Origin of the sequence: Nostoc sp. (assembly GCF_036918015.1) — a bacterium.
Lineage (GTDB): Bacteria > Cyanobacteriota > Cyanobacteriia > Cyanobacteriales > Nostocaceae > Nostoc.
The window spans coordinates 173,015-288,357 of sequence record NZ_JBALEO010000083.1 but is presented as its reverse complement, the minus strand read 5'-3'; the positions used below and the strand labels follow the sequence as shown (position 1 = coordinate 288,357).

At 42.4% G+C, this 115,343-nt stretch carries 96 protein-coding genes and 5 pseudogenes (2 of these 101 running past the window's edge); 65 read left to right on the top strand and 36 right to left on the bottom strand.

Annotated elements, in window-relative coordinates; all coding sequences use genetic code 11:
* Positions 1-797, top strand: partial view of a glycosyltransferase family 39 protein gene (locus V7K61_RS25265; RefSeq protein WP_335057582.1) — the end only. 889 nt of this gene lie to the left of the window's left edge; the window shows 797 of its 1,686 coding nt (coding positions 890-1,686); its start codon lies beyond the left edge, outside the window; it ends in the stop codon at positions 795-797.
* Positions 798-1,167: 370 nt separating this feature from the next.
* Here the strand turns inward: V7K61_RS25265 and V7K61_RS25260 are convergent, their stop codons facing one another.
* Positions 1,168-1,410, bottom strand: a complete 243-nt coding sequence (locus V7K61_RS25260) for a hypothetical protein (protein ID WP_335057579.1) — start codon at positions 1,408-1,410, stop codon at positions 1,168-1,170.
* A 545-nt stretch (positions 1,411-1,955) separates the two neighbouring features.
* On the opposite strand from V7K61_RS25260, the gene V7K61_RS25255 reads away from it, so the two are divergent.
* Positions 1,956-3,575, top strand: coding sequence for a glycosyltransferase family 39 protein (locus V7K61_RS25255; protein WP_335057577.1), 1,620 nt, complete (start codon positions 1,956-1,958; stop codon positions 3,573-3,575).
* Between the two features lie 261 nt (positions 3,576-3,836).
* On the top strand, positions 3,837-4,556 hold the full coding sequence (locus V7K61_RS25250) for a DUF4079 domain-containing protein (RefSeq protein WP_335057575.1): 720 nt from the start codon (positions 3,837-3,839) through the stop codon (positions 4,554-4,556).
* A 137-nt stretch (positions 4,557-4,693) separates the two neighbouring features.
* Here the strand turns inward: V7K61_RS25250 and V7K61_RS25245 are convergent, their stop codons facing one another.
* Positions 4,694-5,872, bottom strand: coding sequence for a hybrid sensor histidine kinase/response regulator (locus V7K61_RS25245; protein WP_335057573.1), 1,179 nt, complete (start codon positions 5,870-5,872; stop codon positions 4,694-4,696).
* Between the two features lie 511 nt (positions 5,873-6,383).
* Positions 6,384-6,584: a hypothetical protein gene (locus V7K61_RS25240; RefSeq protein WP_335057571.1), complete on the bottom strand. Its 201-nt coding sequence runs from the start codon at positions 6,582-6,584 to the stop codon at positions 6,384-6,386.
* Between the two features lie 332 nt (positions 6,585-6,916).
* On the opposite strand from V7K61_RS25240, the gene V7K61_RS25235 reads away from it, so the two are divergent.
* Positions 6,917-7,408, top strand: a complete 492-nt coding sequence (locus tag V7K61_RS25235; protein ID WP_335057569.1) for a GNAT family N-acetyltransferase — start codon at positions 6,917-6,919, stop codon at positions 7,406-7,408.
* A gap of 81 nt (positions 7,409-7,489) precedes the next feature.
* On the opposite strand, the gene V7K61_RS25230 is transcribed toward V7K61_RS25235, so the two are convergent.
* Positions 7,490-8,107, bottom strand: coding sequence for a class I SAM-dependent methyltransferase (locus tag V7K61_RS25230; RefSeq protein WP_335057567.1), 618 nt, complete (start codon positions 8,105-8,107; stop codon positions 7,490-7,492).
* Between the two features lie 711 nt (positions 8,108-8,818).
* Here V7K61_RS25230 and V7K61_RS25225 point away from each other — a divergent pair.
* The 7 genes from V7K61_RS25225 to V7K61_RS25195 all read left to right on the top strand — a co-directional run bounded on the left by V7K61_RS25225 (position 8,819) and on the right by V7K61_RS25195 (position 14,691).
* The gene (locus tag V7K61_RS25225; protein ID WP_335057565.1) at positions 8,819-9,106 is read left to right on the top strand and encodes a Mo-dependent nitrogenase C-terminal domain-containing protein; all 288 of its coding nucleotides are present in this window, start codon (positions 8,819-8,821) and stop codon (positions 9,104-9,106) included.
* A gap of 169 nt (positions 9,107-9,275) precedes the next feature.
* Positions 9,276-9,950: a response regulator transcription factor gene (locus tag V7K61_RS25220; protein WP_335057562.1), complete on the top strand. Its 675-nt coding sequence runs from the start codon at positions 9,276-9,278 to the stop codon at positions 9,948-9,950.
* 254 nt (positions 9,951-10,204) lie between these two features.
* Complete coding sequence (gene arsM, locus V7K61_RS25215; RefSeq protein WP_335057560.1) at positions 10,205-11,173, top strand: arsenosugar biosynthesis arsenite methyltransferase ArsM; 969 nt, start codon at positions 10,205-10,207, stop codon at positions 11,171-11,173.
* 319 nt (positions 11,174-11,492) lie between these two features.
* Positions 11,493-12,455, top strand: coding sequence for an inorganic phosphate transporter (locus V7K61_RS25210; RefSeq protein ID WP_335057558.1), 963 nt, complete (start codon positions 11,493-11,495; stop codon positions 12,453-12,455).
* 43 nt (positions 12,456-12,498) lie between these two features.
* A complete protein-coding gene (gene arsS / locus V7K61_RS25205) occupies positions 12,499-13,506 on the top strand; it encodes an arsenosugar biosynthesis radical SAM (seleno)protein ArsS (protein WP_335057556.1) in 1,008 nt (335 codons plus the stop codon).
* The gene (locus tag V7K61_RS25200; protein WP_335057554.1) at positions 13,506-14,276 is read left to right on the top strand and encodes an SDR family NAD(P)-dependent oxidoreductase; all 771 of its coding nucleotides are present in this window, start codon (positions 13,506-13,508) and stop codon (positions 14,274-14,276) included. The genes arsS and V7K61_RS25200 overlap by 1 nt, the downstream gene beginning before the upstream one ends.
* Positions 14,277-14,376: 100 nt before the next feature.
* On the top strand, positions 14,377-14,691 hold the full coding sequence (locus V7K61_RS25195) for a ribbon-helix-helix domain-containing protein (protein ID WP_335057552.1): 315 nt from the start codon (positions 14,377-14,379) through the stop codon (positions 14,689-14,691).
* Between the two features lie 225 nt (positions 14,692-14,916).
* Here V7K61_RS25195 and V7K61_RS25190 read toward each other — a convergent pair whose 3' ends face one another.
* The 4 genes from V7K61_RS25190 to V7K61_RS25175 form a co-directional block, all read right to left on the bottom strand.
* Complete coding sequence (locus V7K61_RS25190; RefSeq protein ID WP_335057550.1) at positions 14,917-15,837, bottom strand: alpha/beta hydrolase; 921 nt, start codon at positions 15,835-15,837, stop codon at positions 14,917-14,919.
* Positions 15,838-15,869: 32 nt separating this feature from the next.
* On the bottom strand, positions 15,870-16,835 hold the full coding sequence (locus V7K61_RS25185; protein WP_335057548.1) for a class I SAM-dependent methyltransferase: 966 nt from the start codon (positions 16,833-16,835) through the stop codon (positions 15,870-15,872).
* A gap of 382 nt (positions 16,836-17,217) precedes the next feature.
* Positions 17,218-17,514 (bottom strand): hypothetical protein, encoded by a 297-nt coding sequence (locus tag V7K61_RS25180; RefSeq protein WP_335057546.1) that lies wholly within the window; start codon positions 17,512-17,514, stop codon positions 17,218-17,220.
* 132 nt (positions 17,515-17,646) lie between these two features.
* On the bottom strand, positions 17,647-19,287 hold the full coding sequence (locus V7K61_RS25175) for a hypothetical protein (RefSeq protein ID WP_335057544.1): 1,641 nt from the start codon (positions 19,285-19,287) through the stop codon (positions 17,647-17,649).
* An 87-nt stretch (positions 19,288-19,374) separates the two neighbouring features.
* Here V7K61_RS25175 and V7K61_RS25170 point away from each other — a divergent pair, with 87 nt between their 5' ends.
* Complete coding sequence (locus V7K61_RS25170) at positions 19,375-22,761, top strand: alpha-mannosidase (RefSeq protein ID WP_335057542.1); 3,387 nt, start codon at positions 19,375-19,377, stop codon at positions 22,759-22,761.
* Between the two features lie 320 nt (positions 22,762-23,081).
* On the opposite strand, the gene V7K61_RS25165 is transcribed toward V7K61_RS25170, so the two are convergent.
* The gene (locus tag V7K61_RS25165) at positions 23,082-23,456 is read right to left on the bottom strand and encodes a hypothetical protein (protein ID WP_335057540.1); all 375 of its coding nucleotides are present in this window, start codon (positions 23,454-23,456) and stop codon (positions 23,082-23,084) included.
* A 571-nt stretch (positions 23,457-24,027) separates the two neighbouring features.
* Complete coding sequence (locus V7K61_RS25160; RefSeq protein ID WP_335057538.1) at positions 24,028-24,579, bottom strand: DUF2231 domain-containing protein; 552 nt, start codon at positions 24,577-24,579, stop codon at positions 24,028-24,030.
* Positions 24,580-25,023: 444 nt separating this feature from the next.
* Here V7K61_RS25160 and V7K61_RS25155 point away from each other — a divergent pair, with 444 nt between their 5' ends.
* The 3 genes from V7K61_RS25155 to V7K61_RS25145 all read left to right on the top strand — a co-directional run bounded on the left by V7K61_RS25155 (position 25,024) and on the right by V7K61_RS25145 (position 27,190).
* The gene (locus V7K61_RS25155; protein ID WP_335057536.1) at positions 25,024-25,590 is read left to right on the top strand and encodes an HD domain-containing protein; all 567 of its coding nucleotides are present in this window, start codon (positions 25,024-25,026) and stop codon (positions 25,588-25,590) included.
* Positions 25,591-25,774: 184 nt separating this feature from the next.
* Positions 25,775-26,311, top strand: coding sequence for a hypothetical protein (locus V7K61_RS25150; protein ID WP_335057534.1), 537 nt, complete (start codon positions 25,775-25,777; stop codon positions 26,309-26,311).
* Between the two features lie 42 nt (positions 26,312-26,353).
* Positions 26,354-27,190, top strand: coding sequence for a CheR family methyltransferase (locus V7K61_RS25145; protein ID WP_335057627.1), 837 nt, complete (start codon positions 26,354-26,356; stop codon positions 27,188-27,190).
* Positions 27,191-27,606: 416 nt separating this feature from the next.
* Here V7K61_RS25145 and truB read toward each other — a convergent pair whose 3' ends face one another.
* Positions 27,607-28,491 carry a tRNA pseudouridine(55) synthase TruB gene (gene truB, locus V7K61_RS25140; RefSeq protein WP_335057532.1) on the bottom strand — a complete coding sequence of 295 codons (885 nt, stop codon included), beginning with the start codon at positions 28,489-28,491 and terminating at the stop codon, positions 27,607-27,609.
* Positions 28,492-28,941: 450 nt separating this feature from the next.
* Here truB and V7K61_RS25135 point away from each other — a divergent pair, with 450 nt between their 5' ends.
* A complete protein-coding gene (locus V7K61_RS25135) occupies positions 28,942-29,433 on the top strand; it encodes a hypothetical protein (protein ID WP_335057530.1) in 492 nt (163 codons plus the stop codon).
* 29 nt (positions 29,434-29,462) lie between these two features.
* On the opposite strand, the gene V7K61_RS25130 is transcribed toward V7K61_RS25135, so the two are convergent.
* From V7K61_RS25130 to V7K61_RS25120, 3 genes are all read right to left on the bottom strand, one after another.
* A complete protein-coding gene (locus V7K61_RS25130; RefSeq protein ID WP_335057528.1) occupies positions 29,463-31,211 on the bottom strand; it encodes a hybrid sensor histidine kinase/response regulator in 1,749 nt (582 codons plus the stop codon).
* 278 nt (positions 31,212-31,489) lie between these two features.
* On the bottom strand, positions 31,490-31,963 hold the full coding sequence (locus V7K61_RS25125) for a response regulator (protein WP_099102797.1): 474 nt from the start codon (positions 31,961-31,963) through the stop codon (positions 31,490-31,492).
* 52 nt (positions 31,964-32,015) lie between these two features.
* Positions 32,016-34,397, bottom strand: a complete 2,382-nt coding sequence (locus tag V7K61_RS25120; RefSeq protein ID WP_335057526.1) for an ATP-binding protein — start codon at positions 34,395-34,397, stop codon at positions 32,016-32,018.
* A gap of 206 nt (positions 34,398-34,603) precedes the next feature.
* Here V7K61_RS25120 and V7K61_RS25115 point away from each other — a divergent pair, with 206 nt between their 5' ends.
* The 4 genes from V7K61_RS25115 to V7K61_RS25100 all read left to right on the top strand — a co-directional run bounded on the left by V7K61_RS25115 (position 34,604) and on the right by V7K61_RS25100 (position 36,024).
* Positions 34,604-34,870, top strand: coding sequence for a type II toxin-antitoxin system ParD family antitoxin (locus V7K61_RS25115; RefSeq protein ID WP_334902686.1), 267 nt, complete (start codon positions 34,604-34,606; stop codon positions 34,868-34,870).
* Positions 34,867-35,175, top strand: a complete 309-nt coding sequence (locus tag V7K61_RS25110; RefSeq protein WP_289794744.1) for a type II toxin-antitoxin system RelE/ParE family toxin — start codon at positions 34,867-34,869, stop codon at positions 35,173-35,175. Before V7K61_RS25115 ends, V7K61_RS25110 begins: the two co-directional genes overlap by 4 nt.
* Positions 35,176-35,344: 169 nt before the next feature.
* On the top strand, positions 35,345-35,587 hold the full coding sequence (locus tag V7K61_RS25105; RefSeq protein WP_104900084.1) for an AbrB/MazE/SpoVT family DNA-binding domain-containing protein: 243 nt from the start codon (positions 35,345-35,347) through the stop codon (positions 35,585-35,587).
* Positions 35,581-36,024: a type II toxin-antitoxin system PemK/MazF family toxin gene (locus V7K61_RS25100; protein WP_335057523.1), complete on the top strand. Its 444-nt coding sequence runs from the start codon at positions 35,581-35,583 to the stop codon at positions 36,022-36,024. Before V7K61_RS25105 ends, V7K61_RS25100 begins: the two co-directional genes overlap by 7 nt.
* Positions 36,025-36,135: 111 nt before the next feature.
* On the opposite strand, the gene V7K61_RS25095 is transcribed toward V7K61_RS25100, so the two are convergent.
* Both V7K61_RS25095 and V7K61_RS25090 read right to left on the bottom strand, forming a co-directional pair.
* Entirely contained in the window at positions 36,136-37,851 is a 1,716-nt protein-coding gene (locus tag V7K61_RS25095) for an alpha/beta hydrolase (protein ID WP_335057521.1), read from the bottom strand.
* A 507-nt stretch (positions 37,852-38,358) separates the two neighbouring features.
* On the bottom strand, positions 38,359-39,282 hold the full coding sequence (locus V7K61_RS25090; protein ID WP_335057519.1) for a DMT family transporter: 924 nt from the start codon (positions 39,280-39,282) through the stop codon (positions 38,359-38,361).
* A 282-nt stretch (positions 39,283-39,564) separates the two neighbouring features.
* Here V7K61_RS25090 and V7K61_RS25085 point away from each other — a divergent pair, with 282 nt between their 5' ends.
* Positions 39,565-41,730 (top strand): cytochrome-c peroxidase, encoded by a 2,166-nt coding sequence (locus V7K61_RS25085; RefSeq protein WP_335057517.1) that lies wholly within the window; start codon positions 39,565-39,567, stop codon positions 41,728-41,730.
* Positions 41,731-42,099: 369 nt separating this feature from the next.
* Here the strand turns inward: V7K61_RS25085 and V7K61_RS25080 are convergent, their stop codons facing one another.
* The 3 genes from V7K61_RS25080 to V7K61_RS25070 all read right to left on the bottom strand — a co-directional run bounded on the left by V7K61_RS25080 (position 42,100) and on the right by V7K61_RS25070 (position 45,870).
* Positions 42,100-43,401 carry a serine hydrolase gene (locus V7K61_RS25080; RefSeq protein WP_335057515.1) on the bottom strand — a complete coding sequence of 434 codons (1,302 nt, stop codon included), beginning with the start codon at positions 43,399-43,401 and terminating at the stop codon, positions 42,100-42,102.
* A gap of 566 nt (positions 43,402-43,967) precedes the next feature.
* Entirely contained in the window at positions 43,968-44,510 is a 543-nt protein-coding gene (locus tag V7K61_RS25075) for a hypothetical protein (protein ID WP_335057513.1), read from the bottom strand.
* Between the two features lie 181 nt (positions 44,511-44,691).
* Positions 44,692-45,870, bottom strand: a complete 1,179-nt coding sequence (locus V7K61_RS25070) for a GNAT family N-acetyltransferase (protein ID WP_335057511.1) — start codon at positions 45,868-45,870, stop codon at positions 44,692-44,694.
* A 572-nt stretch (positions 45,871-46,442) separates the two neighbouring features.
* Between V7K61_RS25070 and V7K61_RS25065 the strand changes: the two genes are divergently transcribed.
* The gene (locus V7K61_RS25065; protein WP_335057625.1) at positions 46,443-46,763 is read left to right on the top strand and encodes a DMT family transporter; all 321 of its coding nucleotides are present in this window, start codon (positions 46,443-46,445) and stop codon (positions 46,761-46,763) included.
* A gap of 112 nt (positions 46,764-46,875) precedes the next feature.
* Here the strand turns inward: V7K61_RS25065 and V7K61_RS25060 are convergent, their stop codons facing one another.
* Together V7K61_RS25060 and V7K61_RS25055 are read right to left on the bottom strand one after the other, a co-directional pair.
* Positions 46,876-48,540: an FAD-dependent oxidoreductase gene (locus V7K61_RS25060; RefSeq protein ID WP_335057509.1), complete on the bottom strand. Its 1,665-nt coding sequence runs from the start codon at positions 48,538-48,540 to the stop codon at positions 46,876-46,878.
* A 63-nt stretch (positions 48,541-48,603) separates the two neighbouring features.
* Positions 48,604-48,813 carry a hypothetical protein gene (locus V7K61_RS25055; protein ID WP_335057507.1) on the bottom strand — a complete coding sequence of 70 codons (210 nt, stop codon included), beginning with the start codon at positions 48,811-48,813 and terminating at the stop codon, positions 48,604-48,606.
* A gap of 733 nt (positions 48,814-49,546) precedes the next feature.
* On the opposite strand from V7K61_RS25055, the gene V7K61_RS25050 reads away from it, so the two are divergent.
* Positions 49,547-50,149 (top strand): hypothetical protein, encoded by a 603-nt coding sequence (locus V7K61_RS25050; RefSeq protein WP_335057505.1) that lies wholly within the window; start codon positions 49,547-49,549, stop codon positions 50,147-50,149.
* Between the two features lie 217 nt (positions 50,150-50,366).
* Here V7K61_RS25050 and V7K61_RS25045 read toward each other — a convergent pair whose 3' ends face one another.
* Both V7K61_RS25045 and V7K61_RS25040 read right to left on the bottom strand, forming a co-directional pair.
* Complete coding sequence (locus V7K61_RS25045) at positions 50,367-51,698, bottom strand: serpin family protein (protein ID WP_335057503.1); 1,332 nt, start codon at positions 51,696-51,698, stop codon at positions 50,367-50,369.
* Positions 51,699-52,096: 398 nt separating this feature from the next.
* The gene (locus tag V7K61_RS25040; protein ID WP_335057501.1) at positions 52,097-53,692 is read right to left on the bottom strand and encodes a S8 family serine peptidase; all 1,596 of its coding nucleotides are present in this window, start codon (positions 53,690-53,692) and stop codon (positions 52,097-52,099) included.
* A gap of 308 nt (positions 53,693-54,000) precedes the next feature.
* Here V7K61_RS25040 and rpe point away from each other — a divergent pair, with 308 nt between their 5' ends.
* Positions 54,001-54,708 (top strand): ribulose-phosphate 3-epimerase, encoded by a 708-nt coding sequence (gene rpe, locus V7K61_RS25035; RefSeq protein ID WP_094349276.1) that lies wholly within the window; start codon positions 54,001-54,003, stop codon positions 54,706-54,708.
* Between the two features lie 1,103 nt (positions 54,709-55,811).
* Here rpe and V7K61_RS25030 read toward each other — a convergent pair.
* The 3 genes and pseudogenes from V7K61_RS25030 to V7K61_RS25020 form a co-directional block, all read right to left on the bottom strand.
* Positions 55,812-56,281, bottom strand: a pseudogene (locus V7K61_RS25030) (HetP family heterocyst commitment protein).
* A gap of 966 nt (positions 56,282-57,247) precedes the next feature.
* A pseudogene (locus V7K61_RS25025) lies at positions 57,248-57,553 on the bottom strand (cysteine peptidase family C39 domain-containing protein); the annotation flags it as partial.
* A gap of 528 nt (positions 57,554-58,081) precedes the next feature.
* Positions 58,082-60,508 (bottom strand): GH116 family glycosyl hydrolase, encoded by a 2,427-nt coding sequence (locus V7K61_RS25020; protein ID WP_335057499.1) that lies wholly within the window; start codon positions 60,506-60,508, stop codon positions 58,082-58,084.
* 702 nt (positions 60,509-61,210) lie between these two features.
* On the opposite strand from V7K61_RS25020, the gene V7K61_RS25015 reads away from it, so the two are divergent.
* The 22 genes and pseudogenes from V7K61_RS25015 (at position 61,211) to V7K61_RS24910 (ending at position 86,988) form a co-directional block, all read left to right on the top strand.
* Positions 61,211-64,402, top strand: coding sequence for a WD40 repeat domain-containing protein (locus V7K61_RS25015; protein ID WP_335057498.1), 3,192 nt, complete (start codon positions 61,211-61,213; stop codon positions 64,400-64,402).
* Between the two features lie 151 nt (positions 64,403-64,553).
* The gene (locus V7K61_RS25010; RefSeq protein WP_335057496.1) at positions 64,554-64,901 is read left to right on the top strand and encodes a hypothetical protein; all 348 of its coding nucleotides are present in this window, start codon (positions 64,554-64,556) and stop codon (positions 64,899-64,901) included.
* 267 nt (positions 64,902-65,168) lie between these two features.
* Positions 65,169-71,270, top strand: coding sequence for a protein kinase domain-containing protein (locus V7K61_RS25005; protein ID WP_335057494.1), 6,102 nt, complete (start codon positions 65,169-65,171; stop codon positions 71,268-71,270).
* Between the two features lie 238 nt (positions 71,271-71,508).
* Positions 71,509-72,138, top strand: a complete 630-nt coding sequence (locus V7K61_RS25000) for a response regulator transcription factor (RefSeq protein WP_335057492.1) — start codon at positions 71,509-71,511, stop codon at positions 72,136-72,138.
* Between the two features lie 168 nt (positions 72,139-72,306).
* Complete coding sequence (locus V7K61_RS24995; protein ID WP_335057490.1) at positions 72,307-72,957, top strand: RNA ligase family protein; 651 nt, start codon at positions 72,307-72,309, stop codon at positions 72,955-72,957.
* 672 nt (positions 72,958-73,629) lie between these two features.
* The gene (locus V7K61_RS24990; RefSeq protein WP_335057488.1) at positions 73,630-74,187 is read left to right on the top strand and encodes a DsbA family protein; all 558 of its coding nucleotides are present in this window, start codon (positions 73,630-73,632) and stop codon (positions 74,185-74,187) included.
* A 73-nt stretch (positions 74,188-74,260) separates the two neighbouring features.
* Positions 74,261-74,698 (top strand): cupin domain-containing protein, encoded by a 438-nt coding sequence (locus V7K61_RS24985; protein WP_335057486.1) that lies wholly within the window; start codon positions 74,261-74,263, stop codon positions 74,696-74,698.
* A gap of 375 nt (positions 74,699-75,073) precedes the next feature.
* Entirely contained in the window at positions 75,074-76,078 is a 1,005-nt protein-coding gene (gene tehA, locus V7K61_RS24980; protein ID WP_335057484.1) for a dicarboxylate transporter/tellurite-resistance protein TehA, read from the top strand.
* A 102-nt stretch (positions 76,079-76,180) separates the two neighbouring features.
* On the top strand, positions 76,181-76,930 hold the full coding sequence (locus V7K61_RS24975; RefSeq protein ID WP_335057482.1) for a glucose 1-dehydrogenase: 750 nt from the start codon (positions 76,181-76,183) through the stop codon (positions 76,928-76,930).
* A 79-nt stretch (positions 76,931-77,009) separates the two neighbouring features.
* Positions 77,010-77,575 (top strand): annotated as a pseudogene (gene dps, locus V7K61_RS24970) (DNA starvation/stationary phase protection protein Dps).
* An 11-nt stretch (positions 77,576-77,586) separates the two neighbouring features.
* A complete protein-coding gene (locus tag V7K61_RS24965) occupies positions 77,587-78,429 on the top strand; it encodes an alpha/beta fold hydrolase (protein WP_335057480.1) in 843 nt (280 codons plus the stop codon).
* A 233-nt stretch (positions 78,430-78,662) separates the two neighbouring features.
* Positions 78,663-79,553 (top strand): alpha/beta fold hydrolase, encoded by an 891-nt coding sequence (locus tag V7K61_RS24960; protein WP_335057478.1) that lies wholly within the window; start codon positions 78,663-78,665, stop codon positions 79,551-79,553.
* 243 nt (positions 79,554-79,796) lie between these two features.
* Positions 79,797-80,795, top strand: a complete 999-nt coding sequence (locus V7K61_RS24955; protein ID WP_335057476.1) for an alpha/beta hydrolase — start codon at positions 79,797-79,799, stop codon at positions 80,793-80,795.
* Between the two features lie 355 nt (positions 80,796-81,150).
* On the top strand, positions 81,151-81,561 hold the full coding sequence (locus tag V7K61_RS24950; protein ID WP_335057474.1) for a DUF6130 family protein: 411 nt from the start codon (positions 81,151-81,153) through the stop codon (positions 81,559-81,561).
* Positions 81,558-81,671 (top strand): SDR family NAD(P)-dependent oxidoreductase, encoded by a 114-nt coding sequence (locus V7K61_RS24945; RefSeq protein ID WP_335057472.1) that lies wholly within the window; start codon positions 81,558-81,560, stop codon positions 81,669-81,671. Before V7K61_RS24950 ends, V7K61_RS24945 begins: the two co-directional genes overlap by 4 nt.
* A gap of 4 nt (positions 81,672-81,675) precedes the next feature.
* On the top strand, positions 81,676-82,155 hold the full coding sequence (locus tag V7K61_RS24940; RefSeq protein ID WP_335057470.1) for a nuclear transport factor 2 family protein: 480 nt from the start codon (positions 81,676-81,678) through the stop codon (positions 82,153-82,155).
* Positions 82,156-82,211: 56 nt separating this feature from the next.
* The gene (locus V7K61_RS24935; RefSeq protein ID WP_292774444.1) at positions 82,212-82,601 is read left to right on the top strand and encodes a DUF302 domain-containing protein; all 390 of its coding nucleotides are present in this window, start codon (positions 82,212-82,214) and stop codon (positions 82,599-82,601) included.
* 58 nt (positions 82,602-82,659) lie between these two features.
* Positions 82,660-83,319 (top strand): MOSC domain-containing protein, encoded by a 660-nt coding sequence (locus tag V7K61_RS24930; RefSeq protein ID WP_335057468.1) that lies wholly within the window; start codon positions 82,660-82,662, stop codon positions 83,317-83,319.
* Positions 83,320-83,340: 21 nt separating this feature from the next.
* On the top strand, positions 83,341-84,057 hold the full coding sequence (locus V7K61_RS24925) for a dienelactone hydrolase family protein (protein ID WP_335057466.1): 717 nt from the start codon (positions 83,341-83,343) through the stop codon (positions 84,055-84,057).
* A 147-nt stretch (positions 84,058-84,204) separates the two neighbouring features.
* Positions 84,205-84,852, top strand: a complete 648-nt coding sequence (locus tag V7K61_RS24920) for a cysteine hydrolase (protein WP_335057464.1) — start codon at positions 84,205-84,207, stop codon at positions 84,850-84,852.
* 28 nt (positions 84,853-84,880) lie between these two features.
* The gene (locus V7K61_RS24915) at positions 84,881-85,246 is read left to right on the top strand and encodes a hypothetical protein (protein WP_335057462.1); all 366 of its coding nucleotides are present in this window, start codon (positions 84,881-84,883) and stop codon (positions 85,244-85,246) included.
* A gap of 152 nt (positions 85,247-85,398) precedes the next feature.
* Positions 85,399-86,988 (top strand): GMC family oxidoreductase, encoded by a 1,590-nt coding sequence (locus tag V7K61_RS24910; protein WP_335057623.1) that lies wholly within the window; start codon positions 85,399-85,401, stop codon positions 86,986-86,988.
* Here V7K61_RS24910 and V7K61_RS24905 read toward each other — a convergent pair.
* Positions 86,985-87,212, bottom strand: coding sequence for a hypothetical protein (locus V7K61_RS24905; protein ID WP_335057460.1), 228 nt, complete (start codon positions 87,210-87,212; stop codon positions 86,985-86,987). The genes V7K61_RS24910 and V7K61_RS24905 overlap by 4 nt on opposite strands.
* Before the next feature lie 162 nt (positions 87,213-87,374).
* On the opposite strand from V7K61_RS24905, the gene V7K61_RS24900 reads away from it, so the two are divergent.
* From V7K61_RS24900 to V7K61_RS24880, 5 genes are all read left to right on the top strand, one after another.
* Positions 87,375-88,763 (top strand): mercuric reductase, encoded by a 1,389-nt coding sequence (locus V7K61_RS24900; protein ID WP_335057458.1) that lies wholly within the window; start codon positions 87,375-87,377, stop codon positions 88,761-88,763.
* 206 nt (positions 88,764-88,969) lie between these two features.
* Positions 88,970-89,752 (top strand): glucose 1-dehydrogenase, encoded by a 783-nt coding sequence (locus V7K61_RS24895; protein WP_335057456.1) that lies wholly within the window; start codon positions 88,970-88,972, stop codon positions 89,750-89,752.
* Positions 89,753-90,022: 270 nt separating this feature from the next.
* Positions 90,023-92,695: an MGH1-like glycoside hydrolase domain-containing protein gene (locus V7K61_RS24890; RefSeq protein ID WP_335057454.1), complete on the top strand. Its 2,673-nt coding sequence runs from the start codon at positions 90,023-90,025 to the stop codon at positions 92,693-92,695.
* Positions 92,682-93,512, top strand: coding sequence for an MIP/aquaporin family protein (locus V7K61_RS24885; RefSeq protein WP_335057452.1), 831 nt, complete (start codon positions 92,682-92,684; stop codon positions 93,510-93,512). Before V7K61_RS24890 ends, V7K61_RS24885 begins: the two co-directional genes overlap by 14 nt.
* A complete protein-coding gene (locus V7K61_RS24880) occupies positions 93,509-95,077 on the top strand; it encodes a GMC family oxidoreductase (RefSeq protein ID WP_335057449.1) in 1,569 nt (522 codons plus the stop codon). The genes V7K61_RS24885 and V7K61_RS24880 overlap by 4 nt, the downstream gene beginning before the upstream one ends.
* A gap of 279 nt (positions 95,078-95,356) precedes the next feature.
* Here the strand turns inward: V7K61_RS24880 and V7K61_RS24875 are convergent.
* A pseudogene (locus V7K61_RS24875) lies at positions 95,357-95,566 on the bottom strand (ATP-binding domain-containing protein); the annotation flags it as partial.
* Between the two features lie 175 nt (positions 95,567-95,741).
* Between V7K61_RS24875 and V7K61_RS24870 the strand changes: the two are divergent.
* The 3 genes from V7K61_RS24870 to V7K61_RS24860 all read left to right on the top strand — a co-directional run bounded on the left by V7K61_RS24870 (position 95,742) and on the right by V7K61_RS24860 (position 97,905).
* Positions 95,742-96,146, top strand: a complete 405-nt coding sequence (locus V7K61_RS24870) for a DUF4112 domain-containing protein (RefSeq protein WP_194044034.1) — start codon at positions 95,742-95,744, stop codon at positions 96,144-96,146.
* 118 nt (positions 96,147-96,264) lie between these two features.
* Positions 96,265-96,642, top strand: coding sequence for a hypothetical protein (locus V7K61_RS24865; protein WP_335057446.1), 378 nt, complete (start codon positions 96,265-96,267; stop codon positions 96,640-96,642).
* 57 nt (positions 96,643-96,699) lie between these two features.
* Positions 96,700-97,905 carry a glutathione S-transferase family protein gene (locus V7K61_RS24860; RefSeq protein ID WP_335057444.1) on the top strand — a complete coding sequence of 402 codons (1,206 nt, stop codon included), beginning with the start codon at positions 96,700-96,702 and terminating at the stop codon, positions 97,903-97,905.
* Between the two features lie 4 nt (positions 97,906-97,909).
* Here the strand turns inward: V7K61_RS24860 and mtnB are convergent, their stop codons facing one another.
* The 4 genes from mtnB to cutA form a co-directional block, all read right to left on the bottom strand.
* The gene (gene mtnB / locus V7K61_RS24855) at positions 97,910-98,545 is read right to left on the bottom strand and encodes a methylthioribulose 1-phosphate dehydratase (RefSeq protein ID WP_335057442.1); all 636 of its coding nucleotides are present in this window, start codon (positions 98,543-98,545) and stop codon (positions 97,910-97,912) included.
* Complete coding sequence (locus tag V7K61_RS24850; protein ID WP_335057441.1) at positions 98,536-99,165, bottom strand: HAD-IB family phosphatase; 630 nt, start codon at positions 99,163-99,165, stop codon at positions 98,536-98,538. Before V7K61_RS24850 ends, mtnB begins: the two co-directional genes overlap by 10 nt.
* Before the next feature lie 37 nt (positions 99,166-99,202).
* Positions 99,203-99,757 (bottom strand): 1,2-dihydroxy-3-keto-5-methylthiopentene dioxygenase, encoded by a 555-nt coding sequence (locus tag V7K61_RS24845; protein ID WP_335057439.1) that lies wholly within the window; start codon positions 99,755-99,757, stop codon positions 99,203-99,205.
* Positions 99,758-99,897: 140 nt separating this feature from the next.
* Positions 99,898-100,212, bottom strand: a complete 315-nt coding sequence (gene cutA, locus V7K61_RS24840; protein WP_335057437.1) for a divalent-cation tolerance protein CutA — start codon at positions 100,210-100,212, stop codon at positions 99,898-99,900.
* Positions 100,213-100,601: 389 nt separating this feature from the next.
* On the opposite strand from cutA, the pseudogene V7K61_RS24835 reads away from it, so the two are divergent.
* Positions 100,602-100,688, top strand: a pseudogene (locus tag V7K61_RS24835) (DUF938 domain-containing protein); the annotation flags it as partial.
* A gap of 26 nt (positions 100,689-100,714) precedes the next feature.
* Here the strand turns inward: V7K61_RS24835 and V7K61_RS24830 are convergent.
* Both V7K61_RS24830 and V7K61_RS24825 read right to left on the bottom strand, forming a co-directional pair.
* Positions 100,715-102,931, bottom strand: a complete 2,217-nt coding sequence (locus V7K61_RS24830; protein ID WP_335057435.1) for an AAA family ATPase — start codon at positions 102,929-102,931, stop codon at positions 100,715-100,717.
* A gap of 367 nt (positions 102,932-103,298) precedes the next feature.
* Positions 103,299-103,439 carry a hypothetical protein gene (locus V7K61_RS24825; RefSeq protein ID WP_335057433.1) on the bottom strand — a complete coding sequence of 47 codons (141 nt, stop codon included), beginning with the start codon at positions 103,437-103,439 and terminating at the stop codon, positions 103,299-103,301.
* 77 nt (positions 103,440-103,516) lie between these two features.
* Here V7K61_RS24825 and zwf point away from each other — a divergent pair, with 77 nt between their 5' ends.
* Positions 103,517-104,896, top strand: coding sequence for a glucose-6-phosphate dehydrogenase (gene zwf, locus V7K61_RS24820; RefSeq protein WP_335057431.1), 1,380 nt, complete (start codon positions 103,517-103,519; stop codon positions 104,894-104,896).
* Positions 104,897-104,998: 102 nt separating this feature from the next.
* Here the strand turns inward: zwf and V7K61_RS24815 are convergent, their stop codons facing one another.
* The gene (locus V7K61_RS24815; protein WP_335057429.1) at positions 104,999-105,571 is read right to left on the bottom strand and encodes a GNAT family N-acetyltransferase; all 573 of its coding nucleotides are present in this window, start codon (positions 105,569-105,571) and stop codon (positions 104,999-105,001) included.
* Positions 105,572-105,672: 101 nt separating this feature from the next.
* On the opposite strand from V7K61_RS24815, the gene V7K61_RS24810 reads away from it, so the two are divergent.
* The 4 genes from V7K61_RS24810 to V7K61_RS24795 all read left to right on the top strand — a co-directional run bounded on the left by V7K61_RS24810 (position 105,673) and on the right by V7K61_RS24795 (position 109,887).
* Positions 105,673-106,269, top strand: a complete 597-nt coding sequence (locus V7K61_RS24810; RefSeq protein ID WP_335057427.1) for an aromatic-ring-hydroxylating dioxygenase subunit beta — start codon at positions 105,673-105,675, stop codon at positions 106,267-106,269.
* A 221-nt stretch (positions 106,270-106,490) separates the two neighbouring features.
* Positions 106,491-107,828 carry an aromatic ring-hydroxylating oxygenase subunit alpha gene (locus tag V7K61_RS24805; protein ID WP_335057425.1) on the top strand — a complete coding sequence of 446 codons (1,338 nt, stop codon included), beginning with the start codon at positions 106,491-106,493 and terminating at the stop codon, positions 107,826-107,828.
* Between the two features lie 9 nt (positions 107,829-107,837).
* Positions 107,838-109,328, top strand: a complete 1,491-nt coding sequence (locus V7K61_RS24800; RefSeq protein ID WP_335057423.1) for a glutamine synthetase family protein — start codon at positions 107,838-107,840, stop codon at positions 109,326-109,328.
* A 280-nt stretch (positions 109,329-109,608) separates the two neighbouring features.
* Complete coding sequence (locus V7K61_RS24795; protein ID WP_335057421.1) at positions 109,609-109,887, top strand: microviridin/marinostatin family tricyclic proteinase inhibitor; 279 nt, start codon at positions 109,609-109,611, stop codon at positions 109,885-109,887.
* 272 nt (positions 109,888-110,159) lie between these two features.
* On the opposite strand, the gene V7K61_RS24790 is transcribed toward V7K61_RS24795, so the two are convergent.
* Entirely contained in the window at positions 110,160-111,395 is a 1,236-nt protein-coding gene (locus tag V7K61_RS24790) for a DUF4336 domain-containing protein (protein ID WP_442936361.1), read from the bottom strand.
* Between the two features lie 300 nt (positions 111,396-111,695).
* Here V7K61_RS24790 and V7K61_RS24785 point away from each other — a divergent pair, with 300 nt between their 5' ends.
* The 5 genes from V7K61_RS24785 to V7K61_RS24760 all read left to right on the top strand — a co-directional run.
* Positions 111,696-112,106 carry a hypothetical protein gene (locus V7K61_RS24785; RefSeq protein ID WP_335057419.1) on the top strand — a complete coding sequence of 137 codons (411 nt, stop codon included), beginning with the start codon at positions 111,696-111,698 and terminating at the stop codon, positions 112,104-112,106.
* 331 nt (positions 112,107-112,437) lie between these two features.
* Entirely contained in the window at positions 112,438-113,682 is a 1,245-nt protein-coding gene (locus tag V7K61_RS24780; RefSeq protein WP_335057417.1) for a cytochrome P450, read from the top strand.
* A 57-nt stretch (positions 113,683-113,739) separates the two neighbouring features.
* The gene (locus V7K61_RS24775) at positions 113,740-113,955 is read left to right on the top strand and encodes a hypothetical protein (RefSeq protein ID WP_289799833.1); all 216 of its coding nucleotides are present in this window, start codon (positions 113,740-113,742) and stop codon (positions 113,953-113,955) included.
* A gap of 94 nt (positions 113,956-114,049) precedes the next feature.
* A complete protein-coding gene (locus V7K61_RS24770; RefSeq protein ID WP_335057619.1) occupies positions 114,050-114,259 on the top strand; it encodes a hypothetical protein in 210 nt (69 codons plus the stop codon).
* A 217-nt stretch (positions 114,260-114,476) separates the two neighbouring features.
* A protein-coding gene (locus V7K61_RS24760) for a UPF0182 family protein (protein WP_335057415.1) crosses the window boundary here: on the top strand, positions 114,477-115,343 show its beginning. Its footprint extends 2,127 nt past the window's final position; the window shows 867 of its 2,994 coding nt (coding positions 1-867); the start codon lies at positions 114,477-114,479; its stop codon lies off the right edge, out of view.

Genomic DNA, 115,343 nt, shown 5'->3' with positions numbered 1-115,343 from the left:
CTATCTTTCCATTTTTATTGATGCAGTTAAGCCGGATTTTTTTTGATATAGACCTTAGATCAGAAAATTCTCTAGGCTATTTAATTGCACTAGCTTTTTTAACTTTGGTAGGATATTCAATTTATTTTCTTTGTCAATCAACTAACTATAAAACTTGGTCTTTTATCATCACGTTAATTGTAGTACCAGCATTACCCCTAATACTGCCAGATTTAATTGTTGGGAGTATACGATCGTCTACCGAACCATATTTAATCCCATCTTATTTAGGAATCCAATTAGCTGTTGCCTATCTACTAACTACGCAACTATATAATGGGAGCGGATCGCGTCGGAGCTTTTGGCCCATAATCATGACATTAGTGATTATTTGTGGTTTGATTTCTTCTAAGGTGAGTTCACAGGCAGAAACTTGGTGGAATAAGGGTATGAATTATGGCAATCCCCAAGTTGCCCAAATCATTAATCAGAGTAATCGTCCACTTTTGATTAGTGATGCTTTTAGCAATAATTATGGTAATGTCTTTTCTTTAAGCTATCTTTTGGAACCAAAAGTGCGATTTCTGTTGGTGAACAATCAAAAAATTCCTAAAATTCCTGATGGGTTTACTGATGTATTTTTACTTAATCCTTCAGAGGCTTGGGGCAAAAGCATAGAAAAAAAGTATAAATTAAAGACAGATATTGTTTATAGTGATAATTATTATTCAATCTGGAAATTGGCTAAAAATCGTAATTTACGCCGACGTAATATTTCGCCTAATAATCAATTATCTACCGAGCTATCAACTAGGTAAACAGTTCTTCCATAGCTGACAACTCTTGATAAGTTATTTATTGCACAGATCGGTCTGCTTGAAGTACATAAAGACGGTGAGCGTTGCGGATGGTACTAAGGCGATGAACAATAACGATTCTAGTTACTTGCAATCTAGTTATTCTGATGAATAACCGCTTTATAAAGCTTCTTAGCAGAACAACTTGTTTTTAGGATTATTCAGCAAATACTATTTAGTATATAAAAATTATTTGTTTAGTGTTATTGATACAAATTAATCATGTTTTAAGAAATAATTAATTTAATGTAAGTGCTTGCTTTGAGCTATTAATAGGGGACTTTTGTTTAATAACATCCCCTATTTTTTGCTTTGAAGTCAGCTGTTTAATCTAAGTTCCAGCTAAATTCTTTATCTCTTCTTCTAATTTAGCTTCGGCTCCCTTAACTAAAGTTTCTAATCCTCTCAACAACGCTTTACCCACTTCTGTTTGTGGATTCAATTTTTCCAATTGTGATTCCAAATCCACTAATCCTGCTCCCCCTACTACAGCCACTAGTTCACCATCAGAGAGTTCGGAGATTTCAGCCCACTCTTGTTCGGAATTTTTTCTTATTGGTCGTGTGATTTTCATGTTACTAACTTGTGTAATTTTATAGTGGGTATGTACTAGACACTAAGCTACAGCTCATCAACAGGATAATCAAGGGTTCCTACAAAACATCCTACTAAACCCACCTTTCCTACTTCACTAAACAGGTGATTTTGTAGCTAAATATACAATTTTTTCTTGCAAATTACTACCTCCGCTACTTGGCTAACTCACTCTCTACAATTACAACCCACCACTGTGGAAACTTCGCTAGCAATTTCTTGATAAATATCACAAGTGCCGGCTCATCATTCCAGCACTCGTGCAAGAACTTAAACCCCCGATTGTGTGCAGAATTTACCGCCACTTTGAGGTTCTGTATAGGTAGAGATGGGACATTTGACTGCGCAACAATCGCCTCGTATGATGACCATTTATCAGGATTTGGCATAGGCGCGGCGGAACCTTCACCCTGATGATTTATTTTGAGCGATCGCCTCTATACTACGTCTATTTGGTTAGACATTTTTGATAAGTTGTTTCGTTAAAGTAGATAATTGTTGTACAAGTTATTATGAAATTTAGTTATGCGGCATCTCCAACTTGCTCCCAATAGGTTGCGGTTTCTCATTGTAGTTTTGTTAATGGTGGGTATATTTTTTCGTTTTTTTAACCTCGATCGCAAAGTTTACTGGCACGATGAGACTTTCACTTCATTGCGGATTTCTGGTTATACGTCAAATGAAGCCAAGCAGCAAATATTTAATGGTCGCATAATTAATAAGGAAAGTTTTGCCAAATTCCAAAGTCCCAATATGGAGAAAGGCTTACGTGACACCATTATATCTTTGGAAGTAGACGATCCACAGCATCCACCACTGTATTATATACTCGCTCGGCTTTGGGTGGGAATCTTTGGCAATTCGGTAACAGTAATTAGAAGTTTATCTGCCTTTATCAGCTTGTTGATTTTTCCGAGTATTTATTGGCTGTGTCGAGAATTATTTAAAGCATCGGCATGGGTATCGGAGGTTGCGATCGCACTCATGGCAATTTCCCCTATTCACTTAGTATACGCCCAAGAAGCACGAGAATACATTCTCTGGATAGTGATTGTATTACTATGCAGCGCTTCATTACTACGAGCATTACGGTTGGAATCAAAAGATCGAGTACTACGCATATTAAATTGGGGAATGTATGCAGTCACTTTGGCGCTTAGTCTATATACATTTTTGTTCAGTGGATTTGTCGTAGTTGCTCATGGTATTTATGTAATTGCCATTGCAAAATTTAGATTTACTAAAACAGTAAAAGCTTATCTATTAGCATCTTTAGCAGGGTTTTTAGCTTTTACATATTGGATAATGGTTTTAATAGTTAACTTGTTGCAATTAAAAAGTTCAACATCCTGGACAAAAACACATTTACCCTTAGATGCTTTAATTAAATCTTGGCTTTTACAGTTAAATCGGATTTTTCTTGATTTAGACTTGGGCTTTGAAAATCCGTTTACCTATGTAATTACGCCATTTTTTTTAGTTCTTGTTGGATATTCTATTTATTTTATTTGTCGAAAAACTAACTATAAAATCTGGTTGTTTATCGTCACACTGATTATGATTCCTGCATTACCTTTAATGCTACCAGACTTACTTTTTGGGGGTATCCGCTCACTTGCCGAGCGTTATTTATTGATTTCTTATTTAGGAATTCAACTAGCTGTTACTTACTTACTAGCTACGCAGCTAAACAATAAGAGTTTTGCACGCCGGAGAATCTGGCAAATAATCATGGGATTAGTGATTATTTGTGGGCTAGTTTCTTATGGAGTGAGTTCTCAGGCTGATACTTGGTGGAGTAAGGTTATTAGCTCTGGCAATCCACAAGTTGCAAAAATTATTAATCAGACTAATCATCCACTTTTGATTAGTAATGATTCTGGTATTAATTATGGTAATGTCTTTTCTCTCAGCTATCTTTTACAGCCAAAAGTGCAGTACCAATTAGTAAAAAACCGTTCTATACCCAATATTCCTGATGAGTTCACTGATATTTTTTTACTAAATCCTTCAGATATCTGGCGTAAGCAAATAGAAAAAACTTATAATTATAAAACAGTTGTTGTATACGGTGACAAGAATTACTTGCTCTGGAAAATAGAAAATTCACGTAGCGACATATTTTTTGAAAAAATTAGGACTTAACCAAAACTAGACGCTGTAGTTATGGGCAATTCATATAAATGAATTCTCGTCAGTTAGAGAAAAAAATTAATTTATTTTCGACTATTATTTGCTATATTAATTATCTTTTATAAGATATTTAAATAATTTCTTGATTAAAACCAGCTAAAAACAACAAAAATAAATATTAAACAAATTCTCATCTGAAATTAATTTAAGTAATGGTAGGATGCTTTAAATTATCCTTTGTGATGAATTCAATGATTCATTGAAAGGTGTTCTATGCAAATAACAGATTTTCTTAGTCTTTTACATCCAGCGATCGCAATTATATTCGTGTTTCCACTCATCGGTACAGTAGTTAATTTTGCTTGGCAAACACGCCAACGTAGATTGCAAATTTTAGCGGGGAGTAAGAGTAAAATTCCTCCAGTGGTGGGTGCAGAACATAAGCAGTTAGGTGAAAGGCTCACAAGTGCAGTTGTGGGATTAACTTTAATCGGATTAAGCTATCCTATTGGCAAAAATATTATCAAAAATCAATTATGGAATCAAACACCTTTTCAAGTTATTTTTATACTGCTAATATTTGCTGCCACCATCGCCTCATTAGTATTTCTTTATCGGGCAAAACAGCGGGTGTGGCGGGCAGTTTTTGCAACTTTAACTGGTGCAGGTTTAGTAATTCTAGGCTGTCAAGATGGAGTCTATCGCCGCACCAATGAGTGGTATTGGTCACATTATTATATTGGCATTACCGCAGCACTGCTGATGATTTTTTCATTAGCAATTGTTCAAGATATTTATCAAGATAAGTCCAATCGCTGGCGTCTTGTCCATACGATTTTAAATTGCATTGCTTTGTTGCTATTTATTGGACAAGGTATGACAGGAACGCGAGACTTGTTAGAAATTCCCCTGAGTTGGCAAGAACCCTATATTTATCAGTGTGATTTTGCTAATAAAACTTGTCCAATGCCAAATCCCCAAGCACCCAAATAAGCAAGGGAGAATAACCTTCAGGAGTACTGAGTGCTGAGTCCTGAGTCCTGAGTGGAGAATCTCATTTATTTACTCAGAACTTGGAACCGGCTAAACCTTAGCTATCCGCTAACGTAACTGTTTTGCCCAATGCCTAATCATTGTAGTGGCAGAGTAACAATTACTGTTGTACCAACACCCTGCTCACTTTCTAATTGAATATAACCTCCATGCAACTCCACACATTTTTTAACTATAGTGAGTCCTAGTCCTGTTCCTTGAATTACACCCACATTGCTGGCGCGATAGAAGGTTTGAAATAGATGAGTTTGGTCTTTGAGAGGAATTCCCATTCCCCGATCTTTGATTTGGAAAATGGCGAGGCGATTTTTGCAAATCAAATCAAACCAAATAGTGTCATTCTCAGGGGAATATTTGATGGCATTGGAAATCAAATTGGTTAAGATACAATTTAGTAGGTCTTCATCTATTTGAGCTTGGATCGATTCACCTTGAAAAGTAAAGATAATGCTGTGCTTACTACCTGCATTTAGTTGAAGAATATCTGTGAGTTCGCTACAGAAATTTTCTAAATTTAAAAGTGTAGGTTTGTATTCGAGTTTAGCTGCTTCCGTTTTACTCAAGAATAATATCTCATCTAAGAGATTAAGCATCTGGTTGATAGCATTTTGTATTCGCTCGAAATATTTAGTTCTCCGGGCATCAGTTAGTTTATTGCTGTTGTATTCAAGGATATCTACAGCCGTCCGAATCGTAGTCATAGGGGTGCGGAACTCGTGAGAAACCATTGCTACAAAGTTTGACTTTAACTCGTTGAGTTCTTGTTCTTTTGCCAGCGCTTGACGGGTGCGTTCTTCACTCTCGCGTAGTTGGTTGAGAATTTCACTTCTTTCAATGGCATAGCGAATAGCACGCACTAACCGTTGTATAGTTATTTTATCTTTAACTAAATAGTCTTGCGCTCCTTCTGCTAATGCTTGCAGTGCTAAATCTTCATCATCAATACCTGTTAATACCACAACTGGGATATCAGGTACTGCTGCCCTAAATTCTTTTAATGTGTCCAGTCCAATAGAGTCTGCAAGGCTGAGGTCTAACAAAACTAGGTCGAATCTGCGTTGCTTTCTACCCCCTATCCGAGAATTATCAAGGGTGGACGCAGAGTTTTCCCTGCTAGCTTCTATTGCCTCAGATAACCGTTCAACATGTAACATCTGCCATTGTTCTTGATCTGCATTTATAAATATCCGGTGTAGCAAATGAGCATCACTTGCACTATCCTCTACTAATAGAATGTGAATTGTGAGCTTTTCCATAGTACAGGGTTATATCAATCTGGTAGATAATCACCTGATTTCCTATTTTTTAGATAGGGATAGAAATCATGCGGTTATTAGAAGGTTACTAGGCAGTTATTAAATATATATTTAAAGATACCTTAATTTGCGTTGAGAGTAAAATAAAATACTGTTCCTACGCCCGTCCCAGTTCCGACTCAGCCTAGATGCGACCACCATACTGTTCTCGACGAGTATGAAGACGGCGGAAAACCTCAGAAATTCGCTCAAGATATTCAGACCATTATCCTGAGCGATCGCTATATGTAAATTAATGTAAATTACTTAGAGCTAGACTCAGTATTATATTACAGTTAACGAGCACAAATTCATGTCTAACGCACGCACGTAGAGACAATGTAGCTCATGACACAAAAAAATAAGTGGATAATTGTAGCTGTTACACCACATATCCACTCGATACTTACTGTATTAGGCTAATTACAAAAGACCTGACAAGATGATTAAAACTTGGGAAAGTTCAAATCAATTAACGTGACTCAGTTCCTTGATTGGGGCTACCTGCTACAGAATCTTCTCCTGGTGCTTCTGGTGTAGCAGAGGGTTTAGCATCACTCTTTTCAGCATCGCCAGTTTTGCGGATACCTTCTTCGATGGGGGTTTGGTAGCCACCAGAAGCGGTAGGTGTAGCTTCTTGATTATTAGATTTTTCTTTTTGTTGTTCAGCCATGACTGCATTCCTAATCATTTATTCTTAGGATTATCTTAAAAAAATTAGGGGTGTGAGTACATCTATCCAGAATATAGTTATGGCTGATTCATCCCTCTATCGTAAGTATTGTTTATTACTATTCATGTATGCTGATGAAAATCCATAAATATCGAATTTATTAACCTTAGAACCCTTGATGCCATTAAGAGAGAACTTGGAATGGGTTTTATATCCAAGATGCTTTTAAAATTGCTGTATTGATAGTTGACAAAAAATGCAAAATCATCTATATGGATCTGAATGAATAGCATGGTGTGATGATTGTGATATAAACTATCAAAATTTAATTAATGAACCAGAGCAATCTATCGTTACCATCTGGATGTGTCCTTCGCGAAGCAACCTCTGCTGATCGGTGGTCGATTCGATTGCTGGTATTTTCAGCCAAACTTGACCCAACCCAATTAAATTGGCAGCAATTTTGGGTAATTGAATACAATCAAAATCTGATAGCTTGTGGACAGCTGCGTAATTTCTCAGGGGCGCAAGAACTTGGTAGCTTAGTCGTTGCATCAGCTTGGAGAGGTCGCGGTTTGGGTAGTTTGCTAACGCAGCATTTGATTAATACAGCAACGCAACCACTTTATCTGGAATGCTTAGGTCAACGGCTGGTGCAGTTTTACAGTCGCTTTGACTTTGTGCCAATATCTTTTGAAGACTTGCCACAATTTCCCAAGACAATAGGCTTATCTACGCTCAAGGATAAATTTAGATTCTCGCAGTTAGCTAAAAGGCTGCTCAAAGTTCCTGTGGTATTTATGGAATATCGAAATAATTCGTAATTCGTAATTCGTAATTCGTAATTAAGATATGCAGAACAGGGCTGGATACAAACTGTTTCCAATCCTTTACTCTTCCCTATTTCAAATCGGAGGTTTAGCAAAAATTGTCAGTAAGACAGGCCCTAGTAAATAATGGTGATTTAAACACAATAGCCCAGCAGAGGAACCAAGAAGTTGACGTTGATTAGGGCTATAGAGTCTAATTCCACGGGGAGAGACTGGCAATAATTGAGGTTCTGTCTCTTTTTGAGAAGTAATGTCAACCAAATAAAAGCGTCCACCGGGAGAAAGTACCCGTGCTATCTCACTAACTACCTGTTTTGGTTCCAAATAGTGCAAGAAGCTGATAGTACTGAAAACGGCATCAAATTGGCCATCAGCAAAGGGAAGAGACTCAGCTTTGCCCTCAATATAAATTAAGCGTGGACGGTGGCGGTTGCTCTGTCTTGCTACCCGCAACATATTAGCAGATAAATCCAATCCGGTAGCTCGCAAATGAGGAAACTGAGTAGCAAGGCGCTCAAGTAAGCGTCCAGTACCACAACCTATATCAAGTACATTTGCTGCCTCTGGTAAATCGACGTACTCCAGCAACCGTTGGTGAATGGCTCGATAAAACACTGAAGGAAAGAACCAATCGTAACTTGATGCCCATAGATCAAAAAGTAGCTTTTTGTTATTGAAAAAGTTATCAGTCATTAGTTTTCGCAGCTTTCTTAAAGCTTGATGCTTTTTGAGGGTAAGTTTAGCTGCGCCTCCAAAAATTTGGTTAACAACACAAATTAACTATAGCGGTTCTGAATTGGTTGTAATATCGGGCTTTTGTCGGGTTAGTTGCAAAAAAATTGTAGGTTGGGGAGCCACAGCGCCCTTGCGGGTTCCCCGCGTTGTAGCAAGTGGCGTTGGAGGCTTTGCCAAAGCCAACATCCTGATATATGTTGGGTTGCGCTCCGCTCCACCCAACCTACGTCTAATGCACTATTTTGCGTAGACAGTCCACTACGTGCATTTCAAAAATCAAATACTAGTCCTATAGAAACATAAAGTACTGCCAGGAACCTGAAAAATTTTGCATCGTTAAGGGATTGAGCCGAAATGTTTGTCAAATAGTGCCAATTTGCTGAAAAGCTTGTCCCGTCTACATTTTTACCTTGAAAATCGAGCTTTACTACTAGGTAAAGGTTAGGGGGTTAGGTTTTGGATGGGTTTTTCAATATGAACTGAAAAGTCAGGACAAATTATCGGGAACTGTAGTACTTGAATGTGTAGTTAACATTACTCCTTCTAACTCTGTAGAGAACCAAATAAAAAGTAATAAGTGCATAAAACTATAAAACCTAACTGTATTTATTTATAGAGGTTCAAATACAAAAAACTCAATCTAGTTTGAAATTATCAAGGTGAAAAATTATGACAAGCTTTATGCAAGTTCACTTACACAAGGATCTACTGCACCCAGTCCGTGAGTGGTTGGAAACGATAGAAATTCATAACTCCAAATTGGCTCATTTCCTATGCAAAGCTATTCCTGCTCAGTGTCCCTTTGAGCGAGACATCACACTGTTTGGTCGGAAGCTATTTCATATTCCACCTATGTGTAAATTAAATCCTCTATACGAGGAAGTGGTTGGTTTGCGTTTTAGAGCGCTCTGTTATCTTGTCGATGAATGTGGTGAAGATATTACAGCTTATTGCTGATAGCCAGTTGGATTGTTGTTTGATCGAGCAGCGATCGGTAATTGCAGGTTTACGGTTGTTACTTACTCAGGTTTATACTAAGCTAACGTACACCTAATTAGATGTTTGGCTATTAAGTAGCTGGCACTATTGTTGCTTCCCGTATCCTGCTGAAATTATTAACATCATCATGACGCACATCTTACTGATTGAAGATGAGGTCAAACTGGCACGATTTGTCGAATTGGAATTGAATTATGAAGGCTATCAAGTCAGTATTGCCTACGATGGATTAACTGCACTCACCGCAGCCAGGGAGTTGCATCTGGATTTAGTAATTTTAGACTGGATGTTGCCTGGGTTGTCGGGGTTGGAAATTTGCAGCCGCTTGCGGAGTATAGCTGAGAAAGTGCCGATAATCTTATTAACCGTCAAAGATGAAGTGAGTGATCGCATTGCAGGTTTAGACGCTGGTGCTGATGATTACCTCGTTAAACCCTTCAGCGTTGATGAATTATTAGCCAGAGTCAGCGCTCACCTACGAAAAAGCAACCAAGCAGAGTACGCAGATGTTTTAGAATTTGAAGACCTAAGTTTAAATCGTCGCACGCGGGAAGTGTACCGAGATCGGCGGTTAATTGAGTTAACTGCTAAGGAATTTGATTTACTAGAATATTTACTGGCCCATCCGCGACAGATAATTAGCTGCGATCGCATTTTAGAGGAAGTCTGGGGTTATGACTTCATGGGCGATACCAACATCATTGAACCTTACATTAACTACCTGCGCCTGAAACTTGAAGCCAATAACGAAAAATGTCTCATTCAAACTGTGATCGGTGTTGGCTACACATTGCATGATTGAATTGGGGATTGGGGATTGGGGATGGTGGGGCCCCCTCTGGGGATAAGGGGTAATGGGGATTGGGGGGAGACAAGCAAAGGACTTTCCAATAATTCTTCCTTATTCCCTCAGTGCCTATTGCCCAAAAGCAAAAGGCTTAAATTTAGCAGATTTTGGCATTTTTGGCAATCTCTACAAAAACTCATCCAACTCAGAGTTAATTATATTAGGATGCACAAAGCTATCATCATCCAAAATCCAAAACTCAAAGTGGCATGACCTATCTAGAAACAGCAGCGCAGTTCTACCGCGAAGTTGCCCAAACCCCGCAAGTTGGACTTTGTTGTGTACAAAGTACGCCCCTGCAACTACCAGGATTGAAAATTCCTTTGGCAATGCAGGAAATGAATTATGGTTGTGGCACCACTGTTCACCCCACCGAACTAGGAAACCAACCTACTGTACTGTACGTCGGCGTTGGTGGCGGCTTAGAAGCGTTGCAATTCGCTTATTTTTCCCGTTATGCAAGTGCTGTAATTGCCGTTGAACCGGTTGGGGCCATGCGGGAAGCAGCTGCACGTAATTTGGAAATTGCTGCTCAAGAAAACCCCTGGTTTAACACCAGCTTTGTCGAAATTAGCGAAGGTGATGCTTTTAATTTACCCGTTGCTGATGCTAGCGTCGATATTGTGGCACAAAATTGCCTTTTCAACATCTTTGAACCAGAAGATTTAACTCGTGCTTTAAAAGAAGCATATCGGGTGTTAAAACCAGGTGGACGCTTGCAGATGAGCGATCCAATTGCTACTCGTCCCATTCCAACACATCTTCAACAAGATGAGCGACTGAGAGCCATGTGTTTATCAGGCGCACTTACATATCAAGAGTATACTGAAAGGATTATAAATGCTGGTTTTGGTCAAGTTGAAATTCGTGCCCGTCGTCCCTATCGCCTACTAGATTCCCAGACTTATAATATAGAAGAAAACCTACTTTTAGAAAGTCTGGATTCTGTCTCATTTAAAGTTGTAATTCCAGAAGATGGTGCTTGCATTTTCACTGGAAAAACAGCAATTTATGCTGGTTCTGAACCCTTCTTTGACGATTTGGCAGGCCATTTACTTCAGCTAGGTATTCCGGCTGCGGTGTGTGATAAAACTGCTGCTAAACTTGCTGCTAGCAAGCCAGCAGAAATAATTGTTACTGATTCAACCTGGCACTATAGCGGTGGTGGCTGCTGTTAATTTCTGTAAGAATTCAGGAGTCAGGAGTCAGAATTCAGAATAGTTAAAGAATTAGGAGAAGATTTGATAGATAAATGTACTAATCATGCTGCATTCCTTTTAAATTCTGACTTCTGTTAGCGTAGCGGGGCGTAGCCCATTCTGGGTGCTGAATTCTTACTAATTTCTTAACAAAGAATTCAGGAGTCAGAATGGGCTAAACCTTAGCTATCCGCTAACAGAATGGTTCTGTGCGACTGGGTAATAAAGGCACAATTTGAATATTTCACTAATAACATTCTGACTTCTGACTTCTGACTTCTTGTTTATAAACTCCAAAATGTTGTTAATTAGTCTGTTTTTAGCTACGCTTTTTTTAGCATATTCAAATGGAGCAAATGATAATTTTAAAGGTGTAGCGACGCTGTTTGGTAGCCGGACTAGCAGTTATCAAACAGCAATTTTGTGGGCAACTTTTACAACTTTGGCTGGTGCAATAACTGCGACTTTTTTAGCAGGAGCATTAATTAAAAACTTCTCTGGAAAAGGATTATTACCTGATGCGATCGCTAATTCTCCAGAGTTTCATCTTGCAGTCGCGATCGCTACTGGATTGACTGTACTCATTGCTACCCTTATGGGGTTTCCCATTTCGACAACTCATAGTTTAACAGGTGCGCTGGTTGGCGCTGGATTAGTTGCGATCGGACTACAAGTTAATTTTGCCGCTTTAGGAACTTCCTTTATTTTGCCTTTATTACTCAGTCCACTCATTGCTATTCCCTTGGGAGCAGGAATTTACAGCTTATCTGGCTATATTAATTCAAAATGGCATCTACCAGTCAACCACAAAATGATTGATGGTTGCCATTTTCTCAGCGCTGGAATTGTCAGCTTTACTAGAGGATTAAATGATACTCCTAAGATTGTTTCACTCATCCTAATTATTGAATATTTCTCGATTCAGGGAGGAGCGATCGTGATAGCGATCGCAATGGCACTTGGCGGTTTACTCAACTCTCAAAAAGTTGCAATAACCATGAGCGAAAAGATTACCTCAATGAATCATACTCAAGGCTTATCAGCAAATATAGTAACTGGGATTCTGGTGATTGCAGCTACTCGGTTTGGGCTTCCAGTTTCTACCACTTACGTTTCAGTTGGTTCTATTTTTGGTGTAGGAATTAGCAAAAAATCTAAATCTAATACGCGTGTTTTTTATCAGATTCTATTATCGTGGATTTTAACTTTACCAACTGCTGCAATTATTAGTGCAATAACCTACAGATTATTGCAAGGTTAGAAAAATTGAATATTGTTGTGCAATTTTTTAGGATTAGTAACTAATGCAAACTCAAACAGAAATTTTACTAGATACAGCAGTCACAGCCTTTAAAAACAAACTCAGTTCACCTTTGACGAAAAAAGGAATCACTGTTTTACAAATTAATCTAGGTAAGCTTTGTAATCTTGCTTGTACACACTGTCATGTCGAAGCCGGGCCAAAACGTACAGAAGAACTTTCTCCTGAAATTTGCGAACAATTGATTTCACTAATCCATAAATTTCCCGAAATTAAAATTGTGGATTTGACTGGTGGCGCACCCGAAATGAATTATGGATTTAAGCCACTGGTAGAAGCAGCAAAAGCAACTGGTAAACAAGTAATTGTCCGGTCTAATTTGACTATTTATTTTGAAGATGGATTTGGGGATTTACCAGAATACTTTGCTAAACACCAAGTAAGAGTTGTAGCTTCCTTGCCCTGTTACCTAGCAGATAATGTTGATAAAATGCGCGGTACTGGTGTTTTTGATAGTTCAGTCAAAGCTTTGCAGTGGCTTAACCAACTCGGCTACGGCAAAGACCAAAATTTAATTTTGGACTTGGTTTTTAATCCCCAGTTACCCACCGATGAAAAATTTTCTTTAGCTCCCGAACAGACCAACCTAGAACGAGATTACAAAATGTTCTTACAAGAACATTTTAATATTGTGTTTAACAACCTCTTCACCTTTACCAACTTACCAGTTGGTAGAACCAAAATGCATTTAGAACGGAGAAAACTATACACCAGCTATTTGCAGTTTTTAGAGTCGCATTTTAATCCCAGCACAGTTGAACATTTAATGTGTCGCGATGAAGTTTCAATTGACTATCTGGGCAATGTATATGATTGTGACTTTAACCAAATGATGAATTTGCCTGCAAAAACTCGCAATGGTGAAACTTTGACAGTTGGCAAATTGTTAGAAGCTGGCAATTTAGACCTGATTAATGAGGTACAAACTGCTGCTTATTGCTATGGTTGTACCGCTGGATGTGGTTCTAGTTGTGGTGGCGCTTTACTCTAATGTCTTTTATCGATGAAATTAATCCTGTCAATGCTTTGATTGTGGGAGCCAGCCAAGGTATTGGTTTGGGTTGTGTGAAAAAATTGCTACAAGATCGCAGAATAGCTAAAATTTATGCAACTTCTCGTCAACCTAAATTGGCCTTAGAGTTAATAGCTCTTGTAGACGAATGTCCTGAGCGATTAATTTGTTTGGAGATGGATATTACTGACGAGTTACAGATTATTAAAGCTGTTCAAAAAATACATACTCAAGTTGATAAACTGCATTTGGTAGTCAACTGTGTAGGACTGTTACATGAAGATACTTTGCAACCTGAAAAAAGCTTAAGACAGATCAATTCAGAAAATTTGCTGCGCTACTTTCAGATAAATAGTATTGGTGCTGTCTTACTGGCTAAACATTTATTGCCTCTGTTTCGTCATGGAGAACGCAGCGTGTTCGCCACTATTTCTGCTAAATTGGGCAGTATTGGCGATAACCAACTTGGTGGATGGTATGGCTATCGGGCTTCTAAAGCAGCACTCAATATGTTGATGCGAACTGCGGCAATTGAGTATAAAAGAAGTTGTCCGAAAGCATTAATAGTAACATTGCATCCTGGTACAACTGATACCCGCCTTTCTCGTCCTTTCCAGGGAAATGTACCTGCGGAAAAATTATTTTCAGTGGAACGTACTGTTACCCAATTATTGGCTGTCATCGAACAGCTTCAAGAAGGTGATAGTGGACACTTTTTCTCATGGGATGGGAGCAGATTGCCTTGGTAATTGCGTTACGCTTGTGCTAGTGAAACTTATGTTATTCGTAACCAAAGCCTATGAAGTTTTTTGTGCCAGCAGCCAAGGATAATATCAAAGCGGAGAAGGTATGACTAACATTCAGATTTCCTTACCTGAGTCGATGAAAGTCTTTGTCGAAGAACAAGTAGCTAAAGGCGGTTATAGTTCAGCCAGTGAATATCTTCAAGAGCTAATCTTTCAAGATCAACAGTGCAAAAGCCAAGAAGGAAAATGCGCTCAGTTGATGGCAAAGCTTCAGACACAGGGTCAACTGAACAATGAGGAGTTTGAAGTCGTTGTAGATAAGTTAGCTGACGAGTTTGCAGCATACTTTGGGTCAAATATACCTGTGCTGTCAGATTATGCTGTGACCCGTGAGAGTATTTATGAGGATCATCCTTAGCAGTGGTATACCTCATAGACACTAACATCCTACTGCGTTTTGTAGATCGCACTCACCCACTACACCCAATAATACGAACTGCAATCCGAAAACTGCGACGCGATGGAAATACACTGCAAATCACCGTGCAAAACTGCGTTGAGTTTTGGAATGTTGCTACAAGACCAGCCACAAAAAACGGATTTGGCTTAACACCAACAGATGCAGATGCCTCTGTACTGAAAGCTAAGAACTGGGAAATTCTAACTCAGCGCTTCCCCGTCCCAACTGCACCACCTCAGATGGTAGGTGTCGCTCTAACCAATCTTCCAAATCAGCCATTACCTCTCGATAATTGAGGTCACGCTGAATTTCGTGATAGGCTTCTGGATACTCAATTCTCAGCTTATCTGTATAGTTTACCCGTTGATAAAAGATGTCGCTTCCCACAGGTAAAGCAACTCGGTCTGCACCACCGTGGAGAATCAACAATGGTAATTGCCAATCACCTGCATGAGCATTAATCCAATTAACTGTTGCAAAGAATTCTGTAGCTAGACGGGCGCTAGCAAGGGTATGTCGCAGTGTATCCTGAGCGATCGCAGCTAAAACCTGCGGATCTCGTGAACCAGCGCTAATGTCAATGCCTGTATTTAGGGTGAAACGCGGCCACACCCGTGAGAGCATTTTTCCTAAAAGTACCCGAATCGGTGAAACCCCAACTTTCCCCAAGGTTGGCGCAAGAGCGATCGCACCCTGCAATAATGATGCTTGTTGAGGATAGCGCAGAATGTAATCTAAGACAATCACCGCGCCTAAGCTGTGACCCAAGAGAAAAACTGGACATCCAGGGTTCTGAGTCTGAATTAACTGTAAAAAAGCTCCTAAGTCTTCACGAAACTCACTCCAAGCGTTGATATAGCCTTGCTGACCCGGTGAGCGTCCATGACCGCGCAAGTCTAAGGCGTAGACAGCATATTGCTTGGGTATCAACTGCTCAATTACATTACTGTAGCGATCGCTGTGCCCTCCGAGTCCATGCACAATGGCTAATATTACCCGGACTTTACCCTCTGGATGCCAGCTTTGATAATACAGTTCAAGTCCTCCCACACCCTGGAATCTGCCTTGTTTATGAGAGAGTATGCGAGTGCTATGGTCAATCATAGGGTTAATTTTTTATGTAATTTAAATAATTTCTATACTATTTTTGAGGATAGTTTTAATTCCACTAATACAATATCTGCTGCGATACTTCCATTAACTCGATGGCGCCTTAATTGTTCAAAGAATATTTTCAAAAATAGAGTAGGATTTTTTATTAGTTCTTGGAGTAATCTCAACTTAGATACTGTTTGATTTTTTCCAAATTTAGATAAACTAAAATTGTTTATTGTTCTTGCCATAACAGAATTTGCAGGTGGCATATAAAATTTTATCTCACAGCCTAGTTGATGTGCTAGTTCTTCATAAGATTTTTTACTCAAACGTAGCAGATGATGTGGTGGGTGATTTAATATATCAAACCAGTCTGATTCAACCGACATAGGTGAATAAGGAGTGCTGATGAATATACTACCCATCGGTTTGAGAACAGAAAGCATTGATGCAATAAATTGCTTTGGTTGGCTAATATGTTCTAAGCAATGAAAAGACAATACATAGTTAAAGCTTTCGCTAGGAAATTTATTGTAAAAACTCTCAATTGTTTCACAGTAAACTTCAAATCCTCTTGCCTGACATTGCTCAATCGAGTCTGGAGTTGTGTCTAAACCAACTATACGAGTATTTGAAAGTTTGTTGGCAATTTCTAAAAAATTACCTCCTCCGCAGCCCACATCTAAGATAGAAATTGAATTTTGTCTTTCTCGCTGATTTATTTGCTCAATTACGGCAAACCATTCCCATCTAGTTTCTGGATAATAACCTGCTCTAGTAGTAACCCATTGGTAAAATGACTGGCTGCCTGCTTCTAGAGGAAAAGCATATTCAAGTGAGCAATTTTTACATTGCTGGATCTCATAGTCTATTATTTCAATTTTGTCTGGTGGCTTTTCAGCAAAATAATCTTCTAATTCGCTCATAATATTTTTTTTAGAGAATGAACGAATATGGATGCCTTCATGACTACAAACAGGACATTCATTTGAAATATTTTTAGACATAATAAAGATTGGATTATATATTTTTTTATGTGTTGCAGTTAAAGTTTACTATGTTTTTTATACTTTACAGCAATCTTTTACTGTTGTTGAATAAAACTACGATCAAATACGGTCGGGGGTACAAGTATAAAAAAACATTGAAGCAGGCAGGAGGTCACTGAGTTTACGGTGAGCGCAGTCGAACTGCGTAGTCGTACCCTCCGGGGAAGCAAGCTACGCGCAGCGTCTCGTAGAGAAGTGAGGCAGAAGGCAGGATAGCGCAGCGTTAGCGAGTCCGCGAGCGTCGGCAGGAGGCAGAAGTTAGAAACTGTTTATGTCTGATTTTAATTCCTGCATTTTGTACCTCAGTTAGTCGCAAACTGCTGTATATTGTGGTCAGAGATTATTGTTCTAAAAAGTTTGTAACTTTGAAATTTGATGTTCCCTCCCAACAGTGGTTCAAAAATGCATTTACCTGAGCATCTACTGCATCAACCGATTCTCTAGATGCATTAAATTGCACTGCTGTCACAATGTATTCAAAGATAATTACAAATTGCTTTTGGGCTGAAATTCTTTCGACTACAATTGTTTCACCTATCTTCGGAATTTGAGGCAGATTTACCACAAATGTCTCAATTTTCGGTTTATCTAATGGATTTTTGAAATTGAAGTATTTACAATAAACAATAATTTTCACTTAGACAACCACCAATAACATTATAGATAATCAAAATTATCCTTAAATTGAAAAATTGTAAGCCCCGATTAAATCTGATGAGCGTGAATTACGAACTTGTACTGAGCGTAGCCGAAGTATTACAAATTAGTATTATTTTCCTTGCCACAACTGCCGTAACGACTGAAAAATCTTGACAAATCTCTCTTCTAGCCAGACCATAACATAATCAAGCCATTCCAAAAGTTGTTCTAAAGGGTGCTTTTCATAGCCAGTTGAAGTTGCTGTGGTTTCTATCCAATCTGGCTGTGCCTCAACATGACTGCTTTGGTGAAATTGCTGTTGCAACATTTCCCCTTTACGACTCTCGCTTTTAGTTTGGGAAATGCGGGTTTGAGTTTGTTTTACAGATGCGACTTTTCCAGATGTTTTTTTACTTGATGTAAGATTACTACTTGGTTGTTTTCTTTGTATCAAACCAGATCCGACTTTAGGTTGTTTTACACTCAAATTCTTTTGTGGAAAATGCCCTATTGATAAACTTGGGGCTAAAGCAGGATTTATTCCCCCAGAAAGTGTAACTGGCTTTTCAGCAACGGTTTTTGTGTCACCAAATAAATCATTCCACGTTAGCCAAGGATCGTTTGTTAAATCCTGGTTCTCTCCCAGAGGGCTTTTGGACAAAGCTTTTCTAAGGCGTGATGGAAATAGTTTACCTGGCAATCTTTCATTACTGGTTGCTGTCTCAAGTGTTTTTCTATTACCAACACCAAAAAAGTAATTAAGTGCCGCCTCAATCAAAGCCTGAAAATTCTGTGAATGAGTTTCTAAACCATCAGCGTTGGCGGCAATTTCTCCCTTTGCAGCTAATTGCTCTTTGCCATAAAGAAATATGTTTAACTGAGTTTGGGCGACTTGGATAACTTCCTGGCTACGTTCTTGCACTGGGATTAAAGCATTCGATTCCAATTTAGCAACGGCTATATCTATAAATGCTAATAATCTATCTGTATTAAGTAAATCTTTTGGTATACCCTCGGCTAAAACTGGAATTTTAGCTGGGTTTACGTCAGTGAGTTTTGCTAATAATCGGTCAATTTGTGGTAGTAGCTGCGTTTCTTTTTTAGCTACAATCAAACGCCAAGACTGCCAGTAATTAGCAACTTCGTTAATAATTCGTTCTTCTAATTTTGCCTGTTGTTCCGGTGTTAAGATATCTAGAATTTCATTGTCGGCAGTAACAAGTACTAAATTTCGACTCATCAAATTTGTGGCAATTCCTCGCACTATTAGAAGACGCTGTTGAAGGGCATTGTCTAATTGTGAAGGGTTGAGACTGACAGCTTGATTAGCTGTAATATTTGATGATTGAGTAAGATTAGAGTTATTTTCAACCAATTTCAGCCGGAAAACTCCCAATAAAGCCAAGGGATTGAAATGTTTAGATGCTTTCGTAGGAGTGGAAGCGGGTTCATCTGATGACAGATAATTGACTGCCTCTAGTACATTTTGAATGGGACTATCAGCATTGGGTAGAGTTTCAGGCTGGAAATCGGTATCATTTGGTTGTAACTTTAATCTAGTTTGTGGTTCTTTAGTATGTAGCGTTTTCCCAGATGATTCAGATGACTGAAACAGTAGATACACTGGGTAAAGTAGTACCTCGACACCCCACTTAGTGGCGACTTGCAAATGCCGAAAGGTATGTTCCCACTGTTGTGTCACCCGCCGAGATTGCTGGTGGACAAAGTTAAATAGTCTGCTTTGATAACGACCAGAGGAACCAGAAGACATAGTAGTAATTTTTTAGTTCAAGTCTTGTTAAGTTGTGAGACTCGCGCCAAACAATAAAAACGACCAACACCTCATCTTAGCGAATATATGACCCCGACTGTCTCTCAATCCCAGACCAAGTTTATCTCACAAGCAATTGAGCAACTGCGCTCTTTTTGTCAAGTTAATATCCAGTCTACATGGCTGTATCAGGAATCTGACCTAGTTATTACTGATGTTGTAGCTGCTGATTTGTCTCATTGGCAACCTGCCCAGTTGAATGCTAAGGAACATATTGCTTGGACGGGTGGGAAAAAAGTGCTATGGCTAGTGCAAAGATTGGTGGTTCCCCAAGATTTACACGGTTATCCCTTAGCTGGGTTATCTTTGCGGCTGGCGCTGGTTTGGTGGGCGGATTCTGCTGAGATTTATGTAAATGGCGAGTTAGTGCTGGAGGGTGATTTATTTGATTGTTCGCCGAGAGTGCTTCTCAGTCAGGGGGTGACGGCAGGGGAAGAATTCACTGTGGCTTTGCGGTTAGTGAGTCCGGGACATTGTGATGGTGCTTTAGTGCGATCGCTCCTAGTTTATGAGTCTTATGTTGATAATAATCCCGATCCGGGTTTTGTGGCTGATGAGTTAGCTGTGGTACAACTTTATTTAGAAAAATTTGCGCCGGAGAAGTTGGATGTTTTGGCGGCGATGGTGGGGGAGGTTACGAACCGCCAAGACGCCTTCGCGCAGCGTCTCGAAGAGAAGGACGCCAAGGAAGAGTTAGTAAGATCGTTTTTGTCTCTACGTCAAAATTTAATTCAATCCGACATCTTAGCCCCCCTTTTGAAGGGGGGTTGGGGGGATCAAAAATCTAAAATTTTCCTGTTGGGTCATGCTCACTTAGATTTAGCATGGTTATGGCCTGTGAGTGAAACTTGGAATGCGGCGCAAAATACTTTTGAGTCGGTTCTGAAGTTGCAAGCAGATTTTCCTGAGTTAATTTTCTGTCATTCAAGTCCCGCACTTTATGCTTGGATTGAAGAACATCGCCCGGATTTGTTTAGGGCAATTCAAGCACAGGTAGCCGCCGGACGTTGGGAAGTTGTCGGCGGAATGTGGGTGGAACCAGAACTCAACCTAATTGCCGGTGAATCAATAGTCCGTCAGCTACTGTATGGTCAGCGCTACATTGAGGAAAAATTTGGCAAGCTTTCAACTGTAGAATGGGTTCCAGATTCTTTTGGTTTCTGTGCAACTTTACCGCAGTTTTTCGCTAATGCCGGAATTGAGTATTTTGTGACGCAGAAGTTGCGATGGAATGATACTAATAAATTTGATTATGGGGCTTTTTGGTGGCGATCGCCTGACGGCAGTAAAGTCTTTAGTTTGATGTCTGCACCCATCGGTGAAGCTATAGACCCAGTTAAAATGGCAACTTATGCTCTTGAGTGGCAAACCCAAACTGGTTTACCAGAATCCCTCTGGCTTCCAGGTGTCGGCGACCACGGCGGCGGCCCCACCCGTGATATGTTAGAAACCGCCCAACGCTGGCAAAAGTCGCCTTTCTTCCCAGACTTAGAATTTACGACGGCTGAAAAGTATTTACAGCAAATCAGTAAAGGAGGCAGGAGGCAGGAGGCAGGAGGCAGGAGGCAGAATTCAGGAGTCAGAATTCAGGAGTCAGAATTCAGGAGTTATTATTCTCCCCCTGCCTCCCCTGCCTCCCCTGCCTCCCCTGCTTCCCCTGCTTCCCCTGCGTCCTCATTCCCTACTTGGAATGACGAATTATACTTAGAATTTCATCGCGGTTGCTACACTACCCACGGAGATCAAAAACGCTGGAATCGTCGTTGTGAAAATTTATTATATCAAGCTGAACTATTTGCTACCTTGGCAACTGTAAGCTGTGGTGTGACATATCCCAAGGCAGAAATTGAAGCAGCTTGGAAATTGGTGTTATTTCAACAGTTTCACGATATTTTACCTGGTTCTTCAATTACCCAAGTTTACACAGATGCGTTGCCCCAATGGCAACAAGTGGAACAAGTGGGAACGAAAATATTACAGGAATCACTTTTAGCGATCGCATCTCACATTACCCTATCAGAACCACCAAAACCCGATAGTCTACCTATTTTTGTTTTCAATTCTCTCAATTGGCAACGTTCTGAGGTAATCTCTGTAGCCTTACCCACACCACCAACAAATACCCAGGAATGGCAAATTTACGATGCTTCTGGAAAGCAGCTTGTATCCCAATTATCTCAACCATCAACCCTACTATTTCTCGCCACCGAAATTCCACCTGTAGGCTACCGCATATTTTGGCTTTCCTCTTCACTCCCCACTACAGACGAGATTAATCGCGTCTCTCCCTCATCTCCCCCACTCCTCCCAGACTGGATTTTAGAAAATGAATTCTTGCGAGTTGTTATAGATCCTGATACTGGAGATTTATCAAGTGTTTTTGACAAAACTTATCAGCGAGAAGTTTTAAGTGGCGCGGGGAATCAACTACAAGCTTTTAAAGACAGTGGGCAATATTGGGATGCTTGGAATATAGACCCCAATTATGCTCAACATCCCTTACCTTCAACAAATCTTCAATCTATTCAGTGGTTAGAACAAGGCCCAGTGCAAAGTCGTGTACGCGTGATGCGTCAGTTGGGTGAATCGGAATTTTGCCAAGACTATATTCTGCAAGCTGGTTCACCTCTGCTGAACATTGCTACAACTGTCAATTGGCAAGAAAATCATGTATTAGTGAAAGCTGCTTTTCCTCTAAATATTGAAGCCGACTTTGCTACTTATGAAATTCCCTGTGGCGCGATTCGCCGCCCAACTAAACCACAAACCCCGGCAGAACAAGCAAAATGGGAAGTTCCTGCTTTGCGTTGGGCTGATTTAACAGCAGAAGATACACAGACAAATACCGGAATCCCAAATCGTTATGGTGTCAGTTTGCTCAATGATTGTAAATACGGTTATGACAGCAAACCAAATCAACTCCGCCTAACACTGCTACGCAGTTCTAATTGGCCTGATTCAGAGGCTGACCGAGGTTTTCACGAGTTCAAATATACCTTGTATCCTCATGCTGATAGCTGGGAATCAGCCCATACAGTACGGCGTGGCTATGAATTGAATATACCATTGCAAGTGATATTCAATTGGCCACTGGCTCAACCCTCCGCTACCGCTAACAGCACTATTGAAGGAGTAAGTTTCCTAGATTTATCAGCTGAAAATTTAATCTTGATGGCCTTAAAGCCATCTGAAGACGATCCACAGCAGTTAATTCTGCGATGTTATGAATCTCAGGGAAAAACAGCCGAGTTATCTTTGCAAAGTGATTTAGGATTGAATCTAGGAAATCCAGTAGATTTATTAGAGCGCTCTGACAGTACTGAATTTTCATCTCAGCAACAAATCTTGATGATACAACCTTGGAAAATCGCCAATTTCAAGGTGATACCAGCGATTAATCCCAGGCTGGAGTGAGCCACTATAGTTAATTAATGGTTAGTGATTAATAGAACAACTACTAACCATTAAACATCTGGTGAAATTAAATATGTGTTATCCAAAACCCTTGTAGAGATTTAACAGTGCTGCGTCTCTACATTCTTTTTCACCAGATTCCTATTAACAATTGGCTGATTTGTATCACCAGTCATCAATAGACATCTCTAGAAACTAATTCCTTAGTAGGCAAAATTCATGTAGCCGGAGGCTTCCCGTATCAATTCATGGAAGCAAGCTACGCGTAGCCTCTCTGTTAGGAGAAGGCTATTATGCCTACGTCATTTTCACTCCTATCTCTAATAGCGTCGTCGGATTATCTGCCGTCTTCCAAAGGGCTGCTGTCGTTGGATAATCTCCTCTTGTCCGAAGCGCTGCCGTCGTCTGATTATTTGTCGTTGTCTTAATTGCTGTCGTCGGATTACCTGCCGTCTTCCAAAGGGCTGTCGGCGTTGAATTATCTGCCGTCGTCGGATTCTCTGATATCGTCTTGACCGCCGTTGAGCAATCAAAAGCTCTCCAGTTTTATTTCCAACCAGGTTGGCATCTGGCGCAACGCTCTGTTCATTCAGAGTATTACTTAGAGAAATATCTTTCACCTCAGCTAATGAGGGCGGAGACACAAAGGCGAATAGCAACACTGCTATTGAGGATAACTTCCTGAAACCTTTCATGTTTTTGCTTCTCTAAACTTTCGTTAATAACTTTATTAAAACACTTTAAACTCTGAAAATTAGCGATCGCGCACTTTTTTAAACTCAATTTGGTATGAAATTCAATATTGCAATTTCACCCTTTTGTATAATTGCAATTTTTATAAGCTTGTGTATATAAATAGTTAGCGTTTAACAGAATGTAATTTTTTTCACCACTTAGATAAAGTATAAACTTATTAATTAAATACGCTAATTTTTTTCTTGTGAGATGGGTTCAAAAGCCTTACTTGGTAAGGGAAAGACCCTCCCAAATTTTGATTTGGCAAAACCTTAAATCGGACTTATCTCCACCCCACAAGATGTATCAAATACAAAGGATAACTGCTAAATATTCTGAGCGGAAGCTGTAAATATAGCGTTTCCTAATCACATGAGGTACATCTTAGCCCCCTCCTCGCTTGCGGGGAGGGGGTTGGGGGTGGGGTTCTTACCTCACTCAACCGAGAACCGCTATAATAATCTGTCACTGGGTTTCTAGCTCCAAGTAACTATCTTGTTAATTGCTGCATTTTCCTATCTTCTGCCTCCTTTAAGGATATCTTCTGCTACCTGCACCCACTACACCAATTTTGTGGCGATAGGAGAGTTCAGCACCGAACCAACCAGAAGCACTGGTTAGCGTACCGACAACAAGCGAGATTAACAGTCCCCAAGGCAGTATTCGGGATTCAGCGTCACCTAAACGTAGGAGAAAGTTGACGAGTGATAAAACAAGTATAGAAACGTTAAGTATCAAATGCGTCCAACCGGCGGCGCGCTTGCGGACGCGTTCAATTTTCACAAAGTCGCTAAGACCGATCGCAGATGCAAGGATGCCTCCACCTAATCCAAGTCCGATTAACCATAGCGAAGCCCTAGCCCAAAAGAAATCGCCAGTTAACCAATAACCAATGTCACTTCCCAAGGCAGCAGCTAAAAATGCTATGGGAAAGATCACACTCAACGGGTGTAGGGGATGTCCGGCGATCGCAACTGTACTGGGTACACCAGTATCACGATACTCACTGTCGTTACTTTCAATAATTGGTGGAATATTTGGAAAAGGTGTTGAACCTGTTTGCGTTGTTTCTGTCGTTTCCATTATTAGTATCCTGAATTTATGAACGTTACATTTTTCGGCTGAAGAAACTTTTTTAACATCAGCTTCAGCTTGTAGGATAGTTTGCCTACTTATACTTTTAGTGGGTTGACTTGACTAATTTTCTGCTGGAATTTAGTGCTACTTTTGCATCACCCGATCGTCGAAAATCTGCTTTTCTAATCCAGGATTGTCTGAACATTATCTAAGTTAACTCTTAGTCCTAGTTTGAAAAGCGCATCCTTGAGTAAATCTAATAAACTAACAGCAGAGTTTTATCTATCTGGCGATGGAATATAGATTTAAATGTTGTCTATCTAATTTCAAATTTTCCTTTGTACCCTTTTTATCCTTTATTACCTCTGCACTTGGAGCGATTTGTTATAAAATTGACACAAACCCAATATTTCGGTTGAGTTATTCTGACTGCTGGAATTTTTTTATACAATGCTCTCAGAACGTTTTACCGCAGCCCTTACCTACGCCACCCAACTACACGCTAACCAAGTTCGTAAAGGTTCAGGCGTCCCTTATGTTGCCCATTTATTAGGTGTCTCCAGTATTGCTTTAGAATACGGGGCAAATGAAGATGAAGCGATCGCAGCCCTCTTACACGATGCGATCGAAGATCAAGGTGGCGCTGCAACACGAGAAGAAATTCGTCGTCGCTTTGGTGACAATGTAACGGCAATTGTAGATGGTTGTACTGACGCTGATACAACTCCAAAACCCCCTTGGCGACAGCGTAAGGAGGCATACATTGCTCATATTGCTACCGCTTCCCCATCAGTTCTGCTGGTGTCATCAGCGGATAAACTTTACAATGCCCAGTCTATTCTCAAAGATTATCGCATTTTGGGCGAATCACTTTGGGAACGTTTTCATGGGCGGAAAGAAGGTACTCTTTGGTATTATCGGGCGCTTGTAGAGGCTTTTAAAAAGACTGAAAGCACTGTAATAATTGACGAATTAGAACGGGTGATTTTACAAATTGAAGTGTTAGCATCTAAATAAAAATTTTATTTACCCAGAAGTAGATAAAAGATTTATCAAAACTAGACAAATAGCTGTTTTACAGACACGATCTAGTTATGTATCTCACGAATAAATTTTGTCTTTTAGATTCTCTCTCAAGATAAAAAATCTTTCTCTCGATAGATAGGTGTACTGACATTATTCTGGCTGCTATGTTACCAATATGACGATAGTAAGACAAAACACCCTAAATCAAACTGTAAATCCTTCAGTAAGTCCTCCAGAAAACTTGGCAGAAAAGTATATGGAAGCAGAGCGTATGCGTGATGTTCTGCTTTTACTGCAAAACTTGATTAACAGTGAAGAAGCCACTGTGAAACTAATTCTGGATTGTCTTTATGATGTTGGTTCAGTCAATTTGATTAATCAAAAGCTTCGCCTGAAACCTTTAAACAGGGTGATGAAATTAATTGCCCGAATGTCTAAACCAGTTTTTAGAACCTTAGCTTTAAATTGGTTTAAAAAGAACTGTCCCCAACTGATTACTAATTGGCTACACACGCAAGTCTCTTTTGAAAATCCCCAAAAGATACCCGAACAAGTAGCTATTGAAGTTGTACAACTGGAACCATATTCCATACCACAGACAGAAAGTCTGAGCCAAGAGATTAAAAATCTGCGCTCTCAGGTAAGATGGCTAGCTGGAGTTTCAATAATTGCGATCGCTGTTTTAGTAGTAAAAGCCACTTGGTTAAGCTGAAACCTATGAATGATGAATTATGAATTATGAATTATGAATATTATGCCTCTACCCAAACCAATCTTGGAGGACATAGAAATACGCCTACTTTTGGAAGGTGTGTATCAATACTACGGTTATGACTTTCGCAATTATGCTCTTTCATCACTGAAGCGTCGTATTCAGGGCTTCATGCAATTAGAAGGGTTAGCAAATGTTTCTGCATTGCAAGAACGATTACTCCACAACCGCCCCTATTTAGAAAGATTTTTGCTGGCTCTGACGGTGAATGTAACATCAATGTTTCGCGATCCCAGCTTTTATAACACCTTCAGAAATCAGGTTATTCCCTTCTTACAAACCTATCCATTTATTCGCATCTGGCACGCTGGATGTTCAACTGGTGAAGAAGTCTATTCAATGGCAATTTTATTGCAAGAAGAAGGACTTTATCACCGTTGCCGCATATATGCCACTGATACGAATGAGAAGGTATTACAAAATGCCAAAAGTGGGATTTTCTCGCTGAAAATGATGCAGGAATATACTCACCTTTATCTGAAAGCAGGCGGCAAGAAGTCTTTCTCAGAATATTATACAGCAGCTTATGACAATGCTATTTTTCGCTCATCCCTACGAGAAAATGTTGTTTTTGCCCAGCATAATTTAGCAACTGACAGTTCTTTTAATGAGTTTAATGTGATTCTTTGTCGTAATGTCCTCATATATTTTAATCAGGTACTTCAGAAACGTGTACACGAACTTTTTCATAATAGCCTTTGCACCTTTGGTATCTTAGGTTTAGGAAGACAAGAATCTATCAGGTTCACCTCTTATGAGCAGTACTATGAAGAGTTAATCAAGGGTGAGAAAATATATAGAAAAATAGCAGGTGGATGAAGAGAATTATTTGAGTAGGGAATTGAATTATGAATTATCCTAAAATAAAGAATGCCCCATAAGCTAATGCCTAATTATCCAAAAATTTATGAATAAAATTGCGCTCGTTGTCAAAAGACAGTCTGTCAAACATTTTTTATTGTGTTCAGAAGATAAATTTAGCGTAGACGCGTTGGCGTAGCCTCTCGTAGAGAAGCGGCTTGTCGATAGACATCGCTTAAGGTAAATTACACATTAGTGGGGAGTGTGGGGGGTAAGACTTCTTCCCCATCCTCCCACACCTCCCACACCCTTTGGATTTCTCACAAGTGAGAAATCCAGGCTTAGAGTTTTTTGGACAAGACTTTCTTAAACACAGCTATCCGAACTTTGCAGAAATTCTCCGTGATTCTGAATTCTGACTCCTGAATTCTCCTTCAAGAAATCGGTTCAAAAACCATTTGCGGAATTAACACTTCATCTTGTAATTGTCCAACACCTAAAAAGCGAGTCTCTTCTTCATAAACTCGCACTATCCCAGTAATATCAGAGTTCAGAGAAACTCGCTGACCTTGACACCATTTTTGAGCAGATGTTGCTGGTAAAGTCACAGACAACAAATGTTGTAAGGCTGCATCAGGGGCGAGAGGTTGGAATGTCCCGCCTTGTAATTTAGTCTCTAAGTCGGTGAAAGTGAGACTATCTGTTAAATCGAAACCACTGCTTTGAGTACGGATCAAAGCTGCAAGAGTGCCACCAGTTTCTAAGATTGCACCTAAGTCACGAGCGATCGCTCTAATATATGTACCAGATCCACAGGCGATCGCCACATCCAATTCGGGAAAATCTCCTTCTCTCCAGTCCAAAATTTCTATCTGAAAAATTTCCACTGTCCGCACTGGAACTTCCACCGTTTTCCCTTGGCGTGCTAAGTCGTAGAGACGTTTCCCATCCACTTGAATTGCACTATAATTCGGTGGGATTTGCTCAATCTTGCCTTCAAATTGTGTTAGTGCAGTTTTCACCTCTGCGAAACTCAATCCAGCACAAGCTTGAGAATTAATAATTTCACCTTCTAAATCATCGGTTGTAGTCCGCACACCCAGACGAATCGTAGCCTTATAAGCTTTGTTTTCTGGCAGATATTGCAATAATCTTGTGGCTTTACCAAGTGCGATCGGTAAAACGCCTGTTGCTGCTGGATCTAAGGTTCCCGCATGTCCTACACGTTTGAGGCGCAACAATTTTCGCACCCGCGCTACGCAGTCGTGGGAAGTCCAGTCAAATGGTTTGTTTAAGTTGAGAAAACCTTGAAATAACACAAAATCAATACTTACAGCTTCTAAACTCTATTAAATACTTATTTAATGCTCAAAGCATTAATATTTAGTAATTAAGACTAGTTTAGGCATTATTTTATACAAGTTTACCAGTGTTAAGGTATTCTCTAAGCAGAGACGCGATGAATCGCCGTCTTTACAATAATCAGTCTTTTGTAGAGACGGCGATTTATCGCGTCTTTGTGATGATTTATCGGATCTTTGTGATCTATCATTTTCATCAAAAAACCTTAACCGAACCGTATTGAGATAACGCCGAGTATTTTCCGCAAATATCACGATGTCAATTATAATTTCCAACAAATAAAACTGTAATAATCAACAATTATCAGAGAAAACTTAATGAAAGTTTTCATTGTAAATCAAATAACTTACCTATAGCGCTTTTAGAAAACAACCATCAATGATTTTTATAAACATAAATGAAATGAAATGAAAAAAACAATCTTTACTACTACATTGCTTTTTTGTTCTCTGTTGATTATGAGTTGTAGTAACTCTGACAAAAGCGCTTCTCGAAATAATAAAATTAATCAAGCAAATCCTGCAACAGCTATCCAAGTTAATTCTGAATCTATTTCTGTAAATGAAGTAAAACTAGATAACAGCAAAAAGTTAATTAATTCAACATCTATTAAAAACAATCAATCCAAGGAAATTAAAAATGATAATCCAATTTCTGGTACTATCAAAGATATGCAAAACGGAGACTTAAAATGCTACGTTACTGTTGTCGATGAAAATGGCAAAGTCTATGAAGGTGTCGGTGCAGTCTTTGAGGTTTGCGAACCAGAGAAATACGTCAACAAAAAAGTAAAAATGTCTTATTCTCTAGAGAACGTCAGTGATTGCCAAAGTTCTGAGCCTTGCGGGAAAACAATCAAAGAATGGTTAATTAGGAAAATAGAAATTCAAGAGCAATAATTACAAGATGCTTTTTAAAATTATCTAAATCAAGTGGATGATGGGGATAGTTGACCAGTTGGGCATATCTTCGGTAAGCTAACTGTAACTTTAGTTCCTTGCCCCACTTCACTTGACAAGGTAATATTGCCACTATGTAACTCGACACAAGCTTTAGCGATCGCTAGTCCTAAGCCTGTACCAGGAATTGTGTCAACGTTACTTCCACGACTGAAGGATTGAAACAAATTTTCTTGATCTGCCATCGGGATACCAATTCCACAGTCTTTAATGTAAAAAATGGCTTCTGATTCTTTGCCGATCAGGTGGAATTCTACACTACCTCCATCTGGAGAGTACTTAATTGCATTGGACATTAAGTTAATAAAAATTTGTTGCAAAAGCCCGCGATCGCCCCAAAATCCATGATGATTACCAGTAACTTTAAAAATCAATTCGTGGCGATCGCCTACTGTTTCTCGCTCTTGTTCTAAAAGGTCAGAAAAAAATTGCAGTAAATCGACTGAAATTGGTTGAAACTTGGGTTTTTCCAGTTCGAGTTGGTTAACCAGAAGCATATTATCCACAAGTTTGGACATATACCTGGCTTTCTGTTCAATGATTCCCAAGAATCGCTCTTGTTTAGACTCATCTAGCTGCTGGCTATGTTTTACCAAAGTTGATGCAGCAGCCAGAATTGAAGTTAGCGGCGTTCGATACTCATGGGAAACCGTTGTAATTATTTGGGATTTAAATACATTGAGTTGCTTTTCTTTTGCAAGGGCTGCTTGAGTTTGGGCTAATAATTCCGCTTGTTGAATAGCGATCGCTAATTGTACTGATACTTCATTGAGCATTTCTGCATCATCAGTTTGCCAGTGTCGCTCCCCGGAATTATGGTGAGCAATCAATAAACCCCAAAGTTTGGGGGTTGGGTTCCCATTGTTGCTCAGATTAATCGGAACTACTAGATTTGCCTTAGTATTAAATTGCTCTTTTAGATTGACACAATTACACAAGCCAAGCTCATAGATATAAGGGATTGGGGATGAGGAATTGGGCACAACAGGCAAAGGGGTACAAGGGCGGAGGGGCACAGAAGAAAAACCTACTGCAACTTCCTCCCTGCTCCTCTGCTCCTCTGCTCCCCTGCTCCCCTGCTCCCCAGTCCCAGCGCCGACGCGATCGCACAATACAGTGCGGTATGACTCAACTGATGAGGCGACTATCTTACCATCTGTATCTGGGGCAAACTGATAAACCATCACGCGATCGCACTTCAGAAGTTGCTGAACTTCGGCTACAGCTGTATTCAAAATTTGCTCTAGGTTAAGAGACTGGCGAATTCGTAAAGCAGTTGTGGCAATTAGGCGTTGTCTCTCCTGAGTTTTGAGCAGTTGGGCTTGCAAGCACGACTGCTTAATGGCGTTGCGGACTGCTAGTTGCAGCACATCCTGTGTAAGATTGTGCTTGACTAAATAATCTAAAGCACCCCGTTTCATTACCTGCACAGCGATTTCTTCATCACCGCGCCCTGTCAACATAATCACGGGGACAGAAGTCTTAAATATCTCCTGCTGGATGCGATCGAAAAGTTCTAACCCACTCATATCAGGTAGGCAAAAATCCAGCAAAATGACATCGCAGCGTACTTTTCGGCACAAAGCAAGTCCTTCTTCTGCACAGTCTGCCTCCAAAATCTGGTAGGACTGGTGCGGATCTTTCAAAAGATATCGACGATAAATTTTCCGATCTGCCGCACAATCATCGATGATAACTAGCGTCCATGTGTCCAACATAAGGTTATGAGGATCAGGGAGCCATATAGATCCCTTTTATCCAGATTGTGTTTTCTTGCATAATTCTAAAAATAATATAAAATAAGTGTAAATAAAATCTAAATTCTTTAGTAATCCTAAAGAAACACCAAATAGTCAAAAATAGGAAATGGGGAAAAGGAATCTAACTGAGACAAACAGACACAGTGACTCAAAGAGGAAAATGTCTCTGTGTCCTCTGAGCCGTCTCCTTTATGATCGTTTTTCCCCGACTGCTACATCAACAAAAAATAAACAAATTAATCCAATACAGGCGGCGTATTGGCTTCAAGCCAGTAATCTACGAATGCCTGGATCGTCTTTTTTAGTTCCAGAGCATCCATCGGTTTTACCAGATATCCATTTGCGCCCTTTTGGTAGCACAATTCAATATCCTTGGGGTTAGATGATGTGGTAAAAACAACGATGGGGATTCCCTTGAAAGTCTTGTCTTGCTTGAGCCGATCTAAAATGTCACGCCCATCAATACCTGGCAAATTCAGATCGAGCAAGATCACAGAGGGTCGTAATACTACTTTTGAGTTAGGTAGGTCTTCGCCTTTAGTGTAGGCATCGTTCCCTAATTGATAGAGAAACTCTAAAACCTCATCTCCATTAGTACAACGGTGTATAGGATTCTGGACGGACATACGCCGCATCAGACGTTGCAGCATCCGAAAATCTTCATTGCTGTCCTCAACAACGAGCAGCGGTTCATGAAGTTTTTTTGTCATTCGCGATCTTAAAAGAGCTTAACAAAAATACATATTTAGCCACTATCTTAAACTATTCCAGCGTAAAATAGAACATTGAGCCAACGCCTACAGTAGATTTCACCCAAATTTTACCGTTATGAAGCTCAACAATCTTCTTAACAATAGCTAGTCCCGCACCTGCTCCTCCACCGTATTTTTCCTGGGAGTGGAGCCGCTTAAATAATCTAAAGATAGTTTCTAGGTGATGGTGTGGAATTCCAATACCGTTATCTCGTATATAGAAAGTGATTGGGGATTGGGCATCCCTTCGGCTTCGCTCAGGGCAAGTAGGCATGGGGCATTGGGTATGGGTTATTCCCCTTGTCTCCCCCTGCTCCCCTGCTCCCATGCCCCTCTGCCCCTCTGCTCCCCTGCTCCCCTGCCCCTCTGCCTCTTCTTGAGAAAAATAGCCAATCTCAACCCATTGCTCCGCCTTATCGTTGTATTTGAACGCATTACCAAGCAGATTACTGAAGACTTCATTAACCAGCACTCGATCGCACAAAACTGTTGGTAAAGGGCGAGGAATGCGGATATCTACAAGCCCAGAGTCTTGGCGACTAGCACGAAAAACATCAATTACTTGGTTGAGCAATTCGTTGAGGTCAGTTGCTTGCAAACGCAGTTGTGCTTGTCCTAACTGCGATAACCGCAGCAGAGCATTAATCAGAGTTTCCATGCGTACAGACAAGGCCACTACTGTTTGCAAGCACTCAATTCCATCATCATCTAATACTTGGGCATAGTCTTCTAGCAACACTGTCGAGAAGTTATAAATGCCCCGCAAAGGTTCTTTGAGGTCATGGGAAGCGGCGTAGGCAAAGGATGCTAGTTCTTGGTTGCTGCGCTCTAACTCCAAGTTGATTTTAGCTAATTCATCCGCTTTCGAGAGTACAATACCAACGATCGCATTTCTCAGAGCGATCGCACTGTCAAGTTCACAAGCTTTCCAAGGTAGAGAAGTTAATCTAACCGTTTCTTGCCATTGTTCAAAGGATTTTCGGGGAGACAGGGTATAGCTACCATCTGCCTGAGCTTGTATGGATTCCTGTGGATTTCCTGCCCAGTGTACCGTTTGGATAACTTCCGGGCGAAACCACAGGATGTAATAGCGCCGGATTTTAGAAATCCGCATTAGCAACAAGCCACTAGCAGTATCTTTAAATATCAGCGCCTCTGAGTTAAGCTTCGGCAGAGAATCGGTAGAAAACAGGTTGTCACTAACTTGGGTATCCGCCCATTCAATGAGTGCCTGAACTTCATCAATATTCGGTGTTGTTCCTACAAGGTTAATTTCATTATCCAGACAAACTGCCGCTCCTGAAGCACTCACAAGATCGAGCAAGCGAATTTCCGGTTTGATCAGAGCATCAATAAAATTGTCTGCTTGGGAAATAGATTCTAAAAACTCAGACTGTAGCGATTTGAGTTTTACTTTATAATCCCATTCCGAGTGACTAATTTTGTGCGCTAATTCTGAAGATGCAATTTGTCCCAAAAATTCGCACATCTTGCGGACTTCGTAAGAAATATACTTTGGTGTTTGATGGTGACAGGATATTAATCCCCAAAGCTTCTGCTCTTGAATAATTGAAATCACCAAAAGAGCTTTCACTCCCATATTTTGATGATATTCAGTACAACACCAATCAAAACTCCGTAGCAGACAGTAGCTTAAGTCAAGATCCTGATGTGTTGTCGGATTTTCCGTTGGAACTAGTTTGACAGGTTCGGCAGTCAAATCAGGGAGAAATCGGAGAAAGCAGCGCGTGTATAACTCCCTAGCCTGCGCTGGAATATCTGTAGCCGGATAGTGGAGTCCTAAATAAGGTGATAAATCTTCCCGTTTAACTTCTGCAACAACAGAACCCGCTTCTGACTCGTCAAATTGATAGACCATCACCCGATCGAAACCGATGATTTTTTGGACTTCTTGTGCGACTAAATGCAAAAATTCTCCCAGATTAGATGTGCTTTGCATTTTAGCGATCGCTTCACCCGCCAAAGCATGAAAGCTTAAGAAACTCACCTCAGATTCAGAGTCAGTTGGTTCTAGCTCCAGAATCACAGCTTCTTCTGTACGATGAACAATAGCATCAAAGTATCTTTTTTCACTTAAGGTATTTATTGATACTTTAAAAGCCTGAGCGCTACCAATTTTTTTTACTAAGCACTGCTTGACAATTTCCACTTGCCGAGGGTCAATTAAATAGCTCAAGGGCCGACCGAGTAAATCTTCTGGCCCTTTGCCCAAATACACTTGGGTATTGTTGCTAACTTGCAGTATCTCTAGCTGAGTACTGAGTGCCAGGAGAATGCCATGAGGTTGAATAGAGCCAGGTATATGAATTGGTTTGCGATCGTGGTTAGTCAGGGCAGTAGCTTGGGCTGTAGTATATTCCGGCTGGCTCATAACTGAACTTATGTAAAGCTGACTTTTACAATAACGCAATTAAATGTCATATTTCTTTAAAGTATAGGTCGAGAAGTATGAGTGCGATCGCATATCAACTCTACTTGTTACGGTTTTTACGTAGATATTTGCGAAAGTTTTCACTGGCAAGCAATAACAAAAACTGTTATTATAATGTCTATTATTGTTATAAATAAATTAGATATATGAATATTTCCCTTACTCCTGAGTTGGAAGCCTTCGTCCAAATGCAGGTTGAGTCCGGCTTGTACCATTCTCAAAGCGAGGTGATTCGGGAGGGGTTGCGTCTTTTGAAACGCTTTAACGACCATTCCGAGGAATATAAATTGTGGCTCAATGAGCAAATTGCTATTGGTCTTTCGGAGCTTGATAATGCACAAGGTCTTCCCAAAGAAGGTGCGCGAGAGCGCATCCGCAATAAAGCACAACAATTGATCAAAAAATCGTTGTGACGAACCCAAAACTTTATATTCTCTCCCCGCAAGCAGAGAACGACCTCGCGAGAATTTATGCCTATATTGCGCGAGATAATTCGGATGCTGCCGAACAGGTGCTAGATAAGCTTCTTTGTGCCTGTGAATTACTGACAGACAACCCCAGAATCGGACAGTACCGTTACGACCTGACTCCGCTTCCCGTCCGTTTCTGGTTGGTGCAGCCCCGATATTTCCTGATCTACAGAGGTGAAAACCCCGTTGAAATCGTGCGTGTACTGGCAGCAAACATGGATATTGCGCGGGAACTCGCCGGAGAATAATTAGAAGATGGTTTTCGGTACGTTATGGAAGCCGTAACATAGCGAAAATACAAATTATGGTATATTCAAAGTAGATACGTAAAATAGTCCAAAATTAGGTGCGTCAAGCTCCGAAAGTTTTATATTTGGGTGTGAAATTCTCTAAAAAAGCATTTATTTTGAGGTAGTTATGACTACAGTTGTTACGAAGTGGGGAAACAGTCTAGCTATTCGACTTCCGAAAGCTTTGGCTGAACAAGTTAATGTCAAAGAGGGGACAGACATAACTTTCAGCATTTCAGGCAATAGTATTGTGATCACGCCGCAGCAGCGAAAAAAATATACGCTTGATGAATTATTGGAAGGTATGACTCCAGATAATTTCCATTCTGAAATAGATACTGGATCTGCTGTGGGGAATGAAGTTTGGTAGTTAAACCATACATTCCAGATAGAGGTGATATTGTCAAGTTAGACTGCGGAACTACAAAGCAAATTACGGCTGATTCGATCCGACGTGTATTAGCCCTGAGAACATCAGGAATGTCATTTGAAGATATTGCTGAAACCCTTAATGCTGAACTAAAACCTCAAGGGCGTGAGCAGATGGGCTATCGTCCTTTTTTAGTTATGTCGCCATTAAAATACAATCGAATGGCTTCTATAGTTCTAATTTGTCCAATTACTAATCAAAAAAAAGGTCTTAACTTTGAGGTTCCGCTTCCTGACGGAATGATAACCAGTGGCGTGGTGCTAGCCGATCAGATCAAATCACTAGACTGGAAAGTTAGAAAAGTTTTGTTTGTAGAGAAAGTTGAACAAGAGTTAATTGAAGAAGTCCAAGCAAGAATTGAGCCTCTAATTTTATAAAGAGGCAAATAAATTTTACAGACGTAATTAATTACGTCTGTACAAATCAAATAAAAATCATCACGTGCAGCAATGCAACACCAATATCCAACATCCAAAATCCGAAGCTGACTATGGTGTTGGGAACTTTTTTTTTACGGGTTTGGCTCCTTTTATATCCAATAATTGAGCTAATTCGGCTGTATTCAATGACTTGACGAGACTCAAACCAAGAGATTTACTAGAAATGCTTTGAGTGTAAGCGGCATTCAGATATGGTGTGTATTGCGGCTTGCCTACAATGTATGTTTGGAAGAAAGGTAAACTCAAAACATTCATGTAATCACGTGCTTGAGAAGCATCGCCAATCATATCGGCAGGTAATGCTACTTGTTGATTTGCAGGGTTTGCATTGCCAATGGTGGAAAAGTGTGTACCACCAACAAGCATGACGAGATACTTTTGGGAATTTGCCAACCACGAGAAAGGTAAAATTTGCTCGGATAAAGCTGGTGCAACTGTATCATCACTACTGCTGACAATCATCACTGGAGTTTTGATTTGACTTAAGCCAGCTTTGCCGAAAATCGAACTAGTAATGGGATTAACTGCGATCGCAGCTTTCACTCTCTCATCCCGCAGGTTATAATCTTTGCCAGACTTACTAATGCTCAATTCTAAAGCGCGACACTGGAGCAGTAAAGACATATTCCAGGTATTTTGTAGTGCTGCTGGTTGACAGTCTTGTTTTAGCTGCTCAAAGTTGATTTTAGCGCCTGCCAGAGCCAAGGCTGTGTAGCCTCCCAAAGATTGACCAAATACTCCGACTTGTTGCAGATTTAGGCGACCTTTAAACCGTGAATCAGATTGATTACCTTTTTGCAATTGATTCAGTATATATGTTATGTCCATTGGTCGGTCTTGAAATTCACTTGGTTCTGCTACTTCAATGGCGCGTCCTTTTAACAGAGAACGCAATTGTTTCGCATCACTACCAGGATGATTGGGAACAACGACGGCAAATCCGTAAGAAGCTAAGTGAGTGGCTAAATATTGAAAGTTACTGCTGTCTAAACCCAAGCCGTGAGAAATTACAATTATCGGTGCAGTCTTCTGGACATTGGGAATGTAAACATCAGTCAATAAAAGCCGATTGCGGGTTGAGTCGAAAAACTTCAGGATGTATTTTTGCGACTTAAATTTTCCCGGAACCTTTAAATCGGGCAATTGCGAGAAATTTGGTTGAGAAATGCTCTCAGCTTCTATTTTAGACCTTTGGGAAACAGCTGCGATCGCCTGATGGGTTTGGTTAACAAGTTTCTCCAATTCCGTAGCTATTTCCAAAGTCTCGGCGACATCAAGGCGAATGCTGCTGGTGGGATATTTACGCAACACATTTAAAAGTGTCAAACCTCCCGATTCACCAGAGGCTAAAATTAGCGCCGAACGCAAAGCACTAAATCCTGGTTCTGGTTGAGAAGATTTATTTATAATCACTTGCGTCAATCGATGCAGTAAAAATTCTCCTTGTGGTGTGTAAAGAAGTTGCGAAACTACTACTGGACTAACTTTCACACGATTAAGCAAAATCCGCCGCAATTCTTGAAGCTGTTCTACAGGCAGATATCGCTGATAGGCTGCTAAGTCTTCGTTAATTACACCTGTTTTGGCGTAGTTCTCTAAAGTTGTGACTGAAATTGAAAGCTCCAAAGCTGAATAAGATGCATAAATCCGCTCTGCTGCCAAGACAGAATTACTAATTCCAAATGTTGGCAGCACCATTGACAGAACCAGCAATAAAGAATTTTTTCTGAGGGTGCTGGCCCAATTACCAAACAAACTATTCATCGCTCAACTATTTCGGTGGTCTGGTTTTATCAGGTGTTGGCTTTGGTAGTTATTCGGGCGCCCTGCTTAGTTTCTTTAAAGTTATTAGCCTCAATTTTATCAAAACAGAATTTAGGAGTCAGTATTTATAATTCACGATGAATTATGTATGACTTGCGAATGTAGCTGGCTGAAAATAATGGGTATAAATGGGTTTGAAATTTCCACCAAATCTGAGATTTAGTAGTCAAAAAAAGTAGTGATTCCCAATTACCTAGTAATGTATTCTGACTCCTGAATTCTGATTTTTGAATTCTTTTGCAAGGATATTTCGGCTATAAAGTCAACAATCAAATCCTACAAAGTCACGCAGATGGGTAAAGTATCCGACTGACTTCAGTAGTTTGCCTTCACTATTAAATCATAACAAATAAAAAATAGTCTGCCTCAGTATTTATGTTGTAGCTTTGAATATTGCACAAATTCACTAGCTGAAAAATCCAGTAAAAATCCTGAAAAATATGGCGATTAATCAGCTTTTCCCAAAGCGATCGCTACTGAACCTGTAACTACTAAACCCGCTCCAAATATTGCTATGAAGGTGAAGTGTTCTGGTGGTATCCAATCAGGTGCAATAACTGATACAACCGCGACTGCTATTAATGTCACAATGGGAGCTAAAGCTATTACTGCACTTACTCGTGATGCTTCCCAATGTTGTAATGATTCAGAAAAAGCACCGTAAGCGATTAAGGTATTCAAGGCACAAAAAATCAACATTCCTAAATGGAAAGTATCAAGTATAAAAAGTGATTTAATTTTGGCTAGAGGAGTGAATAATAAAGCACAGCCTCCATAAATAATCAGCATGATGCTGCTGGAAGATAAAGATTGTAATAACTGCTTTTGTGCCAAAGCATAAATAGCCCAAGCTGTCGATCCTAGCGCAATTAAAACACTACCTAGTATATATGTGCCATGTGCTGTAATTAAATTCGTTAGTTGTTCGCGAAAAAATAAAAGATAACCACAAATCATGACACTAACGCCAATCCATTGAGACAGCCGATAACGTTCTTTAAAAATTACTAACCCTCCAAAACCTAATAAAAGGCTAGATAATTGAATGAGAACTTCAGCGTTAGCAGGCGATGTTAATGCTAAACCTTGGGTAAACGAAAAGTAATTAATCCCTAAAAATATTGTCGCGATCGCTAATAATTTTCCAGAAGCAGAGCGCAGTTGTTCTAATTTGGGTAATTTGCCGCGTATCCCTAAATACACAGCAAGCAATATAAATGATACTAAAAAACGAAACCAAATAACGGTATAGACATCAAGTACTTGGAGAGTTACTGCAAGAGCAATAGGTAAAATTCCCCACAAAAACACTGTCAACAGCGATAACGTTAGCCCTAAGCGCCACCGACCAGAACTTTTATGTAGTAGCATTAAAATAGCCAAAAAGTAGGACTGATAAGTAAGTTATATCTAATTTAAATATCTAAACATTTTATCAAACTCTTATCGATAAAATATATTAATAGTTTAGTTAATGCAAATTCAATATAAAATAACCAATTTATCTAACTCAATTTATTATTCGTAGCCACAAAGAGGTTTTTTTGTATTCACGTAAAATTCGTAATTTACGTGTTCATTTTACATGAATATTAAATTTCAAACTTCCTCGTAAATGTATACTTTATCTCGGTGTTACTTTATAATACAACTATGGGGATTATACCCATAATCAGCTTAGTAATCTTTACGACTGCCTTATCAAGTTACTTATTGCTGACCTCAAGAGGTCGATTTTTGCTCAAATCTTTGGTGACAAAAATAAAGCAGCAACAGTGGAAATTCAGATATGGCAAGCCTAACTACTTGAGATCGAAATTTTCAAGGACTATAACAATTGCTGTAATTATTTTGGCAGCAGTAATAGTTGGAAATACTGTATCAGCAAAGATTACAGGCCCGCCTCCAGTTTCCCTCAAGAGCGTATCGGTTCCAGAACCTGACAATCTTGGAGACTTCGTAAAAGACAAAACGGCTGCAATCAAATTAGGAAAGACTCTTTTTTGGGATATGCAGGTTGGGAGCGATGGAAAGACCTCCTGTGCTAGTTGTCATTTCCATGCTGGAGCTGACAATAGATCCAAAAATCAGATTGCTCCTGGGCTTTTGCGAGTCAACGCCGATGGTACAGAGAATCCAGATTCAGTTTTCAATGTCGGCGGGCTACCAAACTATCAACTAAAACCAGGAGATTTTCCCTTCCATAAGCTGTCAAACCCCAACGATCCTACGACTGTTGTATCTGACCGTAACGATGTCAGTTCTTCTCAGGGGATTTTCAATACGAAGTTTGTGGATGTCACACCTGGAAATGCAGAAGACAAAGTTACAACCGAGCCAGATCCGGTGTTTAACGTAGGAGGTATCAATGTGCGGCGCGTCGAGCCGCGTAACACGCCAACCGTGATCAATGCCGCATTCAACTTCCGCAACTTTTGGGATGGCAGGGCACAAGATATCTTTAATGGGGTGAATCCCTTCGGTTTAAGAGATCCTAACGCCGCCCTCGTCAAGGCTATAAACCCAATTCGTGTAGAATTTGTAAAAGTCAGCCTCAAGAACTCATCTTTGGCATCTCAAGCTGTCGGGCCGCCACTCAGTTCTTTTGAGTCATCCGCAGATGGTCGCACTTTTCAAGAAATTGGTGATAAGTTCGGGGGTAATAAGTTCGGGCGAATTGACATAACACCTCTCACCGTTGGTAAGGGGAAAAAGCTCCCCCGAAAACTTGCGAAAAAGTTATTACCTCTGAGACCACTAGGTAAACAGATTGTGCATCCACAAGACAGCGTTTTAGGTAAAAATAGTAGATCGCCTCAACCTGGACTTAAAGATAGAACATACGAGCAGATGATTCAAGATGCCTTCAAGCCGGAGTGGTGGAATTCTAATCGACTCATCCAAGTTGACTCTGACGGTAAACGGACTATTGTCAAAAGGCCCGATCGCTCTTTGCAGACTAATGAGTACACATTACTAGAGTACAACTTCTCGCTATTCTTTGGGCTGGCAGTTCAATTGTACGAGTCTACGCTCATTTCCTATGATACGCCCTACGATCGCTACTTGGAAGGAAACACCAGCGCCCTAACTGCGCAGCAGCAACGAGGGAAAGGACTGTTTGAGGGCAAAGCTCTGTGTATTGGTTGCCACAGTGGATTAGAATTAACAGCCGCTTCAGTCAGCAACGTGGCTAAAGAGGGACGAATCAAACGTGCGCCGTTTGGGCCAAAATCCCCAGAAGACACTGGTTTCTTCAATATCGGTGTCAGACCTGCCACAGACGACCCCGGTTTGGGTGGTTATGACGGTTTGCAGAGTAACGGTCAACGTAATCCGCTTTCAGAAGCACGATTGGCTCAGTTGGGTAAATTTAAGGATCTCCTGGGCGAAAACCCCCCAACCCTTAATCCACCGTTGAATTTCACTGAACCTGTGTTTGCAAACGGAGCTTTCAAAGCACCTGGACTTCGCAATGTGGAACTAACTGCTCCCTACTTTCACAATGGAGGTCAGGCAACTCTAGAGCAAGTGATTGATTTTTACAATCGTGGTGGTGATTTTGGAGTACTTCCGCCGCTAAATCTTTCACCAGTAGAAAAACAGGAATTGGTCGCCTTTTTAAAAGCGCTGACTGATGACCGAGTTCGGTTTGATAAAGCGCCCTTTGACCATCCACAATTGTTTATCCCTAATGGACATGTGGGTAACACTAATTACGTTGTCAATGACGGCACTGGTAAAGCTACAGATGACACAGTGGAAATTCCTGCTGTTGGTAGGAGTGGTAATAGTGGTACACCAAATTTCCTGAGTTAATCTCATTTCACGACGAAATACCTGAATACAGATAGATATGTAGGGATGTACAAATGTACGTCCCTATTTTTGCGATTTGGTGCAATTGCGAAGTTCGTAGTAAGGACTTTACCCGGATTTCTCACCAATGCTCAAGAGCATTTCAAACTTGTGAGAAATGCGGGTTTAGTCCTTGGCTTGAGGGCTAAAGCCCTCACTACGAACTTATTCACCCTACTCAATACTCAATACTCAATACTCAATACTCAATACTCAATACTCAATACTCAATACTCAATACTCAATACTCAATACTCAATACTCAATACTCAATACTCAGCACTCAGCACTCTTCATTGATGTGGTGGACTAGTAGTTACGATCGCTTGACTAACGAGTGCCATCGCCAAGTATTGGTTGTATATTGCTAACTTTGGTATTGTCTAGGTAATTATAGACTCTTCTGGAAACTTCACGGACAAAATCTCCAGCTCTTTGATCGTAGTTTGGTCTTTGCACCAAAACACCTGCTAAATAGCTTTTGCCGTTGGGCATTTGAATAATACCCGCATCACCAATGATAAATCTCAATGTACCAGTTTTGTGGGCGATGGTCGCTCCTTGACCGATACCTGCTGGTAGTAAACTATTGGTTTTGACACGGCGCATAATGCCTAAAACTTGATTGCGGCTAGTTGGGGATAACAAACGATTATTAGAAACTAACGCCGCCAATCTGACTAAATCTTTGGAACTAGTTGTATTTGTGCCACCGATGTCTGGAAGTAGATTCCGCATTGCTGTATTTTGCAATCCCCAACTCCGAAAACGTTGACTAACTTTTGCAGCACCACCCAAGCGATCGAGAACTAGATTTGTGGCGGTATTATCGCTGATTGTCATCATCAAGGTAGCAGTTTCCAGGACGCTAAATTTAGTGCCGATGGGTTTGTATTGCATAATTCCAGATTCGCCCACCTTTAAATCGCGCCGCATCACTAATTTATCGGTGAGTTTAATTCTACCTGCATCTATTTCTTGAAAAAGAGCCACTAATAAGGGAAATTTGATTGTACTGGCAGCAGCAAATCTTTTTTCGCCATTAATATCTATATAGTTTCCTGTATCTAAATCTAAGAAAAATATTCCCGGATTCAATGTTTTATAACTTGCTAACAAACTGCGAATCTGAGAAGTAATACCAGCCATCTCTTGACCAAGATTTACAACTCCGGCAAATGTCGATGCATCTGTGGATCTGATGGCAATATCTTCTCGATTTTCTCCAACAATGGGATTACTTTGGCGGTTAAATGAATTGAATTTGAAAATCCAATGAGAACGGGAATCTCCTTTAATTGATATATTTTGGGAAGTAACATCATAACCAGGAGCTAATTCGACGACAAAACGAGTGGTTTGAGGGTCTGGTTTGCCGAGGCGAATTTCTTTCACTGCCTTACCAAAACTTCGTTTGACAGTATCGGAATTAAAATTAGTTCCAGGTAAGTCAATCACTAATCGATTAGGATTATCTAATATAAAGGCTTTTGGTTCTATTCCCGAAGTGGTAGTTAGGTCTAATTGATTTTGGCTAGAATCATAGTACCAAGACTGTAATTGTGAGGCTTTAGCTTGTCCTGCAACTAGAACCAAACTGCTTAAACCAATCGCCAGTAGATGTGATTTCATGTTGTGATTGTGGGTGTACAAGTAAGGAGCAACTAATCAGGTTTACTTAGATTGTTTTCTGATGATTGTGCTGAACTTCCGGGAAAAAGTCATAAATCCCGTTGAGTTATTTTTACTAGATGAGGTTTGGGATTAGATAAGCACGATAAATCATCATTACTTATTAAAAGTAAATCGCTGACAGTTTTATTTGTGTGTGAGTTGACAACAACAGAAATTGTTAATCTAGCGGAAGGACGAGCGAAGGATTAATTATGTTTCCAACTTATGTTTTGTAGAGAGAGAAAGTAAAACCCATTCACTAAAACCCTAATACATATAGATTTCGCGTAGGGGCACGGCATTGCCCATACGTGTCAACTTAACGTGAAACCCTTGTTAAGACGTGATATTGAGTTCATTCACTTACGGTTACTCACCGCGTCACCCCACCCCGGTTTTGTCTAAAGCCAAAACCGCCCCTCGCCGATGCCTCTACGGTGTATACACAAGTCTGAAATAGCTGATTAACCAGGGCTTTACCCCACCCTAACCCTCCCCTTGGAAAGGGGAGGGAACTAGATTTCTTATTTCCCCCCTTTATAAGGGGGGATTAAGGGGGGTAATTTGACTGTGTGTACACCGTAGTCTAAAAAAAGAAAGGCTTTGAGGCTTACTCCCCTTCCCTCTCTTCTCAACGAGAGGCTGCGCCAACGAGACGCTGTGCGAACCCAGGGAAGGGGCTGGGGGTTAGGTCTGTATTTCACGCAATTGAGAACCGCTATATTTGTTATTTCAGCGATCGCATTTGCTATTTCAGCGATCGCATTTGCTATTTCAGCGATCGCATTTGCTATTTCGGCGTACTCATTTGCTATTTCGGCGTACTCATTTGCTATTTCGGCGATCGCATTTGTTATTTCGGCGTACTCATTTGCTATTTCGGCGTACTCATTTGTTATTTCGGCGATCGCATTTGCTATTTCGGCGATCGCATTTGCTATTTCGGCGTACTCATTTGCTATTTCGGCGTACTCATTTGCTATTTCGGCGTACTCATTTGCTATTTCGGCGTACTCATTTGCTATTTCGGCGAACGCATTTGTTATTTCGGCGTGTCCAGAACGCACTCTACTGGCGTGTCATTACTCAAATGTTGCAAAAAAATGTAGCAAAAAAAATTGTAGGTTGGATGGAGGCTTTGCGTAACCCAACATCCTGATATGTGTTGGGTTGCGCTCCGCTCCACCCAACCTACATTTAATACTCACAAACTTGAACTAACGCAGGGAAAGGTTCGTCAAACTCACGTTAAAAGAAATCAGCCATCCAAGGAGAACTACCTGCAAATATTTGCGTAGCTGCTGAAATAGCGGTTTCTGTCCCATGCAGTTTTCCGGCTATTTGCAAATGGTAGGGAGCGAACAAACTTGTATATAGTGGTGCTAGTTCTCGGATATCTAACTGCAACTCACCCTTTCCACCTTTTGTAACTTCACCGCGTCCATTGGCGACAGAAAGAATGAATTTACCATTGTTTGCATCTAGCAAATTATCTTGAATATCTAAGTGCAGTTCAGTTTCAATTCCCGAAGGATAACCCCGCATTTCCAGCGCCTTGACTACATCTACTACCCGCAGCATCCAACGCATCGTATTCTTAAGCTTGGCAGTTTGCTCTGGTAGCAGTAATGTCAAAGAATCGGTTACAGAACTCCTCCATCGCACGTGTTCAATTTGGGAGCGATGACTGGCAAGAAAAGACCAGAATGTTTGTGCGGCTGCAACTGTGAGAATTACCCAATCTTTGATTCGCAAAATTGCGCCATCCTCTTTTGAATGTTGACTGAAGAGGATGTAACCTTCGGGTTTCTCTTTTGTACCGATAAAATATGCGTAAAATGTTTCCTTCTCATCTGGTTGAATTAACCGCTCCCAGATTGCGGGATGTCGATCTAAATATCCATGCGTTAGTTTCGCCTGCTGCTGATATAGTTGATGAAAGACTTGATGATTAATATTCACTATGGGTTGCAAAGGTAGGGATTGCTCTCGCACTTGGATATTCCTAGTAGCAACTTCCCAATTACACCAGCTACCCCCTTGCTCATAGCCGACTTTTCGATACAGAGTTTGCACAGCTGGATAAAGAGCAGAGAGCGGTATACCTTTAGCATAAAGTTCCTTGAGCGTCTGCTGCATGAGAGCGATCGCAGATCCCGAACCGCGATACTCTGGAGCAATACCCACAGCGGCAATTCCTGTCATTGGTACACGCACACCACCCCACCACTGGCCCATATCCAGAGTTGCCAATCCACCAACTAATTGCCCAAATCCCCGAATAATACGGAAATTTTTTACGCCAATGAGATTGATATAAGCTTCCTCGCCACCAACTCCGCTGATGAAACACTGCTCAAGGATATACATCAGCTGCTGAATATCCTGTGGATCGGCAAGAGTGCTGTATTCAAATTGAGCCGTCATCTCTCGTACCATTAGTAGGACAAAAACACAATCACACTACAGCAGATGTTGCCCTAATACTTGAGCAATTTCATCGCCATAAAGCCCCGGAATAGCCTCAATTATACTACTGCACGTTTGGTTTTAAATATTGGAACACCTATACAGTTTCTTTGTGAAGCTGCATATATTTATCGAAACAGAATTCAGGAGTCAGGAGCCAGAATTCAGAATGAATTTTGTGTGACTGGTGGATGAATCCAGGGGTTTAAGACCCCCACTAAATCTGCATATTTAGTGGTCTTCAAGACGCTCTCTACGAGACGCTAAAAGCGAACGCGGACTCGCTAACGCTACGCTATCAGTGGCGGGTCTGAATCCCCCACTGATTCATTCTGACTCCTGTTAGCGATAGCGGGGCGTTTAGCCCATTCTGACTTCTGAATTCTTCTTCAACTCCCGGCTACGCCTTCCCTCCAAAGCATCTTCATGGAGAATTGATATTACACTGGTAAAAATTTTTAATGAGTTACTTCAAGACTGTTTATTCTATTTTTAGGGCAGTTGCTCTTAACAAACCACTTACAAAAAATATGTTAACAAGTTGGATTTACCTTATAATTGCCATCCTTTTTGAAGTTTCAGGCACAACTTGCATGAAATTATCAGAGGGATTTACTAAAATAGTTCCTTCAGTATTAATATTTGTTTTCTATGGACTTTGTTTTACTTTTTTGACCTTTGCTCTCAAGAGACTTGAAGTAAGTGTCGCCTATTCTGTCTGGGCTGGATTGGGAACTATTCTAGTAGCTCTTATTGGGATTATTTGGTTTCGGGAATCTGCCACATTCATCAAACTTGTGTCGATCTCCTTAATCATCATCGGGGTGATTGGCATCAACGCAAGTCAGTGAAGGGGGCAGGGGAGCAGAGGGGCAGGGGAGCAGAGGGGCAGGGGAGCAGAGGGGCAGAGGGGCTGGGGAGAGGGTTTGCAGATTTTATACAGCTTAGTATTGGCTGCTTTCGCTAAACATTACTTAGGTAGCGGTGAACGAATTGAATGGCGATCGAACCTTCTCCGACACCGGATGCCACCCGTTTAATTGAGCCATAGCGGACATCTCCGGCTGCGAAGATTCCGGGAATGTTGGTTTCTAATAAGAAAGGAGAGCGTTCTAAAGACCAACCACGAGGAGATTTGCCATTATGTACTAAGTCTGGCCCTGTGATGATAAACCCCTGAGCATCGCGTTGAATAACGCCATCGAGCCAATCAGTTTTGGGGCTAGCACCGATGAAAATAAACAGCGATCGCGCCGGCACGGTTTCGGTTTGTCCAGTGTTGGCATGGGCGATCGCAATTGCTTCTAAATGTTCCTCTCCCTTCACTTCCACGACGCTGCAACCCGTGCAAACTTTGATATTTTCAGTCGCGGCAATTTGGTCAATCAAATATTGAGACATACTTGATGCTAGTGACTCACCCCGCACTAACATAATCACTTTGTTGGCATACTTAGAAAAGTGCATTGCTGCCTGTCCAGCAGAGTTTGCCCCGCCTACTAAGTAAACCTCTTCGTTGGTGCAGGCGATCGCCTCAGTCATGGCAGCACCATAGTAAATCCCTGCTCCTGTGAGCTTCTCTGCTCCTGGAACATTTAGCCAACGGTAGGAAACACCGGTTGCAACTAAAAGTGCATGGCAACTAATCTCGCTACCATCTGCCAATTGCAGAACCCGATAAGGATCTTCCAGTCGAACCCCAGTTACCACTTGAGGAGTGAGAATTTCTACCCCAAATCGCCGCGCCTGAGTGACTCCTCGCCTTGCCAAATCATTGCCACTCAAGCCAACAGGAAACCCCAAATAGTTCTCAATCCGCGAACTCGTACCTGCTTGTCCTCCTGGGGCTTCACGCTCAATTAAGACAGTACTCAATCCCTCAGAAGCGCCATAGACGGCGGCGGCTAATCCGGCAGGCCCAGCACCCACGATCGCTAAGTCATAAAACGGACGCTCTGCCTGAGTTTGCAGTCCAATTTTGGCGGCAATTTCTAAATTAGATGGTTGAATTAATCGGGAACCATCGGGGAACAGCACCAATGGCAATTGCTGTCTACAATCAGCTTGGGCGTATTCCACCAATTTTTCTGCATCCGGTTCCAGTTCAATATCTAACCACTTAAATGGAACCTGGTTACGTGCTAAAAAGTCTTTCACCTGATGTGAAAAAGGCGACCAGCGATTACCAATGACTCGAATGCCTTCAAAGGGTGGGCGGAATCCAGCTAGCCAGTCATCTAGCAAATCATCTAAAACCGGATATAGCCTCTCTTCTGGTGGATTCCAAGGCTTGAGTAAGTAATAATCAAGTCTGGCACTATTAATTGATTTTATCGCAGCATCCGTATCTGCATAGGCCGTCAACAAGGCACGTTTCGCATCGGGAAAGATGTCTTTTGCCCGTTCCAGGAACTCCACGCCTCCCATTTGGGGCATACGTTGATCCACCAAAAATAGAGCAACTGCTTCATTCCGCAATTTTAGTTGCTGCACTACATCCAGAGCCGTAATACCTGAATCTGCCCGAACAATACGGAAGCGATCGCCATACTGATGACGCAAGTCTCGTGACACCGCTTGCAATACTTCTGGATCGTCATCGACGGTTAAAATTGCTGGTTTCGCCATAACTACTGTTACTTAACAATTGCAGTGTCTAGCCTTGTCTTCAAAAATCTGTCGTCAAAATATCTACTGTTTAACCAGTTGCCTTAAACGAAAGTATGCCTCTTCTGGTGTCAGCGATTCCGATTGAGTTTCATTGGGTATATAAAATACCCAGGTATCAGGAAAGTAATGCACCACAAAGCTGGGAATCAAACCCAAGCTTACTGCTTGCTTGCCGAGTTTTTCAGTTTGTTCCTCTAAACTCAGTTGGTCATGAAATGAGTGTTCAACCATACTTTTGCATCTCCCTGTACTTTATCAAAACAGAATTCAGGAGTCAGGTGGTCGCCGAGCGACTTGCCTTGAGCGAAGTCGAAAGGAGTCGAGGTGAGTCAGAATTCAGAATGAGCTTGAGAATATTTTGGTAGTAGACCTAAACAATTTCAAATATGCTTTCGTAGAGAATCATAAAACTATTTGGGTCATTCACGCTAATCTGAAACTGGATTAAATCAGCCAGCAGGGCATTCCTGACATTGAGGTATTGGGAAATCATCTGTACTTTGTCAAAAGCTCGTATAACTCGCTACGATTTTATTGCATTAGTACTAATTGGCAAATTACCCTAACTATAGTATGTATGGCTTAAGTATACAGTTAAAATCCACTCTTTAAATAGCATTTAGCTACTTTAAATCTAGTTATTGTTAGGTGACAGTTGTAATTGCTTGACCTAAATTAATTTGCAGATTATCTAGAGATTGTTGATTTTGAATAATACCAACTAATTCCTCAGAGCCATTACCATCAAAGCGATCGGCATCAAAGAAAATCCCTAGACCAGAAACACCATTTAGTAATTTGACATCTTCTAAATCATTAATTTTGGTTTAACTAAAGATGCAATTGCTGTTAAGTACCTCTTGCTAAAAATATAGAATAGAAGCTAAAGTAATATTTATTCCTTATCTTTGTTTGAGCTTGATTTGTGAATTATCCGTTTGCATTAAAAGGATTTTAGAGAACTATGCCAATTAAAAAACACATTAATCTTAATCAAGGATGTTTCCTTAATCCCGCAAATAAACAGATAGTTGTCAATTTAGCCAGTGAAGATATTTTAAATTTAATCACGCAAGAATTAAAAACTCGTTACTCTCCAGAAACTCAAAAAACTCTACTTGAGGAGAGTTCAAAATTATTACCTAATTTTGTATTTCAAGAATTATTACAACGCCAACAGCAGGTAGTAGATATTAACCCAGATAGTTTAATTGTCGTTAGCTGTCAAATAGCAGAGGCAGAAGTCGATGATTTGGGATTTGATTTAAATCTCGAAGTATATTTTGTAGTTGGAGATACAAAAGGTCAAAACCATTTTCGGGCTAATCAAATAGTCCTTTGGTCGAATATATGGGGTGATGAAGAACAGCCTTTTGATTTAGAAGATGAACTAGGTGAACAATTCTGGACAAGTTATCAAATTCAGTTGCTTTTTGATGAAAAAGAACAGCAAACAATTGAACTGGAACTATCACAAACAGATGATTATGCCGCGAGGTTAGAATTTTCCCCATCACTAAAAAGATTTTCACCATCCATAGTTCCCTTTACGGATAATGACTTCTAAAAATTATTATCTGCACATACAGTGAATGTAAATTAATCATTTACAGCAGAATTCAGAATTCAGAATTCAGAATTCAGGAGTAAAACACGGTTTATATCTGGGTAACAGACTTAGCTTGTGTACCTCACCAACTTGAAATATGCTGTATATTCACTGGGGATTTTATTTTTTGGAAGTTCTCTTTAAAAAGATGAAGTCTTCAATACTTCCTACATCCTCATTGTGGTTCGATAATTGAACCCATAAACAAAATGTTTCCCGTCTGATTATCCCGAATAGCACAGAAGAAGGGACGATCGACAATCATTCGGAATGGTTCTGGTTCTTGTCTGGCAGATGTTGCTACTATTTCCACTGAAGTAGCCGCAGCCGCTTCAGTCCCTTCTTCGTTCACTTCAACAAAAGTTTTATGCTTAACTTGGCTAATGGCAAAATTTTTACCCATGCCAGAAAAATTGGCTTTGTTGCTGAAAGCCTCCCCCATACCTAAAGTTTTTAAAGCATCATTGAGTGTAATATCGTAATCTGTTTTGAAGCGGGGTAGGCGAATAAACCCTTTTTGGTTGTTGAACTGAGTCATCCATTTTTCCCAGTTCTCAACATTTAAGTTTTGATAAAACGCTTTGAGGTTAGAATTATTTTTGGGTAAGAAGATATAAAAACTTGTCTTACCATCTTTTCCATAAGGTAAACTAACTGCCTGAAACTTTTCGCTTTCATAGTATCTATAATCACCCTTCTGTGACATCATTGGGTGTTGTTTTTGCCTCCCAGATGTGATGTAAAAAGGGTATGGAGCAGTTTCTTTCTTGTCAAACTCGTTAGTCCAATTACCTTTAAAATATATGGCATTAATCAGAAATAATACCTGATTTGGTTCAATTTTTTCAACTATTTTAGTGATTTTGCCATTAGTATTTTCTTTGATCCAGTTATTGATAATATTCGATGCGGCGGCATCTTGAAAGTTTAAATTGCTGACTTTGGCTTGATAGAAGTCCTGGGTTCTCTTGAGAAAGTCTGGTGCAAAGCTAACATTTTGATTTGCCCAAAGTGAGTTAGCAATTTTCAATTGCACTTTCGCATCTGAATTGTCTAAAAGCTGTTTTAATACCGCCGCATAAGAAGAGTTAATTTCTGGTAGATTCATCCCCTGTAATTCTAGGGTTTTTGCCATTGCTTGTTGAGTCGAACCGCTAGCGCCGTTGTAAGTCATAGCAAGAGCGATCGCAACACTCGAAGGTGAGATAAAAATATTCTTCCCACCCCGATCGTTTTTCAGCACTTCTGAAAATAGTTTGAAGCCAAACTTATTGCTAGCCTCAACTATTTTTGTATCAGTGTTGGCTGTTTTTTTTTGCAATGGAGTTTCTGGTTGAGGTAAACTAGATTGAGCAAGGGCACTTTTATTACTATCGACTTGAGAACACCCTAATACACTGAATAAAACGACACTTGCAGCTGCCAGAGCATAACGTCTACCTAGACTCACACCGTAACGTCTTTGTAGGAAATTTTCTTTTGCATCACTCAATTTATGGCGATTCATTCTGCTACCTCACTTGCCAAAGATTCCCGATTTGTGCTCAGAGTTGACGCAGATACTGTGTCAATGATTAACTATTGCATTTACTCCAATAGAAAAATGGGACTGTTACAGTTTTCGTAACAGCAATTTAGTAGCTCAGAGTAATTAAACACAACTTGTGGAATTGCTAATTCCTTATTGAGACGGCTATACAGACGACTTATAAAAATTTTGATTTCTAAGAATTTTTATCTTTACGTATAAAGGTATTGTAAGCTACGTAATCATAAAATAACCACTTCTGTGAGGTTTTTATAGATCGAATAAGGTTTTTCAGAGGCAGGAAATCTCGTTCCCATACGGAGCATAGGAACGAGAAAAACGCTGTAATTTTACACAGATATTTGTGCTAACTTATTTCAATTAATAGGTACACTCCACCAAGCTAAACTATAGGGTTGAGTCGCTTCATTGAGCTTTTGACGAAACTGGACGCGGATTTTGTAATTGCCAGCAGCAGTAACGGGGCAGAAAATATGTTCTACACTATCGATTTGGCTGATTGAGGAGCAAACAGCACCAACATCTGAATTTTGAGCATCAGCTTTTACTAAGTATAGGTCGAGATTATTTAAGCCGCGATCGCGAAAATTTTCGCCTAGATCATATTGCTGGTTTTTATTTTTATCGTTGAGTTCTACCAATCGATCCCAACTCAGGGTGACAGCAACAAAACTTCCCTGCTTTAAGGGTTTTGCTAATATATAGTCAACAGATGCTCCAACATCAACTGTGCGATAATCCCAACCAATAGCCGGCACCGCAGCTGATGCTTGCCATTGACCAGCACTAAATTGTTGATAAGCGCGAAATGCGTTCAAATGACCCGCTCCCATTTGGGCATCTAAGGGAATCTTTGGATCTTTATAAGCATCAGAATCTAGCCAGTTTTGATTTTGTTTATCAATTAGCGTCCGAGTCATTCCCAACTTTAAGCCATCGCCGCTATCTAGAAGTTTGTCTGCTGAATTCAGCAATACAGCTTTCATCACTTGATGACGCCGAGAATCAATGCTCCAGTGGGGTTGTTTTGTCCGCATCTGTCGGTCTGCAAGTTCCTGCAACAGAGCAACAGTAGCTGTAACTTGAGGCGCGGCAAAACTAGTACCTGTAACCTTGTTCAATTTGCCATCTGGATTAAGCAAAGGAATATTATTACCAGGAGCAACTAAACTGATAGCGCGACGCCCATCAAGGTCAAATTCCCTTCCAGCTAGTCTTCCATTCACCCCTTGGTTAACACCCGCCAGATTAGCCACGTCTACTTTGTTAAAAACTCCCCCTCGGCGGGATGAAAAAGCCACGTTTATTCCGTTAAAATTATCTGTAGGAATAGGAATACCACCTTTCCCCTGATTGCCAGCGATCGCATACAAAACATCATGAGCGCGACTAGACCAGTCAACACATAAAGTTAGTAAAGCATTGCCGTCTAAAGTAGCTTCCGGTCGAGGATCGCGGCTCAGAGGTTCCCCAAAGCTAAAGTTAATCGCACGGACATCACCACCATTTTGGAGCGCTATGTGCTGTGCCGATAAGCATTCCTCTGGCTGACCCATGTTTTTAGTCGAACCCACCGCCGACGAATACAATCGCGCTCCTGGAGCAACTCCTGGCAAAGCTTTGTCTTGACTCACCATCACACCGGCGACATTGTAGGCGTGGGCGTCAACACCATTATTAGACTTAGCTGGGCCATTGCGTAAGAAAACCGCTGCTAAAGATATGGCACGATTTTTAGACACCGCCTTATCCCACCCAAACATTCCCGGCCGGCCAATTTCAACTTGACCAATAGCAATCTTACGACCGATTAAATTATAAGGAGCTTGGTGTAGCTTCAGAGCATCAATGCCGTTAGTTCCTAGTGCAGATTCTAAAGCTGAAGCAATTACTGGCGCACTCAGACAAGAAGCAGTTAATCCCCAAAATATCCAGGTTAGTTTTTTAGTCATTAGTTATTGGTCATTAGTTATTAGTCATTGGTCATTTGTCATTGGTCATTTGTCATTTGTCATTGGTCATTGGGTATGGTGAAGAGGACAACAAGATAAGGGGATCTAACTTTTGTCCCCTTGTCTCCCCTGCTCCCCTGCTCCCCTGCTCCCCTGCCCCCTGCCCCCCTGCTCCCCTGCTCCCCTGCCCCCCTGCCCCCTGCTCCCCTACCTCCCCACTCCCCAAAAAACCGGGATCAAAATTATGAGTCTTGTTCAATGTTTTGTTACAATGCGTACAGACGAGGACGCTTAAAAACCCACTAGCCATGACCCAAAACCTATCTCAAAAGCCCATTGTAATTTCTCCATCTATCCTATCAGCCGATTTTAGTCGCTTGGGTGACGAAATTCGTGCCGTAGACGCAGCTGGAGCGGATTGGATTCATGTTGATGTCATGGATGGTCGTTTTGTACCTAATATTACGATAGGCCCTCTGATTGTGGAGGCGATTCGTCCGATTACAACCAAGCCTCTGGATGTCCATTTGATGATTGTGGAGCCAGAAAAGTATGTAGAGGGATTTGCTAAGGCGGGTGCTGATATTATCTCCGTACACTGCGAGCATAATGCTTCCCCACACCTGCACCGCACCTTGGGGCAAATAAAAGAGCTTGGTAAGAAAGCTGGTGTTGTACTTAATCCTGGTACCCCTCTAGAACTAATCGAATATGTTCTAGATTTGTGCGACTTAGTACTAATTATGAGCGTCAACCCTGGTTTTGGTGGTCAAAGCTTTATCCCTGGTGTATTACCCAAAATCCGCAAGCTGCGCCAAATGTGTGATGAACGTGGTCTTGATCCCTGGATTGAAGTGGATGGGGGACTGAAGGCAAATAATACCTGGCAAGTTTTGGAAGCGGGAGCTAATGCGATCGTCGCCGGTTCAGCTGTGTTTAACGCAAAAGATTATGCTGAGGCTATTACAGCAATTCGCAACAGCAAGAGTCCTACCCCAGAATTAGCCAAGGTTTAATTCATTTTTGAATTAATCAATCATTAAACATGGAAGTGAAAAAAAATGTAGAGACGTAGCGGTGCTACGTCTCTACCAGAATTCTAGATTAATTGCATCAAATATCTAGTCTTCGTAAAAAATAAGGTAGGCAATTTGCCCACCTTATTTTTTTATATAAACCTCGTCTACTTTGAGAACCGTAGTTTTGTAGGTTGGGTGCAGCGATAGCGTAACCCAACATAAATAAGATCACAAAGACGCGATAAATCGCCGTCTCTACAATAATCAGTTCCTTGTAGAGACGGCGATTTATCGCGTCTCTTACCTTAACCGAACAGTATTGCCACCCAACCTACATAAATATATCTTTTAAAAAACTCTAGGTTTCAACATAGATGAGATTTATAAATAAAAAACTGGAAGCTATTCAAGTTTTGAACCTTCCAGTAGTTGCTATATAAATTGAAAGTTTAGAAACCAAAGATAATCCAGGTTGGGAGGACTAGGATTACAATAGTCGAAAGAGAAGCGTATGAGCTACTAGTTCTACCAGCCAAGGACAACAATTTCACCGTAACTTTTCTATTTCCGTTCCTAGAATTGATGTTAAGCGTTTGCAATATTTAACTAAAGCAACACCAACCACAGGATAGAAAGTTTTATCAGCATTACTCGCACCGTCTGCAGTCAGTGAAAGCTGTGTAAAATTTGGATTGGGGGAATCCACCTCGCCAAATTTTCTTTGCTTAGACTTCCTCAGAAAAAGAACCACCAGTAGTAACAGTTGGATTATTGGTCTTGGTCTAGGAGTTATTTACTCCATGAAATGCTGACTACTTTTGTAATCAGTTTGATTTATTTCATAGTTAGAACTAATCGTTGATTTTATTTTTTAAATTAACTTGATTGCCAAATCACCTCTATTTTGGTTTAGGTTGTAGTTGTTATTAGTTTACCAATATCAGTAGTATATATTTGCCATTTTGGCAGATTTTTGCAAAATATTATCAAATTCATGACTGCTATAGAAAACCTGTCATGCTATAAATTTCCAATTAGCATAACAGGCTTTCAGATAATCAATCAACTTTAGAGCGGAATCTATTGATTCCAAATACTTTTTAATTGAATCCACAGGATTTCAAGGAAATGTCTTGAACATTTTCTGGTTTTAATGGCGATTTGCTTGATTGATATTCGTTAATTTGCTGTGTCAATCTCTGGTCTAAACTACCAGCACGGATTTCTGCTTTTTGCTTTCTAACTACTTCTAGATAAGCTAAGTCTTTAATTTTGCTTAAGCAGCTGATGAAACATTATTATCAGACTGGGAATTATGAGCGTGTTTCAGCATTTTTAGATTTTCACTTTGCTGTTGTTTTGTCCTATCGGCTTGAGAGTTCTCTTTGAGCAATCGATTGTAGGTGCGATATGGAATGTAATGCAGAGGATTATAACCACCAAATCGCAGCATTAAAACACATGCCCAGGAATACTTTCCAGCAAGAATTGCTTCAACTACTTTGTCAAATTGTTGAGCTTTCACTGTCTTATCTAAGTTACTACTAATACCAGCAAGGTCTTGATTCATCATAGCGTTTAGTTATTTTGGGTGAAGTAAACTATGTTCTTCTCTGCGATTGTTGATGTTTCAATTGAGGTGTACAAACTGCACTAGCCTTTTTGCAAATCTTGAATTGCTTGTGGCAAATTATCAGCAGTGGAGCGGTGTTTGATGTTTACAAGGGATAAAAATCCATAAGTAAATAAATTTTCTTGGTTCACACGCTTATATTTATTACTACTGTTGGATTAGGCAATTTCCGGGAAGTTTGCATATTTTTTTAGACTAAGAGAGGAAATATATTTATCTTTGAGCGTTAACAACACCATTCGTATTTATACTATTTTTTGTCGTTGCTGTCATCTACTAATCTAGTATATTTATAGGTCAAATTTACTGAATATATTCCTATACTTACTTGTGTATTGTGCAGCTTTTAGTTTTGTCCTCTTTTGCTAATTCTTGAGGGGGTCTTACCCCTCACCCGATATCATTTTAAAACCTTTATTATTGTCGAGTAACTAGAAAACAATACCATTAAATAAAATGTAAAACAACTTGCAAAAATATTATTCGAGAAAGAATAAAACCTTTCATAGCAATAGGATTGAACTTATTTTTCTATAAGTTCGATTAGATAATCATACTTATTAGACTTGTCTTTATTGGTTTGCAAAGACTACAGCTTTGGCGTATCTAAATATAATCGCTGTCAACTGCGCGTAAATATTTCATAATAAGCAGTCATTAATTATAAAATAGACCAGTTCTAAAAGAAAATTACTGGTTAGGGATAATATAAATAGATAGTTATAACAAGCCTTAGTCGAGTCAAGAAAAATATCCGCAAATGGATAAATTGACTCAAAAATTGTTGCAGGCTAAGTCTGTACAATATTAGAGAATTTAAGAATAGATATAAAGCTAATTAACACAGAATATTATTAAGTTGATTCAGCAAAAAGTTCTATATGATATGAATATTTAACAGATTTATAGAATTGAGATTACAAATGTAGTGGCAATTGAGCTAAATGGTGGTATCAATATGCGATCGCCTTTATCTCTCCAGACAACTACGCAATGAATTATTTGACAATGAGCTATCCAAGGGTTATAATATGAGTCCAGCTTACTCAGACTAGTCCTTACTGATAGCGCTTCACATCCTGAAGTTTGGACTGCTTCTACTAAAGGCTGGTGAAATGCACCTGTGAAATTTACTGGCGTTAAGTTACGCAAATTGTAAGGGTTTAAGCGTATGCACCAGTGTCGGCTAATCATTGCCAAACACGCAGCGCCACAATCTGATTAACTTTGCTGTTGAGTAAAGGAATAGGCACGTCATAACCTAGTTTTTGATTGTGAACGTAGTCTGGGAAGCATTAGCAATATTTATAGCTAAAGCTAGTAATATTTGCATTTTTTGAAACAGTGGTCTTAAATTCTCAATGCTTCAACTCTTACCATTACTGAAATTTTCCTTCGCTTCCGGAAACACTCGGAAAATAAAATCGCAAACCTAAAGTCTGCTTTCTCAGATGAAGACAGGTTAAATTTGCTAGGGATTGCTAGGAACGCACATCTATCATAGGTGTCAATTTAAGGTAGAAGTTATTTAAGAGTAAGGGTTCTAGGGTTGCTTGCCTTCATCCCCTAACCCCTTCTCCCATATTGGGAGAAGGGGAACTGGAGAATTTGCTTCCTTCTGCTAGTTTTGAGAGAGGGCTGGGGGTAAAACTTATACATTCAGAAGATTTCAGCTTAAGTTGGCACCCATGACACCTACGTGTGTTGCATCAAAACGAGAACCGCTTTGATAGTCAATCAATTAATAACTAAGTAAATTCCCCAAATCGCCATTGGCCGCAGGTAAGTGCTAGCGCGAAAAGTACCAGTTGCGGTGATAGCTTCTGGCGTGCGAAATTGCAGACCATTTTCATAAATTTGCTGCACCACAGCTTGCGTCAACCTCAACGCTTCGTCTTTCATTCCCATCTGCACGAGAAAAGCCGCCAGCCCAAAGTTTATTCCCGTCCAAACTTCTAAGGGATGAGTAGCTTTGGGATTTTCTGGTGAACCATCACGACGAACACCATTAGCAGCACCAAACTCACCATTACAGAATTTCAAAAAGCAAGCATCATAAACAGTTTTCAGCGCAGAGAGGGCGCGATCGCTCGGTACAATATCAGGTAAGTCCAGCAGACGAGCATAAAATTGCCCGCACAATTGATCTGCCATCACCACATCGGAACCACTTTTACTATCAAGTCGGTAATATTCCCCATTCCAGAGTTTTTCTTGGTAAATAGGAAGAGATTGTTGTAACCAAGTTTCATAAGTGGATTTTTGAACCGCCAACTCTGTTGTGTCACCTGTCTGGTAAGTTAATAAAATATCGCTAATTGCGATCGCAGCCTCTAACGCCGCTAACCACAATCCCCCACAATAGGCGCTGACACCCTGTAACCGCCAATCATCAAAAGTTTGGTCAGGCGCGCCAGAATTTTCAGGAATCCCATCGCCATCGAGATCAAAAGTTTTCAAGTAGTCGAGGGTTTGAACGATCGCATTCCAGCAATCTGCCAAGAATTCCACATCGTCAGCACCCGTGAGTAAAAAATCACGGTATACTTGCAAGACAAAATCACTACCTAAATCTTTCCATAAATTACAGTCTTGATAGCTGGTGTAGTTGGTTTTCTCCCAAACGTGTTCGTTGGGTGCGCCTAAATCGTGGGGTGTTGCACCTGCAACTTTGCGAACTGCAATCGGGCTTTCTGCCTTAATTGTCATGTAATAGCCAATTATTCGGGGAGTATCATCACCTTGAGGAATCGCCCGTGCAAATGCCCGAATCACCGACTTTTCTAATTCTGGAAATAGCATCAGCAGGGCAAAAGAGCCATACAACCGCACATCTAGACTTTCATACCAACGGTAATCTAAGCACTCCAGCACCGCAAACTGACCGATGGGGTTAAGTTCTGATGCTGCACTCCAGAGAGTACCGCCGCTGGTGAGGTCATAAAGCTCATTAAATAGAGCCATTTTAAACCAGTTGGGCAAATCTTCGCGGTCGAGAATGGGTTTTTGCCAACTTTGAATTTGCGATCGCCAAGTTTGGTATTCTTGTAATGCAGTAGATGCGATCGCCCAGGCGTTGTTGCCATTTTTACCAAAGAAGTCTGTATATCTGCGGTAATAGTTAACCCCGGCGGCAAATTCTGTTATCGGTAAATCCCAAGCGAGGACAAAGGGGATTTCGAGAGTTTCGCCTGGTTGGAGAGTGAAACGGATTGCGATGCCTGCGGCCGGCGTAGCGATCGCACCCCCTAATTGTGTATTCTCTGTTGCTGTAGTATCAACATAATTGGGCAAAGAGCCATCTTTAGCAAAACTTTGCCATATTTCCTCACCCGTCCCTTCAGGATTCCAGCGGCTATGGTGAAATACTTCCACTTGGGGATGTTTCAGCGTCGCAATACACCAAGTTCCGTCACCTTCTTGCAAAGGTTCATCAATACCAACCCGGCCTAAAACACAGCCAAACTGTTGTGTATTTTCAACTATTTGGTTGTAGTTTCCTTGACTTTCGCCCCAGCGCGGTTGGTATTCGTAAACCGGACTACCATCATCGCGCACCCGCACTTCGGGAGATTTGAGAGCGTTTGTAAACCAGCCCACCATATTTTGCCAAGTGAGCATAATGCTGAGAGTAATCGGTGCATCTGTGGGATTATGAGCATTCCAGAGGAATATCGCCACAGGGTAGCTAGTTTCTTGGTAATTACCTGCCCACACTGGGGAAAATTGCTCACAAGTCAACTGTGCTTGAAATACATTTTCATACACAAACCAGCTACGTGGATATAGCGCGTGATAATTGCCCGTCCCCTCTGTGCCGGGAGTTGTAGGATACCACTGCCACGCTTTGAGAGTGCCATCATCGGGCGCTTGCGTAGACAAAGCGTAGGTTTGGGAAGATGTGCTATTGGATTCAAACACACTGAACTGACAAGCGGGAACGTTTTTGAAGGTATGCTCACCGCCGTCGATGTGCCACAGGTTAAAGTCTCCCCGTGAAGAACGACCGATGCAACCTGCACCAAAGCCGCCTAAAGGCATACCATGCCAAGGGCCATCATCAATATTACTTGCATAGCGGACGGTATAAGGTTTGTCCCAACCTAAGCCGATGGGACGGCTCCAAGTACAAGAGGGAATTTTCAAAGAGAGTTGATTTGTCATCGCCTAATGTTACAGCGTGCAGTTACGTCAATGAAGACTAGCGCGATGTGAGATTTTTCTCAAGGTAGTAGCACGGTAATCCCGGATTTCTCACGCATAGTGTAGGCTTCAGGGGAAGAGGAGTGTGGGCAGTGTGGGGAGGTAAGACTTCTTCCCCATCCTCCCACACCTCCCACACCCCTTGGATTTCTCACTTGTGAGAAATCCAGGTAATGCCCATTGGTATCCAATACTTCTCGCTTTGTGCATTTTTTATTCGGAATCGGGTTTTGGGAAAAGGTTAAGGGGTAAGGGTTGAATGGCACTAAGAAAAGCCCAAAAGCTTGTGTAGCCTAGTTCCCAGCCTCCAGGCTAGGAACCAGTCAGGGCAAGGGCTGTATCTTAACTTAATGCCATTCGGGTAAGGGTTAAAGGTTTTTTCTTTACTTTGACGAGAAGTATTGTATTGGTGTCAACTTAAGTTGAAATTTTATAACTGGTCGTAGCCCGCCCTTAGACATTGCTCCCGTAATTACTACCAGATTACAAGGTATAGAGCTTATCCCAGTCCCTAAGACTTTCATATTGTGCTTCTACCGCGTATTGCTCAACCGCTAATTAAATTTTAAATCTAGAGTTTTTAACTCTAGTGGGTAAATCACTAGTCAATTTGGGTATTTTAAAGCACAGAGGTATTTTTCTCAATAGTTTTAACAAAACAAGATGATACAATACGCCCTTGTGGTTGAAATTGCTCAGTATGACAACAGTTTCGGCAGCCTGACTAAACCTATTAATGATGCAGAGGCTGTGGCTAGCACAGAAAAATTTTTGCTGGTGGTAGATGAGTTTGGGGAAGTATCTACAGTTTGTATAGATAAGGAAGAACGGCAGAGATTTATTGAACTATTGACTGGGGTAGTAGAGATTCATGATTCGCGGTTAGCAGTTGTAATTACTATGCGAGGCGATTTTCTGGAATCCTGTTTAGATAATTCTTCTCTAACTCACCTGATTCAAACCCCAGTAGTTGTTATACCGCCTTTAACTGGAGTTGATTTAAAGGAGACAATTGCCAAACCTGCCAAGCTTCAGGTTCATAGTGTTGAAGAAGCAGGAGTATTAAAAATTCTCCAAAATCTTCAACAAGAACCAGTGAATTTGCCATTGTTAGAGTTTGCCTTAACTAAACTCTGGGAGAAACGCGAGCAAAAGAAACATCAACTTACCCCAGAAGAGTATGAAAAGTTGGGAGGATTAACTGTGGTGTTAAATCTCCACGCAGAAAATGTTTATCACTACCAAGATTATGAGCAAGAATACCCAACTCAAGAACGCAGTCAGCAAGAAAAGGAATGGATTAAGCAGATTTTTCTGCGGTTAGTGCGAACGGGAGAGGGAGAAAAGGATACCCGACAGCGCCAACCAAAAGCCACATTATTAAATATTGCAGGTGATGATGCCAATCAACAGCAACAACTTAGCGAGTTACTAGATGGTGAAGCGGGATTGGTTAAGGGACGCTTATTAGTTACTGGGAAAGATGAAAAAGGAGAAGTCTGGATTGATTTAGCCCATGAAGCTTTAATTGAAAGTTGGCAGCAGTTTGCCCAGTGGCGACAACAAGACCGAGACTTGCGACCGTTGAGCGATACATTAGAAAATACGCGACGGGAATGGTTGAACGAAAGACCGGATGACAAATATTTAATGCAAAAGGGATTGCTGTCCCAAGTGAGGGATAGCTGGCAACAATTGCAGCCTGATTTGCAATCACCCCAACAAGATGAGGATTTTTACCAGCGCAGCGATACCGATGACAAAGACCGGATTGCCGAGATGGAAAGGGCGCTTACTGAATCCCAGTTGCGAGATAAAGCGGCTAGAGTAGATGATTTATTGCCCTTACAACCCCTAGATAGTCTAGTTTTGGCAATTCAAGCTATGGGGGAGAATCAAGAAAAACTACCCCAGCAGATTCTTGCATCAGTTCAGAACAGTTTGAATCGGGTGGTGAATAAAGCAAGAGTCTCGATTCCCTTCTGTGGTCATGAAGGTAATGTCTCTTCTGTCGCTATTAGCGCTGATGGGCAGACGATTGTTAGTAGTGGTACTGACGGCACTGTGCGGTTGTGGAATTACCAAGGTCTTTCCTTAGCTGAACCTTTGCGCGATCATCAGGGTAATGTCTCTTCTGTCGCTATCAGCGCCGATGGGCAGACGATTGTCACTGGCGGTGCTGATGGTACGGTGCGGTTGTGGAATTATCAAGGTCTTTCCTTAGCTGAACCTTTGCATGGTCATCAGGGTAATGTCTCTTCTGTCGCCATCAACGCTGATGGGCAGACGATTGTCAGTGGTGGTAACGACGGTACAGTGCGGTTGTGGAACCGCCAAGGTTTTCCCTTAGCTAAACCATTGCGTGGGCATAAAAATGATGTCTCTTCTGTCGCCATCAGTGCCGATGGGCAAACAATTGTCAGTGGCGGTGCTGACGGTACAGTGCGGTTGTGGAACCGCCAAGGTTTTCCCTTAGCTAAACCATTGCGTGGGCATAAAAATGATGTCTTTTCTGTTGCCATCAGTGCCGATGGGCAGACGATTGTCAGTGGTGGTGCTGACGGTATGGTGCGGTTGTGGAATTGCCAAGGTCTTCTCTTGGCTGAACCTTTGTATGGTCATGAGGGTAATGTCAGGTCTGTCGCCATCAGCGCCGATGGGCAGACGATTGTCAGTGGCGGTGTTGATGGTACGGTGCGGCTGTGGAATCGCCAAGGTCTTTCCTTAGCTGAACCTTTGCGTGGTCATCAGGGTAATGTTAAGTCTGTGGCTATCAGCACCGATGGGCAGACGATTGTCAGTGGCGGTGTTGATGGTACGGTGCGGTTGTGGAATCGCCAAGGTCTTCCCTTAACTGAACCTTTGCGTGGTCACGAAGGCAATGTTAGGTCTGTTGCTATCAGTACCAATGGGCAGACGATTGTTAGTGGTAGTACTGACGGAACAGTGCGGTTTTGGAACCACCAAGGTCTTCCTTCCGCGAAACCTTTGCGTGGTCATAAGGGTTGGGTCTATTCTGTCGCCATTAGCGCTGATGGTCAGACGATTGTCAGTGGCGGTACTGACGGCATGGTGAGGTTGTGGAACTACCAAGGTCTTCCTTTAGCTGAACCTTTGTGTGTTCATGAGGGTTGGGTCTATTCTGTCGCCATTAGCGCCGATGGGCAGACGATTGTCAGTGGTGGTAGTGACGGCACGGTGCGTTTGTGGAATCTGCAAGGTCTTCCTTTAGCTGAACCTTTGTGTGGTCATCAGGGTTATGTCAATTCTGTCGCCATCAGTGCCGATGGGCAGACGATTGTTAGTGGCGGTGATGATGGCACTGTGCGGTTGTGGAATCGTCAAGGTCTTGCCTTAGCTGAACCTTTGCGTGGTCATCAGGGTTTTGTCAATTCTGTTGCCATTAGCGCCGATGGGCAGACGATTGTCAGTGGCGGTGGTGATGGCACTGTGCGGTTGTGGAATTACCAAGGTCTTGCTTTAGCTGAACCTTTGCGTGGTCATAAAGGTTGGGTCTATTCTGTCGCCATTAGCACCAATGGGCAGACGATTGTTAGCGGCGGTGATGACGGCACTGTGCGGTTGTGGAATTACCAAGGTCTTGCTTTAGCTGAACCTTTACGCGGTCATGAGGGTTGGGTTTATTCTGTCGCCATTAGCGCCGATGGGCAGACGATTGTTAGCGGCGGTGAAGATGGCACTGTGCGTTTGTGGCGCGGTGACTGGCGTGCATGGTTGCAAGTTTGTTGTGACAGGTTACGTTACCATCCCGTCTTCACCAATCCGCAAACAGAGGAAGCAAAAGCCGCCTGCGAAACCTGCCAAAAATATGTTTGGAGTAAAGTCAGCGGGTAAAAACAAGGCATTGCTGTGCCTCTAAGAAGGTCTGCACTCGACTCAATTGCAAACAGCTATAAAGGCAGTAAGTAAAAAAAGGAGAACACAAAATAAGAGACTTATTATCTTCTCCATTTAGGCTCAGAACTCCAGTTTTCACCTTTAAAAATTGGAAGTTGATGCTCAAAACTCGGAACTTTCTGTTTACAGCTGCAACAGCCGAGATCCAAGGGTAATACCAATTCAATTAATAATTGCAACACATTCTTGGGTAGAGACGCGACGCCAGTCGCTACAACGGGGGGAACCCCCCTTCGGGTTCACCAGTCGCCTACGGCGGGAAACCCGCCTACAGGGCTGGATTCACCGCAACGCGCTGGCTCATGAATCGCGTCTCTACAAATGGTCTATTTGCCGCATTCTTTTTTTAAATTGGTATAAATTATGGTGGGTGAAAGGCTTAGGCGTAACCCGCACTTTGACAAAGCTCACCTTCTTTATGGCTAAAAGACCATAAAAGGTTAAAAGCAATAGTAGCTAATCAAGGACGAGTGATATTAGCGATTGATGGGATGCAGCCAGAAATTGGACATGAGGTACCTTATTTAAACGCTTTGGAAGAAAAAGTGTTGAATGTTTTGAAGTCGGAAATTAAAGTTTAGTTATCAATCTCTTATTTCACCAAACTTGTTCTTGATGGGAGCAAACAGCAAGTAATTATTCTCAGAATAAGAATTGCTGTATAGTTTGAGTTATGCCAGATCATACTCTCAAGAGTTGCTCTATGATTGCTCTACCTGGTATTGCCATTCAAAACAAGATATATGAAAGTTCTAACTCTCTAGTTTATCGGGGCATCAGAGACGATGGAGTAGCGATCGCCATCAAAATGCTAAAGCTTGATTATCCCTCTCCTCAAGAACTGACTCGCTACAGACAGGAATATAAAATTACCCGTTCCCTAAATTTAGAAGGAGTTATCAAAGCATACAGCCAGCAGGACTATCAACGCACTCTGGTGATTATCTTGGAAGATTTTGGGGGAGAGTCCTTAGAGCAATGGATACACAAGCGGCCAGATATTTTCTGCCCCATGCCTTTATCCACTTTTTTAGGTCTTGCGATCGCCCTCACAGATATTCTAGGCAGAATCCATACCGCTAATGTCATTCATAAAGATATCAACCCTGGAAATATAGTCCTCAATCTGGATACTGGCGTTGTCAAAATTATTGATTTTGGGATTGCTACCCAATTTAACCGCACGAATCCGACTTTTAAAAGCCCTCATGTTTTAGAAGGGACACTTGCATATCTATCTCCAGAGCAAACCGGGCGGATGAACCGTTTACTTGATTACCGCACCGATTTTTACTCCCTTGGTGTGACATTCTACGAACTGCTAACTGGACATCTGCCGTTTCCCACAGTGGATATGCTTGAGCTAGTCCATTGTCATATTGCTAAACAGCCTGTTCCGCCTCATGAAATAAACACAACGATTCCCAAACCAGTTTCAGATATTATTCTGAAACTGATGGCGAAAAATGCAGAAGATCGCTATCAGAGTGCTTGGGGAATCAAAGCGGATTTAGAAATCTGTGCTGAACAATTAGCAGAAATCGGTCAAATCTCTAGCATTAAACTGGCGCTTCAAGACGCTTCGAGTCAGTTTCAAATTCCCCAAAAACTGTATGGGCGGGACAAGGAAGTTGCAATTTTACTAGCGGCGTTTGTTCGCGTAGCGTGTCCAGAGTCAAATTGCGTCGCGGCTTTACCAAACAATTCAGAAACGACTTTACAAAGGGAACAAGCGGGCAATCCAAAATTCCAAGTCGAAATGATGTTAGTATCTGGCTATGCTGGCATTGGTAAATCTGCGTTAGTGCAGGAACTCTATAAACCAATTACCCAAAAGCGCGGCTATTTTATCTCTGGGAAGTTCGATCAATTTCAGCGCAATATTCCCTACAGCGCGATCGCCGATGCTCTGCAAAAATTGGTGCAGCAATTGCTCAGTGAACCAGACGAACAAGTGCAACAGTGGCGATCGCTCTTACTTACAGCTTTGGGAAACAACGGACAAATCATCATTGATGCGATCCCCGAAGTTGAATTAATTGTCGGCAAGCAGTCGCCTGTACCAGAAGTTGGAGCAACTGAAGCTCAAAATCGCTTTCATCGAATCTTTGGGCAGTTCATGCGGGTGTTTTGTTCAGAATCACATCCCCTGGCGATCTTCTTAGATGATTTGCAGTGGATAGACTCAGCAACGCTGAAGTTAATCGAGTTGATGCTGCTAGATCAGCAAACCCAATCACTATTTTTGATTGGAGCCTATCGAGATAATGAAGTAAATCCAACGCATCCATTAGCATTAATGCTAGAGAGACTGCGAAAACAAGGGGCAGTGCTTCAGGAAATTACCCTAACACCATTAACACTTGAGTCGTTGAGTCAGTTAATTGCCGAGACGCTACATCGGAATGCAGACACCGTTCGTCCGTTAGCTGAGTTGGTGTTGCGTAAAACTGAGGGCAATCCCTTCTTTGTCAGTGAATTCTTGAGAATGCTGCATAGCGAAAATTTATTGACCTTTGACCCCCCTCAATCCCCTTTTACTAAGGGGGGGTGGCAATGGAACATAGCTCAGATCCAAGCCCAAAATATCACTGATAATGTTGTGGAGTTGACGCTGATTAAGTTGAAGAAACTGCCAGAGAATACACAGAAAATTCTCAGGTTAGCTGCTTGCGTCGGTGCTGAATTTAATTTAGATACTCTATCAATTGTTTGTGATCAACCACCTGAAATGGTTTTTCAAGATTTACTAACAGCCATACAAGTTGGATTAATTCAACCACTATCTGAATTAGATGAAAACTTGTTAATTCAAGAGTATAAGTTTCTGCACGATCGCGTGCAGCAAGCCTCATACACCTTAATTGATGAGTCGCAAAAACAAATTGTTCATTTACAAATTGGTCGTAATCTCCTCGAAAAAATTTTGCCAGAGCGACTATCAGACCGACTGTTTGAAATTGTCGATCATCTTAATCATGGAATTGAGCTTGTCGCAGATCAACCCGAACGCAATGAAATTGCTAGATTAAATTTAATCGCCGGACAGAAAGCAAAGGCTGCGATCGCCTATAGTGTGGCTCAAAACTATTTAGCCACAGCAAGAGTTTGGCTAGCAGCTTCTAGCTGGGAAACAAACTATGACTTGACATTAGATTTATATTTAGAAACAACAGAAGTCGCGTATTTGTGTGGCGATTTTGAGCAGGTAGAATCCTGGGTATTGGTTGTTCTGCAAGCAGCCAAAACGGTTCTCGACATCGTGAAAGTTTACGAAGTCAAAATTCAAACTGACATCGCGCAGAACCAGCCATTAGAAGCAATCAACACTGGATTGCAAGTTTTGCAGCAACTGAGAATCAGTTTTCCTGAAACGCCAACTCAGTCAGACATTCAGCTTGAGCTAGACACAATCACATCACTCATTGGCCAGAAGCCAATCGAGGACTTGCTGCATTTGCCGGAAATGACCGAACCGGACAAGTTGGCGGCGATGCGAATCTTATCAAGCATCACGATCGCTGCCTATGTTGCAGCTCCTGATTTGATGCCTCTGCTTGTGTCTAAACAAGTAAACTTATCAATTCAATCTGGTAATGCTGTTGTATCTCCCTTTGCCTATGCCTTTTACGGATTAATTCTTTGTGGAACGAGTGGGAACATTGAGATTGGGTACGAGTTTGGACAACTTGCGCTAAATCTATTGTCACACTCTAATGTTCATTCTCTCAGAGCTAGAACATTACTCATTGTGAATAACTTTATTATTCATTGGAAAGAGCATATTAGAAACACAACCCAGCCCTTGCTAGAAGCCTATCAAAGAAGTTTAGAAGTTGGAGATTTAGAGTTTGCTGCTTATTCTGCTCATTGTTATTGCTTCCAATCCTACGCAGTTGGAAAGGAACTCGTAGAAGTTGAGCGCGAGATGACGAAATACAATGAAGCAATTCGTCAAATAAAACAGAAAACTGCGCTAACCTGGAACCAAATATATCAGCAGACGATCGCAAATTTGATGGGCTTTTCGGTCAGCCTAACTCGCCTAGTTGGCGAATTCTACAATGAAGAAAATGGATTGCCACAACATGAAGTAACAAATGATGGAACGGCAACCTTTGATGTCTATTTCAATAAACTTTTCCTGTGCTACCTATTTTCTGAGTATGCTCAGGCAGTTGAAAACTCAACCATAGCAGAACGTTATTTAATCCGAATAACAGGCACACCTGTTGCGCCTTTTTACTACCTATATGATGCTTTGACAAGACTCGCAACATACCCTGAAAGCAATGCTCAAGCACAAGAGGAAATTCTCAAAAAAATTGCGGTTAGCCAGGAGAAAATAAAGCAATGGGCACATTATGCTCCCATGAATCATTTGCATAAATATCATTTAGTGCAAGCAGAGACTGCACGAGTTTTGAGTCAGTTGCTTGAGGCAGAAGAATTCTACGAGCAAGCAATTCTTGGGGCTAAAGACAACGAATATTTGCAAGAAGAAGCATTAGCTTATGAATTAGCTGCTAAACATTATCTGGCAAGAGGTAGAGAAAAAATCGCCAAAACTTACATGAAGGAAGCACATTACTGCTATGAACGATGGGGAGCGTATGCGAAAGTCAAAGATTTAGAAACTCGCTATCCCCAGCTATTTCCTCAATCGTCGGGCATGGCTTACGTGCCAATCCCCAAAACTTCTGTCACCACCTCTAATCACTCACCCATCGCTTTCGACTTAGCGGCAGTGATGAAAGCTTCCCTTGCGATTTCGAGTGAAATTGAATTGGATAAGTTACTTAGTTCCTTGATGAAGATATTAATCGAAAATGCTGGCGCACAAACAGGATTTTTGATTTTGGAAAACTCAGGAAAATGGGTTGTTGAAGCATCTGGTGAACTAAATGATGGTGAGAATATCTATATTACACAAGTACTGCAATCTATCCCAACTGCAAATCATCTACCTGAATCAATTATTAATTATGTTATTCGTACTCATGAATGTGTCATTTTAAATGATGCTACTCATGAAGGTAATTTTATTAATGAGCCATATATTCAACACAATCAAACTCAATCAATCTTATGTTTGCCTATGCTAAATCAAGGTAAGCTAGTGGGCGTGTTGTATCTAGAAAATAAACTAGCGGCTGGAGCATTCACACCAGAGCGATTCTCTGAAGGAGACGCTACGCGATCGCAAGTCTTAAATCTGCTATCTACTCAAGCAGCGATCGCGATCGAAAATGCCAAGCTCTACTCAAAGCTACGCACCAGCGAAAGTCAGATGGCTCAATTTCTAGAAGCGGTTCCGGTGGGAATTGCAATAGCAGATGCGACTGGTCGCCCTTACTACGCTAATCAACGGGGAATTGAGTTAATGGGCAAAGGGATTGACCCCGCCGTGCCGCCAGATCAAATCGCAGAGGTTTATCAATTTTATCTGGCGGGAACGGATCAAATATATCTCACTGAGAAACTGCCAGTTATCCGGGCGTTGAGTGGCGATCGCACCAGGGTTGACGACATAGAAATTTGCCAAAACAACGCAACTATTCCAGTTGAGGCGTGGGGAACTCCAGTTTTTGACGAACAGGGCAATGTGGCTTATGCGATCGTCGCCTTTCAAGACATCACAGAGCGCAAACAAGCAGAATACCTCTTAGCCAATTACAACCATACTCTAGAGCAACAGGTAGCAGAACGAACTGCGGCTTTACAAAAAAGCGAAGCCGCACTGCGCGATGTCTACGACGAGCTTCGCTTACGCGAACAAGAATTACGACTAATCACCGACGCTCTACCAGTTCTTATCAGCTACGTGGATGCAAATCAGCGCTATCGGTTTGTTAACCGTATCTATGAGGTCTGGTTTAACCTTAGTCGAGATGAGATTTTGGGCAAATCTGTTCATGAACTCCTGGGTGAGACGGTTTATCAACGGTTTGAGCCGTTTATCAATCAAGTGTTTGAAGGGCAAACTGTAACCCTGGAAGCAGAGATTCCCTTTTCACTGGGTAAAAGGTGCATCAGTGCTACCTTGATTCCTGATTGCGATTGCCCAGGGGGCAGTGCCAAAGGCGATCGCAATGCTCAAGTAAGAGGATTCTACAGTCTAATCACAGACATTAGTGAACAGCGAAACGCTGCGCTGCGTGAACAAAAACGCGCCGAGCAAGCCTCAATTCTGGAAGAACGCAACCGCATGGCGCGAGAAATTCACGATACCCTGGCACAGTCCTTCACAGGCATTCTGCTCCAAGTAGGAGCTGCAACCCAAGTGCTAACGGACGATCTAGAAGCGACACAGGAACATTTGGAAATGCTGGAAATGATTGATGAACTGGCACGCATTGGGCTTTCTGAGGCGCGTCGTTCGGTGGTAGCGCTTCGTCCTCAGCTATTGGAGGATGGCAATTTACATAGTGCCCTTCATCGCCTTGTGACTCAAATGAGAGCCGTTGCCGATACCGCTCTGATCTACGAAATCAAAGGCACAGCCTATTCTTTGCCAACCGAGGTTGAAAATAACTTACTACGAATTGGGCAGGAAGCATTAACCAATGCCATAAAATACGCTGATGCTGCCGAAATTCGTGTTGAGTTGGTATATGACAATGCCCAATGTATTCTGCGCGTTAAAGACGATGGGCGGGGTTTTGGGGTTGCTACGATCCCATCTGTTGGCGGATTTGGATTGTTGGGAATGAGCGAGCGAGCAGAACATCTTGGAGCGCAACTGAGTATTCAGAGCCAACCTGGGCAAGGAACAGAAATTGTTGTCATTGTAAATCGAGAGTGAGAATATTAAAAATGCACTCGTTACAAACGCAAAGTGTAGTAATATCATGTCCGCATAATTAATTTAGTTATGCTAACCACAGTCAATACACCCCACCCCCAGCCCCTCCCCGCTTGCGGGGAGGGGAGACAAAGCATAGCTTTGGCGGGGGTGGGGTTCTTCGGGTTTAATAAGCAATCAAGCGCACATGATATAACATCTCAATTTCTAATTTTGTACTTTCAATTTATTAATAATTATGAGCCAATCAACGAATATTCGGGTTCTGATTGTTGACGATCATTCCATTGTCAGGCAAGGATTGACAACCATCATTAATCGCGATCCAGAGATGACGGTGATTGCTCAAGCAGAAGATGGACAACAGGCGATCGCGCTTTTTCGTGAATACCAACCAGATGTAACGCTAATGGATTTACGAATGCCGCAGATGGCAGGAGTTGAAGCCATTACTGTTATTTGTGCCGAATTTAAAGCTGCTCGAATTGTTGTGCTGACAACCTACGATGGTGATGAAGATATCTATCGTGGATTACACGCAGGCGCTAAAGGATATTTGCTCAAAGATGCTAAACCTAACGAACTTCTGAGTGCCATTCGCACAATTCATCGCGGTCAGCAGTATATTCCACCCGAAGTAGGGGCAAAATTGGTGCAGAGGATGAGCAATCCAGAACTGAGTGAGCGAGAACTAGATGTACTCCGTTTAATGGCGCAAGGAATGAGTAATTTAGAAATTAGCACTACTTTGAATATCGGTGAAAGCACCGTTAAATCTCACGTTAATCGAATTTTAAGTAAGTTGGGAGTGAGCGATCGCACTCAAGCCGTGATTATTGCTGTTAAACGAGGGATTGTCAATTTGTAATATCAATTTTGCAATTAAATTTCTATATAATTAAATTCCCCCTTGTTAAGGCTACTATCTACACACAAATCTTTTAAAGTTACTACGTAATCTAAAGTAAGTTAATTTTTGCAGGTCAATGCAATAAAGGTGCAGGTCAATGCAACTAATAAATACAAGATCAACATTATGCCTCGTATTCAGCTAGCGTATCCCAAAATTCCTGGTAGTAAAAACTACCCATCCGAGCGCTGTATTGCCTTCGAGAAATACGACGGGACTAATCTGCATTGGGTTTGGGAATTTGAACTTGGGTGGTACGGATTTGGGACTCGGCGCGATCGCTTCGATTTCGATGAGAAAGGAATCGCTGACTTTAACGCCGCCCATCCAGGCTTGGAAGCAGCACATAGCATATTTCAAACGCTTTTTGCAACCCTGCTAGATAAACTGTTTCAAGAAAATCCTATTTATAATAGTCCAGAAATCACCGTCTTTACTGAGTTTTTCGGTGCTAGTTCCTTTGCGGGTATGCACAAACCCGACGAACCGAAACAACTGATTCTCTTTGATGTAGAGACTAATCGCGGTATAATTCCGGCGGAACAGTTTGTACAGGATTTTAGTGATTTAGCGATCGCCCGCGTTGTTTATCGTGGCAAACTCACCGGACAATTTGTAGAAGATGTCCGCGCTGGGAAGTATGGCGTAGCTGAGGGTGTCGTGTGCAAAGGTGGTAACAGCCCTGTGGACTTGTGGATGGTAAAAATCAAAACTAATGCCTATATGAAAAAGCTACAGCAAGCCTTCCAAGATGACTGGGAAAACTATTGGGAGTGATACAGCACTTTGTAAGTAAATGAAGTACACCCTTCTCTTGCTTGGGGCTACGGTGAATTACCCCCCTTAATCCCCCCGATATATTGGGGGGAAACAGGAAATCTAGTTCCCTCCCCTTTCTAAGGGGAGGGTTAGGGTGGGGTATTTTTGTACCTCACCAACTCGCAATCTGCTGTAATGTGGATAAACGCACGTAGTATTATAGCGTTTCCTAATCACACGAGGTACATCATAGTCCCCTCCTCGCTTGCGGGGAGGGGGTTGGGGGTGGGGTTCTTGTACCTCACTAAACTGATAACCGCTATAGTGGCGATTGAGCCGTATTATGAGTTAGCTTTTTTAAGCTATATATACCAGTTAATGCTTTAAGAAAGGAAAAGAGCAAAATTCACAAAGAAATGATCTGAGTAAGTTGTACTTTAGTTGAAATGTGGATTCCAACTAAAGTTGGAGTTAACCTTCCATTTTGAGATGGACTGATTTATCAATCATTCTATTGAGCAAAAGTTTCAACTTTTAGGGGACGACAAGTTAAATTTAATTGCATATATTTAATTCAGGCAAAGATTGATTGCAACCTAGTTGCAATCAATGCTTACTTTACACAAAGAAAGTAGAAAGAGGGTTGTATGTTCAGCGCTGGCGACGAGCATACAACCGTCGGAGGTATTAGTGAGTTTTGACCATGACCGTAGTTTGTTATTTGTCCCACCTTCAACACAAGATCATATAAAAGGCGTGCTGAATGCCACAGTAGTGCTGGTGATGTATGGGGACTATGAATGTTCTCAAAGTGCGGACGTTTACAGGCTGATTAAAGTCATTGGGCAACAGCTTAGTGTTTCTTTGGGGGAGAATTATTTGTGTTTCATCTTCCGTCATTTTCCACAGATAGAGATTCATTCTCATGCTCAACGTGCGGCTGAAGCTGCTGAAGCTGCCGCTGTCCAAGGTCAATTTTGGCCAATGCATGAAATGCTGTTCAGTCATCAACAAGAGTTGGGAAACGGCTATCTGGTGGAGTATGCCAATAATCTAGGACTTGATATTTCCCAATTTCTCCAAGATATATCTAAAAAAGTCTACATCGATCGCATCAATGAAGATATTGAAAGTGGATTACACAGTGGAGTAACGGCTACTCCAGCACTGTTTATTAATGGAATTCGGTATAGCGTTCGCTGGAACATTGAGCAGTTGATGGCAGCTATTATCACTGCAAGTCATTAAGTTTCCTGATTCTTAACCACACAACCAAAATTACTGCTTATTACGCAAGCAATTAATCAACAGGAGGAATCTGATGGCACAATCTCTCTGGCTTTTTGGCACTCGCCTCAACATCCTTGCCGATCGCACCACTACCGGAGGTCAGTACGATCTGATCGAAGGCTACTTCCCTCCCGGCACACAAACACCCCCCCACCGCCACACGCGCTATTCCGAACAACTTTACGTACTAGAAGGGGAGTTCACGGTTTGGGCAGGTGAAAACAAGGTTGTGCTGAATGCCGGTGAAAGCTTCCTGATTCCTGCTGGCACACCTCACGTAGTCGCTGCACTCAGCGATCAGCCAGCTCGCGGGTTGGTGGTTGCTGCGCCGAGTGGCTTTGCTCGGCTAATCGCAGCAGTTGGTACACAGGATGAGACAGAAGCACCGGACATGGCGCTGTTCGATCGCATTTCCACCGAGATCGGCGACGAAATTCTGGGGCCGCCCGGAGCCTTACCCTCGGTATGAGGTGATGTTGGCTCGCACTCCGATAAGTACTCACTCAATACTGTTCGGTTAAGGCAAGAGAGGCGATGAATCGCCGTCAAGACAAAAGATTGATTATTGTACAATACGCTTGGGTTGCGCTTTGCTTAACCCAACAAAGCCCCGAAAATGTTGGGTTTCGTTCTTTAACCCAACCTACACATTTCAAGGTTTTTGGCGCTAACCCAAGTGTATTGGATTATTGTAGAGACGGCGATTTATCGCGTCTTTGTGATGATTTATCCCATTTTTGCGATCTAGAATTTTCATCAAAAAGCCTTAACCGAACCGTATTGAGTACTCACTCTGGGGACGAATCTCGCTTGCATCTCTCTATTGCTGCCAGGAAGCTAGACCATGAGAAAATCACGTCTAAAGCCTACCGTATTAAAAGATTATCGCATCACAATTCCTGCTTCCTTTTTTGGCATGATTCTGGGTTTAGCAGGATTAGGCAGTTGCTGGCGAGTAGCTGCTAAACTTTGGCACTTGCCTGCCTGGATTGGCGAAGCAATTATGCTGCTGACAGTCGTAATCTGGCTCGTGTTGTTACTGCTCTATGTTGGCAAATGGCTGTGGGCGAGAGCAGATGCCCTAGCTGAGTTTGAGCATCCTGTTTTGTGTTGCTTTATTGGGTTGGTGCCTGTATCTACGGTGATTGTGGTACTAGCGATCGCGCCCTACTCTCGTGCGATCGCCGTCCCGTTATTCGTTGTAGGTGCAATTGGTCAGTTGAGCTTTGGCGTGTATCGTTCCGGTCGGCTATGGATGGGAGGGCGTAAGCCAGAAACGACAACACCCATTCTTTACCTGCCTACAGTCGCGGGTGGTTTTGTCAGTGCGATCGTTGCCAGTGCCCTCGGTTATCGAGATTGGGGTGCGTTGTTTTTTGGGGCGGGGCTGTTTTCATGGCTGGCACTGGAGTCCATCATCATGAATCGTCTATACCTCCTGGAAGAACTGCCCAAGTCCCTGCGTCCAACGCTGGGCATTCAACTAGCACCCCCTGTCGTCGGCTGTGTTGCCTATTTGAGTATCACCAGTGGTCAGCCCGATGCTTTCGCCCAGATCCTCTTTGGCTATGGACTGTTACAGGCGTTGATTCTACTGCGGCTGCTACCGTGGTTGTTTCAACAACCCTTTGCAGCGTCCTACTGGGCATTCACCCTCGGCGTTGCCGCCCTGTCGCTGGCATCTCTGCGCTTAGTTGAACGCGGCATGACCGGAGTGATGGAAAAGCTGGCAGTGCTGCTATTCATTAGCGCAAATATCGTGATTGGCAGTATTGCTCTGGGGACAGTACGACTGTTGCTGCGGGGCAAACTACTACCATTGCCTGCGACAGGCGATCGCATCGTTTAGCGACTTTCATGGTTTCCCATAGAATAAGACAGATTGCGTAATCGTCCAGTGCATTGAAGGCAAACGTCAATGCGAAATTCACACAAATGGAGAAGTTTTATCGTGAGTAAACTTACAGGTAAGATCGCATTAGTCACAGGTGGTAACAGTGGAATCGGACTCGCTACAGCCCAACGGTTTGTACAAGAGGGGGCTTACGTCTTTATCACTGGTCGTCGTCAAAACGAACTTGATGCTGCGGTGAAGAAGATTGGAGAAAACGTCACTGCTGTTCAGGCTGATGCATCGAATCTCGCAGATATCGATCGTCTTTACACTACGATTCAGCAGGAGAAAGGACACCTCGATATCCTCTTCGCTAACGCTGGAGGCGGCGAACTTGCCCCACTCGGCTCGATTACCGAGGAGCATTTCGATAAAACCTTTAATACCAATGTCAAGGGTTTACTCTTCACTGTACAAAAAGCACTGCCGTTGATGCCAGAGGGTTCATCCATCGTCCTCAATGCTTCGACCACTTCGATTAAAGGTACTCCAGCGTTTAGCGTTTACAGCGCGACCAAAGCTGCTGTGCGCTCCTTTGCCCGTAACTGGACACTCGACCTCAAAGAGCGCAAGATTCGCGTCAATGCCATCAGCCCCGGTGTGGTTCCGACTCCTGGTTACAATCTCTTGGGATTGAGTGAAGAACAAATACAGGAATTTGTGTCCAGCCAAGCTGACACTATCCCCCTGGGACGGGTGGGTACACCGGACGAAATTGCTAAGGCGGTTGTTTTCCTTGCCTCGGATGACAGCAGCTTTGTAAACGGCATTGAACTGTTTGTCGATGGTGGTATGGCACAAATTTAAATGTGCTTGCGGAGGAGGCCATACTTGTGTTTCCCTAAACGTTTACTGATTACAAAACAACATCTTGGGAGTAGGACTTATGACTGCAACAACTAAGCAAAATGAGACTAAATCTTTAGTTTACTCAACCCGAATTGATATTCCCGTAGAAATGCGATCGCAAGTAAATACCTTACTCAATCAAAGCTTGGCAACTGCGATCGACTTGAAGACCCAGATCAAATATGCTCACTGGAATGTCAAAGGTAAAGATTTTTACAAGGTAAAGATTTTTACCAACTGCATCTACTGTTTGATGAAATTGCTTCCGAAGTTGAAGAATTTATTGATTTGATTGCCGAACGGATCGCAACATTGGGGGGAAAAGCACTGGGAACCGCTCGGATTGCTGCCAAAGAATCGGAACTGCCTGAGTATCCCTTCGATGCTGTTGATGGCACAGATCATGTCATTGCACTTAGCGATCGCTTGGCAATTTACGCCAAATCCCTCCGTAAAAACATTGAAAAAACAAATAATTTGGGTGACATGGATACCAACGATCTCTTTATTGAGATTTCACGGGCGATAGACAAGCGGTTGTGGTTTTTAGAAGCCCATCTGCAAACCTCATTTCAGAACCAGGATCGTGCAGACCAAACTTGAGGATGTGATTGATGAAGAATAACTTATTTACACGCCGAAAATTATTAAATGTAGGGATTTTAGTAGGTTTAGGTTTGATTACTGCCCCAACGATCGCACTTGCCAAGCCTAAAAAGGATTCACATCAAACGAAAGAGACTAAGGTGGTTGCTAACAATATCGTGCTGGTGCATGGAGCCTTTGCAGACGGCTCAAGTTGGAGCAAGGTGATCCCGCTACTGCAAGATAAAGGTCTTCGCGTCACGGCAGTGCAGATTCCGCTCACTTCTTTTGCAGACGATGTTGCCGTAGTCAAGCAAGTTATTGCCGCTCAAACAGGTTCCACAATTCTCGTCGGTCATTCCTATGGAGGTGCAGTCATAACAGAAGCAGCAGCTAATGCAGCAAATGTTGCGGGATTGGTCTACATTGCAGGTCATACACCCGATAAAGGAGAAAGCATCAGTGACTTAAATAAACGTTTTCCCACCCCACCTGGTTCTTCCAATATTCGCCCTATTTATAATAATGAGTTCCTTGAGGTTGATCCTGATACCTTTCAAGAGGTATTTGCTCAGGATGTTGACACCGTTGAAGCACGCGTGATGGCTGCTGTGCAGAAGCCGATCGCCATCAAGAACTTTAGCGAGAAAGTGACCCAAGCAGCCTGGAAGTCCAAACCATCATGGTATCTGGTATCTGCCAACGATCGCATGATTGCACCAGAACTAGAGCGTTTTATGGCAAAGCGGATCGGGGCAACCGTCATTTCATTACCATCAAGCCATGTCTCAATGGTTTCCCATCCAACTGAAGTAGCAAATCTGATTATTGAAGCTGCAAAGGCAGAGGAGCCTCAAGCTAAAGTTCATTAACCTTTATTGGCGTTGCAACGAGATGCGCGACGTGAAAGTTGCGCGTTAGAAGTACTCTACATAACCTTAACGTGAGTTCGACAAGTCTTATTTGACCTCTCCCCCAGCCCCTCTCCGAGGCGGAGAGGGGAGCAAAAAGCTGAATTTTCGTTGCTCCTCCCTTTCCGTTTCGGAGAGGGAGGCTGGGAGGGAGAGGTTCATCGAACTTACATAACCTTACGATGAATAAAGTTATGACCACATATCGCACAGTTTCGATCGATGGTTTAGATATCTTTTATCGAGAAGCTGGTTCCCGCAGTAATCCGACAATTCTGCTATTGCACGGCTTCCCGACCTCATCTCACATGTTCCGCAATCTGATGTCTGCGCTTGGCGATCGCTTCCATCTGGTTGCACCCGATTATCCAGGTTACGGCAACAGTTCGATGCCAACCGTAAATGAGTTTGACTACACATTTGATCGCCTAGCACAGATCGTAGAGAAATTTATTACCGCGATCGCTCTCAAGAAATATAGCCTTTATGTAATGGATTATGGCGCTCCCATTGGCTATCGAATTGCAGCTAAATATCCAGAGCGAGTGGAAGCCCTGATTGTCCAAAACGGGAATGCTTACGAAGAAGGTCTGCGCGAATTTTGGAACCCAATCAAGGCTTACTGGCAAGAGCGATCGCCTGAGAATGCTGACAAGCTTAAACACCTTGTCAACTTGGAAGCCACGAAATGGCAATATACCAACGGCGTTCGCAATTTAGAAGCAATCAGCCCTGATACCTGGAATATGGATCAATTGTTCCTCGATCGCCCCGGCAACGATGAGATTCAACTGGCGCTGCTGTATAGCTATGGCACTAATCCACCATTATATCCGCAATGGCAGGAGTATTTTCGCAAATATCAGCCACCAACCCTGATTGTTTGGGGTAAGAATGACTACATTTTCCCCCCAGAAGGCGCTCATCCCTACAAGCGCGATCTAAAAGACGTGGAGTTGCATTTACTCGATACTGGACATTTTGCTCTGGAAGAGGAAGGAGATGCGATCGCAGACCATATCCGTCGCTTCATTACAACTCACGTTGTGAAGGAGGACATTATCCCAGTCCCCAGTAGGAAATGACTAGTACCGCTGCGCGTAATTCGTAATTCGTAATTCGTAATACTTCTCTACGAGAGGCTGCGCCAACGGCTACGCTCAGTACAAGTTCGTAATTCGTAATTACCTGTTAGCAAGGGTTTCAGACATTTAAAATGGGTGGCTTATTTACGCCTTGCTGTACTAGATATATTTTACCAGAAAGCCGATGCTCAAAGCACGGGATTTAAAACCCAAATTTTCGATAAATAAATCCAAGGAGGTTCTATGATTAGTCAAGCAAAATCGCAAGCGGTGAAAGTTTTGGAAGTCGCAGACGATCCGCGTCTTTCTAGGGAAGTGAAGGCATTTTTGAAATTACTGAATTCGGGTGATGGTTCGCCTTTAGAGACATTACCTCCACTCGAAGCGCGTCAAGTCCTAGTGAATGCACAGGCTGACGTTAAAGTAGACCTTTCAGGCATTGATGAGTCTGAGAAGACGATTACCGTTGACGGGTATTCGATCTCGCTAAACATCGTCCGACCAGAGGGTGTCAAAGGCACATTGCCTGTTTTCATCTTTATTCATGGTGGGGGTTGGGTGCTGGGCGATTATCCAACGCACAAACGCATGGTTCGGGATCTCGTCGTGCTTTCAGGTTTTGCGGCTGTCTTTGTCAACTACACTCGAACTCCAGATGCTCAGTATCCACAGGCTGTCAATGAGATATATGCCGCTACCAAATGGGTAGCCGAGCATGGTGAGGAGATTAATGTTGATGGCAAAAATCTGGCAGTAGTCGGAAACAGTGTCGGCGGTAATATGACGGCTGTAACCACTTTGATGGCGAAAGCGAAAGGGGGTCCGCAGATTAAGTTGCAAATCCTGATGTGGCCGCTCGTAGACGCTAATTTTGAAACGGATTCTTATCAACAATTTGGCGAGAAACGTTTTTTGACCACATCTTTGATGAAGTGGATGTATGACCTATATACCACAGACCTGGAAAAACGCAAAGAAATTTATGCCTCTCCGCTACAGGCTACTGTTGAGCAATTGAAAGGATTGCCTCCGGCGTTAATTCAGGTTGCAGAAAGTGATATCTTGCGTGATGGAGGCGAGGCCTATGGACGCAAGCTAGATGAAGCCGGGGTAAAAGTGACAACCGTGCGTTACAACGGCATGATTCATGACTTCGGACTGCTGAATGGTTTAGCTGAAGTTCCGGCAGTTCGTTCTCTTTTTGTCCATGCAGCCGCCGAACTGAAGAAATATCTGCAATAGGAAGCGTAGTTTACCGCCGCAGGCATCGTTTCTTTTACCGCAGTTGCAATTACAGCAGATTGCGAGTTGGTTAGGTACAAAAATACCCCACCCTAACCCTCCCCGATATATTGGGGAGCCACTGCGTTGGGCGGCTTTGCCGACTTGAAGTATGTGGCGTGAGGGAACTAGATTTGCTGTTTCCCCCCAATATATCGGGGGGATTAAGGGGGGTAATTTACCGTAGCCCCAAGCAATGGAAGAGTGTACTTCATTTACTTGCAAAGTGCTATAAGCCTCGTTTCAGTGCAAATCTGTCTAAGAATGAATTTGTAAAAGCAATGAAGTAACGTCAACAACCATAGGACTCACCATCATGGAAAAACTAGACGGAAAAATTGCAGTCCAGAGCGCCAAGGACATTCGCGGTTCATCACCATTGATCGCTATCGAAAACGAAGCACCGGCCAAGCTGATTGTCGATCCACCGCTTCCCGAACCACTAGCCCAGGGTCGCGTCTTTATCCAGTACCGGACAGAGAACCTGCGCGTGTTGCCGGTGTTCGGCAAGGGTGCCCTCGAAGTATCGCCGCGCATCGGTCATATCCACATTACCGTTGACGATGCGCCGTGGCACTTTGTCGATGCCAGTGGGGAAACGATCATCCTGGTCGGACTGGAACCTGGCGTACACAAGGTGCTGATCGAACTAGCTGACCCCACGCACAAAGTAATCACCAGCGAAACTGTGAAGTTCACGCTGCCCGATCCTAAGAAATCATCATGAAAAAACTAGAAGGGAAAATCGCAGTTGTGACGGGGGCATCTAAAGGAATTGGTGCTTCAATTGCCAAACATTTGGCAGCCAAAGGTGCAGCCGTAGTTGTCATTCATTGATACCATGACCAAACCCGAAAATCCTCGACTACCCCTGCCGCCTTTTGATCGTGAATCCGCCATCCAAAAAGTCCGAATCGCAGAGGATGCTTGGAACACACGTAACCCTGAACTAGTATCACTTGCTTACACGTCGGATAGCGTTTGGCGCAACCGTTCAGAATTTCTATTTGGTCGTGAGGCGATCGTAGAGTTCTTGACCCGTAAGTGGCTTAAAGAATTGGACTACCGTCTGATCAAAGAGCTTTGGGCTTTTCAAGACAACCGCATTGCTGTCCGGTTTGCTTACGAATGGCATAATGATGCTGGCAACTGGTTCCGTTCCTACGGCAATGAGAATTGGGAATTCGATGAACATGGATTCATGCGATGGCGTATTGCCAGCATCAATGACCTACCAATTCTGGAGAGCGATCGCAAATACCACTGGCTACTAGGTCGTCGTCCTGACGATCATCCCGGATTGTCAGACCTCAATCTTTGAGAAACTGGAGCAATCACAATATTACTCAGTTTTTATCCTGCAAGGAGTCCACTGCTATGAATGCAAACAACGGCATCATCAACCAGATCAGCCCGTATGCAGTGACTGAAACTATCGATCGCTTTGCAGCCATCCTTCAAGCAAAAGGCATTACCGTTTTTGCGCGCATCGATCAACAAGCTGAAGCCGAAAAAGTCGGACTTAGCCTACCTCCTACACAGTTGTTGCTGTTTGGCAACCCGAAAGCCGGAACTCCCCTGATGGTGGCAGAACCAACGATCGCCTTGGATTTACCCCTGAAAGTACTGGCATGGGAAGCGACTGACGGCAAGGTATGGGTAAGTTACAACGATCCCAATTACTTAAAGCAGCGATTTTCTCTCTCCGATGAGTTGGTAAAGAACATCGCTATCATTGCACCCTTAATTCATCAAGCACTCCTTTAATTAACTTATTTGTTGATTCAATTTAGATAGTTGAGTATTGACCAAATTTAAAATTCTGATGAAAATCATCTCTGTAAACGTCGGATTGCCGCGTGAAGTGGACTGGAAAGGGAAAACAGTTAGCACTGGAATTTTTAAAGAACCAGTTAGCGATCGCGTCATGGTGCGATCGCTCAATTTAGACGGTGATGGACAAGCCGATCTCACCGTTCATGGCGGAGTAGATAAAGCAGTCTATGTATACCCATTCGAGCATTACGATTATTGGCGAAATGAATTGCCTGACACAGAGTTACCGCTAGGTATCTTTGGCGAAAATTTTACAACCACTGGACTGAGAGAAGAGGAAGTGAACATTGGCGATCGCTTCCATATTGGCACTGTCAAACTGATGGTGACTCAACCCCGCCTACCCTGTTACAAACTAGGGATTCGGTTTGGGCGACCTGATATGGTGAAACGATTTCTTGCCAGTCGTCGCACCGGATTTTACTTTCGGGTTTTGCAAGAGGGCGAAGTCGGAGCCGGAGACACTTTAGAGTTGGTGAGCCGAGATAACAACAATATTACTGTTGCTAATATCACTCAGCTTTATACTCGTGAGCAGAACAATCCAGAATTACTTCACCAAGCTGCTCAACTTGAAGCCTTACCCGAAAGCTGGCGTGACTACTTCCAGGAGCAAAGTCGTCGTCAAGATAGGTCAAAGTCTCAATAGCAAATTATTAAAAAGGACACCATGACAACTCAAAATGTCACCATTTCAGCCTTGTCCGGGGGCAATTTTAGCGCCTATCTAGCAGCACCCAATACTCAGCCTGATGCAGGGATTGTGCTGATTCAAGAAATTTTTGGGGTAAATACTAATATGCGTCAAATTGCCGATGATTATGCTAGATCCGGCTATTTGGTGCTTGTGCCAGATTTGTATTGGCGACTGGAACCCGGTGTGCAACTTGATGCTGACGATCGGGATCAGTCGGTTAAAGCCTTTGAGTTACTCCAAGCATTTGATGTGGATAGCGGCGTAGAAGACCTAAAGGCAAGTCTGTCTTTTTTGCGGCAGTATCCCAGCAGCACAGGCAAGGTCGGCAGTGTGGGCTTTTGTTTGGGCGGCAAACTGGCATATTTCATGGCAACACGCACTGATGCAGATGCCAACGTTAGTTACTACGGCGTTGAGATTGACAAGAATTTAGCAGAGGCGACAAAGATTCAGAAACCCTTGATATTGCATCTGGATGAAAATGACGAGTTTGTGTCACCAACTGCTCAAGCGTCCATTCAGCAAGGACTGAAAAACAACCCCTTGGTAACAATCTATCGCTATGAAGGAGTGAGTCATGGGTTTAGTCGCGTGGGTAGTTCCGCTTATCGCCAAGAAGCCGCAGAATTAGCACGCGATCGCACTTTGGCGTTTTTGAAACAGCATTTAGGCAGTGGTGTCAAAGTCTGAAATAGAGCGACTACTGCCAGATAATTGCCCACCGCGATCGCTCTGGCAACCAAGATGTTCTAATTCTGAATCACTGGGAAAACGCTGCATATCGCGGGTGGTTTTTAAGAAAGAGAACGGTGAAAATCAACAAGCAAGGAGAAAACCATGAACATCAACAAGAATGACACCGCAGTAGTCGTCATCGATCCGCAAAACGATGTCTTGAGCGAAAAAGGGGTTTCCTGGGATTTGGTGGGTGAGAGTGTTAAAGATAACAAGACCGTCGAGAACATCGAGCGAATCTTCAAAGCCGCAAAGCAGAATGAATTCGAGGTTTTTATCTCCCCTCACTATTACTACCCCACCGACCATAATTGGAAATTTGCCGGCAACCTAGAGCAAATGATGCTTGAGGTTAAGGAGTTCGATCGCCGTGGCGCGTTGAGCCTTGATGGATTCCTGGGATCGGGTGCTGACTGGCTTGATCGCTACAAGCCCTTCATTGAGGATGGTAAGACGATTGTGGCCAGTCCCCACAAAGTCTATGGGCCGCAAACTAACGACCTCGTTTTGCAACTGCGTAAACGCAACATCAGCAAAGTTATTCTACTCGGAATGTTGGCGAATCTTTGTGTTGAAGCTCACCTGCGCGAATTACTCGAACAGGGATTTGAGGTTCTTGTCGTCAAGGATGCAACCGCAGCCCCTCGGCATCCGCAACTGGGTGACGGCTATAAGGCAGCACTGATCAACTTTGGGTATATCGCCAATGCAGTCCTTTCTACAGATGAAGTTGTAACAGCAATGCAGTAATGTCAAACTGATCAATTTTACAAAACTCATGAAAAAATCTGCGTTACTCCTCGCTCTCCCAATCAGTATCTTAGCTAATTTTTCCTTAAGAGCTTCTGCTGACTCTACTGCTGGCATCGTCCTGAGTACGAAATGCCAGGGTGGTTACAACATCAATATTTGGCGAAATTATACTTCCGGCGAACTGCTCTATCGCTCAACTAGTTCCAACGGTAATTTAAGTTTGGGCAAAGGAACTAGCAAAGCGACAGAAGGTGTTCGAGTGTATAAGTTTCGGAGTGGAATTTATGAATATTGGGTGTGGGATGGCACGTTAGATAACCCGCAGTCTGGAACTCTAGAGGTATATAAAAACAAGCGTATCTTGATGAAGCAAGCTTGTACGAAAAGTTGAATCTTCAAGTAGCATTTTCCCTGGTTTGAACAACCCGATCAGTTTTTCAGCAAAGTGAAATCCGGGTTAGCTATTGTCCTGTTGTGATTCAACCACTTTTTGTATCATGTAAAGCCGTGCTAAAAGCACGGGGTTTCAAACCCATTTTTCTGATGACTCAATATGACTACATTGTAATTGGTGCAGGTTCGGCAGGTTGTGTAGTCGCTAACCGTCTGACAGAAGACAGTGAAACAACCGTGTTATTACTCGAAGCTGGCAACCCAGATACTAAACCGGAAATTCAAATCCCGGCAGAATGCGTCAGCTTACTCGGCTCCGAAGTTGACTGGGCATACTTCTCTGAGCCAGAACCATACCTCAACGATCGCCAAATCTTTTGTCCTCGTGGCAAAGTCTTGGGTGGCAGCAGTTCGATTAATTTCATGATTTATCTGCGGGGCAATCATCACGATTATGACCACTGGCAGTCATTGGGAAATCCCGGCTGGAGTTACCAAAATGTACTGCCTTATTTCAAGAAATCCGAGCATCAGCAACGCGGTGCCTCGGAATACCACGGGGTTGACGGGGAATTGAGCGTGACCGATCTCATTGCCCCTGCCGATGTATCCCAACGCTTTGTCGATGCAGCAGTAGCAATGGGATATCCCAATAATCCTGATGCCAATGGGATGCAGCAGTCAGGTGCAGGACTCTATCAGTTGACAATCAAGGATGGTAAGCGTCACAGCACCGCAGCCGCTTTCCTCTTACCCATTCTCCAGCGTCCCAATTTGACTGTAATCACAAAAGCGTTAGTGACTCGATTGTTGTTTGAGGACAGGCGTACCGTTGGCGTGGAATACCTGCACGAGGGAACACTGCATCAAGTCAGGGTTAACCAGGAAGTAATTTTAAGTGCTGGTGCGTTCGATTCGCCTAAGCTGCTGATGCTCTCTGGTATTGGGAATGCAGAACACCTGCAAGCATTGGGAATTCCGGTAGTAGTTGAGTTGCCGGGTGTCGGTCAAAATCTTCAGGATCACCCTGTCGTACCCGTGGTATACGAAGCAATTAAGGATTTACAGACAGCCAGCACCAGTAGTATTGCGGAAGCCAGTTTATTTTTACATACTCAGGGTAATGTGGATGCTGCACCAGATTTACAGTTTCTCTTTGGCCCCATTGTGTTTGCACCCCCTGGCTATGCTCACTCTGGTTTAGGATTCACAAGTCTAGTCTGTTTGACCCATCCCCAAAATATTGGGAGTGTCAGTTTGCGTTCATCCAATCCCCAAGATGCGCCGATGATTCTGCTAAACTTTCTGCAAAGTGAAGCCGATGTGCAAAAGCTCGTTGCTGGGATTAAATTAATGCGTGATTTGTTCGGTGCAAGTGCCTTTGATGAATTTCGCGGTGAGGAAGTCGCTCCTGGTAAAGATAAACAGAGCGATGAAGCACTCGTTGCTTATGTTCGAGAAGTTTGCAATACGGTATATCATCCAGTCGGCACCTGCAAAATGGGTATCGATCCAATGGCAGTTGTAGACTCAGAACTGCGGGTACATGGAGTTGAGGGGTTGCGTGTCGTGGATGCATCCATCATGCCAAAAATCACTACCGGAAATACAAATGCACCCACTATTATGATCGGCGAAAAAGCCGCAGATTTAATTAAAGCCGCAGGTGGTATTTCACAGCCAACATCTTTAGCGATCGCGCAAAGCGCAGCGCCAAAGTTTAATGAAATGGTTCGCTAACTCATATCTTGCACCTGGCGACTTCCAGTCGCTAGGTGCAAGATATCAGCTAACAGTTCGCAAGTACTCAGGCTAAACATACGGCAAGTATCATTCAGAAGGCAGAAGGCAGGAGGCAGAAGGGAACCCACGTTTAAAAACGTGGGATTGAAGTAAGGACGATGCCAGATGCTCCACTTGGGCAAAGCCGAAGACCGCACTGGCTCCCTTGTGTCTCGTGGCACTTTCCGCGACGCTCCTGCGTCGCTAACGCTGCGCTATCGACACAATTTTTTCTCCTAGTGGGCTTTAGATCCACAACTAAAGTTTTTATTAGTACTTCTTTCATAAAAGCCTTCTGCCTTCTGCCCTCTGCCTTTCTTTGTAAAAACCCAAAGGATGTGTAAATGAACACTGAATACTATGACGACATTATTATCGGCGGCGGCAAAGCGGGTAAAACACTGGCACCAGCGCTGGTCGCCAACGGACGTAAAACCGCTCTGGTTGAACGCAGTTTAAACATGATTGGTGGCGGGTGTATTAATATTGCCTGCATTCCTACTAAAACTATGGTGGCGAGTGCCAATGTAGCAAACACAGTGCGAAACAGTGCCGCTTATGGTATTAAAGCCAATACACCCATCGTTAATCTAGCAGAGGTGATCCAACGAAAACGATCGGTTGTGCAATCTGCGCGTGAAATGAATTTGCACAATCTAGAAACGGCTCTGGATAAAAACTTGATTATTGGAACAGCCCGCTTTGTTGCTCCCAAAACGATCGCAGTAACGACGACTGAGGGGAACAATCGCTTACTTACCGCCGAACGCTTGTTTATTAATACAGGCACACGACCGTTAATTCCATCCGTACCAGGACTCGCAGAAATTGAGTTTTTAACAAGTGAGTCGATTATGGAGCTAGAATACTTGCCTGAACATCTGATTGTTCTTGGTAGTGGCTATATTGGTTTGGAGTTTGCCCAGATGTTTCGGCGCTTTGGCTCTCGCGTTACGGTGATTGGGCAAAGTGAGCAAATCCTGTCACAGCAAGATCCAGATATAGCGATCGCAGTTCAAACACTGTTAGAAAAAGATGGTATTGAATTCTTATTAAAAGCGAAGGTGTTAAGAATCGATCGCACTGGTAATGAAACCATCCTGCAAATCCAAGTTGGCGATCGCTCCCTCAGCCTCCAGGGGTCGCATTTGCTCGTCGCCGTTGGTCGTGCGCCCAATACCGAGAGCTTACATTTAGCTGCTGCTGGTGTGGCAACCGATACACGCGGATTTATTCAAGTCAACGATCGCTTGGAGACAAATGTACCCGGAATTTGGGCGTTAGGCGATATCAATGGGGGGCCGCAATACACCCATATATCGCTTGATGATTATCGCATTGTCAAAGCTAATTTAATTGATGGGGGCAACCGGAGTACAAGCGATCGTCTGGTTCCATCGTGTCTATTCATCGATCCAGAACTGGCTCATGTGGGTTTGATTGAAACTGAAGCCCAGCAACAAGGATATGCCATCCGCGTGGCGAAGGTTGATGCGTCAGCCATTCCCAGAGCAAGAACACTCGGTCAAACCGATGGACTGCTGAAGGCGATCGTAGATACCGAGACAGGTCGGATTCTAGGGTGTTCCCTGTTGTGTCATGAAGCAGGTGAAGTTATTTCGACAGTGCAGATGGTGATGCAAGCTCAGATGCCCTACACCGTTCTGCGCGATGGTATTTTGACTCATCCCACGATGACCGAAGGGTTAAATATATTGTTTTCCAAGTTGTAAGGGACTTCCAAATGAGCATGGATACTGAGACAGATCGGATTCTATAGTGTTGTATCATATCCAGTGAAAGACTTATTCATACCACGGTGGGCAGAGAGCCAGGGAGAAAAGAGTTTTAGATTTTTGCATAGATATATCGAACGATCGTTAATTAACTGGACTTGATGTAACAGAGCGCTTTCAATACTAAAGTCATGGGAACAGTTATGAAACTAAAAGATAAAATTGCACTGGTTACAGGGAGTAGTCAAGGGATAGGACAGGCGATCGCAATTCGTCTAGCACAGGAAGGAGCAAGTATTGTTATTAACTATCGCTCTCATCCTGAAGGGGCAGAAGAAACCTTATCGAAGGTAAAGGCGGCTGGTGGTCAGTGCCATATCGTAGACGGGTTCACAATTCAGGCAGATACAGGTACGGTTGCCGATGTGCAGCGCATGATTGCAGACAGTATTTCCCACTTTGGCAAGTTAGATATTTTGGTTAACAATGCAGGGATAGAAAAAAACGCCAATTTTTGGGATGTCACTGAAGCCGATTATGATGCTGTCATGAATGTGAATCTCAAAGGAATATTCTTTGCCACACAAGCATTTGTGCAGCACCGACTAGAAACAAAGCAACCTGGCAAGATTATTAATATTAGTTCTGTACATGAAGAATTACCCTTTCCGCACTTTGCCGCCTACTGTGCTAGCAAAGGTGGCTTGAAAATGCTCACCCGTAATTTGGCTGTGGAACTGGCTCCTCATGGCATTAATATTAATAATGTTGCGCCAGGAGCAATTGAAACTCCCATCAATACTAAACTTTTAAACGATCCACAGAAGTTAGGGGCACTCCTGAAAAACATTCCCTTGGGACGATTGGGACAACCAGGAGATGTTGCGTCTATGGTGGCATTTCTCGCATCTTCTGAGTCAGATTATGTCACAGGTACAACATTTTTTGTTGACGGTGGATTGCTCTGGAATTATCAAGAGCAATAGAGGGGAAGAGAGGCAGGGGAGCAGAGGGGCAGGGGGGCAGAAGATTGGAGTTCAAAGCCTCATTAATGGAGTTCAAAGTCTCAGATGATGTCCGGGCAATTAAACATAATACCCGGAACCCCACCCCGCCAAAGCTGCGCTTTAGCTCCCCTCCCCGCCTGCGGGGAGGGGTTGGGGGTGGGGTTCTTTTATTATGGGTAATTTGGCGGACATGATATCATTCCCCATTCCCCATAACAATTTTAAATTTTGAATTCGGAGCAAAGCGACATGACTCCAGAAGAACTAAGATTGCAGGAGGATCGAGAACGTGTTGCCTACTGGAAACGCTGGGGGCCTTATCTCAGCGATCGCCAATGGGGAACGGTACGGGAGGATTACAGCCGCGACGGTTCTGCTTGGGATTATTTTCCTCACGATCATGCCCGATCGCGTGTTTATCGTTGGGGTGAAGATGGCATTGCAGGTATTTCCGATAGTCGGCAACGTTTGTGTTTTGCGATCGCTCTGTGGAATGGCAACGATCCCATTCTTAAAGAACGATTGTTTGGGCTAACGGGTACAGAAGGTAATCACGGTGAAGATGTTAAAGAGTATTACTTTTATCTTGACAATACGCCCAGCCATTCCTACATGAAATGCTTGTACAAGTATCCCCAACAAGCATTTCCCTACACGCAACTGGTAGAAGAAAATCGACGCAGAAGCAAATTTGAGCCGGAGTTTGAGCTACTTGATACGGGGATCTTTGCCGAGAACCGTTATTTTGATGTTTTTGTCGAGTATGCCAAAGCCGCACCGGAAGATATTTTAATTCAAATTGCGATCGCTAATCGCAGTTCCCAAGCCAGCACACTCCACTTACTGCCAACACTCTGGTTTCGGAATATCTGGGCTTGGAATCCCGAAATTGAGAAACCTTTTATGAAAGTGGTTAGCTCAGATTCCAACTTCAGTTTAATTGAAGCCGAGAATTCTCACTTGGGAACTCGCTGGCTTTACTGTCAAGGAGATACAGAACTCCTGTTTACGGACAACGAAACCAATTACGAACGATTATTTGGTTACAAAAATGATTCACCTTATGTCAAAGATGGCATTAATGAGTATGTGGTGAATGGGAAAACAGCAGCCGTCAATTCCAAACGTATAGGTACAAAGTTTGCCTCTCACTACAAATTAACCATCAATCCAGGTGAAACTAAAGTTGTGCGCTTGCGGTTGAGTGATGTACAAACATTGACAGATCCTTTTGGCAAAGATTTTGACACAATTTTCCAGACACGCATTGCCGAAGCTGATGAATTTTATCAAGGCATTTGTCCCTTCCCCCTGTCAGAAGATGAGCGCAATATTCAGCGCCAAGCCTTTGCCGGCTTGCTATGGAGCAAGCAGTATTATAACTATGTCGTCCATGACTGGCTCAAGGGCGATCCCCAACAACCGCCACCTCCACCGGAACGACAGGCTGGACGCAACCATGAGTGGATTTCTCTTTTCAGTGAAGATATCCTCTCGATGCCAGACAAATGGGAATACCCTTGGTTTGCTGCTTGGGATCTAGCCTTTCACCTGATTCCACTCGCTGTCATCGATCCCAGTTTTGCCAAGTTGCAGCTAGACCGCCTGACACGAGAATGGTATATGCAGCCCAATGGTCAATTACCTGCCTACGAATGGGCATTTGGTGATGTTAATCCCCCCGTGCAAGCGTGGGCAGCTTTGCGGGTTTATCAAATCGAACAGAAGTCTTCCAAAAAAGCCGATCGCGCTTTTCTGGAAAAGGTCTTTCACAAACTGTTGCTGAATTTTACTTGGTGGGTAAATCGCAAAGATATAGAAGGTAAGAACGTATTTCAGGGTGGATTTTTGGGGCTGGACAACATAGGGGTATTTGACCGCAGCAATGAACTACCTACAGGCGGCCATCTCAATCAAGCAGATGGTACAAGCTGGATGGGAATGTACTGTTTAAATATGCTAGAGATCGCACTGGAACTCGCCAAAGAAGATTCTACCTACGAAGACATTGCCAGCAAGTTCTTCGAGCATTTTCTCTACATTGCCGATGCCATTGACGGTATTGGAAATGCAGAGATTTCGCTGTGGAATGAAGAAGACGGCTTTTACTACGATGCCCTGCATTTACCCGATGGACGGCAATTTCCCGTCAAAGTGCGCTCAATGGTTGGGTTAATTCCCCTTCACGCTGTCACAGTGCTGGAATTAGAAACTTTAGAGCGTTTTCCAGGCTTCAAGCGTCGCATGGAATGGTTCATTCGCAATCGCCCAGATTTAAAAGATAATGTCGCCTGTATGGAAACACCGGGGGTAGGTGCGAGAAGACTGTTAGCGATCGCTTACCAGACAAAGTTACAACGTATTTTGCAACGGATGCTCGACGAGAATGAATTCTTGAGTGATTACGGAATTCGCGCTATCTCCAAGCATCACCTCAAAGATCCTTATATTTTACATCAAGGCGAACATGATTACTGCGTTCGTTACGAACCCGCCGAATCTACCACAGGTTTGTTTGGCGGTAACTCTAACTGGCGTGGCCCGATTTGGTTCCCGGTAAACTACTTAATTATTGAATCACTGTGGAGGTTTTATGATTACTTTGGAGATAGCTTGAAGGTGGAATATCCCACAGGTTCCGGGGAAGAAATGACATTAAAGGAAATAGCGATCGCGCTTTCCGATCGTTTAGTTGCGATTTTTGAGCAAGATCCTGCCGGTCGTCGTCCGGTATATGGGGGTCTAGAAATATTTCAATCCGATCCCCATTGGCGCAATTATATTTTGTTCCACGAATACTTTCATGGAGATAATGGGGCTGGTATTGGAGCTAGTCATCAAACAGGCTGGACAGGATTAGTCGCCGCGCTAATTCTCCAAAATGCTGAACACCGAGCGCAAGAGCAGCATGGAAACATTTAGAAAGCATTTACCAGAATACTTAATGGAAGCAGCACAGCTAGGATTATTTATGATTGCTGCGGGAGTATTCACCTGTGTATTTCAGTATCCTGGTTCCCCGATTCATCAAGCAATACCCAATGGCGATTTGCGTCGGTTTTTAATTGGTGTGGTCATGGGAATAACGGCAATTACCTTGATTTATTCGCCTTGGGGCAAGCAATCCGGCGCACATATAAATCCTGCTGTCACGCTCACATTCTATCGTCTGGGAAAAGTCAAACGTCAGGATGCTATTTTTTACATTCTGTTTCAATGTTTGGGCGGATTGTTTGGGGTTTATTTGGTGGCATTATTGCTGGGTCAGGTGTTCACCAAAGTGCCTGTGAACTATATCGTCACCGTGCCAGGAAAATCAGGTTGGGTTGTGGCTTTATTGGGCGAATTAGTCATTGCATTTGTAATGATGATGACCGTACTGCTAAGTAGTAACAATCAGAAACTCAGTCGCTTTACAGGTCTATTTGCCGGATTTCTGGTAATGCTTTACGTTTTTTTTGAAGCTCCTCTATCTGGCTTTAGCATGAACCCTGCCCGCAGCCTTGCTTCTGCTTTACCTGCCCACATTTGGACATCATTTTGGTTATATGTAATTGTGCCACCTGCGGGGATGTTTTTGGCATCAGGAGTATATCAATATCTATTTGGCAAACGCGCCGTCAAGTGTGCCAAATTGCATCACAACAATCACAAACGCTGTATTTTTCGCTGTGACTACAATCGTAATGGCAAAATCGATTTGAGTGACTCTCTGCCAATTCCCGGAGAACGATCATGACAACGAACACTCATTATGACGCGATTATCATCGGCACTGGGGCGGGTGGTGGCACTTTAGCCTATCACCTTGCACCCAGTGGCAAGAAAATTTTAATTTTGGAACGGGGTAAATTTTTACCGCGAGAAAAGGAAAACTGGAGTGCGCTGGAAGTTTACCAAAAAGAAAGGTATCACACTCCAGAGCAGTGGTATGACGTAAATCATAAACCCTTTCGTCCAGCAACGAACTACTGGGTTGGTGGTAATACCAAAGTTTACGGTGCAGCTTTGTTGCGATTACGGGAACGTGATTTTGAAGAGGTGGAACACAAGGACGGCATTTCACCAGCATGGCCATTAAAATACCGCGACTTTGAACCGTACTACACGCAAGCAGAGCAGCTTTATGATGTCCACGGTCAAGGAGGTATCGATCCCACCGAGGCAGCTAGGAGTTTACCTTATCCTTATCCTCCCGTACACCATGAACCCCGAATGCAGGAACTTGTTAACAGTCTGAGGGAAGCTGGTTTGCATCCCTTTAATCTGCCGTTGGGATTGAAACTTAATGAAGTAGATAAAAGCCTGGGGAACTGTATTCGTTGCGATACCTGCGATGGCTTTCCTTGTTTAACTCAAGGTAAAGCTGATGCTGAAATTAACTGTATGCAGCCCATTCGCCATAATGAAAACATTACTTTACTGACTGAAGCCAAAGTCACACGGTTACATACAAGTCCCTCTGGTCGAGAAGTCACCCGCGTAGAAACTGAGATTGACGGCGAAACTCAATTCTTTACAGGTGATATTGTTGTAGTTGCTTGTGGCGCGATTAACTCAGCAGCATTGTTATTGCGATCGCACAATGACCAACATCCCAACGGATTGGCCAACAGTTCCGATCAAGTAGGGCGTAACCTGATGAAGCATATTTCTATGGCAATGGTGCAACTAAATACAAAACTCAATCCATCTGTTTATCAAAAGACGATCGCTATTAGTGATTTTTATTGGGGCGAATCTGATTTTCCCTACCCGATGGGTTTGGTACAGAATACTGGCAACGTATTGGCAGATATGCTACCCGCTGAAGTCCCCGCACTACTGGCTCCACTATTAAAACTACGACCAGGGGCAGAACTGAAAACAGTTGCCGATCATACAGTTGGCTGGTGGTTGCAAACAGAAGACTTACCCGATCCTGAGAATCGCGTGCAGGTAGAAAAAGAGCGCCTTTACTTAAACTATAAACCCAACAATTTAGAAGCAAGCGATCGCCTAGCTAAACGCTGGGTAGGTGTTCTCAAGCAGGTCGATCGCGCAGAACACTGTATTCCATTTAGCCTCTATCCCCGCAACATGATGCCACTGCAATCGGTTGGTCATCAATGCGGTACTTGTCTTTTTGGAGAAGACCCAAAAACCTCTGTACTCGATCTTAATTGCCGTACCCATGATGTGGATAATCTCTATGTTGTCGATGGCAGCTTCTTTCCATCCAGTTCCGCAGTCAATCCCACGCTGACCATTATCGCCAATTCCTTGCGAGTTGGCGATCGTTTACTAGAGCGCTTCTTAAAATAATTCGTACATTTATAGGGGCGCACATCGTGCGCCCTTGTAATAGGATATTTTTTACTAGAAGTCCCTAATCTAATGTCAGGTTGACGTAAATCATTGAACTTGTAAAAATAATGCACAAAACAAACTTATGTGCTTTCTGCCAAACTATCAAGTCTTGGAATGTGCAAGGCTTGTTGTCTCATTTATTCTGACTCCTGACTCCTGAATCCTTACACAAAATCTTCAAAGACTAACTCATCTATCTATTTCAATTCCTCAGCACTAAACTCACACCCTCAATTAGCGCATAGACCATTTGGTAGCAAAAGATATCGCTTTTTTCGCTCCAACCACGATCGCTAACTTCTTGGCACGAGTTATACCAGTGTAGAACAGGTTCCGGGTCAACATCATATAGTGCTGCATATACATTGGCAGAATCACCACAGGATATTCTGACCCCTGGCTTTTATGAATAGTCACACTCCAGGCTAAAGTAATTTCGTAGAGATGTTAGAGAGTATGCAAACTCATGGAGAAAACGTCTTATATCATTTCTGGCTAATTAGTTATAATGCTTTTTTAGGCAGTATTCAGGATTTTTATTCATACTTGTTATTTCTAACGGTACAAGACAAAAAACTAAAAATGAGGCAATTTAAAAGTAGTGTAAATATGGTCAATTATGGACGCTGCCAAACGCCTTGCTACTCTAAATCGCATCCGCAAACTCAGCCGTCTGATGGATACATCAATACGTATCCCTCTGACAGGTTTTCGCATTGGCATAGACCCAATCATTGGTCTAGTTCCAGGTGCTGGTGATTTAATCAGTACAGCGTTTTCAGCTTACATTATATTTTTAGCTACTCGGTTTGGCATCCCGCGTCAAGACTTAGCCAAAATGATTTTTAATGTAGGTTTGGAAACAGTCGTTGGTACTGTGCCTTTAGTGGGTGATTTGTTTGACGCTTTCTATAAGTCCAACATTCGGAATTTGGCAATTTTAGAACAACATTTGACAGTAGTTGAACCAGAACTAAAAAAAGTGTCTGATGAACTTTATCCTCAAAAATTCAGCCAAATTTAAGTAGTAAAAGAGCGTAGTTTACGGCCGCAGGCATTGCCATCGCACATTTACTATGTATTTTCTAGTACATTACTAGCCAGTTGTAGAGAAGCGATGACCGAATGCTGTGGGTGGTCTGTTGAGTTCGTCTACAGCGTTGGGTCAACAACTGGCGATTTGCGTCTGTTCTGTTCGTGTTGATATCTCATTTAAACGGCAATTCAGAGATAAGTTATGCCAAATTGCCAAAACCTTTGACCTGGATTTCTCACTTGTGAGAAATCCAAGGGGTGTGGGAGGTGTGGGAGGTGTGGGAGGTGTGGGAGGTGTGGGAGGATGGGGAAGAAGTCTTACCCCCCACACTCCTCACACTCCCCACACTCCTCTTCCCCTGAAGCCTACACTATCCGTGAGAAATCCGGGTTTGAGCGTGGTATCGTCACTTCAACTTTTTCTTAAAAGAGAAGTGAAAAGAATTGATGGGCGAACCTATCGGTTAAATTCAGCCTTGGTGTAATTGAAAATATTGTAGAGTATAGAATTGTCCTAAGTATTGCCCTACGCAACTCCCCCTATGACTACCGCACCCTTAAGCTGGGAAGAACTAGAAACCCTCACGGACTATCAAATAGATACCGTTAATGGTCTCACCAATGCTAGAGCCAGGTTGCGCTTGTTTGGTCAGCCGGAATCTGATGTGCGGGTAACGCTGTACCGCGATAACCACGCTTGGTGTCCTTACTGTCAAAAAGTTTGGTTATGGCTAGAGGAAAAACAGATCCCCTACCGCATCGAAAAAGTGACAATGTTCTGCTATGGGGAGAAAGAAAGTTGGTACAAACGTAAGGTACCATCAGGAATGCTCCCCGCGATCGAGTTAGATGGACGGATTATTAAGGAAAGCGATGACATTTTGATCGCTTTGGAAAAGGTATTTGCTCCATTGAACCAAGGGATGGAAGACCACACGGTGCTTCCTCTACGTCAATTAGAACGACTTTTATTTAGAGCTTGGTGCGCTTGGCTGTGTTCAAAAACTAGTTCCTCTCAACAAGAACAACGCAACCGAGAACAATTTATCGGAGTGGTGGAAAAGGTCGAGTCGGCTCTAGGTAGCACTCCAAGCCCTTACTTTCTATCGGGCTTCGGCATCGTCGATGTCATTTTTACGCCATATCTCGAACGGATGAATGCGAGCCTTTACTACTACAAGGGCTATTCACTGCGGGAGGAAAACCCTCGTTTGAGCGCATGGTTTGCCGCAATGGAAAGCCGACCGACCTACTGCGGTACCCAGAGCGACTTTCACACCCACGCACATGATTTGCCGCCTCAGATGGGAGGCTGTTGGGAAAACGGCGAAACCCAGATGCTTCTCAATAAAGCGCGGGTGGATAACGGCCCCTGGTTCGGGCTACCAGATGTTACTTATCCAGAGCCGGAAAACTCCCGTATGGAAGCTCTTAAACGAACAATCGATCACCGGATCAATATTATCCGAGTCAACCCCTCAGATGATAAATTGTTTGAGCGAGCGCTACGTTGTGCTTTAACACACATGATGACAGGGGAAGACTGTGTACCTCCATCGGGATCTGATGTCGCTCTCCGATATTTGCGCGATCGCATTAATGTACCACGAGATATGTCTATCTACGCAGCCAAGCGATTGAGAGAATCCCTGGAAAAAACCGCAGCCCTTGCAGGTGATGGGCAGCCAGCCCCCATTCCCACTAAGCATCGACGAGATCAAGACCCGTCTAATTTTGCCATCAAGTAGGATTTCAGATATTTATGCCTAACCGAATGGTAGCAACCATGTAGCGAAAGATGTAGTCTAATAACTCAATATAATTACGAGCAGCTTCAAGAGAACAAGCCCAAACTGTCAAACCATGATCCCGAATTAGTAATGCGGATATTTGCGGTGGAGTGACGGCAAAGCGTTGTTCAATATCATCAGCAATTTGAGCAACTTGGAAATGATTAGCAAAAATTGGCATTACACAACAGGGATTTTCTTGCCAAACTCCCAAACCTTTGAGCATTTCTAGCGGTGGTAAAGGTAAACTATCACCTTCAACCAAACGAGAAACCAAATTGCTCTCAATAGAATGTATATGATAACAAGCAAGTGATTCTGGAAACAGACGGTAAACTTGTTGATGAATAGCTGTTTCAGCTGAAGGTATCAACTGAGTGGCTGATGCTTCTATTTTGCCATCTGGAGCAATCAGAACAAAATCTTTGAGTAATAACTCACCCTTAGATTTACCACTAGCTGTAATCCAAAAACTACCATCAGCTAATCGAGCCGAGAGGTTGCCGGCAGTTCCTACCATCCAACCTTGTTGATAAAAATACCGAGCAGTGGCAATTAGTTGCAAACGAGGATCTGCTATTTTTGGGTTTAACTCCATGATTTTGCTAAATAATCGCGGATTTGGAAAAAATCATTCCAGGGAATATAGGGTTTTTGGTGTTCATCTAAATATTCTGCTAAGGGAGAGCGTGCAAAGACAACAGAAGCTTGCAATCCCATATTTAAGTCGGTGATGGAGTCACCAATAGCGATCTTTTCATCGGCTGGGTACCGATCCATAACTTGCACCTTAGCGATCAGTTCGGTATCTCCTTCGTATTCAGAATTTACTTTTAAATAAGCACTACTAATATCGACATCTACAGCATAAATTCTCTCTATTCTATGCACTATCTTATCCAAAACAACCTCTACCATTCCCCGTAATCCCCCAGAAATGACTATTAATGAAACTCCCTGAAACTCCAGAAAATCCAACAATTCTATAAACCCAGGACGTATCAATTGAGGTTTAGTAAATTCCAGAATTTCTGGATAACTTGCAGATGGAATTGATTGTAGAATTTCCTTGACTCCCTCTCGCAATGTCAGCCTTTTTGCATACATTTCAGGCAGTAGTTTTGCAGAAAGCACTGGTGCAAACTTTTTCAGAACCGCGACAAAAGTTTCATCAACTGTAATAGTGCCATCAAAGTCACAAAAAACAATCCGCTTCATAATAATTGGTGATTTGTAATGTTTGATAATTTAGAATTTACCTGACTAGAGGTTGGCGGGTGCGAATTTCTCTGCCTGTATATTGGGGTATCCAACCTTCTGTGGTGATGAAATAGCGTACTGCTTTCACCCGCTTTGCTGGGGTGAGATAAAACCAATGTTCGGTTCCGCCTGGAATGTTGATATATTCTTCTGGTTGTACTGTCAGTTCTACTTGACTACCATCAGAACGTACAAAGCCAAAAATTGCTTCTCCATCAATGACGTAGCGGACTTCATCATCTGCATGGGTATGAATTTGGTCAAACTTTGCCATTGACTCATCAAGGTTAGGAATCCCTTGATGAAGGACAACCAAATCACGAGATTTATAGCCTGCTGTCCGTTGTAGTTGCTCGAAGTAACTATCTATTGCTTTGAGTACTTGTTCTTTTTCATCTTCGTTGAGACTATCCTGTGCCAACAAATGTTGGAGTCTGGGGTTATCTCCTACCGTCTGACGATTAATTTGAATATTCAGGGGGGCTAATTCCTGAGCAATGTGAATTAAATCGGTGTGGAGAGTTCCATTTTCTAGTTTGAGAACTGCCATTTTGACCTCCAGTAAAATAGGCTTTTGAAGGATAAGGGACTTCCAACTAAAAAATATTCTATCGCTGTGTAAGCAGAGGAGCAGGCTTGCCGTGAGCGTAGCCGAACGGGAGCAGGGGGAAAAATGGTATTAGGTGATTTCTATTGTGAGCGCGGTGAAACTTCTGCATTCAACCAATTGACAAAACCCTGATTAACTGCTACCGGAGAAATCTCGGCGATAAAATTAGTATAAGTAATATGCTCTTGAATAAGTTTTTCGATTTCTAAAGCATAACCATCTTGAGTTTTGATAATTAAAACAACTTCTGGTTCTTCAGTAATTTCTCCCTGCCAACTATAAGCACAAGTAATCGGGAACCAATTGACACAAACTGCTAACTTACATTCTAGTAATGCTCGACCAATTTGACGCGCTTCATCTGTATTATTTAAAGTTACATAGTAGATTTTCATAAAAGTTTCCGACTTACAATTAGAGTGAGAAAACACGCCCTAATCCCTCTTGATGGGCTACTGTTGCTTGCAAATGAGGTAAATGAGTATCTAGGGCTTCCACAGATGCCCACTTCTCTACAAAAGTAAACTTATTTTATCTCGTTATACCAGTATATTGACCTATTGTATCGATTGAGGCAGCAGTCGTAACTATTGCTTTGAAATTTTGGGCTACTAACAGGATCAGTAGGGCGAGACTTAGTGTAACTAACAATATAAAGTTTTGTATCAGCATTCAACATTTCTGCTATTGGACAAGCAAGCACAGATAAAATACACGTACAGTAGGCTTGGCAATTAATTTGTCAAACTGCTGATAACATAGAAAATAATTAACTCACTTTTGGGGCAGTATTTTAGAAATAGCAAGTGGTACTGGCGAACATACAGCCTTTTTTTCATCTAGGCTAAGTCCTCGCTTGTGGCTACCAACAACTGTGATTTGATAGCCAGAAGGTGTTCATCCGCTAATATTTAAAAATGCCACACTGCTTGACCAATTAACGGATTGGTTGAGTAAGTAACGAATAAACAAATTTTTAATAGTCTGTATTTCCTCAGTTGTTAAATTTGCAGCTAGACGATCTGCATAACTTGGTCGATTAGGATTAGCAGTAAATAAACGCTTGATAAAATTATCAGAGATGTGCATTGGTGTCAAATACTGTTCAAGAACCACTTGTACGTAGTGTCCATTTGAAGCAAAAGCCTGACGCAAATCGTCAGCATCCCAGTTAAGCATGGGGTCAGAGGTATCTGTATAAATAGCTTCTTCCGCTAAAACTAATCGCTCATACAATTGAGCATCGAGATTTTGGCTGGGCAGTAAGCGGTAAAATCTTTGGGTATGACGAGGTACTGTCTCAGCTAAAATAAGTTTGACTGAGTGCGGGAGCAATTGACCTAAAATTTGAGCAGCAAGTCCCTTATCCGCTTGGGAGGCTAATACATTGCGCCCGATAATAGAGTCAAACTGTACATTTGGGGCAAGAGATGCCAGCATAGCAGGTATCTGTGCAACAGATGCAGTAAAAACTATTGGTCGCATTGTTTCAGGAAGTGCCGCAGCAAGTTCTACTAAAGCATTGGCATCAGAGCTATTGCGAACACAGGCATAAACCCCACCTTCAGGAACTTGTCGGATTGCTTCCCAAGTAAGTAAACCAGTAGCGGCATTTAAATCCAATACTAAATGATGACGTTGTAATAGAGCGAAAGTGAAAATGCGATCGCGCACAGATGCTAATTGTGTACTTACCTGAGAAAGTGTGCGTTGCAACCAGCGCTCATCTGCTCGGTCAACACTTCCATAAGTCATGATTTCCATTGGTGCAACACCAATACCTTCTACTATTGCAGCAAGTTGAGCTTCTCGACGACGTGCCACTTGTGTAGCGATTTGGTGTTCATAACCTTGGGTTGATGGTTGATAAAATAATTGACCTTGCAAGCTCTTGGGTAAATATTGCTGCGCTACCCAATGATCTCGATAAGCGTGAGGATAGAGATAACCTGCTCCATGTCCAAAACCTTTTTTATCTCGATTGGCATCTTTAAGATGAGTGGGAACTTCTGCAACATTTTCATTTTCTACTGCGGCTAAAGCATCAAAAAAGCCCATAAGGCTATTGGATTTTGGTGCAGTTGCTAAATAAAGTACTGCCTGTGCCAAATGATAACGTCCTTCCGGCATTCCCACGCGATCGAATGCTTCGGCACAGGCATTCGTGACGACAACTGCTTGTGGATCGGCTAATCCGACATCTTCGCTGGCCAGAATTAACATCCGACGGAAGATAAATCGGGGGTCTTCACCTGCATAAACCATTTTAGCCAACCAGTAGAGTGCTGCATCTGGGTCAGAACCTCGTAAGCTCTTTATAAAAGCACTGATGGTATCAAAATGGGCATCCCCTTCTTTGTCGTATAAAACAGCACGCTGCTGAATTGATTCTTCTGCCACTGCTAGGGGAATATGAATAACACCTGTAGCATCCGGTGGTGTAGTCTCTACAGCCAGTTGCAAAGCATTTAATAATGAACGAGCATCACCATTAGCAACATTAACTAGATGAGCTAAAGCATCTACGTTAATTTGTACTGTTAACTTGCCATAACCGCGTTCAGAATCAGCTAGTGTTTGCTCAACAATTTTGTATAAATCTTTATCAGTTAATTGCTGAAGTTGAAAAATTCGCGAACGGCTGACAAGTGCTTTATTGACCTCAAAAAAAGGATTTTCGGTGGTAGCACCAACGAGAATGATTGTACCATTCTCTACCCAAGGCAATAGGGCATCTTGCTGAGACTTATTAAAACGATGGACTTCATCGACAAAAAGAATAGTTCGTTGATTATGAAACTTACGCTGTTGTTGGGCTATTTCAATTGCCGCTCGAATTTCTTTAACTCCCGAAAGTACAGCATTGATAGCGATGAAGTGAGCGCGGGTGGTGTTGGCAATAACACGGGCTAAAGTAGTCTTGCCAGTTCCTGGTGGCCCAGAAAAGATTAATGAAGACAGTTGATCCAAGCTAATAGCACGCCGTAGTAGCCTTCCTTGTCCGATAATATGATCTTGACCAACAAATTCATCAAGTGTCCGTGGACGCATCCGAGCCGCTAGGGGTGCTTCTTCTCCAGTTATTTTTGCAAGATGCTGGTCAAATAAATCCATTATTTAATTACTGCCAACTCTGATTTTTAAGAAAAATAAATTACTATCTGATTAATTCTGACAACATTTGCTCTAGAATTTCTTCGTCTAAGGAGTGCAGCATTGGTGGGCACTAAGAAATTCTTTGATCGCCCAAATCAAATCAATTGTCTTTTCTGAGAAATTCCTCATCGTAATTTCGCATACTCTATTTGCTGTCTCTTCTATCCACTGGGGTGTTATTCTTCAGGTTTTTGAGTATACATTCTATGCATATCTGAGAGTTGCAAGGATTTTTCATCTAAAATCCCAAATTGGTATGATTTATTTTTCGGAAATCCCTGAGTATAATTCTGATACCAATTGAAAAAGAATCCATAAGCCAGAATTAAAAAGTCACAACTTTCGTAGTCAGGGTCTTAAACCCCTGTAATTTATCCACCAGTCGGACTTCAATACAAGCAAGAGAATTCTGGCGAAAGTTGCTGGAGTGCGATCGCAGCAATTGATGAATCGGTGTTAAGTGCATGACAACAAACTTTTATCAGCCATGCGCTATCAGTTTAGCGGACATCATAAAAAAGCTCATTCCTAAAGAGGTTAGTCATGGGAACTCCTGATTCAGACGCACTGGTATTTTTTGGGGCAACAGGTGACTTGGCCTACAAGAAAATCTTCCCCAGCCTTCAGGCAATGGTACGACGGGGCAATCTTAATGTCCCAGTGATTGGGGTTGCCGGACGGTCTTGGACGACGGAGCAACTTAGAGAAAGGGCACGTGATAGCCTAGAACATCATGGTGGTATAGATCGAGACGCATTTGAGAAACTTTCTGGACTACTCCAATACGTTGCTGGTGACTACAACAAACCAGAAACTTACGAAAAATTACGTCAAGCCCTTGGTGATGCCACTCGTCCTCTATACTATCTGGCAATTCCACCAAGCCTGTTTGCACAAGTAGTCTCAGGATTGGGCGAATCAGGATGTGCTAAAAATGCGCGGGTGGTAATTGAAAAACCATTTGGACGGGATTTGAAATCAGCACGCGAGTTAAATCAAATTCTGGCATCAGTTTTTCCCGAATCAGCTATCTATCGCATCGACCATTACTTGGGCAAAGAACCACTGCTGAATTTACTCTATTTTCGGTTTGCCAACTCTTTTCTCGAACCCATCTGGAATCGCAACTATGTTGAAAGCATCCAGATTGTGATGGCTGAGGACTTTGGCATTCAAGGAAGGGGGCGCTTCTATGAGGAGACTGGTGCAATTCGAGATGTGGTGGAAAACCATATGCTGCAAGTATTGGCTTCAGTATGCATGGATGCTCCCGCCAGTACTGCTGCCGATTCCATTCGGGATGAAAAAGAACGTATTCTCAAAGCTATACCTTCAGTGCAACCCAATGAGATTATTCGCGGTCAATTTTCTGATTACCGCAACGAAGAAGGTGTTTCGCCTGACTCCCAAGTAGAAACTTTTGTTGCCGTGCGGTTATTTATTAATACGTGGCGGTGGTCAGGAGTTCCCATCTACATCCGGGCTGGGAAGAAATTGCCTGTTAAAAGTACTGAGGTGATGGTCAAGTTCAAGTGTCCACCTTTAGATGTGTTCCAGGAGGGAAGACAAGAAAACGCTAATTACGTTCGTTTTTTACTAGATCCAGAGGTAATTGTGGGATTGGGCGCTCGCACTAAAATCCCTGGAGAAGATATGATCGGCTCTGCGGTTGAACTCCTGGCCTTTTATGGAGGTGGCGACGAGATGGAACCCTATGAACGTCTGTTAGCTGATGCTATGCGGGGCGATCCCACCTTGTTTGTACGGGAAGATACTGTAGAAGAGGAATGGCGCATTGTCCAGTCAATTCTCGATAACGTCACACCTGTTTATAAGTATGAGCCAAATACATGGGGGCCACCTGAGTCAGATCAACTGCTCTTGCCACAGGATCAGTGGTATAATCCCTTGTCTAGAGAGTAGTATATATTACTCTTAGTCTAGGCAGCATCAAGGAATTTGGCGAGATGCGATAATTTTAATCATTTAAAAAGTATTTTTTGCGTATTGAGCAAGAGATGGCGTTTATTTATAAATTCTGTATTCAACCTCATCCAGAAGATCGCCACTCTTGTTAATCTGTTGAAACTCCCGAAATACTTTACCCCCAAGACTTTCCGCAATTTTCCGACTGGGGATATTTCTTTTATCAACAGGGTAGGAAAGATAATTGTATTTCAAATTTTTATCCACCCAGTCTTTGAGTGTATTAATTGCCTCTCTACCAAAACCATGACCATGAGCGGATTTCTTGAGCCAAATTCCTAGCTCCGGTGTCTGAGTATCAATAGCGCCAACCTCGCAAATTCCTAAAAACTCTAAACCATCCTTCTTGAGAATTACCAACACTAGGTCAGCGTGATTTTCTCGTTGTAGAATCATCTCTCTAATTATCTTTTCGGTTTCACTGAGACTCTGGGCTGGTTTCGGATACATAAAGGTGGTAATTTCGCTTGTAAATTCTCGAAATACATCTTCTGTATGTTCCAAGGAAATCGTTTGCAAAATCAGTCTTTTAGACTCTAAACTTACTTTTTCTAAATTCTCCATAAAACTGGCGCTGGCAACTACACAATCACTGATATAGAAACCAACCAAGGATACAACCCGGTCGATATCTACAATCTTGAGGGGACATCATCGATACGGGCACTGGCGATGATGCAATCTCTGGCTTTATCAACAACGTACACACTGACATGAATTCATATAATAAAGAAAATCCCAAAAGTTCACGAGATTCCTATTACGTTGATCAGGAATTTTATCATGAATTAATTAAAAGACTTCCAGAGTGGGAAAATGAAGGAAAAGCAGTTAATCAATCAATTGAGTTAGAGTGCAAAGCATTGCTGTTTCTGGAAGCACGGTTACTGGATGATGGTAAATTTGATGATTGGTTGGGGTTATTTACTAACAAATGCCTTTATTGGATTCCTACTATTCCAGGTGGTGGAGACCCTAGAAAAGAAGTATCCATCGCTTTCGATGACCACAGACGCTTAGAAGATAAGGTCTTTTGGTTGCAGTGTGGTTTTGCTTATGCTCAAACACCGCGATCGCGTACTAGCCGAATAATTAGTAATATTGAAATATTTTCGTGTGCAAAGGAAGAAGAAGTCAAAATTCGTTCCAACTTTCTCATTCACGAATTTCGCCAAGGACGGACGCAAACCTTTGCTGGTTGGTACTTACACAGGTTGCACCAGCAGTATGGCAAATGGAAAATAGCTCTCAAGCAGGTGAATTTAATTGATGCGGATCGAGGTCATGAAAACTTGAGTTTCTTACTTTGATTAGAGCGATCGGAAGAATTGCGATGACATACTTGCCCCTCGTAAGCGATCGCTAACTTGTGAGAAATCCGGCAGGTAGGGGCGCAAGACCTTGTGCCCTGACGACTCAAATACATGAAAACTGCTGTAACAAAAAAATGTCTAATTTAGAGACGTATTAGCTTAAAGTTAGCAATATCATACAGGTCTATTTGTCAAATTTCTTTTGAGAAAAGCTAACCATGCTACATGGAAACAGCGAATTCAAACAAGACTATGACTGGGATTATCTAATTCAGCCAGAACGAGTCCACCGTTGTGTTTATACGGATGCGAGAATTTTCCAGGAGGAAATGATTCGGATTTTTGGCGGAACCTGGGTTTACCTTGCTCATGAAAGCGAAATACCCAACCCCAACGATTTTAAGACATCTAATTTAGGGCATCGTCCAATAATTATCCTGCGCGATCGCCAAGATAAAATTCGCGCTTTGTTCAATCGCTGTACCCATAGAGGATCGACAGTTTGCCGTGAAACTCGTGGTTGTGCGAAAACTTTTACCTGTCCTTATCATGGCTGGACTTATAGCAACACAGGCAAACTCACAGGAGTTCCTTGGGCAAAGGGTTACGCTGCTGACTTTCATCGTCCAGAATTTAACCTGGGACAAATTCCTTGGGTAGAAAGCTATCGTGGTTTTATCTTTGGGACTTTGAATTCTGAAGCACCAGATTTAATCACCTATCTCGGACGAGCCAAAGATTTATTGGATCAGTGGATTGACCGTTTTCCCAACGCTCAAATCACCGTACAAAGTAGCGCACATAAAATGATTTATCAAGGTAACTGGAAGTTTACCTACGATAATGCCGCTGATGGTTATCATGTCGCGTTTTCACACCGTTCTCTGCTGGCTGTGGCCAATCGCTTAGAAACCGAAAAAGACATGCAATATTTTGCCCACAATCCTGATGAAGGGCCGATGTATGTGCAGTACCTTGGTCATGGGCACATGTTCATCGATCAGCGCCCCAGTTACGAAAAACGAACTGGTGCTTTCTGGCAACAACAACGACCCCAGCCAGGACGAGAAGCTTATGAAGCAAAGATCCGAGAAAAGTGGGGAGATCGGGCAGATTATTGGTTAGATTTGTCCATTGGTTCGCAGATGAATTTAACTATTTTTCCCAATCTGCTAGTTGTTGGGAATCAAATCGAAGTGATTGAACCGCTAGCTGTCGATCGCACTCAACTGACAATATATGCTACCACCATCGCTGAAGTACCAGATGAAGTGAATGTTTTGCGGATGAGGACTCAGGAAGATTTTCCCAGTTTTGGCATTCCTGACGATATGATCAACTTTGCTGAATGTCAGCGGGGGTTAAGTATTCCAGAAATCGAGTGGGTGGCAATGAATCGCGGGTTTGGCATTAGCGATCGCCATCATGTTGATGTTGATGGTGTCATCACCGGGCCTGTAACAGATGAGTTAGCAATTCGCGGTTATCACCAAGAATGGAAACGCCTCATGAAGGCTGATTTCAAACTAACCGCACAAGCAGTTGAACATGATTAGGCAATCCAAATGAAAAGACCTGGATTTATTGAGCGTCATCACCTGTGGACAGAAATCCAAAAACAAGCATCTGAAAAGATCGAGGCTGTTGTCAAAGAACGGGATTTATTGTTGATTCGTACCGCTTGGTCAGACCAGCATGGGATTGTTCGCAGTAAATCGCTCTTACCCCAGACATTTTTCAGTGCCTTAGAAAACGGTATGCAAATCAGCACAGGGACATTCCTGTTTGATACTGGTGGTGCAATAGTATTTAACCCGTTTGTGCCTGGCGGTAGTTTAGATATGCCTTTGATGACAGGTGCGCCAAATCTTGTGGCTGTTCCTGACCCTGATACCTTCAAAATTCTGCCTTGGGCAAAACGTACTGGCTTTATTCTCTGTGACGAGTACTTTCAAAATGGTCAGGCAATGCCCTTTTCCAGTCGCGGTATTTTGCGTCAATCATTGGTAGAGTTACATCAAAGAGGGTTGGAGCATATTGTCGGCTTAGAAGTTGAGTGGTATCTGGCAAAGTTGTTAGATCCGATGTTAGCGATCGCTAATGTTGGTACTTCTGGAAAACCCGGTGAACCTGCCAAAGTTAGCGCTGTAGAGCATAGCTTCCAATACCTTTTAGAATCCCACAATCCAGAGATTCACGACTTGCTGCGTATTCTGGCAGAAAACTTAGTTGAAATGGGATTGCCTTTAAGGAGTGTAGAAAACGAAGGAGGTGCCGGTCAATTTGAATTTACCTTTGACCCGATTCCGGCATTACAAGCTGCGGATACAATGATGATATTCCGAATGGCGACCAAGCAAATCTGCCGTCAACAAGGTTACATCGCATCATTTATGTGTCGTCCAGGATTGCAAGGTTCTTCTTCCAATGGCTGGCATTTGCACCAATCCCTTGTAGACCGAACCACAGGCGAGAACGCTTTCATGTCTGCAAACTCCAAATCCCTAATGTCAGATTTAGGTAAACATTTCGTTGGTGGTCTTCTGAAACACGCCAATGCTGCTTCTGTGTTCACAACCCCGACAATTAACGGCTACAAAAGATTTCGGCCTTATTCCCTAGCACCTGACCGTGCCGGATGGGGATTGGAAAACCGAGGGGCAATGATTAGATTACAAGGCGGTTATGATGACCCCACCACCCACATTGAAAACCGAGTTGGAGAACCAGCAGCCAATCCTTATCTGTATATGGCATCGCAATTGATTTCTGGATTAGATGGTGTAGATCGTAAACTTGACCCTGGCTCCCCAACAGAGTCACCTTACGCCACAGAAAGTCCGACCTTACCCAAAAATTTGCCAGAGGCGATTTCATATTTGAGCCAAAGCGAACTTTTTTCTCAAAAAATGGGGCAGCAGTTCATCAACTTCATCATAAAGATGAAACAGAGTGAAATCAATCGCTTTTTGCAGTCCGTCGCCGATCAGCTACCAGAAGACTATTTAAAACAGGTGACTAACTGGGAGCAAAGAGAATATTTTGAATTATTTTGAAGTGAATAATTCTTGGAAATGTCGCGCTTTTAAAGATCGCCCTGTACATACTTGCTTAAGAAAAATTATTATATTTTTAACTTTATACAAGCATAATTGCACAAAAGTAAATATTTATAAAGGATGAATTAATACTTGTTTTGGTAAGTCAATACCTTTGCCACTTTTCGAGGGTGAGTTAATGTATAAACTCTTATTTTGGCAAATATATTGGTAAGTATTATGTCATATCATACAGGTACAGTATAAATTTAGATTCACTTGTTATAGGAGGAAGATTGTGTCTGAAAACAAACCAGAAGAGTTGAATTCACAAGCAGTACCATTCTTTGCTCGATTCTTGGAAGGGCAAAGCCTTGAAGACCTTTCTGATGAAGAATCAAAAGCGATTATCGGTGGATGCAATAATGCCACAAACAATAATCATGATGAGGGTGTCCAAACTCTGAAGTTTCCATCCGATCAAGAAGATGCCAATACAGTAACCAACAACCACCCTTCTAATAATGACAAGTACGCTGTTACTCTGAAGTTTCCTTCAGATAGTGAGGACACATAGTCGTCTTGACCTTCATAGCTGCATACTTTTGACTACACCAGAGATGCGGTTTTAAAATTATTAGTCAGTATAAAAATACATTTAGCTTTGCCAACTTGATCTAGGGGTTGGCTTCCTATTAAAATTAAGTTCACTTTTTTAATATTTTGCTTTCTCAGTAGTTGACAATTTAATTCTTGTGGGGTGGGCGTCTCGCCCGCCCTATGGACTGGGCGCTCATGTTGCCCACCCCACAATATTAGATAATTTATTTCTTGGAGTTCCCTAATTGATTACAACTTATCTTTAGCTGGCGTTGCGATACCGCGCTTAACTAGACCCGCTTCAAGTTCCTGAATGAATTTTAAGTCTTCCTCCAATAAAAGCTGGTTTTCACTAGAAGAAAGATTTTTTTCCAGAAAAGCAAATGCTTGCCGGAATTGACGCGGATTTGCTTTAATTAGGGAGTCAAAGTGACAGGGAATAATCTGCTGAAAATCCCAACTTGCAACTGTATCAGCCCAGTTGAGGACTTGTTTTGGTGCTTGAGGAAGAATGAGGATTTGCAAAATCGGTGCGACAAATGGTCGTCCCTGACCTTGTAGAGCGTCGAATGCTTGCTTCCAGGTTTCTTGCCAGCGAAAAGGAAATAAACCAAAGTACGTTTTTAGTGATCGCTGTGGTGCTTTGAGAGCATCATGAAACATCTGTCCGATTGAAGCAACTTCTAAGGCACTTGGACGGAAGTAAAGCGCAAATAGTGAAATGCGCTGCCATCCCTTGCGACGGTTGTCTTCATTGTCCTCGATCGTTTCCCAGGCATTATCTCTGGCATGAAACAGTAAGGGATAAGGATCTAATTGGAGGATTTCTGGTGGGTCAACTGGCACAGAAAGGATAGAATCAGTTACAAGCAGAGTGTGCGATCGCTTGTGAAACACTGCAACTTCTGCAAAAGATCCTCGTCCCAAGTTGATGTCTAATATTGCATAGTCAAACTCCAGAGCGAAGGGAGCAAGGCTTGAGTCCTCTGGGAGTTCTTGAGTTCGTTTTTGGGGAAAGCCTAGCCAACTAAGCGGAAGGTTGAACGGGAAACTCCACTGGTGCGGGGCAACAAAGACTTGTGCTTGAGGAAAGCGACGAGCAAAGGGGCCAACGAAGACTTTATGCTCCAAACCAGAACTGGTTGGCAGTATGATGTACTTAACTTCACCGTGCTTTGCTACCAACTCATTAACCAAGCGGACACACTCAGTTGTTGGAGCAACGGGTGCATAGACCAGAAGTCCTCCGGCAGAGAGCTTGACGATAGTCATGCGAATCGGCACGATGGTGTAGAGAATGCCGTGAAGCTGATCGAATGTCCAGATAGTGTCCTGAACTATTTCTTTACGAAGTGTCCGCCGCTTGCCGTAGGGGTAGAGTGGGACAGCAGCCCAGAATGGCCATGACCAATCCTTGGGGTTGTTCAAAGGAGACATCCCTCGATCTTGTAGTTCAACCCTCGACTGAGATCCAAGTGAATTCATCGTCGTTCCATTGTCCTGGCGTGGGCCAGTTATGAGAGTGCTGTAGTGGCTATAAGATTGATATAGCACGCTTGTCGGGCGAGGGCAACTGGCTAGAATCCCCACACAACACTTGTCGGTAATTAAACTTTTTACCGAAAGTTTACCAGCAAGGGGGCACGGGCGCGAGGGTTCACCAGATGTTGGGTTGCCTACCTAAAATTGCGATCGCGGGCTGAGTTTTTGTCTAGTTTATGGGAGTGTTTGTTGAATCGTGTTTTAGGGAATTATATTTATAAGCAATGTATTTGATAACTAAAAATGTCTGACCATTATAGCTATTCACTAGGCTTCGCAGATGTTCTAGCCGATTTTTCTGAATCGTCATATTTCACAGATGACATTAAACACTATAGTGATTCTAATCAACCAGAAGAAATTATAGAAAAGATTGTAGCGAGGGCTAATCTAAAATACAACATAAAAGCGGAAGATTTTTTTATAGCTATCTATGAATACAAGAGAAGTAAGACATTTATTTCAAAGTTGGAAGAAAGACATTACTGGGTAAAAGATTTTATCAAAATAAATAACAACCGAATAGATTTACCTGATTTTGTGGTTAAAAGTACTTTTGATGGAGCAATAATTGATTATTTAGAAAAATTTTTGGGGGCAAATTTAATAAATAAGATTTTTGAAAGGATTCAAAAGCTAAAAAAAAAAGATTAAACTTATTCAAAAATTGAATCTGCATAAATATAGAAGAAATTTTTAGACATCCATAAATTGATGAGTATGACCGACAACCAGGCTTAACAGGACTAGTATGCAATCCAGCAAAAAACTTGGCGATCGCCGGGCGATTTTGTACGCAATCGTTGACAGATGGTGACAGCGCCCCCGATTGCGGTAACTTCCGACTTCAACTTACAACTTCATTAACTAGTTGGTGGAAGTCGGAAGTAGCTCATCGCCAATGAGCCGACGGTGAGTAACTTGTTAAGATGATGTTGATTCATTTTGAGTCAAAGCAAACCATCACTGATCGCCACTTAGAAGCATGAAGCATCTGTCAGACTACAACTTCTTCGATCCAGAAGTGCTTGTGTGCCCTTATGAATTCTACAAGCTGGCACAGGAGCAAGCACCAATTATGGAGCTACCAAGTCCCACAACGGAAGCAAAACTCTTTCTTATTACTCGCTATGACTTAGCGATCGAAATTCTTAAGGATACAAGAGTATTCTCTAGCAATTTCTCGACTTTACTAGCTGGCAAAGAACAACACGATCAGGAGTTGCAGAAAATTGCTGCTCAAGGTTGGCCTCAGATGAACACGTTACTGACGGCAGATCCACCAGAACACGAGCGATTTCGCTCGCTGGTGAATAAGGCATTCACCTCGTCGCGTATCAACAAAATGCGTGACTTGATTGAGCAGATTGTTGATGAACTCATTGACAGCTTTATCGATCGCGGCAAGTGTGAATTCGTCAGTGAGTTTGCCGTACCCTTACCGCTGAAAGTTATTGCTCAACAGTTAGGTGTGCCGCAAGCAGATTTGCCGAAGTTCAAGCAATGGTCTGATGCTTTTATTGCGCGTTTAGGTAACTTACTTTCTAGAGAGCAGGAAATCGAGTGTGCTAAAGATGTTGTTGCTTTCCAGCATTATTTTCATGATGTCATCGAGTCACGCCAAAAACAGCCTCAAGATGATTTGATTACTGACTTGGTACAGGCAAAAGTGGATGGAGAGCGATCGCTCGACACTGCTGAACTACTGAGTATAATTCAGCAAATATTAGTGGCAGGCAATGAGACTGTCACCAGTGCGATCGCAGGTGGGATGTTGTTGCTGACAAACAACAAAGAGCAGATGAAGTTGGTACAAACAGATATTTCTCTGTTAGAGAACTTTGTTGAAGAAGTTTTACGAATGCAAAGTCCGACAGCAGGAATGTGGCGAGTTGTGACGGAAGATACAAAGCTCCAAGATGTCGATCTCAAAGCTGGGTCTTTAGTGATGCTCCGCTTCGATGCTGCTAACCGCGACTCGCTAAAATTTATTGAGGGTGAGCGTTTCGATGTGCGCCGCCATAATGCCAGCAACCACCTATCTTTCGGTCATGGGATTCATTTTTGTTTGGGCGCTATGCTTGCTCGTAAGGAAATGCAGATCGCATATCAGCGTTTGCTGCTACGGTTGAAGGATATTCGCTTGGCACAAGAAGGATACCAATATTTACCGAACGTACTCATGCGGACACTGAAGCACCTCTATATTGAGTTTGACAAGGCATCATGAACCACCAGTTCGGTAATAAGATAAATACTTCTATAATTTCGATAGGAGGTAAAAACAATGCTACGAACCATTGAAGGAATTTATAAAAACGGCAAAATCGAATTAGCTGAAAAACCACAAGGTATTACTGAAAGCAAAGTCTTTGTTACTTTCTTAGAAACAAAACCCATGACTTGGCCAGAAACTATTATGCAACATCAAGGTGTAGTAGAAAGTATTATTTTTGAGTCCTACCGAGACGAACTACTACCACCTAACGAAATCGAGTTTTAATGATGGGTTATTTACTCGATACCTGCGTAATTAGTGATTTTGTCAAGGGAGAAAAAATACTCTCAAGCTATTAAAGTCTACTACTCCCACAGATATTTTTATTTCCTCCTTAACAGTAATCGAGGTTAAGTATGGATTAGCAATCAATCCTCAACGTGCCTTAAAAATCCAATCATTGATTGAAGCATTGTTAGGTTCGATTACGATTTTACCTTTTAGTGTGGAAGAAGCAGAACAAGCTGCCCAAATTAGAAGTATTTTGAAAACAGCGGGTACTCCTATCGGTTCTTATAGCGTTTCCTAATCACATGAGGTACATCTTAGCCCCCTCCTCGCTTGCGGGGAGGGGGTTGGGGGTGGGGTTCTTGTACCTCACTCAACCGAGAACCGCTATATGATGTATTGATCGCAGCAACAGCACTAACTCACAATCATATTGTTGTAACATCTAATATTCGAGAATTTCAAAGAGTAAACAGCTTGCAAATAGAGAATTGGCGTTCTTATTAAATTACATATCAATGTATTGGAAATGGGGCTTTAGGCTATTAATCGGATTTTTTGGGCTGTGGCTACTGTTGGATCTGGGTTCCCGTCTGGGAGCAGAAATTTTTTGGTTTCGGGAAGTCGGCTATCTCCAAGTATTTTTGTTGAGGCTGCTGACTCGTGGTATTTTGTGGGTAGTCGTGGCTGGAATAACTGCTGCCTATCTACTGTTAAACCTGGCTTTAGCACAACGGCTAAAATATTCCCAATCTCTAAAGATTGAGCAAGTAGAACTCAACAATGAATTAACAAATTTTCTCAGTCCTAATTATCCAAGACGCGACGAAACCCAGATACTTGCGCCACAACGCTTTCAAGCATTAAAATTACGCTGGTTATTACCCTTAACTCTGATATTGAGCTTGTTAATTGGGTTAATGCTGGCTCACTATAGTCAAATTGCTCTTTTTTACTGGCATACTCCAGTCAATCAGGCTATTCTACCCGTTCCCGCCCTATTTCGACCGGAGACAATCTGGCAACTTTTGAGGCAGATTGTCTCTCAAGTCTGGTATCTCGGTTTAATTGGGGGAGTAGCGATCGCCATCTTAATCTATCCCCAATTTTTACTCACTGCGATCGCAATTCTCTCTAGTCCCATTTTTGCCTTCATCATATTCCGACACTGGCCCAAGGTGCTGGAATATTTGCACCCTACCCTTTTCAACAGCACTGAGCCTTTATTTGGTCGAGATATCAGCTTTTACGTATTTTCCTTACCCTTTTGGGAACTGCTAGAACTCTGGCTGATGGGATTATGTTTGTATGGCTTCGTCGCCGTTACTCTCACTTATCTCTTGTCGGGGGATAGTTTGAGTCAGGGAATTTTCCCCGGTTTTTCG

Bases quoted from the DNA above. Each gene is read 5' to 3' on its own strand.
- V7K61_RS25260 (WP_335057579.1), bottom strand. From the start codon at position 1,410: ATGAAAATCACACGACCAATAAGAAAAAATTCCGAACAAGAGTGGGCT.
- V7K61_RS25255 (WP_335057577.1), top strand. From the start codon at position 1,956: ATGCGGCATCTCCAACTTGCTCCCAATAGGTTGCGGTTTCTCATTGTA.
- V7K61_RS25250 (WP_335057575.1), top strand. From the start codon at position 3,837: ATGCAAATAACAGATTTTCTTAGTCTTTTACATCCAGCGATCGCAATT.
- V7K61_RS25245 (WP_335057573.1), bottom strand. From the start codon at position 5,872: ATGGAAAAGCTCACAATTCACATTCTATTAGTAGAGGATAGTGCAAGT.
- V7K61_RS25240 (WP_335057571.1), bottom strand. From the start codon at position 6,584: ATGGCTGAACAACAAAAAGAAAAATCTAATAATCAAGAAGCTACACCT.
- V7K61_RS25235 (WP_335057569.1), top strand. From the start codon at position 6,917: ATGAACCAGAGCAATCTATCGTTACCATCTGGATGTGTCCTTCGCGAA.
- V7K61_RS25230 (WP_335057567.1), bottom strand. From the start codon at position 8,107: ATGACTGATAACTTTTTCAATAACAAAAAGCTACTTTTTGATCTATGG.
- V7K61_RS25225 (WP_335057565.1), top strand. From the start codon at position 8,819: ATGACAAGCTTTATGCAAGTTCACTTACACAAGGATCTACTGCACCCA.
- V7K61_RS25220 (WP_335057562.1), top strand. From the start codon at position 9,276: ATGACGCACATCTTACTGATTGAAGATGAGGTCAAACTGGCACGATTT.
- arsM (WP_335057560.1), top strand. From the start codon at position 10,205: ATGACCTATCTAGAAACAGCAGCGCAGTTCTACCGCGAAGTTGCCCAA.
- V7K61_RS25210 (WP_335057558.1), top strand. From the start codon at position 11,493: ATGTTGTTAATTAGTCTGTTTTTAGCTACGCTTTTTTTAGCATATTCA.
- arsS (WP_335057556.1), top strand. From the start codon at position 12,499: ATGCAAACTCAAACAGAAATTTTACTAGATACAGCAGTCACAGCCTTT.
- V7K61_RS25200 (WP_335057554.1), top strand. From the start codon at position 13,506: ATGTCTTTTATCGATGAAATTAATCCTGTCAATGCTTTGATTGTGGGA.
- V7K61_RS25195 (WP_335057552.1), top strand. From the start codon at position 14,377: ATGACTAACATTCAGATTTCCTTACCTGAGTCGATGAAAGTCTTTGTC.
- V7K61_RS25190 (WP_335057550.1), bottom strand. From the start codon at position 15,837: ATGATTGACCATAGCACTCGCATACTCTCTCATAAACAAGGCAGATTC.
- V7K61_RS25185 (WP_335057548.1), bottom strand. From the start codon at position 16,835: ATGTCTAAAAATATTTCAAATGAATGTCCTGTTTGTAGTCATGAAGGC.
- V7K61_RS25175 (WP_335057544.1), bottom strand. From the start codon at position 19,287: ATGTCTTCTGGTTCCTCTGGTCGTTATCAAAGCAGACTATTTAACTTT.
- V7K61_RS25170 (WP_335057542.1), top strand. From the start codon at position 19,375: ATGACCCCGACTGTCTCTCAATCCCAGACCAAGTTTATCTCACAAGCA.
- V7K61_RS25165 (WP_335057540.1), bottom strand. From the start codon at position 23,456: ATGAAAGGTTTCAGGAAGTTATCCTCAATAGCAGTGTTGCTATTCGCC.
- V7K61_RS25160 (WP_335057538.1), bottom strand. From the start codon at position 24,579: ATGGAAACGACAGAAACAACGCAAACAGGTTCAACACCTTTTCCAAAT.
- V7K61_RS25155 (WP_335057536.1), top strand. From the start codon at position 25,024: ATGCTCTCAGAACGTTTTACCGCAGCCCTTACCTACGCCACCCAACTA.
- V7K61_RS25150 (WP_335057534.1), top strand. From the start codon at position 25,775: ATGACGATAGTAAGACAAAACACCCTAAATCAAACTGTAAATCCTTCA.
- V7K61_RS25145 (WP_335057627.1), top strand. From the start codon at position 26,354: ATGCCTCTACCCAAACCAATCTTGGAGGACATAGAAATACGCCTACTT.
- V7K61_RS25135 (WP_335057530.1), top strand. From the start codon at position 28,942: ATGAAAAAAACAATCTTTACTACTACATTGCTTTTTTGTTCTCTGTTG.
- V7K61_RS25130 (WP_335057528.1), bottom strand. From the start codon at position 31,211: ATGTTGGACACATGGACGCTAGTTATCATCGATGATTGTGCGGCAGAT.
- V7K61_RS25125 (WP_099102797.1), bottom strand. From the start codon at position 31,963: ATGACAAAAAAACTTCATGAACCGCTGCTCGTTGTTGAGGACAGCAAT.
- V7K61_RS25120 (WP_335057526.1), bottom strand. From the start codon at position 34,397: ATGAGCCAGCCGGAATATACTACAGCCCAAGCTACTGCCCTGACTAAC.
- V7K61_RS25115 (WP_334902686.1), top strand. From the start codon at position 34,604: ATGAATATTTCCCTTACTCCTGAGTTGGAAGCCTTCGTCCAAATGCAG.
- V7K61_RS25105 (WP_104900084.1), top strand. From the start codon at position 35,345: ATGACTACAGTTGTTACGAAGTGGGGAAACAGTCTAGCTATTCGACTT.
- V7K61_RS25095 (WP_335057521.1), bottom strand. From the start codon at position 37,851: ATGAATAGTTTGTTTGGTAATTGGGCCAGCACCCTCAGAAAAAATTCT.
- V7K61_RS25090 (WP_335057519.1), bottom strand. From the start codon at position 39,282: ATGCTACTACATAAAAGTTCTGGTCGGTGGCGCTTAGGGCTAACGTTA.
- V7K61_RS25085 (WP_335057517.1), top strand. From the start codon at position 39,565: ATGGGGATTATACCCATAATCAGCTTAGTAATCTTTACGACTGCCTTA.
- V7K61_RS25080 (WP_335057515.1), bottom strand. From the start codon at position 43,401: ATGAAATCACATCTACTGGCGATTGGTTTAAGCAGTTTGGTTCTAGTT.
- V7K61_RS25070 (WP_335057511.1), bottom strand. From the start codon at position 45,870: ATGACGGCTCAATTTGAATACAGCACTCTTGCCGATCCACAGGATATT.
- V7K61_RS25065 (WP_335057625.1), top strand. From the start codon at position 46,443: ATGTTAACAAGTTGGATTTACCTTATAATTGCCATCCTTTTTGAAGTT.
- V7K61_RS25060 (WP_335057509.1), bottom strand. From the start codon at position 48,540: ATGGCGAAACCAGCAATTTTAACCGTCGATGACGATCCAGAAGTATTG.
- V7K61_RS25055 (WP_335057507.1), bottom strand. From the start codon at position 48,813: ATGGTTGAACACTCATTTCATGACCAACTGAGTTTAGAGGAACAAACT.
- V7K61_RS25050 (WP_335057505.1), top strand. From the start codon at position 49,547: ATGCCAATTAAAAAACACATTAATCTTAATCAAGGATGTTTCCTTAAT.
- V7K61_RS25045 (WP_335057503.1), bottom strand. From the start codon at position 51,698: ATGAATCGCCATAAATTGAGTGATGCAAAAGAAAATTTCCTACAAAGA.
- V7K61_RS25040 (WP_335057501.1), bottom strand. From the start codon at position 53,692: ATGACTAAAAAACTAACCTGGATATTTTGGGGATTAACTGCTTCTTGT.
- rpe (WP_094349276.1), top strand. From the start codon at position 54,001: ATGACCCAAAACCTATCTCAAAAGCCCATTGTAATTTCTCCATCTATC.
- V7K61_RS25020 (WP_335057499.1), bottom strand. From the start codon at position 60,508: ATGACAAATCAACTCTCTTTGAAAATTCCCTCTTGTACTTGGAGCCGT.
- V7K61_RS25015 (WP_335057498.1), top strand. From the start codon at position 61,211: ATGATACAATACGCCCTTGTGGTTGAAATTGCTCAGTATGACAACAGT.
- V7K61_RS25005 (WP_335057494.1), top strand. From the start codon at position 65,169: ATGATTGCTCTACCTGGTATTGCCATTCAAAACAAGATATATGAAAGT.
- V7K61_RS25000 (WP_335057492.1), top strand. From the start codon at position 71,509: ATGAGCCAATCAACGAATATTCGGGTTCTGATTGTTGACGATCATTCC.
- V7K61_RS24995 (WP_335057490.1), top strand. From the start codon at position 72,307: ATGCCTCGTATTCAGCTAGCGTATCCCAAAATTCCTGGTAGTAAAAAC.
- V7K61_RS24985 (WP_335057486.1), top strand. From the start codon at position 74,261: ATGGCACAATCTCTCTGGCTTTTTGGCACTCGCCTCAACATCCTTGCC.
- tehA (WP_335057484.1), top strand. From the start codon at position 75,074: ATGAGAAAATCACGTCTAAAGCCTACCGTATTAAAAGATTATCGCATC.
- V7K61_RS24965 (WP_335057480.1), top strand. From the start codon at position 77,587: ATGAAGAATAACTTATTTACACGCCGAAAATTATTAAATGTAGGGATT.
- V7K61_RS24960 (WP_335057478.1), top strand. From the start codon at position 78,663: ATGACCACATATCGCACAGTTTCGATCGATGGTTTAGATATCTTTTAT.
- V7K61_RS24955 (WP_335057476.1), top strand. From the start codon at position 79,797: ATGATTAGTCAAGCAAAATCGCAAGCGGTGAAAGTTTTGGAAGTCGCA.
- V7K61_RS24950 (WP_335057474.1), top strand. From the start codon at position 81,151: ATGGAAAAACTAGACGGAAAAATTGCAGTCCAGAGCGCCAAGGACATT.
- V7K61_RS24945 (WP_335057472.1), top strand. From the start codon at position 81,558: ATGAAAAAACTAGAAGGGAAAATCGCAGTTGTGACGGGGGCATCTAAA.
- V7K61_RS24940 (WP_335057470.1), top strand. From the start codon at position 81,676: ATGACCAAACCCGAAAATCCTCGACTACCCCTGCCGCCTTTTGATCGT.
- V7K61_RS24935 (WP_292774444.1), top strand. From the start codon at position 82,212: ATGAATGCAAACAACGGCATCATCAACCAGATCAGCCCGTATGCAGTG.
- V7K61_RS24930 (WP_335057468.1), top strand. From the start codon at position 82,660: ATGAAAATCATCTCTGTAAACGTCGGATTGCCGCGTGAAGTGGACTGG.
- V7K61_RS24925 (WP_335057466.1), top strand. From the start codon at position 83,341: ATGACAACTCAAAATGTCACCATTTCAGCCTTGTCCGGGGGCAATTTT.
- V7K61_RS24920 (WP_335057464.1), top strand. From the start codon at position 84,205: ATGAACATCAACAAGAATGACACCGCAGTAGTCGTCATCGATCCGCAA.
- V7K61_RS24915 (WP_335057462.1), top strand. From the start codon at position 84,881: ATGAAAAAATCTGCGTTACTCCTCGCTCTCCCAATCAGTATCTTAGCT.
- V7K61_RS24910 (WP_335057623.1), top strand. From the start codon at position 85,399: ATGACTCAATATGACTACATTGTAATTGGTGCAGGTTCGGCAGGTTGT.
- V7K61_RS24900 (WP_335057458.1), top strand. From the start codon at position 87,375: ATGAACACTGAATACTATGACGACATTATTATCGGCGGCGGCAAAGCG.
- V7K61_RS24895 (WP_335057456.1), top strand. From the start codon at position 88,970: ATGAAACTAAAAGATAAAATTGCACTGGTTACAGGGAGTAGTCAAGGG.
- V7K61_RS24890 (WP_335057454.1), top strand. From the start codon at position 90,023: ATGACTCCAGAAGAACTAAGATTGCAGGAGGATCGAGAACGTGTTGCC.
- V7K61_RS24885 (WP_335057452.1), top strand. From the start codon at position 92,682: ATGGAAACATTTAGAAAGCATTTACCAGAATACTTAATGGAAGCAGCA.
- V7K61_RS24880 (WP_335057449.1), top strand. From the start codon at position 93,509: ATGACAACGAACACTCATTATGACGCGATTATCATCGGCACTGGGGCG.
- V7K61_RS24870 (WP_194044034.1), top strand. From the start codon at position 95,742: ATGGACGCTGCCAAACGCCTTGCTACTCTAAATCGCATCCGCAAACTC.
- V7K61_RS24860 (WP_335057444.1), top strand. From the start codon at position 96,700: ATGACTACCGCACCCTTAAGCTGGGAAGAACTAGAAACCCTCACGGAC.
- mtnB (WP_335057442.1), bottom strand. From the start codon at position 98,545: ATGGAGTTAAACCCAAAAATAGCAGATCCTCGTTTGCAACTAATTGCC.
- V7K61_RS24850 (WP_335057441.1), bottom strand. From the start codon at position 99,165: ATGAAGCGGATTGTTTTTTGTGACTTTGATGGCACTATTACAGTTGAT.
- V7K61_RS24845 (WP_335057439.1), bottom strand. From the start codon at position 99,757: ATGGCAGTTCTCAAACTAGAAAATGGAACTCTCCACACCGATTTAATT.
- cutA (WP_335057437.1), bottom strand. From the start codon at position 100,212: ATGAAAATCTACTATGTAACTTTAAATAATACAGATGAAGCGCGTCAA.
- V7K61_RS24830 (WP_335057435.1), bottom strand. From the start codon at position 102,931: ATGGATTTATTTGACCAGCATCTTGCAAAAATAACTGGAGAAGAAGCA.
- V7K61_RS24825 (WP_335057433.1), bottom strand. From the start codon at position 103,439: ATGCACTTAACACCGATTCATCAATTGCTGCGATCGCACTCCAGCAAC.
- zwf (WP_335057431.1), top strand. From the start codon at position 103,517: ATGGGAACTCCTGATTCAGACGCACTGGTATTTTTTGGGGCAACAGGT.
- V7K61_RS24810 (WP_335057427.1), top strand. From the start codon at position 105,673: ATGAATTCATATAATAAAGAAAATCCCAAAAGTTCACGAGATTCCTAT.
- V7K61_RS24805 (WP_335057425.1), top strand. From the start codon at position 106,491: ATGCTACATGGAAACAGCGAATTCAAACAAGACTATGACTGGGATTAT.
- V7K61_RS24800 (WP_335057423.1), top strand. From the start codon at position 107,838: ATGAAAAGACCTGGATTTATTGAGCGTCATCACCTGTGGACAGAAATC.
- V7K61_RS24790 (WP_442936361.1), bottom strand. From the start codon at position 111,395: ATGAATTCACTTGGATCTCAGTCGAGGGTTGAACTACAAGATCGAGGG.
- V7K61_RS24785 (WP_335057419.1), top strand. From the start codon at position 111,696: ATGTCTGACCATTATAGCTATTCACTAGGCTTCGCAGATGTTCTAGCC.
- V7K61_RS24780 (WP_335057417.1), top strand. From the start codon at position 112,438: ATGAAGCATCTGTCAGACTACAACTTCTTCGATCCAGAAGTGCTTGTG.
- V7K61_RS24775 (WP_289799833.1), top strand. From the start codon at position 113,740: ATGCTACGAACCATTGAAGGAATTTATAAAAACGGCAAAATCGAATTA.